This window comes from Caulobacter sp. FV2ye17ST (genome assembly GCF_058680955.1).
In genome coordinates this window covers 2,797,574-2,909,420 of sequence record NZ_CM178727.1, presented here as the reverse complement: position 1 = coordinate 2,909,420, position 111,847 = coordinate 2,797,574, and the positions used below count along the sequence as shown (strand labels likewise).

Annotated in this window: 107 protein-coding genes, 1 tRNA gene and 1 pseudogene (2 of these 109 cut by a window edge); 57 read left to right on the top strand and 52 right to left on the bottom strand. The window is 67.3% G+C overall.

Annotation, left to right across the window (positions count from 1 at the left end; genetic code table 11):
* The 6 genes from ACW17V_RS13950 to galA all read left to right on the top strand — a co-directional run.
* A protein-coding gene (locus ACW17V_RS13950) for an ice nucleation protein (RefSeq protein WP_492105687.1) crosses the window boundary here: on the top strand, nt 1-6,091 show its 3' portion. It extends 2,078 nt beyond the left edge of the window; the window shows 6,091 of its 8,169 coding nt (coding positions 2,079-8,169); its start codon lies beyond the left edge, outside the window; its stop codon occupies nt 6,089-6,091.
* Nucleotides 6,092-6,271: 180 nt separating this feature from the next.
* Nucleotides 6,272-8,308: an O-linked N-acetylglucosamine transferase, SPINDLY family protein gene (locus ACW17V_RS13945; RefSeq protein WP_492105686.1), complete on the top strand. Its 2,037-nt coding sequence runs from the start codon at nt 6,272-6,274 to the stop codon at nt 8,306-8,308.
* Between the two features lie 10 nt (nt 8,309-8,318).
* Entirely contained in the window at nt 8,319-10,610 is a 2,292-nt protein-coding gene (locus tag ACW17V_RS13940; RefSeq protein WP_492105685.1) for an FkbM family methyltransferase, read from the top strand.
* Nucleotides 10,611-10,701: 91 nt separating this feature from the next.
* The gene (locus ACW17V_RS13935) at nt 10,702-12,048 is read left to right on the top strand and encodes a glycoside hydrolase family 53 protein (protein ID WP_492105684.1); all 1,347 of its coding nucleotides are present in this window, start codon (nt 10,702-10,704) and stop codon (nt 12,046-12,048) included.
* 215 nt (nt 12,049-12,263) lie between these two features.
* The gene (locus ACW17V_RS13930; RefSeq protein WP_492105683.1) at nt 12,264-14,885 is read left to right on the top strand and encodes a TonB-dependent receptor; all 2,622 of its coding nucleotides are present in this window, start codon (nt 12,264-12,266) and stop codon (nt 14,883-14,885) included.
* A 150-nt stretch (nt 14,886-15,035) separates the two neighbouring features.
* Nucleotides 15,036-17,534 carry a beta-galactosidase GalA gene (galA, locus tag ACW17V_RS13925; protein WP_492105682.1) on the top strand — a complete coding sequence of 833 codons (2,499 nt, stop codon included), beginning with the start codon at nt 15,036-15,038 and terminating at the stop codon, nt 17,532-17,534.
* 151 nt (nt 17,535-17,685) lie between these two features.
* Here the strand turns inward: galA and ACW17V_RS13920 are convergent, their stop codons facing one another.
* The 4 genes from ACW17V_RS13920 to ACW17V_RS13905 form a co-directional block, all read right to left on the bottom strand.
* Entirely contained in the window at nt 17,686-18,504 is an 819-nt protein-coding gene (locus ACW17V_RS13920; RefSeq protein ID WP_492105681.1) for an HTD2 family dehydratase, read from the bottom strand.
* Entirely contained in the window at nt 18,504-19,685 is a 1,182-nt protein-coding gene (locus ACW17V_RS13915) for an acyl-CoA dehydrogenase family protein (RefSeq protein WP_492105680.1), read from the bottom strand. Before ACW17V_RS13915 ends, ACW17V_RS13920 begins: the two co-directional genes overlap by 1 nt.
* Nucleotides 19,686-19,810: 125 nt before the next feature.
* Nucleotides 19,811-20,257, bottom strand: coding sequence for a hypothetical protein (locus tag ACW17V_RS13910; protein ID WP_492105679.1), 447 nt, complete (start codon nt 20,255-20,257; stop codon nt 19,811-19,813).
* A 20-nt stretch (nt 20,258-20,277) separates the two neighbouring features.
* On the bottom strand, nt 20,278-20,871 hold the full coding sequence (locus tag ACW17V_RS13905; RefSeq protein WP_492105678.1) for a response regulator: 594 nt from the start codon (nt 20,869-20,871) through the stop codon (nt 20,278-20,280).
* Between the two features lie 317 nt (nt 20,872-21,188).
* Between ACW17V_RS13905 and ACW17V_RS13900 the strand changes: the two genes are divergently transcribed.
* Nucleotides 21,189-21,497, top strand: coding sequence for a hypothetical protein (locus ACW17V_RS13900; protein ID WP_492105677.1), 309 nt, complete (start codon nt 21,189-21,191; stop codon nt 21,495-21,497).
* Nucleotides 21,498-21,527: 30 nt separating this feature from the next.
* On the opposite strand, the gene ACW17V_RS13895 is transcribed toward ACW17V_RS13900, so the two are convergent.
* Nucleotides 21,528-21,737, bottom strand: a complete 210-nt coding sequence (locus ACW17V_RS13895) for a hypothetical protein (RefSeq protein WP_492105676.1) — start codon at nt 21,735-21,737, stop codon at nt 21,528-21,530.
* A gap of 29 nt (nt 21,738-21,766) precedes the next feature.
* Entirely contained in the window at nt 21,767-22,039 is a 273-nt protein-coding gene (locus ACW17V_RS13890; RefSeq protein WP_492105675.1) for a hypothetical protein, read from the bottom strand.
* 121 nt (nt 22,040-22,160) lie between these two features.
* Here ACW17V_RS13890 and ccoN point away from each other — a divergent pair, with 121 nt between their 5' ends.
* The 11 genes from ccoN (at nt 22,161) to ACW17V_RS13835 (ending at nt 32,699) form a co-directional block, all read left to right on the top strand.
* Nucleotides 22,161-23,810, top strand: a complete 1,650-nt coding sequence (gene ccoN / locus ACW17V_RS13885; protein ID WP_492105674.1) for a cytochrome-c oxidase, cbb3-type subunit I — start codon at nt 22,161-22,163, stop codon at nt 23,808-23,810.
* Between the two features lie 8 nt (nt 23,811-23,818).
* Nucleotides 23,819-24,562 (top strand): cytochrome-c oxidase, cbb3-type subunit II, encoded by a 744-nt coding sequence (gene ccoO, locus ACW17V_RS13880; protein WP_492105673.1) that lies wholly within the window; start codon nt 23,819-23,821, stop codon nt 24,560-24,562.
* Nucleotides 24,559-24,726 carry a cbb3-type cytochrome c oxidase subunit 3 gene (locus ACW17V_RS13875; RefSeq protein WP_492105672.1) on the top strand — a complete coding sequence of 56 codons (168 nt, stop codon included), beginning with the start codon at nt 24,559-24,561 and terminating at the stop codon, nt 24,724-24,726. The genes ccoO and ACW17V_RS13875 overlap by 4 nt, the downstream gene beginning before the upstream one ends.
* The gene (gene ccoP, locus ACW17V_RS13870; protein WP_492105671.1) at nt 24,726-25,595 is read left to right on the top strand and encodes a cytochrome-c oxidase, cbb3-type subunit III; all 870 of its coding nucleotides are present in this window, start codon (nt 24,726-24,728) and stop codon (nt 25,593-25,595) included. Before ACW17V_RS13875 ends, ccoP begins: the two co-directional genes overlap by 1 nt.
* A 5-nt stretch (nt 25,596-25,600) precedes the next feature.
* Nucleotides 25,601-27,097 carry a cytochrome c oxidase accessory protein CcoG gene (gene ccoG / locus ACW17V_RS13865; RefSeq protein ID WP_492105670.1) on the top strand — a complete coding sequence of 499 codons (1,497 nt, stop codon included), beginning with the start codon at nt 25,601-25,603 and terminating at the stop codon, nt 27,095-27,097.
* Nucleotides 27,094-27,588 (top strand): FixH family protein, encoded by a 495-nt coding sequence (locus tag ACW17V_RS13860; protein WP_492105669.1) that lies wholly within the window; start codon nt 27,094-27,096, stop codon nt 27,586-27,588. Before ccoG ends, ACW17V_RS13860 begins: the two co-directional genes overlap by 4 nt.
* Nucleotides 27,585-29,765, top strand: coding sequence for a heavy metal translocating P-type ATPase (locus ACW17V_RS13855; protein WP_492105668.1), 2,181 nt, complete (start codon nt 27,585-27,587; stop codon nt 29,763-29,765). Before ACW17V_RS13860 ends, ACW17V_RS13855 begins: the two co-directional genes overlap by 4 nt.
* On the top strand, nt 29,762-29,929 hold the full coding sequence (ccoS, locus tag ACW17V_RS13850) for a cbb3-type cytochrome oxidase assembly protein CcoS (protein WP_492105667.1): 168 nt from the start codon (nt 29,762-29,764) through the stop codon (nt 29,927-29,929). The genes ACW17V_RS13855 and ccoS overlap by 4 nt, the downstream gene beginning before the upstream one ends.
* A gap of 64 nt (nt 29,930-29,993) precedes the next feature.
* A complete protein-coding gene (gene hemN, locus ACW17V_RS13845; protein ID WP_492105666.1) occupies nt 29,994-31,388 on the top strand; it encodes an oxygen-independent coproporphyrinogen III oxidase in 1,395 nt (464 codons plus the stop codon).
* A gap of 106 nt (nt 31,389-31,494) precedes the next feature.
* On the top strand, nt 31,495-31,959 hold the full coding sequence (locus ACW17V_RS13840) for a hypothetical protein (protein WP_492105665.1): 465 nt from the start codon (nt 31,495-31,497) through the stop codon (nt 31,957-31,959).
* Complete coding sequence (locus tag ACW17V_RS13835; RefSeq protein WP_492105664.1) at nt 31,956-32,699, top strand: helix-turn-helix domain-containing protein; 744 nt, start codon at nt 31,956-31,958, stop codon at nt 32,697-32,699. The genes ACW17V_RS13840 and ACW17V_RS13835 overlap by 4 nt, the downstream gene beginning before the upstream one ends.
* A gap of 197 nt (nt 32,700-32,896) precedes the next feature.
* On the opposite strand, the gene ACW17V_RS13830 is transcribed toward ACW17V_RS13835, so the two are convergent.
* Nucleotides 32,897-32,972 (bottom strand) — tRNA-Lys (locus ACW17V_RS13830).
* An 81-nt stretch (nt 32,973-33,053) separates the two neighbouring features.
* Between ACW17V_RS13830 and ACW17V_RS13825 the strand changes: the two genes are divergently transcribed.
* Nucleotides 33,054-33,392, top strand: coding sequence for an Hpt domain-containing protein (locus tag ACW17V_RS13825; RefSeq protein WP_492105663.1), 339 nt, complete (start codon nt 33,054-33,056; stop codon nt 33,390-33,392).
* On the opposite strand, the gene ACW17V_RS13820 is transcribed toward ACW17V_RS13825, so the two are convergent.
* Both ACW17V_RS13820 and ACW17V_RS13815 read right to left on the bottom strand, forming a co-directional pair.
* Nucleotides 33,389-33,931 (bottom strand): DUF4199 domain-containing protein, encoded by a 543-nt coding sequence (locus tag ACW17V_RS13820; RefSeq protein ID WP_492105662.1) that lies wholly within the window; start codon nt 33,929-33,931, stop codon nt 33,389-33,391. The genes ACW17V_RS13825 and ACW17V_RS13820 overlap by 4 nt on opposite strands.
* Before the next feature lie 109 nt (nt 33,932-34,040).
* Nucleotides 34,041-34,454 (bottom strand): helix-turn-helix transcriptional regulator, encoded by a 414-nt coding sequence (locus tag ACW17V_RS13815; RefSeq protein WP_492105661.1) that lies wholly within the window; start codon nt 34,452-34,454, stop codon nt 34,041-34,043.
* Between the two features lie 111 nt (nt 34,455-34,565).
* Between ACW17V_RS13815 and ACW17V_RS13810 the strand changes: the two genes are divergently transcribed.
* Nucleotides 34,566-35,396 carry a TIGR00266 family protein gene (locus ACW17V_RS13810; RefSeq protein ID WP_492105660.1) on the top strand — a complete coding sequence of 277 codons (831 nt, stop codon included), beginning with the start codon at nt 34,566-34,568 and terminating at the stop codon, nt 35,394-35,396.
* 25 nt (nt 35,397-35,421) lie between these two features.
* On the opposite strand, the gene ACW17V_RS13805 is transcribed toward ACW17V_RS13810, so the two are convergent.
* Entirely contained in the window at nt 35,422-35,751 is a 330-nt protein-coding gene (locus ACW17V_RS13805; protein ID WP_492105659.1) for a chorismate mutase, read from the bottom strand.
* Nucleotides 35,752-35,757: 6 nt separating this feature from the next.
* A complete protein-coding gene (gene gcvA, locus ACW17V_RS13800; protein WP_492105658.1) occupies nt 35,758-36,714 on the bottom strand; it encodes a transcriptional regulator GcvA in 957 nt (318 codons plus the stop codon).
* Nucleotides 36,715-36,947: 233 nt separating this feature from the next.
* Between gcvA and cobA the strand changes: the two genes are divergently transcribed.
* From cobA to ACW17V_RS13770, 6 genes are all read left to right on the top strand, one after another.
* Complete coding sequence (gene cobA / locus ACW17V_RS13795; RefSeq protein WP_492105657.1) at nt 36,948-37,793, top strand: uroporphyrinogen-III C-methyltransferase; 846 nt, start codon at nt 36,948-36,950, stop codon at nt 37,791-37,793.
* Nucleotides 37,790-38,152, top strand: coding sequence for a DUF2849 domain-containing protein (locus ACW17V_RS13790; protein ID WP_492105656.1), 363 nt, complete (start codon nt 37,790-37,792; stop codon nt 38,150-38,152). Before cobA ends, ACW17V_RS13790 begins: the two co-directional genes overlap by 4 nt.
* Before the next feature lie 2 nt (nt 38,153-38,154).
* Entirely contained in the window at nt 38,155-39,813 is a 1,659-nt protein-coding gene (locus tag ACW17V_RS13785) for a nitrite/sulfite reductase (RefSeq protein ID WP_492105655.1), read from the top strand.
* Nucleotides 39,797-40,303 (top strand): DUF934 domain-containing protein, encoded by a 507-nt coding sequence (locus ACW17V_RS13780; RefSeq protein ID WP_492105654.1) that lies wholly within the window; start codon nt 39,797-39,799, stop codon nt 40,301-40,303. Before ACW17V_RS13785 ends, ACW17V_RS13780 begins: the two co-directional genes overlap by 17 nt.
* Entirely contained in the window at nt 40,303-41,058 is a 756-nt protein-coding gene (locus ACW17V_RS13775; RefSeq protein WP_492105653.1) for a phosphoadenylyl-sulfate reductase, read from the top strand. Before ACW17V_RS13780 ends, ACW17V_RS13775 begins: the two co-directional genes overlap by 1 nt.
* Nucleotides 41,059-41,197: 139 nt before the next feature.
* On the top strand, nt 41,198-42,289 hold the full coding sequence (locus ACW17V_RS13770; protein WP_492105652.1) for a branched-chain amino acid aminotransferase: 1,092 nt from the start codon (nt 41,198-41,200) through the stop codon (nt 42,287-42,289).
* Between the two features lie 3 nt (nt 42,290-42,292).
* On the opposite strand, the gene ACW17V_RS13765 is transcribed toward ACW17V_RS13770, so the two are convergent.
* Nucleotides 42,293-42,820 carry a GNAT family N-acetyltransferase gene (locus ACW17V_RS13765; RefSeq protein WP_492105651.1) on the bottom strand — a complete coding sequence of 176 codons (528 nt, stop codon included), beginning with the start codon at nt 42,818-42,820 and terminating at the stop codon, nt 42,293-42,295.
* Nucleotides 42,821-42,889: 69 nt separating this feature from the next.
* Between ACW17V_RS13765 and ACW17V_RS13760 the strand changes: the two genes are divergently transcribed.
* Nucleotides 42,890-43,276, top strand: a complete 387-nt coding sequence (locus ACW17V_RS13760) for a nuclear transport factor 2 family protein (protein WP_492105650.1) — start codon at nt 42,890-42,892, stop codon at nt 43,274-43,276.
* A gap of 113 nt (nt 43,277-43,389) precedes the next feature.
* Nucleotides 43,390-45,219 (top strand): DUF885 domain-containing protein, encoded by a 1,830-nt coding sequence (locus tag ACW17V_RS13755; RefSeq protein ID WP_492105649.1) that lies wholly within the window; start codon nt 43,390-43,392, stop codon nt 45,217-45,219.
* Nucleotides 45,220-45,239: 20 nt separating this feature from the next.
* Here the strand turns inward: ACW17V_RS13755 and ACW17V_RS13750 are convergent, their stop codons facing one another.
* Nucleotides 45,240-46,844, bottom strand: coding sequence for an EAL domain-containing protein (locus ACW17V_RS13750; RefSeq protein WP_492105648.1), 1,605 nt, complete (start codon nt 46,842-46,844; stop codon nt 45,240-45,242).
* A 255-nt stretch (nt 46,845-47,099) separates the two neighbouring features.
* Here ACW17V_RS13750 and recA point away from each other — a divergent pair, with 255 nt between their 5' ends.
* Nucleotides 47,100-48,164, top strand: coding sequence for a recombinase RecA (recA, locus tag ACW17V_RS13745; protein WP_419251958.1), 1,065 nt, complete (start codon nt 47,100-47,102; stop codon nt 48,162-48,164).
* A gap of 992 nt (nt 48,165-49,156) precedes the next feature.
* Complete coding sequence (gene alaS, locus ACW17V_RS13740; protein ID WP_492105647.1) at nt 49,157-51,805, top strand: alanine--tRNA ligase; 2,649 nt, start codon at nt 49,157-49,159, stop codon at nt 51,803-51,805.
* Between the two features lie 21 nt (nt 51,806-51,826).
* Here alaS and ACW17V_RS13735 read toward each other — a convergent pair whose 3' ends face one another.
* From ACW17V_RS13735 to ACW17V_RS13715, 5 genes and pseudogenes are all read right to left on the bottom strand, one after another.
* Nucleotides 51,827-52,204, bottom strand: coding sequence for a VOC family protein (locus ACW17V_RS13735; RefSeq protein ID WP_419320844.1), 378 nt, complete (start codon nt 52,202-52,204; stop codon nt 51,827-51,829).
* Nucleotides 52,205-52,268: 64 nt separating this feature from the next.
* Nucleotides 52,269-53,213, bottom strand: coding sequence for an AEC family transporter (locus ACW17V_RS13730; protein ID WP_492105646.1), 945 nt, complete (start codon nt 53,211-53,213; stop codon nt 52,269-52,271).
* A gap of 18 nt (nt 53,214-53,231) precedes the next feature.
* Entirely contained in the window at nt 53,232-53,816 is a 585-nt protein-coding gene (locus ACW17V_RS13725; protein ID WP_492105645.1) for a DUF2939 domain-containing protein, read from the bottom strand.
* A 67-nt stretch (nt 53,817-53,883) separates the two neighbouring features.
* On the bottom strand, nt 53,884-54,093 hold the full coding sequence (locus ACW17V_RS13720) for a hypothetical protein (RefSeq protein WP_492105644.1): 210 nt from the start codon (nt 54,091-54,093) through the stop codon (nt 53,884-53,886).
* Between the two features lie 282 nt (nt 54,094-54,375).
* Nucleotides 54,376-54,525 (bottom strand): annotated as a pseudogene (locus ACW17V_RS13715) (hypothetical protein); the annotation flags it as partial.
* 161 nt (nt 54,526-54,686) lie between these two features.
* Here ACW17V_RS13715 and ACW17V_RS13710 point away from each other — a divergent pair.
* From ACW17V_RS13710 to ACW17V_RS13695, 4 genes are all read left to right on the top strand, one after another.
* A complete protein-coding gene (locus tag ACW17V_RS13710) occupies nt 54,687-55,340 on the top strand; it encodes an NIPSNAP family protein (RefSeq protein WP_492105643.1) in 654 nt (217 codons plus the stop codon).
* Nucleotides 55,341-55,404: 64 nt separating this feature from the next.
* The gene (locus ACW17V_RS13705; protein WP_492105642.1) at nt 55,405-55,647 is read left to right on the top strand and encodes a DUF4160 domain-containing protein; all 243 of its coding nucleotides are present in this window, start codon (nt 55,405-55,407) and stop codon (nt 55,645-55,647) included.
* Nucleotides 55,622-55,876 carry a DUF2442 domain-containing protein gene (locus ACW17V_RS13700; protein WP_492105641.1) on the top strand — a complete coding sequence of 85 codons (255 nt, stop codon included), beginning with the start codon at nt 55,622-55,624 and terminating at the stop codon, nt 55,874-55,876. The genes ACW17V_RS13705 and ACW17V_RS13700 overlap by 26 nt, the downstream gene beginning before the upstream one ends.
* Before the next feature lie 255 nt (nt 55,877-56,131).
* Entirely contained in the window at nt 56,132-56,401 is a 270-nt protein-coding gene (locus ACW17V_RS13695) for a DUF2442 domain-containing protein (protein WP_492108800.1), read from the top strand.
* 22 nt (nt 56,402-56,423) lie between these two features.
* On the opposite strand, the gene ACW17V_RS13690 is transcribed toward ACW17V_RS13695, so the two are convergent.
* The 5 genes from ACW17V_RS13690 to ACW17V_RS13670 all read right to left on the bottom strand — a co-directional run bounded on the left by ACW17V_RS13690 (nt 56,424) and on the right by ACW17V_RS13670 (nt 63,313).
* Entirely contained in the window at nt 56,424-57,917 is a 1,494-nt protein-coding gene (locus ACW17V_RS13690; RefSeq protein ID WP_492105640.1) for a calcium-binding protein, read from the bottom strand.
* Between the two features lie 318 nt (nt 57,918-58,235).
* Nucleotides 58,236-58,448 (bottom strand): type II toxin-antitoxin system HicA family toxin, encoded by a 213-nt coding sequence (locus ACW17V_RS13685; protein ID WP_492105639.1) that lies wholly within the window; start codon nt 58,446-58,448, stop codon nt 58,236-58,238.
* Nucleotides 58,445-58,642: a type II toxin-antitoxin system HicB family antitoxin gene (locus tag ACW17V_RS13680; protein WP_492105638.1), complete on the bottom strand. Its 198-nt coding sequence runs from the start codon at nt 58,640-58,642 to the stop codon at nt 58,445-58,447. Before ACW17V_RS13680 ends, ACW17V_RS13685 begins: the two co-directional genes overlap by 4 nt.
* A 92-nt stretch (nt 58,643-58,734) precedes the next feature.
* Nucleotides 58,735-61,992: an amidohydrolase family protein gene (locus tag ACW17V_RS13675; protein WP_492105637.1), complete on the bottom strand. Its 3,258-nt coding sequence runs from the start codon at nt 61,990-61,992 to the stop codon at nt 58,735-58,737.
* 106 nt (nt 61,993-62,098) lie between these two features.
* Nucleotides 62,099-63,313 carry an NADP-dependent isocitrate dehydrogenase gene (locus ACW17V_RS13670; protein ID WP_492105636.1) on the bottom strand — a complete coding sequence of 405 codons (1,215 nt, stop codon included), beginning with the start codon at nt 63,311-63,313 and terminating at the stop codon, nt 62,099-62,101.
* Nucleotides 63,314-63,508: 195 nt separating this feature from the next.
* Between ACW17V_RS13670 and ACW17V_RS13665 the strand changes: the two genes are divergently transcribed.
* Complete coding sequence (locus tag ACW17V_RS13665) at nt 63,509-66,013, top strand: ATP-binding protein (protein ID WP_492105635.1); 2,505 nt, start codon at nt 63,509-63,511, stop codon at nt 66,011-66,013.
* Nucleotides 66,014-66,073: 60 nt separating this feature from the next.
* Here ACW17V_RS13665 and bla read toward each other — a convergent pair whose 3' ends face one another.
* Entirely contained in the window at nt 66,074-67,102 is a 1,029-nt protein-coding gene (bla, locus tag ACW17V_RS13660; protein ID WP_492105634.1) for a class A beta-lactamase, read from the bottom strand.
* Between the two features lie 93 nt (nt 67,103-67,195).
* Here bla and ACW17V_RS13655 point away from each other — a divergent pair, with 93 nt between their 5' ends.
* From ACW17V_RS13655 to ACW17V_RS13595, 13 genes are all read left to right on the top strand, one after another.
* Nucleotides 67,196-67,984 carry an RNA methyltransferase gene (locus tag ACW17V_RS13655; protein ID WP_492105633.1) on the top strand — a complete coding sequence of 263 codons (789 nt, stop codon included), beginning with the start codon at nt 67,196-67,198 and terminating at the stop codon, nt 67,982-67,984.
* A 4-nt stretch (nt 67,985-67,988) separates the two neighbouring features.
* A complete protein-coding gene (locus ACW17V_RS13650) occupies nt 67,989-68,987 on the top strand; it encodes a cupin-like domain-containing protein (protein WP_492105632.1) in 999 nt (332 codons plus the stop codon).
* Nucleotides 68,988-69,098: 111 nt separating this feature from the next.
* The gene (locus ACW17V_RS13645; protein ID WP_492105631.1) at nt 69,099-70,376 is read left to right on the top strand and encodes a DUF1254 domain-containing protein; all 1,278 of its coding nucleotides are present in this window, start codon (nt 69,099-69,101) and stop codon (nt 70,374-70,376) included.
* A gap of 3 nt (nt 70,377-70,379) precedes the next feature.
* Complete coding sequence (locus ACW17V_RS13640; protein WP_492105630.1) at nt 70,380-71,624, top strand: DUF1254 domain-containing protein; 1,245 nt, start codon at nt 70,380-70,382, stop codon at nt 71,622-71,624.
* A gap of 3 nt (nt 71,625-71,627) precedes the next feature.
* On the top strand, nt 71,628-72,737 hold the full coding sequence (locus ACW17V_RS13635; protein ID WP_492105629.1) for an S-(hydroxymethyl)glutathione dehydrogenase/class III alcohol dehydrogenase: 1,110 nt from the start codon (nt 71,628-71,630) through the stop codon (nt 72,735-72,737).
* A gap of 153 nt (nt 72,738-72,890) precedes the next feature.
* A complete protein-coding gene (fghA, locus tag ACW17V_RS13630) occupies nt 72,891-73,724 on the top strand; it encodes an S-formylglutathione hydrolase (protein ID WP_492105628.1) in 834 nt (277 codons plus the stop codon).
* Nucleotides 73,725-73,773: 49 nt separating this feature from the next.
* A complete protein-coding gene (locus tag ACW17V_RS13625; RefSeq protein WP_492105627.1) occupies nt 73,774-73,953 on the top strand; it encodes an antitoxin in 180 nt (59 codons plus the stop codon).
* Between the two features lie 345 nt (nt 73,954-74,298).
* Nucleotides 74,299-74,673 (top strand): hypothetical protein, encoded by a 375-nt coding sequence (locus ACW17V_RS13620; protein WP_492105626.1) that lies wholly within the window; start codon nt 74,299-74,301, stop codon nt 74,671-74,673.
* Between the two features lie 51 nt (nt 74,674-74,724).
* Nucleotides 74,725-75,153: an ExbD/TolR family protein gene (locus tag ACW17V_RS13615; RefSeq protein WP_492105625.1), complete on the top strand. Its 429-nt coding sequence runs from the start codon at nt 74,725-74,727 to the stop codon at nt 75,151-75,153.
* 175 nt (nt 75,154-75,328) lie between these two features.
* Nucleotides 75,329-75,946: a 30S ribosomal protein S4 gene (gene rpsD / locus ACW17V_RS13610; RefSeq protein WP_035044534.1), complete on the top strand. Its 618-nt coding sequence runs from the start codon at nt 75,329-75,331 to the stop codon at nt 75,944-75,946.
* Nucleotides 75,947-76,239: 293 nt separating this feature from the next.
* Nucleotides 76,240-76,584, top strand: a complete 345-nt coding sequence (locus ACW17V_RS13605; protein ID WP_492105624.1) for a TFIIB-type zinc ribbon-containing protein — start codon at nt 76,240-76,242, stop codon at nt 76,582-76,584.
* 10 nt (nt 76,585-76,594) lie between these two features.
* Nucleotides 76,595-77,524, top strand: a complete 930-nt coding sequence (gene htpX, locus ACW17V_RS13600; RefSeq protein ID WP_492105623.1) for a zinc metalloprotease HtpX — start codon at nt 76,595-76,597, stop codon at nt 77,522-77,524.
* 86 nt (nt 77,525-77,610) lie between these two features.
* Nucleotides 77,611-77,967 carry a hypothetical protein gene (locus tag ACW17V_RS13595; RefSeq protein ID WP_492105622.1) on the top strand — a complete coding sequence of 119 codons (357 nt, stop codon included), beginning with the start codon at nt 77,611-77,613 and terminating at the stop codon, nt 77,965-77,967.
* On the opposite strand, the gene ACW17V_RS13590 is transcribed toward ACW17V_RS13595, so the two are convergent.
* From ACW17V_RS13590 to ACW17V_RS13575, 4 genes are all read right to left on the bottom strand, one after another.
* Nucleotides 77,951-78,370 (bottom strand): acyl-CoA thioesterase, encoded by a 420-nt coding sequence (locus ACW17V_RS13590; RefSeq protein ID WP_492105621.1) that lies wholly within the window; start codon nt 78,368-78,370, stop codon nt 77,951-77,953. The two genes, ACW17V_RS13595 and ACW17V_RS13590, sit on opposite strands and share 17 nt — an antisense overlap.
* A complete protein-coding gene (gene grxD, locus ACW17V_RS13585) occupies nt 78,367-78,708 on the bottom strand; it encodes a Grx4 family monothiol glutaredoxin (RefSeq protein WP_492105620.1) in 342 nt (113 codons plus the stop codon). The genes ACW17V_RS13590 and grxD overlap by 4 nt, the downstream gene beginning before the upstream one ends.
* Before the next feature lie 64 nt (nt 78,709-78,772).
* Nucleotides 78,773-79,666, bottom strand: a complete 894-nt coding sequence (locus tag ACW17V_RS13580) for an aldo-keto reductase family protein (protein WP_492105619.1) — start codon at nt 79,664-79,666, stop codon at nt 78,773-78,775.
* A 2-nt stretch (nt 79,667-79,668) separates the two neighbouring features.
* Entirely contained in the window at nt 79,669-79,917 is a 249-nt protein-coding gene (locus ACW17V_RS13575; RefSeq protein ID WP_492105618.1) for a BolA/IbaG family iron-sulfur metabolism protein, read from the bottom strand.
* 149 nt (nt 79,918-80,066) lie between these two features.
* On the opposite strand from ACW17V_RS13575, the gene ACW17V_RS13570 reads away from it, so the two are divergent.
* The 3 genes from ACW17V_RS13570 to ACW17V_RS13560 all read left to right on the top strand — a co-directional run bounded on the left by ACW17V_RS13570 (nt 80,067) and on the right by ACW17V_RS13560 (nt 83,663).
* The gene (locus ACW17V_RS13570) at nt 80,067-81,017 is read left to right on the top strand and encodes a M20/M25/M40 family metallo-hydrolase (RefSeq protein WP_492105617.1); all 951 of its coding nucleotides are present in this window, start codon (nt 80,067-80,069) and stop codon (nt 81,015-81,017) included.
* A gap of 113 nt (nt 81,018-81,130) precedes the next feature.
* The gene (locus tag ACW17V_RS13565; RefSeq protein WP_492105616.1) at nt 81,131-82,972 is read left to right on the top strand and encodes a PAS domain-containing hybrid sensor histidine kinase/response regulator; all 1,842 of its coding nucleotides are present in this window, start codon (nt 81,131-81,133) and stop codon (nt 82,970-82,972) included.
* Nucleotides 82,973-83,084: 112 nt separating this feature from the next.
* Nucleotides 83,085-83,663 (top strand): fasciclin domain-containing protein, encoded by a 579-nt coding sequence (locus ACW17V_RS13560; RefSeq protein ID WP_492105615.1) that lies wholly within the window; start codon nt 83,085-83,087, stop codon nt 83,661-83,663.
* 40 nt (nt 83,664-83,703) lie between these two features.
* Here the strand turns inward: ACW17V_RS13560 and ACW17V_RS13555 are convergent, their stop codons facing one another.
* From ACW17V_RS13555 to ACW17V_RS13535, 5 genes are all read right to left on the bottom strand, one after another.
* The gene (locus ACW17V_RS13555) at nt 83,704-84,507 is read right to left on the bottom strand and encodes a DUF3313 family protein (protein ID WP_492105614.1); all 804 of its coding nucleotides are present in this window, start codon (nt 84,505-84,507) and stop codon (nt 83,704-83,706) included.
* 60 nt (nt 84,508-84,567) lie between these two features.
* On the bottom strand, nt 84,568-84,924 hold the full coding sequence (locus ACW17V_RS13550; protein ID WP_492105613.1) for a hypothetical protein: 357 nt from the start codon (nt 84,922-84,924) through the stop codon (nt 84,568-84,570).
* Nucleotides 84,925-84,934: 10 nt separating this feature from the next.
* Nucleotides 84,935-87,163, bottom strand: coding sequence for a phosphoribosylformylglycinamidine synthase subunit PurL (gene purL, locus ACW17V_RS13545; protein ID WP_492105612.1), 2,229 nt, complete (start codon nt 87,161-87,163; stop codon nt 84,935-84,937).
* Nucleotides 87,164-87,235: 72 nt separating this feature from the next.
* The gene (locus tag ACW17V_RS13540; RefSeq protein WP_492105611.1) at nt 87,236-87,502 is read right to left on the bottom strand and encodes a hypothetical protein; all 267 of its coding nucleotides are present in this window, start codon (nt 87,500-87,502) and stop codon (nt 87,236-87,238) included.
* A 281-nt stretch (nt 87,503-87,783) separates the two neighbouring features.
* On the bottom strand, nt 87,784-88,248 hold the full coding sequence (locus tag ACW17V_RS13535) for a hypothetical protein (RefSeq protein ID WP_492105610.1): 465 nt from the start codon (nt 88,246-88,248) through the stop codon (nt 87,784-87,786).
* 215 nt (nt 88,249-88,463) lie between these two features.
* Here ACW17V_RS13535 and ACW17V_RS13530 point away from each other — a divergent pair, with 215 nt between their 5' ends.
* The gene (locus ACW17V_RS13530; protein WP_492105609.1) at nt 88,464-88,667 is read left to right on the top strand and encodes a hypothetical protein; all 204 of its coding nucleotides are present in this window, start codon (nt 88,464-88,466) and stop codon (nt 88,665-88,667) included.
* Between the two features lie 60 nt (nt 88,668-88,727).
* Here the strand turns inward: ACW17V_RS13530 and ACW17V_RS13525 are convergent, their stop codons facing one another.
* From ACW17V_RS13525 to ACW17V_RS13500, 6 genes are all read right to left on the bottom strand, one after another.
* Nucleotides 88,728-90,689 carry a CocE/NonD family hydrolase gene (locus tag ACW17V_RS13525; protein WP_492105608.1) on the bottom strand — a complete coding sequence of 654 codons (1,962 nt, stop codon included), beginning with the start codon at nt 90,687-90,689 and terminating at the stop codon, nt 88,728-88,730.
* A 90-nt stretch (nt 90,690-90,779) separates the two neighbouring features.
* Entirely contained in the window at nt 90,780-92,717 is a 1,938-nt protein-coding gene (locus ACW17V_RS13520) for a CocE/NonD family hydrolase (protein ID WP_492105607.1), read from the bottom strand.
* 162 nt (nt 92,718-92,879) lie between these two features.
* Entirely contained in the window at nt 92,880-93,542 is a 663-nt protein-coding gene (gene purQ, locus ACW17V_RS13515) for a phosphoribosylformylglycinamidine synthase subunit PurQ (RefSeq protein WP_492105606.1), read from the bottom strand.
* A gap of 54 nt (nt 93,543-93,596) precedes the next feature.
* Nucleotides 93,597-94,085: a DUF3291 domain-containing protein gene (locus ACW17V_RS13510; RefSeq protein ID WP_492105605.1), complete on the bottom strand. Its 489-nt coding sequence runs from the start codon at nt 94,083-94,085 to the stop codon at nt 93,597-93,599.
* 86 nt (nt 94,086-94,171) lie between these two features.
* Nucleotides 94,172-94,351 carry a rubredoxin gene (locus ACW17V_RS13505; RefSeq protein ID WP_419321430.1) on the bottom strand — a complete coding sequence of 60 codons (180 nt, stop codon included), beginning with the start codon at nt 94,349-94,351 and terminating at the stop codon, nt 94,172-94,174.
* Between the two features lie 4 nt (nt 94,352-94,355).
* The gene (locus ACW17V_RS13500; RefSeq protein ID WP_492105604.1) at nt 94,356-95,630 is read right to left on the bottom strand and encodes a cytochrome P450; all 1,275 of its coding nucleotides are present in this window, start codon (nt 95,628-95,630) and stop codon (nt 94,356-94,358) included.
* 86 nt (nt 95,631-95,716) lie between these two features.
* Between ACW17V_RS13500 and ACW17V_RS13495 the strand changes: the two genes are divergently transcribed.
* Nucleotides 95,717-96,343 carry a TetR/AcrR family transcriptional regulator gene (locus tag ACW17V_RS13495; protein WP_492105603.1) on the top strand — a complete coding sequence of 209 codons (627 nt, stop codon included), beginning with the start codon at nt 95,717-95,719 and terminating at the stop codon, nt 96,341-96,343.
* Nucleotides 96,344-96,351: 8 nt separating this feature from the next.
* Here the strand turns inward: ACW17V_RS13495 and ACW17V_RS13490 are convergent, their stop codons facing one another.
* From ACW17V_RS13490 to purC, 3 genes are all read right to left on the bottom strand, one after another.
* A complete protein-coding gene (locus ACW17V_RS13490) occupies nt 96,352-96,582 on the bottom strand; it encodes a hypothetical protein (protein ID WP_492105602.1) in 231 nt (76 codons plus the stop codon).
* Between the two features lie 12 nt (nt 96,583-96,594).
* Complete coding sequence (purS, locus tag ACW17V_RS13485) at nt 96,595-96,834, bottom strand: phosphoribosylformylglycinamidine synthase subunit PurS (RefSeq protein WP_421737152.1); 240 nt, start codon at nt 96,832-96,834, stop codon at nt 96,595-96,597.
* A 124-nt stretch (nt 96,835-96,958) separates the two neighbouring features.
* Complete coding sequence (purC, locus tag ACW17V_RS13480) at nt 96,959-97,717, bottom strand: phosphoribosylaminoimidazolesuccinocarboxamide synthase (protein ID WP_419251917.1); 759 nt, start codon at nt 97,715-97,717, stop codon at nt 96,959-96,961.
* A 285-nt stretch (nt 97,718-98,002) separates the two neighbouring features.
* On the opposite strand from purC, the gene ACW17V_RS13475 reads away from it, so the two are divergent.
* Complete coding sequence (locus ACW17V_RS13475; RefSeq protein WP_492105601.1) at nt 98,003-98,320, top strand: DUF1476 domain-containing protein; 318 nt, start codon at nt 98,003-98,005, stop codon at nt 98,318-98,320.
* 212 nt (nt 98,321-98,532) lie between these two features.
* Complete coding sequence (locus ACW17V_RS13470) at nt 98,533-99,690, top strand: calcium-binding protein (protein WP_492105600.1); 1,158 nt, start codon at nt 98,533-98,535, stop codon at nt 99,688-99,690.
* A gap of 40 nt (nt 99,691-99,730) precedes the next feature.
* Here ACW17V_RS13470 and ACW17V_RS13465 read toward each other — a convergent pair whose 3' ends face one another.
* The 4 genes from ACW17V_RS13465 to ACW17V_RS13450 all read right to left on the bottom strand — a co-directional run bounded on the left by ACW17V_RS13465 (nt 99,731) and on the right by ACW17V_RS13450 (nt 105,708).
* Nucleotides 99,731-101,224, bottom strand: coding sequence for an amino acid permease (locus tag ACW17V_RS13465; RefSeq protein ID WP_492105599.1), 1,494 nt, complete (start codon nt 101,222-101,224; stop codon nt 99,731-99,733).
* A gap of 226 nt (nt 101,225-101,450) precedes the next feature.
* The gene (gene eutC, locus ACW17V_RS13460) at nt 101,451-102,230 is read right to left on the bottom strand and encodes an ethanolamine ammonia-lyase subunit EutC (protein WP_492105598.1); all 780 of its coding nucleotides are present in this window, start codon (nt 102,228-102,230) and stop codon (nt 101,451-101,453) included.
* Nucleotides 102,227-103,603: an ethanolamine ammonia-lyase subunit EutB gene (locus tag ACW17V_RS13455; RefSeq protein WP_492105597.1), complete on the bottom strand. Its 1,377-nt coding sequence runs from the start codon at nt 103,601-103,603 to the stop codon at nt 102,227-102,229. The genes eutC and ACW17V_RS13455 overlap by 4 nt, the downstream gene beginning before the upstream one ends.
* Before the next feature lie 95 nt (nt 103,604-103,698).
* Nucleotides 103,699-105,708 (bottom strand): M13 family metallopeptidase, encoded by a 2,010-nt coding sequence (locus tag ACW17V_RS13450; RefSeq protein ID WP_492105596.1) that lies wholly within the window; start codon nt 105,706-105,708, stop codon nt 103,699-103,701.
* Between the two features lie 136 nt (nt 105,709-105,844).
* On the opposite strand from ACW17V_RS13450, the gene ACW17V_RS13445 reads away from it, so the two are divergent.
* Together ACW17V_RS13445 and ACW17V_RS13440 are read left to right on the top strand one after the other, a co-directional pair.
* A complete protein-coding gene (locus ACW17V_RS13445; protein WP_492105595.1) occupies nt 105,845-106,093 on the top strand; it encodes a type II toxin-antitoxin system Phd/YefM family antitoxin in 249 nt (82 codons plus the stop codon).
* The gene (locus ACW17V_RS13440; RefSeq protein WP_492105594.1) at nt 106,090-106,476 is read left to right on the top strand and encodes a type II toxin-antitoxin system VapC family toxin; all 387 of its coding nucleotides are present in this window, start codon (nt 106,090-106,092) and stop codon (nt 106,474-106,476) included. Before ACW17V_RS13445 ends, ACW17V_RS13440 begins: the two co-directional genes overlap by 4 nt.
* Here the strand turns inward: ACW17V_RS13440 and ACW17V_RS13435 are convergent.
* The 6 genes from ACW17V_RS13435 to ACW17V_RS13410 form a co-directional block, all read right to left on the bottom strand.
* On the bottom strand, nt 106,460-106,978 hold the full coding sequence (locus ACW17V_RS13435; protein ID WP_492105593.1) for a DNA-deoxyinosine glycosylase: 519 nt from the start codon (nt 106,976-106,978) through the stop codon (nt 106,460-106,462). The genes ACW17V_RS13440 and ACW17V_RS13435 overlap by 17 nt on opposite strands.
* Entirely contained in the window at nt 106,968-107,708 is a 741-nt protein-coding gene (locus tag ACW17V_RS13430; RefSeq protein ID WP_492105592.1) for a 2OG-Fe(II) oxygenase family protein, read from the bottom strand. The genes ACW17V_RS13435 and ACW17V_RS13430 overlap by 11 nt, the downstream gene beginning before the upstream one ends.
* A 2-nt stretch (nt 107,709-107,710) precedes the next feature.
* Entirely contained in the window at nt 107,711-109,021 is a 1,311-nt protein-coding gene (gene purB / locus ACW17V_RS13425; RefSeq protein WP_492105591.1) for an adenylosuccinate lyase, read from the bottom strand.
* Nucleotides 109,022-109,322: 301 nt separating this feature from the next.
* Nucleotides 109,323-109,820: a RidA family protein gene (locus ACW17V_RS13420; RefSeq protein ID WP_492105590.1), complete on the bottom strand. Its 498-nt coding sequence runs from the start codon at nt 109,818-109,820 to the stop codon at nt 109,323-109,325.
* A 24-nt stretch (nt 109,821-109,844) separates the two neighbouring features.
* Nucleotides 109,845-110,243 carry a c-type cytochrome gene (locus ACW17V_RS13415; RefSeq protein WP_492105589.1) on the bottom strand — a complete coding sequence of 133 codons (399 nt, stop codon included), beginning with the start codon at nt 110,241-110,243 and terminating at the stop codon, nt 109,845-109,847.
* A gap of 23 nt (nt 110,244-110,266) precedes the next feature.
* A protein-coding gene (locus ACW17V_RS13410; protein WP_492105588.1) for a flavin monoamine oxidase family protein crosses the window boundary here: on the bottom strand, nt 110,267-111,847 show its 3' portion. Its footprint extends 24 nt past the window's final position; only the last 1,581 of its 1,605 coding nucleotides appear in the window; its start codon lies beyond the right edge, outside the window; it ends in the stop codon at nt 110,267-110,269.

Below are 111,847 nucleotides of genomic sequence, written 5' to 3'. Positions count from 1 at the left end.
GGCCAACCAGCTGAAGGGCCTGTCGGCCACCGACATCGGCGAACTGGCCGACACCCAGATCGCGGCCCTGACCGCGATCCAGATCGGCGCCCTTTCGGCCACGGGCGTCTCGGCCCTGAGCCAGACCCAGACGGCGGCGCTGAGCGCGACGCAGATCAAGGGCCTGACCGCCACCCAGCTGAAGGGCCTGTCGGCCACCGACATCGGCGAACTGGCCGACACCCAGATCCAGACCCTGACCGTGGCCCAGCTGGGCGCGCTTTCGGCGACCAATATCTCGGCGCTTGACCAGACCCAGACCCAGGCCCTGACGGCGACCCAGATCAAGGGCCTGTCGACGACGCAGCTGAAGGGCCTGTCGACCACCGACATGACCGAGCTGACGGCCGACCAGATCGGCGCCCTGACTCCGTCCCAGACCTCGGCGCTGGGCGTCACCAACCTGCAGGCCCTGACCACGACCCAGGTCGGTTCGCTGAGCGCCGCGCAGATCGGCGCCCTCAGCGCCACGGCGTTCTCGGCCCTGGTCGACACGCAGGTCGCCGTGCTGAACTCCACCCAGATCAAGGGTCTGACGACCTCGCAGCTGGCGGCTCTGACCACCACCGACATCGGCGAATTCGCCGACACCCAGGTGGCGGCGCTGACCCCGATCCAGGTTGCGGCGCTGAGCGCCACGAGCGTCTCGGCCCTGAGCCAGACCCAGACGGCGGCGCTGACCACCTCGCAGATCAAGGCCCTGACAGCCATCCAGCTGAAGAACCTGTCGGCGGGCGACGTCGGCGAGCTGGCCGAAACCCAGGTTGCGGCCCTGACGGCCACCCAGCTGGGCGCGCTGAGCGCCACCGGCTTCTCGGCCATGGTCGACACACAGGTCGCCGCCCTGAACGCCACCCAGATCAAGGGGCTGACCGCCACCCAGATCAAGGGTCTGTCCACCACCGATATCGGTGAGCTGCTGGACACCCAGGTCGCCGCCCTGACTGTCGATCAGGTCAAGTCGCTGTCGGAAACCAATATCTCGGCCCTGAGCCAGACCCAGGTCTCCGCCCTGGTCGGCACCCAGGTCGCGGCCCTGACCACGACCCAGCTGAAGGGCCTGTCGACGGCCGACATCGGCGAGCTGTCGTCGACTCAGGTCGGCCAGCTCGGCGTCGCCCAGATCAGCACCCTCTCGCTGACCAATCTGCAGCAGCTGACGGAAACCCAGATCGATGGTCTGAGCGCCAGCCAGATCGCCGCCCTGTCGGCGACGAACGTCGGTCAGCTGGCTGACACGCAACTGGCCTCGTTCAGCGAGACCCAGATCAAGGGGCTGACGGCCCTGCAGGTGAAGGCCCTGGCCGACACCCAGATCGACGCCCTGGCAGACACCCAGATCGCGGCGCTGACGGCCATCCAGGTTTCGGCCCTGACCACGACCGCCATCAATGGTCTGGATCCCTCGCAGCAGCAGGCCCTGACCACGACCCAGATCAAGGCCCTGAGCACGACCCAGATCGCCGGCCTCACCGGGGGTAACACCAACTACCTGCTCGACACCCAGGTGGCGGCGCTTTCGGGCACGCAGCTGGCAGCGCTGGGCACGGCCAACCTGATTCAGCTGGCCAACAACGACACCCAACAGACGGCCCTGACCACGACGCAGGTCAAGGCGCTCACCACCACCCAGATCGCGGCCCTGAGCGGCAACCTCGCGCAATTTGACGTCACCCAGATCCAGGCCCTGACCGCCACCCAGGTCGGCGCCTTCGTCACCTTCTCGACCTCCGCCCTGGATGCGACCCAGGCCGCGTCGCTGACGACCACGCAGGTCGGCGCGCTGAAGGCCGACGCCCTGCAGGGGCTTCTGAGCGCCCACGCCGCCGACCTCCAGACCAGCCAGATCCCGGGCCTGACCGCCGCCCAGATCGCCGGTCTGCCGGGCGGCATGGCCGTCGGCACGCTGAGTGAGACCCAGGTCGGGGTCTTCAGCGCCAGCCAGATCGGCGCGCTGAAGGTGACCGATGTGCAGGCTATGAGCGACCAGCAGGTCGCCATTCTCAGCACCACCCAGATCAAGGGCTTCACCGCCTCGCAGATGGCGGCAATGACTCCGGGCGTCACCGACGCTCTGGTCGCCACCCAGATCGAAGCTCTGACGACCAGCCAAGTCGCCGCGCTCAACGCGACCAGCTTCAAGGATCTGAACGAGACCCAGACCGCAGGCTTCAGCACCACCCAGATGAAGGCCCTGACGGCCACCCAGCTGAAGATGCTGGATGGCGGCGAGTATGCCGACTTCAATGTCACGCAGCTGAGCTCGCTCTCGGCGGCCCAGGTGGGCAGCCTGCAGGCGTCCTACCTCGCCAGCCTTGACGAGCCCCAGCTCCAGGCCTTCTCGGCGACCCAGGTCAAGGGCCTGACGGCGACCCAGCTGAAGGGGCTGTCCGCAACAGACGTCAGCCAGCTGTCGACGACCCAGATCGGCGCTCTGAGCGGCGAGCAGTTGAAGGCTTTCGCGGACACCGCCATCTCAGCCTTGACCCAGACCCAGATCAGCGCCCTGAGCAACAGCCAGGTTCAGTCCCTGACCACGACCCAGCTGAAGGGTCTGTCGACGGACGACATCACCGAGCTGTCGGCCACCCAGGTCGGCGCCCTGGCCTCGGCCCAGGTCGCGGCCCTGTCGATCACCAACCTGCAACAGCTGTCTGAGACCCAGATTGGCGGCCTGAGCGCCACGCAGATCAGCGCCCTGGCGGCGACCAGCATCACCCAGCTGGCCGACACGCAGCTGGCCGCGCTGAGCACCACCCAGATCAAGGGTCTGACGGTGGCCCAGCTGTCGAAGCTGACGGCTGATAACATCGCTGACCTGGCCGACACCCAGGTCGCCGTCCTGAGCGCCGCCCAGCTGGGCGCCCTGAGCGCGACCGGCTTCTCGGCACTGGCCGACACTCAGGTGGCGGCCCTGAGCACCACCCAGATCAAGGGCGTCACCGCGACGCAGCTGAAGGGTTTGAGCACGGCCGATATCGGCGAACTGGTCGATACTCAGCTCCAGGCGCTGAGCGTCGCCCAACTGACCAGCCTGACGGCGACCAGCATCTCGGCGCTGAACGAAACCCAAACGGCGGCTCTGACGACCACCCAGATCAAGGGCCTGACGGCGACCCAGCTGAAGGGCCTGTCGACCGCCGACATGGCCGAGCTGACGACCACCCAGGTGGCCGCCATGACCGCCGAACAGCTGAAGGCGCTGTCGGAGACCAATGTCTCGGCCCTGAGCGAGACCCAGGTCGGCGTCCTGGTGAACACCCAGATCCAGGCGCTCAGCACCACCCAGCTGAAGGGCCTTTCGGTCGGGGATATCGGCGAGCTTTCGTCCACCCAGGTCGGCGCCCTGAGCGCCGCCCAGATCGGGGCGCTGTCGGTCACCAACCTGCAGGCGCTGACGGAAACCCAGATTGGCGGCCTCACGGCCACCCAGATCGGATCGCTGTCGGTGACCAATGTCACTTTGCTCGCCGACACCCAGTTCGCCGCCCTCAGCACCACGCAGGTCAAGGGCCTGACCACGGCTCAGGTCGCGCGCCTCACGGCTGACAATATCGGTGATCTCGCCGACACCCAGATCGGCGCCCTCAGCGCCGCCCAGATCGGCGCCCTCAGCGCGACCAATGTCTCGGCTCTGGCCGATACCCAGGTCGCGGCCCTGACCGCGACCCAGATCAAGGGCCTGACGGCGACGCAACTGAAGGGCCTCAGCGCGGCAGACATCGGCGAGCTTGCCGACACCCAGGTCGCGGCCTTGACGGCCATCCAGCTGGGCGCGCTGTCGACCACCGGGATTTCGGCCCTGGTCGACACCCAGATGGCGGCCCTGAACGCCACTCAGATCAAGGGTCTGACGACCACCCAGCTGGGCGGTCTGAGCACGGCGGATATCGGCGAACTGCTCGACACCCAGGTGGCAGCCCTGGCCGCCTCGCAGCTGGCGGCGCTGAGCGCCACCAACATCTCGGCCCTGAACGAGACCCAGGTCGCCGCCATCTCGACGACCCAGATCAAGGCCCTGACTGCGACCCAGTTGAAGGGCCTGACGCCCGCCGACATCGCCGAGCTGTCGGCCACCCAGGTCGGCGCCCTGACCACGGCGCAGATCACGGCCCTGGACACGACCAACCTGCAGGCCCTGTCGGAAACCCAGGTCGGCGCCCTCAGCGCCGCCCAGATCAGCGTCCTGACGGCCACCAATATCTCGGCCCTGGCCGATACGCAGATCGCGGTCCTGAACGCCACGCAGATCAAGGGCTTCAACGCTTCGCAGCTGAAGGCCCTGACGACCGCCGACATCGGTGAGCTGGCCGACACCCAGATCGCGGCTCTGACGCCGACGCAACTGACCAGCCTGACGGCGACCAACATCTCGGCGCTCGACGACACCCAGGTCGCGGCCCTGTCGACGACCCAGATCAAAGCCCTGACGGCGACCCAGCTGAAGGGTCTGAACGCGGGCGACATGGCGCAGTTCTCCGAGACCCAGATCGGCGCCCTGACGGCTGAACAGCTCAAGGCCCTGTCCGAGACCAATGTCTCGGCCCTGGCCGACACCCAGGTCGCGGCCCTGAGCAACACCCAGGTGCAGGCCCTGACGGCGACCCAGCTGAAGGGGCTGTCGACCGCTGACGTCGGCGAGCTTCTGGCGACGCAGATCGGCGCTCTGACGGCAGCCCAGATCGGCGCCTTCACCAGCACCAACGTCCAGCAACTGTCGACCACCCAGGTCGAGGCGCTCAGCGCGACTCAGATCGCGGGCCTGACGACCACCAACGTCAAGGCGCTGTTCGACACCCAGATCGACGTGCTCAGCGCTACCCAGGTCAAGGGGCTTACGGCGCTACAGGTTGGCGCCCTGACCGTGGATCAGGCCGCTGGCCTGGTCGACACCCAGATCGCGGCCCTGACCGCGACCCAGGTGGCGGCCCTGGGCAGCAATATCCGCACCTTCGACGCCACCCAGTTCGGCGCGCTCTCCGAGACCCAGGTCAAGGCCATCACCACGACCCAGCTCAAGGCGATGGACGATCTGGACATCGGTTCTGACTTCACCACCACCCAGATCGCCGCCCTGTCGGCGGCCCAGGTGGGGTCGTTCAGCCCCGGCATGCTGTTCGGTATGAGGGACACGCAGGTTGCGGCGCTGAGCACGACCCAGGTCAAGGGCCTGACCACCTCGCAGATCGCGGCCCTGAACACGACCCAGGTCGGCGCCATGGCCGATACCCAGCTGGCGGCGCTGAGCCTCCTGCAGCTGGCGGCGCTGAACGCCACCAACCTGTCGACCCTGAACGAGACCCAGATGGCCGGTCTCTCGGCCACCCAGGTCAAGGGCCTGACCAACACCCAGCTGAAGGGTCTTTCGACCACCGACATTACCGAGCTGTCGGCCACCCAGGTCGGCGCCCTGACGACCGGTCAGATCACGGCCTTCGCCGCGACCGCCCTGCAGGCCATGTCGACCACCCAGATCGCCGCGCTCAGCACATCGCAACTCGGCGCTCTGACGGCGACCAGCTTCTCGGCCCTGGCGGACACCCAGGTCGCGGCGCTGAACACCACCCAGATCAAGGGTCTGACGACCGCCCAGCTGGGTGGCCTGTCGACGACGGATATCAGCGAACTGCTGGATACGCAGATCGGGGCCATGACCACGACCCAGCTGGCCGCGCTGAGCGCCACCAACGTCTCGGCGCTCGACGCCACCCAGACGGCGGCGCTGAGCACGACCCAGGTCAAGGGCCTGACGGCGACCCAGATCAAGGGCTTGTCGACCACCGATATCGGCGAACTGTTCGACACCCAGATCGCGGCCCTGACCACCAGTCAGGTCGCGGCCCTGTCGGCCACCGTCATCGGCGGCCTGACCGAGACCCAGGTCGGATCGTTGCAGGGCACCCAGATCGCCAGCCTGACCATCACCCAGCTGGACAATCTGAGCACGACCAACATCTCGGCCCTGACCTCCACCCAGGCTGGTGCTCTGACCACCACCCAGGTGCAGAGCCTGTCGGATCCGCAGATCATCGCCTATCTGGGCGTCACCTAAGACCCTTCGGTTCGCCGGCGTCGCAGGACGCCGGCGGCCGGGTCGGGCGCGCCCGGCCAGAACGCGACTGGTCAGAACGCGACAGGATTGGGCGGCGATTGGTGAGGTTTGCCCAACGTGCCAACATCACGCGATGCGAGTCGGGGGCGCTTCGGCCCGACGCACGCGCTTGAGATGACCATGGTTGAAACCGACGACCTCGCCCTGATCCAGGCCATTACGACCCAAGGGCTGCCGCTGGGCGATGCGATCAACGCCGCCGGTCGCTATACCGAGGCCGGCCAGACGGCGATGGCCGAGCAGGTCTACAAGATCTGGATCCAGTTCAATCCGGAGCATCCGCAGCTCTTCATCGCCCTGTTCAACTGCGCGACCCTGCAGTCGGGGATCGGCGGCAGCGAGGCCGCGATCGCCAATCTGGAGCGGGCGATCGCCCTCAATCCCGATTTCCTGCCGGCCTATATCAATCTGGGTGGATTGCAGGAGCGGGCCGGGGCTCTGGAAGCGGCGATAGCGACCTGGAGCGCCGCCGCCACCCGTCCCCTGGCCATCACCGGCTCTAACGCCCACTATGTCTTTTCGGCCTACAGGCAGATGGCCCGCGCCCTGCTGGAGGCCCAGCAGACCGGCCGCGCCGAGACCGCCCTGTGGCGCTGCGCCGACCTTGATCCCACCCAGATGGACACCATCGGCCAGCTGGTCGCCGCGCGACTGGGCCAGTGCAAGTGGCCGCCTCTGGAGCCGTGGGAGCGGGTCGATCGCCGCGCGCTGTTGAAGGGGATCAACCCCCTGTCGGTCGCCGCCTATTCCGATGACCCGCTGCTGCAGCTGGGCGCCGCCGCCGCCTTCACCGACCGCGACGGCAGCTGCGCGCCCGAGGCCATCATCGCCGAGCGCCGCGACGCGCCCATCGACCTGACCGGCCGCCGCCTGCGGGTGGGGTATGTGTCGTCCGACCTGCGCGACCACGCCGTCGGCTATCTGATGGCCGAGCTGTTCGAGCTGCATGACCGTGAGAAGGTCGAGGTCTTCGCCTACTATTGCGGACCGCCGGCGACAGACGCCCTCAACGCCCGCACCCGGGCGGCGGTCGAGCACTATACCGACATCCGCGGCATGACCGACGACCAGGCGGCCCGCACGATCGCCGACGACCAGATCGACATCCTGGTCGATGTGAACGGCCACACGCGCGACTCGCGCACCCCGGTCTTCGCCCGCCGGCCGGCCCCGATCCTGGTCAACTGGCTGGGCTATCCGGGCACCATGGGCAGCGCCTTCCACCACTACATCATCGGCGATCCGTGGATCACGCCGCCGGAACTCGAACAGTTCTATTCCGAGGCCGTGCGGCGCATCCCCTGCTATCAACCCAACGACCGCAAGCGGATCGTGGCGCAGGCCCGTCCGAGTCGCACGGACGCCGGCCTGCCCGAGGAGGCCTTCGTTTTCTGCTGCTTCAACGGCCCGCAGAAGATCACGCCCTTCACCTTCGGCCGCTGGATGGAGATCCTGAAGCGCACGCCCGGCAGCGTGCTATGGCTGCTGGACAGCAATCCCGAAACCAATGCCCGCCTGCGCGAGCAGGCCCGCCTGCGCGGCGTCGAGAGCGAGCGCCTGATTTTCGCGCCCAAGCAGCCCAATCCGATACACATGGCCCGCTATCCGCTGGCCGATCTGTTCCTGGACACCGCGCCCTATGGCGCCCACACCACGGCCTCGGACGCCCTGTGGATGGCCGTGCCGGTGCTGACCCTGTCGGGCCGGGGCTTCGCCTCGCGGGTCTGCGGCAGTTTGGTGCGTTCGGCGGGTCTGCCCGAACTGGTCTGCGAGACGGCGGACGACTATGTGGAGCGCGCCGTGGCCCTGGCGGGCGACCGCGAGGGGACGCGCGCCCTGCACGAGCGGCTGGAGGCCAACCGCGCCACCTGCGTGCTGTTCGACATGGACCTGCTGGTGCGCAGCGTCGAGGACCTGTTCCACGAGATGGCCGCCGAGTATCAGGCCGGCCAGCGCCCGACGCCGAACATCGCCAATCTGGACGCCTATCTGGAGATCGGCATCGCGCTGGATCGCGACGATCGCGAGATGCTGGTCGAGCGCGATTTCGAGAGCCTGTACAAGGCGGGCCTGACCCGCCGCCATCTGGCGCGCCCGCTGGGCCCCGACGGCCGGTTCTGGACCGCCGAGGACATAGCTGCGGCCGAGGGCCGATGAGGACCCGCCGATGAACCGCCAGCACCTCGAGGCCTTGCGGCGCGAGGGTTACGCGCCCCGGACGATGCTGGACGTCGGCGCGCATCTTGGCGAGTACACCCACGCCTTTCTGGAGGTGTTTCCGGGGTGCCTGCCGACCCTGATCGAGCCCAATCCGCATTGCCGCGACAAGCTGCTGCGCTTTCCGTTCGAGCGGCACGAGGTGGCCGCCTCCGACGTCGCCGGCAAGGGCGAGCTGTTCCTCAGCAAGACCTGGCTGCAATCGACCGGCAGCTCGCTCTATCGCGAAAACACCGAATATTTCGACGACGAGACGGCCATCCGGCACGAGGTCGACAAGGCGCGGATCGACGATCTGTTCGCCGGCCGCCAGTTCGATTTCGTCAAGATCGACACCCAGGGCTCGGAAGTGGACGTGCTGGTCGGCGGCGAGGCGGTGCTCTCCAGGGCCGACTACATCCAGATCGAGGTCTCGCTGGTCGACTACAATATCGGCGGCGCCCGAGCCGAGGACATCTTCGCCAAGATGGCGCAGATGGGCTTCAAGTGCGCTGACGTCATGGAATTCAACCGGATGCCGCAGCTGCACGACAACGCGCTGCTGCAGATCGACGTGCTGTTCGAGCGCGCCGACCGGCTGCGTCGCCCGGAAACGACGGCTTCCGGCGCGCGCCAGGCTGACGTGCTGGCCCTGGCCGAGCGGCTGTTCACCGAGGAACGTCCCGAGGACGCCCTGGTCCTGTTCGAGCATCTGCTGGGCGGGGCGCATGACTATGCGGCCTGGATCGGCGTTTCGCGCAGCCATCTGGCGTGCGGGCGGGTGCTGGAGGCGCTGCGGGCGCTGGTCAAGGCCCGGGCCCTGACGCCGGACATCCACGCCCTGTGGCCGCTGATCCAGCAGCAGACCGCGATGGGCTCCCAGGCCTTCAACCTGCATCTCAACCGCGGCGAGGTGGCCCTGGCCGAGCCCTACGCCTCGGTGATGACCGAACTGATGCCCGGCGGCGCCCAGATGGTCGGGGCGGCCATGGGCTGCAACCAGGCTCTGGGACGCACGGATGAAGCGCTGAGCTTTGCCCGGCGGCTGATCGTTCTGGACCCCGGCCATGTCGGGGCGCTGACCCTGCTGGCCGACCACGCGCGGGCGACCGGCGACCACGAGGCCGAGATCCGGAATCGGGCCGTGCTGGCGGTGTCGCCCGACAAGGACATCCATCCTCTGGTGCGCCTGCGCGACTTCCACGAGGCGATGAGCCTGCTGCTGTGTCGGCCACTGTCCGACCGCGATCTGGCCCTGCTGGCGAACCTGGCGGCGGAGGTTCCCAATGTGGCGGTGGGCGACCTGCTGTCGGATCCGGAATGGGCCGACTGGGTGCATCACTACCGGGCGCTGCTGGGGTCGCTGGATATCGAGGCGATCATCGGGCCGACGCCCGCGCCGCCGTCCGACCCGCCGGCCCGTTTTCTGACCGCGGCGGGTGAAGACCTGGACGCAGCCGGGCTGAAGGCCCTTGCCGACCGCCTGGACGTCCGGGCGGTGTTCTTCGCCGCGGCCGACGAGAAATATGTCGACCAGTACGGCCGCTGGTACGCCCTGTCGGTGCTGCGCCACAGCGATGTGTCCAGTCTGGTGGTGATCCATGTGATCGGCGGCGGAGACCGCCTGGCGCAGGCGGTCAAGTCTGTCGGCGTGACGGACGAGCGCCTGATCTTCGTCGGCGATGACTTCGACGCGGCGGCGGTGACCACCCGCTGCTATGACGCGCCGCCCAAGGGGCTGATCGCCCTGCCGGTGGCCCATTTCCAGTCGGTGCGTTTCCAGCGTCTGGGCGGCCTTCTGGCGACGCTGGGCCGGCCGATCTTCGTCTCCGACATTGACCTGCTGCTGCAGCGCGGGGTCAGCGACCTCCTGGAGCAATGGGCCAGGGCCGACGTGGTCTTCAACGAGAACTGGAAGAACCTGGCCGCCGGCTCGCGGGTCACCGCCAACCTGCTGCTGGTCAATCCGACCCCGAACGCGGCGCGCCTGTTCAACTTCCTGCGGGCCTATCTCGACGACCGGCTGGCGCGGGATGTGGTCACCCGCTGGATCGACCAGGTCGCCCTGCTGCTGGGCCGTCATCACCTGACGCGGCATGTTCCGGATGCGGTGCTGGGCTGTTTCGACACCACCACCGACATCAACAACATCATGTTCGGGAGCTATCAGGAGCACCCGTTCCGCTTCCTGTCGCTCTATCACGGCTTCGACACCTCCAGCCTGGAGAACGATCCCCGGGTGCTGGGGGCGGAGCCGGCCTGATCCTCACCGTCTCGGATGGTGATTGATTAGTACTATAAATGTGCCCATAAGGTCGGCCAGTATTTCGGACCGGCGACCCAGGAGCACCCGCATGACCCGTCCCTTCGGCGCGAGCCTTCTGGCCTGCGCGGCCCTGCTGAGCGGTCAGGCCCAAGCGCAGCAGCCGCCGTCCTATCTGGGCGTCGACATCTCCTACGCCAACGAGATGGACGACTGCGGCGCGGTCTATCGCGCCGGTGGGCAGCGGGTGGAGCAGTACGCCTTCTTCAAGTCGGCGGGCGCCAATGTGGCGCGGATCCGCATCTGGAACGACCCGGACTGGACGCCCTATTCCAACCTCGCCGACGTGAAGAAAAGCATCGCCCGGGCCCGCGCCGCCGGCCTGCAGGTGCTGCTGGATTTCCACTATTCCGACGACTGGGCCGATGGCGACAAGCAACTGGCGCCCAAGGCCTGGGCGACGCTGTCGACCCCCGATCAGGCCAGGGCGCTCTACGCCTTCACCCATGACACCCTGACGACCCTGGACCGCGAGGGGCTGATGCCCGACCTGGTACAGGTGGGCAACGAAACCAATGGTGAGATCGTCTCAACCCTGGCCCGCGCCAAGGACCCGATCGACTGGACCCGCAACGCCCTGTTGTTCAACGCCGGCATCAAGGCGGTGCGCGACGCCGGCGCGACCGCGAAGATCAAGCCACGGATAATGCTGCACATTGCCCAGCCCGAAAACGTCGAGCCGTGGTTCGCGGCGGCGGCCAAGGCGGGCGTGACCGACTTCGATCTGGTCGGGATCAGCTATTACAGCAAGTGGTCCAAGCGCACGATGGCGCAGTTGGGCGAGACCATCAACCGGATGCGCCACCTCTATCCGGCCGACGTCCTGGTGGTCGAAACCGCCTATCCGTTCACCAATGAAGGCGCCGATTCCTCGCCCAACCTGCTGGGTCAGGACTCGCTGATCGCTGGCTATCCAGCCACGCCGGCGGGACAGAAGACGTACCTGACCGACCTGACCCAACTGGTCTTCGCCAGTGGCGGGGTAGGGGTCGTCTACTGGGAGCCGTCCTGGGTTTCGACCCGGTGCAAGACCCGCTGGGGCACGGGCTCCAACTGGGAAAACGCCGCCCTGTTCGACTTCAAGGGCGAGGCTGTCGAAGGCGTCGACTGGCTGAAGACGCCCTATGTCCATCCAGTAGACGTGACCTTCCGCGCTCCCGCCGGCGCCGAGGCGCAGCGCTTCATCGACGGCGATTTCCTGGGCGGCGCCGGGCCTTTGCCCATGGTCCGCCAGGGAGCTTCTTGGATTTACAGGACCCGGTTGATGCCCGGCGCTTCGGTCACCGTGGCGACCGCGGCGGCCCGAGAGGCGGTCGCCGACGCGCCGGCCGCGACGGCGGTCGTGGGGCAGGGCGCGACAATGATCCCGGTGTCATGACGCGAAACCCTTGCCAAATGTGATTGATACGATAAATAGGTTCCCTTCGGTCAGGCCCCGTGCCGAACCGGAAGTGTCCATCAGAGGCGCGACAACAATTTCGGTGCGGTGATCCGCGCCTGACTGATCCAGCGGGTGTCCGCGCTGGCCATCGTCGACGCCACAAAGCCGCTGCGCCCAACGAGGCGCGCGCGTTCCAAAACTCGGGGGAAACCATGACGCGCCATGCCATTCTGCTCGCCGCCGCCAGCGGCCTGACGCTCGCCGCCGCAACCGGCGCCTATGCCCAGACCACCGAAACCGCCCAGGTCGAGGAAGTCGTCGTCACCGGCGTGCGCAAGAGCCTGCGCGACGCCCTGGCCGTGAAGCAGGGCTCCGACAAGGTGGTTGAGGCCATCTCGGCCAAGGACATCGGCGTCCTGCCCGATGTGACCATCGCCGAATCCATCGCTCGCCTGCCGGGCGTCAACGCCACCCGCGACCGCGGCAATGACAGCCAGGCCGTGGTGCGCGGCCTGGGCGCGCGTCTGGTGCTGGGCACCATCAACAACCGCGAAGTGGCCTCCACCGAGCCGGACCGCAACGTCCGCTGGGAGATCTATCCGTCGGAAGTCGTCTCGGGCGTGCAGGTCTACAAGTCGCAGTCGGCCGACCTGATCGCCGGCGGCGTGGCCGCGACGATCAACATCGATACGATCGCCCCGCTCGACTACAAGGGCCCCAGCTTCGTCGGCCGCGTCGGCCCCGTCTATTATGACGGCGGCAAGGACATCCCCAACTACGACACCACCGGCTACCGGGCCTCGGGCTCGTTCGTGCACAAGTTCAACGACGATCTGGCCGTCGTCCTGGGGCTCACCGCCCAGCGCCAGAAGAACGGCTATGGCTCGTTCACGGGCTGGGGCTACAACGACTCGCTGGCCCGCGCGCCGGCCGGCGCCAGCGACTACAGCGGCGACCTGAACGGCGACGGTAAGCTGGACGCCACCCCGTGGGGCGCCCAGATGTCGGCCAGCCGCATTGACCAGAAGCGCACCGGCGTTTCCAGCGGCCTGCAATGGCGTCCGACCGACAATTTCGAACTGAAGGGCGACGTCCTCTATTCCAAGATCAAGATCTCGGAACTGCAGGACCAGACCGTCTGGGGCCGTAACAACTGGGGCAACTGGAACAACGGCAATCTGGGCGACTACACCGCCGCCGGCGCGTCCTACACCCTGGTCAACAACACCGTGGTCGCCGCGCGCTTGCCCTTCAGCTCGGTCACCACCGTGTTGTCCAAGTACACCGAGGACAAGGACCTGCTGGTCGGCGGCCTGAACGGCAAGTGGACGCGCGACGTCTGGACCGTGGCCGGCGACGTCTCCTACTCCAAGGCCGAACGCACCAACTCGTGGAAGGGCGTCCGCGTCGAGGCCTATCCGGAATGGACCACCTTCGACACCCGGGCCGGCAAGACCCCGACCATCACCACCAGCGCCGCCAGCATCGGCCTGCCGCAGTTCGCCAACCAGTGGGGCTCGTATGATGGTCCCGAGCACCTGAACGACGAACTGAAGGCCGCGGCCCTGGACGTCACCCGCGACCTCGGCGACGGGGTGTTCAAGACCGTGCAGTTCGGCGTTCGCGCTTCGGACCGCACCAAGGACCACACCAGCTTCAGCTTCTCGCCGGCTCCGACCGGCGCGACCGTGGCGGCCAACCTGTTCACCGCCTACACGATCGGCAAGGGCGCCAACGTCCCGGCCATCCTGACCGGCGACATCGACAAGGTCGCGGCCGTCGCCTACGGCGCCAACGCGTTCGCCCTGTCCAACGCCACCGAGGAACTGGGCGAGCAGTGGGCCGTCAACGAGAAGGTCTATGAGGGCTACGGCAAGCTGAACTTTGGCCTCGACGCCATCGCCGGCTCGTGGCTGACCGGCAACGCCGGCGTCCGCGTCGTCCACACCGAGACCAGCAGCGACGGCCAGCAGCAGAACACCGCCGGCGTCTTCAGCGCCGTGACGGTGGACGCCGACTACACCGACATCCTGCCCTCGGCGAACGCCAAGTTCGACTTCGGCGACGGCAAGGTGGTGCGCCTGGGCGTGGCCAAGGTCATCGCCCGTCCGCCGCTGGACGAGCTTCGCGCCAGCCGCAGCCTGACCACTTGGTCGCCCTATACCGGCAGCGCGGGCAACCCGACCCTGGATCCGTTCAAGGCCTGGCAGTTCGACGCCTCGGCCGAATACTACTTCCGTCCCGAAGCCCTGATCGCGGCGTCCTACTACTACAAGGACGTCAGCTCCTATATCGGCTGGAAGCAGAGCCCGGTGGTCTACAACGGCATCACCTATGCGGTGTCCAGCCCGACTAATGGCGGCGGCGGCTACATCCAGGGCCTGGAACTGACCTTCCAGACGCCGTTCTTCTTCCTGCCCTCGGGTCTGGACAAGTTCGGGATCTATTCGAACTACGCCTATGTCGACTCCGACCTGAAGGAGTTCTCGCCGGCCAACAATCCGCTGGACATGACCGGCCTGGCCAAGAACACCGCCACGGTCGACCTGTGGTATGCCAGCGGCCCGCTGGAAGCGCGCCTGGGCTACAAGTACCACAGCCCGATGACCGTGATTTACGGCTGGAGCGGCGCGGACCTGCAGACCTTGGAGACCGAGAAGACCCTCGACTTCAGCTCGTCCTACCAGATCAACGACCACATCGGCGTGCGCTTCCAGGTCAACAACCTGACCAACGAAGCCCTGCGCATGTACCGCGACAACGATCCCAACCGGATCGGCCGCTACGACGTTTATGGCCGCCGCTTCCTGATGGATGTGACGGTGAAGTTCTAGGCCTTTCCGTCGCCTCCTCCTGCGAGGGGCGACGGCTGGCGGGTTCGCCCGCCATTTCTGGGATTCATCACTCCTCCCCGATGATCCTGCGACTGGGGAGGAAGCGCCGCGCTTCCTCCCCATTTTTTTGTTTTCAGCGTGAGGTCTCTGATGGTCGAACTCAGCCGCCGCGAAGCCCTGGCCGCCACTGCCGGAGCCGCCGCCCTGGCGGCCGCATCGTCCTCGATCGCCGCCGCGCCCGCGACGAGCGCGCCCGTTCTCGATCTGGCGCCGCGTGAGCGCCTGTCGCTGGATTTCGACTGGAAGTTCAAGCTGGGCCACGCCCAGGATCCCGCGCGTGACTTCGGTTTCGGCGCCAACCAGCGCACCTTCGCCAAGGCCGGCGCCAGCGCCCCGAACTGGTGGGTGGCCGCCGCCGCCCAGGCGGATTTCGACGACAGCGCCTGGGCCCCGGTGACGCTGCCGCATGACTGGGCCGTCGAGCTGCCGTTTGTCGACAACCCCGCCTATGTCCCGTCCGGCAAGCCCGACGACGAGGACCTGCGCGCCGCCCATGGCTACAAGCCGCTGGGCCGCGAGTTTCCCGAGACCAGCATCGGCTGGTACCGCAAAACCTTCGCCCTGCCGGCCGCCGACGCCGGCAAGCGCCTGTCGATCGAGTTCGACGGCGCGTTCCGCGACGCCACGGTCATCGTCAACGGCTACATCCTGGAGCGCGAAGACAGCGGCTACAGCCCCTTCCGCGTCGACATCACCGACATCGCCAATGTCGGCGGCGACAACAGCCTGGTGGTGCGGATCGACGCCAGCCTGGGCGAGGGCTGGTTCTACGAAGGGGCGGGGATCTATCGTCACGTCTGGCTGGTCAAGACCGCGCCGGTGCACGTGCCGCAGTGGGGCGTCTTCGTGCGCGCCAGGGTGGACGGGACCCTGTCGATCGACACCGACCTGATCAACGAAAGCGACGTGCGCGCCGAGTTCGAGGTGCTGCACACGGTGCTGGACGCCCAGGGCAAGCCGGTGCTGACCCCCGCCCCCGCGCAGGGGCGTCTGCCGGCCTGGGAGCGCCAGTCACTGGCCCTGACGGTTCAACTGCCCAATCCCGTGCTGTGGTCGCTGGAAAACCCGCACCTCTATGGGCTGGTCACCGAGGTGAAGGTCGGCGGCGTGAGGGTCGATCGCGTCGTCACCCGCTTGGGTGTCCGCTCGGTCGCCTTTGATCCGGCCCGGGGCTTCTTCCTCAACGGCCAGTCGGTGAAGCTGAAGGGTTCCTGCAACCACCAGGACCACGCCGGGGTCGGGGCGGCGATCCCCGACGCCCTGCAGGTCTGGCGGCTGGAGCAGCTGAAGGGCATGGGCTGCAACGCCTATCGCGCTTCGCACAATCCGCCGACACCCGAGCTGCTGGACGCCTGCGACCGCCTGGGCATTCTGGTCATCAACGAGACCCGCCGGATGTCCAGCGACGAGACCTCGCTGGACGAGCTGGAACGCCTGGTGCGCCGCGACCGCAACCACCCGTCGGTGATCCTGTGGTCGATCGGCAACGAGGAGCCCCAGCAGGGCACGGCGCGCGGGGCCCGCGTGGCGCGGACGATGAAGCGGCTGGTCAATCGCCTTGACCCCACGCGCGGCGTCACCGCCGCCATGGATTCAGGGTTCGGCGAGGGCATCACCGAGACGCTGGACGTCATCGGCTTCAACTATCGCCACGAGAAGATGGACGACTTCCACGCCCGCTTCCCGAACCTGCCGATCATCGGCAGCGAGAGCGGCAGCGTAGTCACGACGCGCGGCGAATACGTCCGCGACGAGACCAAGAGCTATGTCCCGGCCTATGACACCGACCATCCCTGGTGGGCGACGACGGCCGAGAAGTGGTGGAGTCACGCGGCCGACCGTCCGTGGATGGCCGGCGGCTTCATCTGGACGGGCTTCGACTATCGCGGCGAACCGACACCCTTCAACCGCTGGCCCAGCATCAGCTCGCACTTCGGCGCGCTGGATACCTGCGGCTTTCCCAAGGACAACTATTTCTACTACCGCGCCTGGTGGCGGCCCGAGCCGCTGCTGCACCTGCTGCCGCACTGGAACTGGGAAGGCCGCGAGGGCCAGCCGATCGCGGTGTGGGCGCACAGCAACTGCGACAAGGTCGAGCTGTTCCTGAACGGCAGGAGCCAGGGTGTGCGCGAGGTGGCGCGCAACCGCCATGTCGAATGGTCCGTGCCCTATGCGCCGGGCGTGCTCGAAGCGCACGGCTACAGGAACGGCAAGGTCATCCTGCGCGAGCGTCGCGAGACCGCCGGCCCGGCCGCATCCCTGCGCCTGACCGCCGACCGCTCGCGCCTGAAGGCCGACGGCCAGGACGTTGCGATCTTCAAGGTCGAGGTGCTGGACGCCAAGGGCCGGCCGGTGCCGCGCGCCGATGATCTGGTGGTGTTCGAACTGTCAGGCCCTGGCCAGGTGATCGGCGTCGGCAACGGCAATCCCACCAGCCACGAGCCCGACGTCGCCAGCCAGCGCAAGGCCTTCAACGGCCTGTGCCAGGCCATCGTGCGGACACGGCGCGGGGCGGCGGGCGAGGTGCGGGTCACGGCTTCGGCCAAGGGGCTGAAGGGCGCGAGCGTGGTGCTGAGGGCAGAGGCCTAACTTTTCTCCGCTCTCCCCGGCGAAGGCCGGGGCCCAGATCGAACCCTGAGAGGTCGGTGTGCTTGGCTATGTCCGAAGGCGCATCATCCCCAAACGCTCTGGATGAATCTGGGCCCCGGCTTTCGCCGGGGAGAGCGGACTTTGGGGAATTTTAAGGCGCCCACTCCACCCGAGCCGTCATCGCCAGCCATCCCTCGGCCGATCGCGCCCAAAGCTCCGCGCCGCCATCCACGCGCTTGCCGCAGACGTCGAACGGCGCGCCGTCGAACAGCGGGCGCACGGCTCTGAACGAGAAGCGCGTCACAGTCCGCTCTGGGGGCAAGGCCTCCAGCAGGCTCAGCGCGATCAGCGGCCCGTGGACGACCAGCCCCGGATAGCCCTCGCCCTCCATTGCATAGGCCCGGTCATAGTGGATGCGGTGGGCGTTGAAGGTCGCCGCCGAGAACCGCATCAGCAACGCCGCGTCGGGCGTCACGGTCACGCGCCAGTCTGCGTCGTCCGGCGCGGCGACGGGGTAGGGGGCGGGCTCGCCCGGCGCCGGGGCGGGGCGATAGACGATGGTCTGGGTCTCGGAGACGCAGAGCACGCCGCCTTGCGAAATCCGCCGCTCGACCTCGACGAAGGTCAGGGGCCCGCTCTTGCCCGCCTTTTCGGAAATGGAGGCGATATGCTCGACCCACTCGGTCTCGACACCGGCCAGGAGCGGCGCCGCGAACCGCATGTCGGCCGCGGCGAACATCCGGCGCGGGGCCGGGACCGGGGGCATGAAGCCGCCGCGCAGCGGGTGGCCGTCGGGGCCGATCTGCGACTGGCGGGGCGTCTCGACCGCGCAGGCCCAGTGCCAGGCCGGCGGGACCTCCGTCGGCGCCTCGGGCCGATCCAGCACGGCGGCCAGGCGCGCCAGATCGCCCGGCGCCAGCACCTCGACCCTGCGGCGCTCACGGCCGATCCAGTCCTCGAGCCGCGCCATCAGTACGACCTCGGCAGGCCCAGCACATGCTCTGCCACATAGGCCAGGATCATGTTCGTCGAGATCGGGGCTACCTGGTAGAGCCGGGTCTCGCGGAACTTGCGCTCGACGTCGTATTCCTCGGCGAAGCCGAAGCCGCCGTGGGTCTGCAGGCACATGTCGGCGGCGGCCCAGCTGGCCTCGGACGCCAGCATTTTCGCGATATTGGCGTGCTCGCCGCAGGGCAGGCCGGCCTCGTAGCGGGCGGCGGCGTCATAGACCGTCAGGCGCGCGGCGTGGCCCTGCGCATAGGCCCTGGCGATCGGGAATTGCACGCCCTGGTTCTGGCCGATCGGGCGATTGAAGACGCGGCGCTCATTGGCGTAGTCGCGGGCCTTGCCGATCAGCCAGGCGCTGTCGCCCAGGCATTCGGCTGCGATCAGGATCCGTTCGGCGTTCATGCCGTCGAGGATGTATTTGAAGCCCTTGCCCTCTTCGCCGATCAGGCTGTCGGCGGGAATGACCAGATTGTCGAAGAACACCTCGGTGGTGGCGTGGTTCAGCATGGTGGCGATCGGCTTGATCGTCAGGCCGTTACCCTTGGCCGCGCGCATGTCGACCAGGAACACCGACAGGCCCTCGCTCTTCTTGGCTGCCTGATCCTTGGGCGTGGTGCGGGCCAGCAGCACCATCAGGTCGGAGTGCTCGGCGCGGCTGGTCCAGACCTTCTGGCCGTTGACCACATAGGTGTCGCCGTCTCGCCGGGCGAAGGTGCTGATCGAGGTGGTGTCGGTGCCGGCGGTGGGCTCGGTCACGCCGAAGGCCTGCAGCCGGATCGAACCGTCGGCCACGGCGGGCAGCCATTTCTGCTTCTGCTCAGGTGAGCCGTGCCGTAGCACCGTGCCCATGGTGTACATCTGGGCGTGTAGGGCCGCGGCGTTGCCGCCATTGGCGTGGACCTCTTCCAGGATTGCGGCCGCCGCGGTCAGGCCAAGGCCGCTGCCGCCGTATTCCTCGGGGATCAGCACGCCCAGCAGACCGGCGCGGGTCATCGCCTGCACGAAATCGGTGGGATAGGCCTTCTCGCGATCCAGGCCCCGCCAGTAGCTGCCCGGAAAGTCGCGGCACAGGGCGCGGACGGTGTCGCGCAGGGCCTGCAAGAGCTGAGGGTCGGTCGCCGTCGGGGCGGGAGAGGAGCTCATGGTGCGGCCTTGGGCAAATCCACGCGCGTCCGGATCGAACGCGCGTTTGATTCCCAGCTTAGCGCCATTGCGCCAGACCGCGAGAGGCTTGAGAGCAGGCGCCGCAGGGGCGGGCGCGCCTTAAATCAGGCCGCCTCGGCCTTTGCGGTCTCCCGCGCCTTGGCGAGAATGCGTCCGAGGCCGTTCAGGATCGACTCCTGGTCGATTTCGGAGTCGGCTCGGCGGTGCAGGAGTTTCAGGCTGGAGACATGGACCGTGACGCCAGCCCGGGTGGTCGGATCGGTCGGTATGGCTTCGTCCAGCAGTTCGCACAGCGACCGCGCGGCGCGTTCGACGCCGTTGATCTGCTCGGCCAGCGAGAAGTTGATGATGTCGCTCGACAGACGATAGAGGGTGGGGACCGCCTGAACCGAAAAGGGGTTGGACAGGCGCTCAAGCTCGACCAACGCCTCGTCGATCGAGCCCAGCAACGGCTCGCGCATGGTTTCGAGCGCCTGCTCGGCGCGCTCTAGGGCCTCGGCGGCATAGATGCCGCCGGGCTGCTTCATCAGCTCGGCCAGGCGAGGTTTCATTCGTGTCTTTTTGACTTCGCTCACGCGGCTGTCCTCTGCGGTTTGACCAGCTGGTCCAATTCGGTCTGGCTAAGGTTGTCGTCCGAGGGCTCGCCAATCTCGGCGGCCTGGTCGTCGCGACGGCGTCCGTCGGGATATTCCACGGGCGGGCCGGCGTTCCGCCACCGGCGATCGGGGCCGACATAGACATCACATTCGATGAAGGCGCGGTCCGAGCGGGCGACCCAGAGAATGCGCTCCAGCAGAACCTGGGGCGACAGCGGCTTGGCCACCATGAAGCTGGCGCCGCAATCGCGCGCGCGCACCACATCGCGCATGGGTGTGTGGGCCGACACCAGGATCGCGGGCGTCTGGCGCAGGGTTTCGTTGGTCTGCCGTCTGAGCCAGGCGATCAGATCATAGCCGTCCACATCCTTGATCTGGGCGTCGGTGAAGATCAGATCGACCGGACGGGCGCGCAACTCTTCCTGGGCCTCGCGGCCGGTGTTGACCCGCACCACGTTGCGCAGGCCAAACCCGGCCAGCACCGAGGCGAGGATGTCCTGCGCCTGGCCGTTGCTGTCGGCGATCAGCGCGCGCGCCTTATCGAGATTGATCAAGGTTGACGGCAGCATGGCATGTCCCAAACCTGCCAAGACCTAAGCGTAGGTCGATTTAAGATATTGCCGAGAACTTTAGTTAACGGCCGGGTGATGGCCTCGTTTTGGGTATTGGCCTCGACACTCGCCAGACTTTTAAGGGCTGTTGATTCCTGGAAAGCAAATTTTGCTCCAGCCCGGATATGTCAACTGTGACAAATCGCCAGATTTGGCTGGCCTTGGCTGTGCTATACTTTGACAGCTGGCGTTTCATTTTTGCGACGCGATCAGTCAGGCGCTCCGGACTTTCCGGTCGTTTCGGTCCGAACAGACTTGAAGGTGGAGCGAAGGGTATGGGCGAACCGGACAAGCAACTGGCCGAGGTGAGTTTCACATCCGAGGAGCTGGTCAAGCTTTTCGCCGCGACCTTCCTGCCGCTTTGCGAATTGCTCGAGACAGAGGGCGTGGTCGCGCGGGACACGATCGCCAGGGCCATGTCGTTCTATGTTCAGCCAGACGAGGATTCCGGCAGCGCGGCGATGGTCGCGGCGTTGCAGCTCACCTTGCGGCGACCGCTCGTCGAGTCGGATGTCGACCTGGGCGAGCCGCGCGGCAGGCTAGGGATGCGCGTCATCGACGGCGGATTGAGCCAACTGCGCTAGGGGCTCATCGGGCCCGGCGTCGCGTCCGTCTCAGGCGCTGTGCGCGTCGGCTTCCAGGACGTGGGCCAGGGCCAGGGCCAGACCGCTCCAGGACGAGCCCTCGTCCGTCACCGCGCAGGCGGTGATCTTTTGGGCCAGCACGCTTGTGTCCACGACGCCGGCCGCGCCCAGCGACCGGCACAACGGAAGGTAGGTTGCGGCGAACAGCCGCACCACATCGCCACCGGAAAAGACCGGCAATACGACCGTTTCCGGGTCGTCGACGCCACTCATCTCGCCGAGGCCGCCCGGGCGGGCGACAGCCGGCGCGAGTCGCGCCAGCGCAGGGCGAGGCTGCTCAGCAGCGCCAGACTGATCAGAAGGGCGGCGGGGCAGGCGGGGCAGTGACCCGCCAGCACCGACATATCCTGGGCGCTGCTACAGATCGGGCCCGCCATCAGGCGCGGCGCCGCCTGCCACAGGGCCACGCCCCAGCTGACCAGGGCCGTCACGGCGAGAGCAGTCTGGGACTTGCCCCAGATGTGGACGGTAGGGAACGGCATCGGCAACTCCGCAGGAATACGCCCATCGTCATTCACCCCGCTAAACGCTGCTTTGACAAGGATCAAAGTGGGGTCGAACAAATCGTGTGAGGCAGGGCCAAGTTCGCTGAACGGAGTCCGAATGTCCGCCCCGTCCCACCCCGATACAGGCCCGCCCGCCGGCTCGGCCGTGTTACTCGCCTTCGCGGTTGTAACCGCCTTCCTCGCCATCATGGGGGCTGGGCTCAGTCACGATCCGATCTTCAGGCTGCAGGCCGAGACCTTCGCGCTGGCCGCGGTGCTGGCGGCGTTCGCCCTGAATGCGGGGCTGGCCTCTGGAAACCTGCGGGACCAGCCGGATCGCTACAGCGACAACGTCATCAAGGCCGGCGTTATCGCCACCATGTTCTGGTGCGCCGCAGGCCTCGCGGCGGGCGTGCTGATCGCGGCCCAGCTTTCCTGGCCTCGGATCTTCTACTTCCCCGAGCTGGGATTTCTGAACTTCGGACGCCTGCGGCCCCTGCACACCTCGGCGGTGATCTTCGCCTTTGGCGGCAACGCCCTGATCGCCACCTCGTTCTGGGTCGTGCAGCGCACCTGCAAGGCCCGGCTGGCCGGGGGCATCGCCCCGTGGTTCGTGTTCTGGGGCTATCAGCTGTTCATCGTCATGGCCGCCACCGGCTATCTGATGGGCGCGACCCAGGGCAAGGAATACGCCGAGCCCGAATGGTACGTCGACATCTGGCTGACCATCGTCTGGGTGGCCTATCTGCTGGTCTTCCTGGGCACGCTCTGGAAGCGCAAGGAGCCGCATATCTATGTGGCCAACTGGTTCTATCTGGCCTTCATCGTCACCATCGCCCTGCTGCACCTGGTCAATAACGCCGGCGTTCCCGTCGGCCTGCTGAACCACAAGTCCTACGGCGTTTTCTCCGGCGTCCAGGACGCCCTGACCCAGTGGTGGTACGGGCACAACGCCGTCGGCTTCTTCCTGACCGCCGGCTTCCTGGCCATGATGTACTACTTCGTGCCCAAGCGCGTTCAGCGGCCCGTCTACAGCTATCGTCTGTCGATCGTGCACTTCTGGGCGCTGATCTTCATCTACATCTGGGCCGGCCCGCACCACCTGCACTACACGGCGCTGCCGCAGTGGGCCCAGACCCTGGGCATGACCTTCTCCATCATGCTGTGGATGCCGTCCTGGGGCGGCATGATCAACGGCCTGATGACCCTGTCGGGCGCCTGGGACAAGCTGCGCACCGACCCTGTGGTCCGGATGATGGTGGTGTCGATCGCCTTCTACGGCATGAGCACCTTCGAAGGCCCGGTGATGTCGATCCGCGCGGTCAACGCGCTCTCCCACTACACCGACTGGACCATCGGCCACGTGCACTCCGGCGCCCTGGGCTGGGTCGGCTTCATCAGCTTCGGCGCCATCTACTGCATGGTGCCCTGGCTCTGGAAGAAGGCCGGCATGTTCTCGAACAAGCTGATCGAGTGGCACTTCTGGATCGCGACCACCGGGATCCTGCTCTACATCGCCGCGATGTGGGTGTCGGGCATCATGGAAGGCCTGATGTGGCGCGAATACACGCCCCAGGGTTTCCTGGCCTACAGCTTCATCGAGACGGTTTCCGCCAAGCACGTCGAGAACGTCATCCGCACCGTTGGCGGCCTGATGTACCTCGCCGGCGCCGTGATCATGATCGTCAACATCTGGCGCACGATCCTGATGCCTTCCGAAGCCACGTCTGAACAGACGCAGCCCGCCCTCGCTCCCGCGATCGCCTGAGGTCCCCGATGTCACTCTGGAAACACCACGCCAAGTTCGAGCGGAACTCTCTGCTGCTCGTCGTCGGCATCCTCGTGGTCGTCTCGATCGGCGGGCTCGTGGAAATCGCCCCGCTGTTCTGGCTGCAAAGCACGATCGAAAAGGTCAACGGCATGCGTCCGTACACCCCGCTCGAGCTGGCCGGCCGCGACATCTATGTGCGTGAGGGCTGCTATCTCTGCCACTCGCAGATGATCCGTCCCCTGCGCGACGAGGTCGAACGCTACGGCCACTACAGCCTGGCGGCCGAGAGCATGTACGACCACCCGTTCCAGTGGGGGTCCAAGCGCACCGGTCCCGACCTGGCCCGCGTGGGCGGCAAGTACTCCGACTCCTGGCACCGCGACCACATGACCGATCCCCGGTCGGTCGTGCCGGAGTCCGTCATGCCTCCCTACAAGTTCCTGGCCGAGAAGGAGCTGGATTACAGCGACATCGCCGACAAGATGAAGGCCCTGCACACGGTCGGCGTCCCCTACACCAAGGACGAGATCGCCAACGCGAAGAAGGATCTCGAGGCCCAGGCCGATCCCTTCTCGACCGACGCGGTGGGCCTGCGCGGGCGCTACGGCGCCAAGGTGGTCAACCGCGACTTCGACGGCAATCCCGACAAGATCACCGAAATGGACGCCGCCATCGCCTATCTCCAGATGCTCGGCACCCTGGTCGATTTCAAATCCTACAAGGCCCAGGCTCCGGAGAACCAACGATGAGCGGACTCTCCTACGAAACCGTGGCGCGGTTCTCCCAGCAGGCGGGGCTGATCTATTTCGGCCTGATCTTCCTGGCGGGCGTCGCCTACGCCCTGTGGCCTTCCAAGAAGGCGGAATTCCAGCATGCCGCGCGCATGCCGCTGGATGACGAGGAAATGCTCTGATGGCGTCCGAACGCGAAACCGACGACGTCACCGGCGTCGAAACCACCGGGCACGAGTGGGACGGCATCCGTGAGCTCGACAACCCCCTGCCGCGCTGGTGGCTGTGGACCTGGTACGGCTGCATCGCCTTCGCGGTGGTCTACATGATCCTGATGCCGGCCTGGCCGGGCCTGCATGGCTACACCAAGGGCGTGCTGGGTCAGTCCGACCGGGTCAATGTGACCAGCGAGCTGGCGGCGCTCGACGTCCATCGCGGCGCCGGCGCGACGATGATGCGCAAAGCCAGCCTTGAGCAGATCGAAAAGGATCCTGAACTCCAGGCCTATGCGCAACAGGTCGGACAGTCGGTCTTTGGCGACAACTGCGCCACCTGCCACGGCATCGGCGGCACCGGTGGGACGGGCTATCCCAACCTGCGCGACGACGTCTGGCTTTGGGGCGGTACGTTGCAGGATATCCAGCACACCCTGCAGGTCGGCGTTCGCGCCGATCACGCCCAGACGCGCATGTCACAGATGCCCGCCTTCGGTCGCGACCAACTGTTGCCGCCCGCCCAGATCAGCGACATGACAGAGTATGTCGTGAAGCTTTCAGGACGTCCGGCCGACACCGCCGCCGTCGCCCGCGCCGCGCCCGTCTACGCCATCCAGTGCGTTGCCTGCCACGGCGCGGACGGTCGCGGGATTCAGGCGCTCGGCGCCCCCAACCTGACGGACGCCGATTGGCTCTATGGGTCCGATCGCGCGGCCATCAGCGGGCAGATTTACGCCGGCAAGGGTGGCGTCATGCCCGCCTGGGGCGGTCGTCTGAGCCCGGAAACCATCAAGGCCCTCACGGTCTATGTCCACGCCAACGCGGGCGGTCAGTAGGGCCCATGCCCACCCTCATCGACAACACCCGTCCCAAGTCTGACACCCGGGCGACGGTCTCGGCCGCCGCCCGGGCCAAGGGCAAGGGAGACGCCAAGGGCGGCCTCTACAAGCCGCGCGAGCCGATCTATCCCAAGCTGGTGCATGGTCGCTGGCGCACGATCAAGTGGGCGCTGCTGATCGTCACCCTGGCGATCTACTACATCACGCCCTGGATCCGCTGGGCGCGGCCGGGCGACCTGCCGCAACAGGCGGTGCTGGTCGATTTCGCGGGACGCCGCTTCTACTTCTTCGACATCCAGCTGTGGCCGCAGGAAGTCTATATCTTCACCGGCCTGCTGGTGATCTCGGCCCTGGCGCTGTTCCTGGTCACGGCCCTGTTTGGCCGGCTTTGGTGCGGCTATGCCTGCCCGCAGACGGTCTGGACCGACCTCTTTATCGTGGTCGAGCGCGCGTTCGAGGGCGACCGCAACGCCCGCATGCGCCTGGACGCCCAGCCGATGTCGTTCGACAAGGCCTGGCGAAAGACCGGCAAGCACCTGGTCTGGCTGGGCATCGCCTTCGGCACCGGCGGGGCCTGGATCTTCTATTTCCATGACGCGCCGACCCTGATCCGCACCTTCTGGATCGGGCAGGGGGCGATGACGGCCTATGTCTCCTGCGCCCTGCTGACGGCGACCACCTATGTCTTCGCCGGCTGGATGCGCGAGCAGGTCTGCACCTACATGTGCCCCTGGCCCCGCATTCAGGGCGCCATGCTGGACGAGCACTCGCTGCAGGTGGCCTATCTGCGCGACCGCGGCGAGCCTCGCGGCCCTCACAAGAAGGGCCAGTCCTGGGACGGACGGGGCGACTGCATCGACTGTCACCAGTGCGTCGTCGTGTGCCCCATGGGTATCGACATCCGCGACGGCAGCCAGCTGGAATGCATCAACTGCGGCCTCTGCGTCGACGCCTGCGATGACATCCTGGGACGCCTGGGTCGCCCGACCGGCCTGATCGCCTATGACACCGACTCCGCCGTCGCCGCCCGCGCCTGCGGCCAGAAGGCCGTCTACAAGCCTATCCGCCCCCGGACGATCTACTACGCCCTGGCCCTGACCCTGGTCTCGGGCCTGACCCTTTGGGCCCTGATCGGCCGGCCCAAGGCCGACGTCCATGTCATCCGCGACCGCAACCCGATCTTCGTGCGCATGCACGATGGCGCGGTGCGTGACGGCTATACCCTGAAGATCGCCAACCGCACCTTCGAGGACCGCCGTTTCGAGATCGCCTTCGCCGGCCTGGAGGGGGCGCGCCTCAGCCAGCCGGGACGTCCGCTGGGCGCCAGCGTCGGCGTCCTGGTGCCCGCCGACGAGGTCGTGGCCGTGCGGGTGTTCGTCACCGGACCGGCCGACCCCGAACGTCCGCACAGCCTTCCGGGCCGCTTTGTCGTCCGCTCGGGCGACATCCAGACCGAGGCCAAGACCGTCTTCCTTTCCGGAGCCGCGAACCCGAAATGACCCAGGCCGCATCCTCTCCGATCCCCCCCGCCAAGGGCGCCATCACCGGCTGGCACGTGCTGGCGGGGATGGTGCTGTTCTTTGTCATTATCATCGCCGTGGACACGCTGTTCATCGTCAAGGCCTATCGCAGCTTCTCGGGCGAGGTGGCCTCCAACCCGTATGAGGCCGGGCTGGCCTTCAACCGCACCCTGGCCCAGCGCCAGCGCGAGGAGGCCCTGGGCTGGACCGCCGTGATCGAGCGCCCCGAGCCGGGCGTCGTGGCCTTGCGGATGACCGACAAGGCCGGTCAGCCGCTCTCGACCCTGTCGCTGACCGGGACCCTGGACCGCCCTGCCACGGAAGTGGGGCGCCAGACCCTGAACTTCAAACCGACGGGCGATGGCTGGTATCGCGCCGCGGCCCGGCTGGACGGCGCCTGGGATCTGCGCGCCACCGCCCGCAACGCCCAGGACCAGTTCGAGATCGAAAGCCGGCTGGTGACCCCATGACCCCGGCCCTGGCCATCCCACGCGATCTCGAGGCCTTCGTCCGCCGCGACGCCGCGGGCAAGGGACGGCTGGAGCTGCTGGTCAACGGCGCTCGCTGCGCCGCCTGCATCGGCAAGATCGAAAAGGCTGTCGGGGCCCTGCCGGGGGTCGAAGGCGCGCGCCTGAACCTGACGACCGGCAAGCTGGCCGTGGATCTGAAGGCCGTGTCGGCCAATCCCGATCGGGTGGTCGAGGTGGTCGAGGGGCTGGGCTATCGCGCCTGCCTGTACGATCCGACCGAAGCCGCCGCCGCGCAGGACCGCGAGGGCCGCGAGCTGGCCGTGGCCCTGGGCGTCGCCGGCTTCGGCGCGGGCAATGTGATGATGTTCACCGTCCCGGCCTGGGCGGGACTGTTCGGGCAGGAGCTGAACGCCTCGACCCTGACAGTGATGTACTGGATGGCCGCCATCGTCGCCACGCCCTGCGCGCTGTTCGCGGGACGGCCGTTCTTCCGCTCGGCCTGGGCGTCGCTGCGGCGCGGCAAGGCCAATATGGACGTGCCGATCTCGATCGGCGTGATCCTGACGCTGATCGTCAGCTTCTCCGAGACCATCCTGGGCGGGAAACACGCCTATTTCGACGCGGCGGTGACCCTGCTGTTCCTGCTGCTGATCGGGCGCTATCTGGATCACCGGCTGCGCAACACCGCCCGGTCGGCGGCGCGTGATCTTCTGGCGCTGCAGACGCCGTTCGCCGTGCGTCTGGTCGGTCCGCTGGAGCAGGGCGTGCCGATCGCGGATGTGCGGGTCGGCGACCATCTGGTGGTCGCGCCCGGCGACCGCATTCCCGTGGATGGCCGCGTCGAAAGCGGCGGCTCCGAACTCGACAACGCCCTGATCACCGGCGAGACCGCCCTGGTCTCCGTCGCCGCCGGGGCCCGGGTTCACGCCGGCGCGCTCAATCTCAGCGGCCGTCTGGTCATGGTGGCCACCGCCCGCAGCGAGGACTCCACCCTGGCGGCGATCGGCCGGCTGATGGAGGCCGGCGCCCAAAGCCGCTCCCGCTATGTGCGTCTGGCCGACAAGGCCGCCGCCCTCTACGTGCCCGTCGTCCATACCCTGGCCGCCCTGACCTTCGTGGGCGGATGGGCTCTGGGCCTGGGTCCGCGCGAGGCGCTGCTGCGGGCCGCCGCCGTGCTGATCGTCACCTGTCCCTGCGCCCTGGGTCTGGCGGTGCCGGCCGTCCAGATCGCCGCCAGCAGCCGGCTCTTCCGCCGGGGCGTGCTGGTCAAGTCGGGAGCCGCGCTGGAGCGGCTGGCCGAGGTTGACCATGTGGTGTTCGACAAGACCGGCGTGCTGACCGAGGGCCAGCCCCGGCTGCTCGATGCGCCGGCCCATCTGGTCGCCATGGCCGCCCCTCTGGCGCGCGGCTCGCGTCATCCGCTGGCGCGGGCCATGGCCGCGGCCGCCGGCCTTGGCGTTGTCGCCGACGATTGCGTCGAGACCCCCGGTCAGGGCGTCGAAGGGGTGATCGACGGCCGGCGCGCGCGGCTGGGCCGGGCCGCCTTCGTGGGCCTGCACAGCGAGGGCGCGCTGGAGACCGAGCTGTGGTTCGGCTTCGAGGACGACGTGAAGATCCGCTTTGTATTCGAGGACCAGCCTCGCGCCGACGCGGCCAGCACGATCGCCGGCCTCAAGGCCATGGGGCTGACAGTCGAGATCCTGTCCGGCGATCTGGCCGGGCCGGTCGAGCGCGTGGCCCGGGCCGTGGGTCTGGACGCCTCGGAGTGGCGTGCGGGCCTGACGCCCTTCGAGAAATCGGCGGCCATTGACGCGCTCAAGGCTTCGGGCCGGCGTGTCCTGATGGTGGGCGACGGTCTCAACGACGCCGCGGCCCTCGCGCGGGCTCACGCCTCGATGGCGCCGTCGGCGGCGGTCGACGCGGCCCAGAGCGCGGCCGACCTGGTGTTCACGGGGCAGGCCCTGTCGGTGGTGATCGACGCCATCGCGACGGCGCGCACGGCCCGGCGACGGGCGCTGGAGAACTTCGCCTTCTCGGCGCTCTACAACCTCGTGGCGGCCCCGGCGGCCATCGCCGGTCTGCTCAACCCGTTCATCGCCGCCCTGGCGATGTCGGGCTCGTCGATCATCGTCCTGCTCAACGCCCTGCGGCCCAGTACGGTCAGGATGCCCAAATGACGATCCTGCTGTTCCTGGCCCCCGCATCGGTGGCGCTGGGCGCGCTGGGCCTGGCGGCCTTTCTGTGGACGATGCGATCGGGCCAGTACGACGACCCCAAGGGCGACGCCGAACGGATCCTCTACGACCATCTGGAAGACCTGCCGCCGCCGCGCGGCGATTGATCCAGATCACGGTCGGCCGACCGACGGCGTGGAACAGTCACGGGCGACGCAAGGAGCCCTGATCATGATCGCCACGCTGACAAAAGACGCCGCCGCCGAGCCTGTCGTCGCGCGCCGCCCGTCGGCGTTCGACGTTCGCGACAGCCGGGCCCCGCGCTACACCAGCTATCCGACCGCCCTGCAATTCTCCGACGCCGTCGACGGCGATGTCTATGGCCAGTGGCTGGCAGCGCTGGACCCCGCCGAGCGGGTGTCGCTGTATGTCCACGTGCCGTTCTGCGCGCGGCTGTGCTGGTACTGCGGATGCCATACCCGCGTGGTCAAGAAGGCCAGCCTGATCAGCGACTATGTCGAGAACCTGATCGAGGAGCTGGCGCTGGTGGAGGCGCGACTGCCGGGCCGCCTGACCGCCGGCGCGCTGCATCTGGGCGGCGGCACGCCCAACATGCTGTCGCGTGACGATCTGGTCCGGCTGTTTGGCGCGCTCAAGCACGTCTTCCGCTTCGCGCCGGGGATCGAGATCTCGGCCGAGCTCGACCCGGCCACCCTGACGGAAAGCTGGGTTCGGGCGGCGGCCTTCCACGGCCTGACGCGCGCCAGCCTGGGCGTTCAGGACCTGGCGCCGCATGTCCAGGACGCCGTCAACCGCATCGAACCCTTCGAGACCGTGGCGCGGGCGGTCGGCTGGCTGCGCGCCGCCGGCGTGGGCTCGATCAACCTGGACCTGATGTACGGCCTGCCGCGCCAGACCACGGCGGATGTGCGCTCGACCCTGGACGCGGTCCTGACCCTGCGGCCCGAGCGCATCGCGCTGTTTGGCTATGCCCACGTGCCATGGGCCAAGCCGCATCAGCGCCTGCTGCCCGAGGATGAGCTTCCCGGCTCCGAGGCCCGGCTGGAGCAGAGCCAGTCGGCGGCCGAACGGCTGGTCAGCGAGGGGTATGTCGCCATCGGCATCGACCATTTCGCTCTTCCGGACGACGCCCTGGCCGTCAGCAAGGCTGACGGCGTGCTGCGCCGCAATTTCCAGGGCTATACGACCGATTCCTGTCCCACCCTTTTGGGCTTTGGGGCCTCGTCGATCGGCCGTCTCCCGCAGGGCTTTGTGCAGAACCTGCCGCCCGAGGTCGCGTGGCGCACCGCGATCGCCGAGGGCCGTTTGCCGGTGTCCCGAGGTCTGGTGCTGACCGACGATGACCGCCTGCGTGGTGATGTGATCGAGCGGCTGATGTGCGATTTCAGCGTCGATCTTGGCCAGGTCGCCCAGCGGCACGGGGTCGAGGCGTCGGTGTTCGCCGATGATCTGGTCGCCCTGCAGGGGCTGGTTCAGGAGGGCCTGGCCGTGGTCCGCGGCGGTGTCGTCGAGGCGACCCAGCACGGCCGCGCCTATGTGCGTCTCGTGGCCCAGGTGTTCGACCGCCGGTCGGCCAAGGGCGCTGGATTCTCCAAGGTCATCTAGCTCAGCGTCCCAGACGAGGGGTTGAGCGGTTTGGTCGCGCCGCCGCTTGACGCCGATCAATTCGCGCGCGCCCGGACAGGGCAAGCTTGCGGCAGGGAGACTGTCGATGCCAACCCCATCCTCTTTACCGCTCGAACGGCGTCATCTCGATCTGGGCGCGGACTATCTGCTGCGCTCGGTCGCGATCCTGGGGTCGTTGTTTGGCGGAGACGTTTCCCGGGGCCTGATCTATCTGACCGCCCTCCAGGCCTCGTCGCAGCACCTGCGCAACACTCAGGACCCGGGCCGGATCCCGTCCGCCGATGACGACCAGCGCCGGCCTGTCAGCCTGTCGTCGATCGCCAGGGCCCTGAGCATGTCGGTCGAAACCACAAGGCGCCAGGTGCTGCGCCTCGAGCACGACGGCTTTGTCGACCGCACCGCCAATGGCGGGGTGATGGTTCGTTTTTCGGGACCAAACAGCGAGGCCCTGCGCGAGGCGCTCGTCGTCAACAGCGTCAATATCCAGCGCCTTGGCGGGGGCTTGCAGCGCCTGCGCGCCGAGACGCCCAGCTCCCGGAAACTGGCATGACGGTCCAGGCCGACAGTCTCGACGTCGCCGTTCGGCGGACGGCAGGCCGCGCGCGCCGGGCGCGGAGCGACGCCTTTGCCGGGCTGTTTCTTTTCGCCGACCTTGCTCCGGCCGACCGGATGGCGCTGCAGGGAGCCGCGACTGTGCGGACTTTCGAAAAGGGCGAGGCGGTGATCGACTCCGCCGGAGGCGACGGGCTGATCGTGCTGTGCGAGGGGGCGGCGGCCCTGAGCATCGATGACGACGGTCGTCGCGCGGTGCTGGCCGTGGTCTCCGCGCCCCAGGCGCTGAACCTGGCCTGCGTCATGGCGCGGTCCAGCCCCCTGGTGTCGTGGCGGGCGGCCGAGCGTTGCAGGGTGATGTTCCTGCCCCGGGCGCTGTTCCTCGACGTTGTTGCGCGAGACGCGCGCTTTGCGGCGAATGTCGCTTCGGCGCTGGCCGGCGCCTATCAGGGCATGGTCGCGACCGCCGCGGCCCAGCGCCTGCGCTGCGCCCAGGAACGCCTCGCGGACTATCTGCTGTCGCTGCCGTCCGCGCCGGGCGACGAAGCCGAGGTCCGGCTGCCCCATTCCAAGCATTTGCTGGCGTCGCTGTTGGGGATGACGCCGGAAAATCTGTCGCGAACCCTGGTCGCGCTCGCGCCGCATGGCGTGACGGTGCAGGGCGCGGATGTGCGGATCGCCGATCGTCAGAGACTGCGCGACGCCGTCGGCTGGCTGGGCGCGGCGTCGGGAGCCTGAGGGCTCGGGGCAGCGTCAGGCGCCGCGTCTGGTGTTTTTCGGCGGGGCGGCGTACCGGAGGCGCGTGCAGGGCGCCAGCGCGCCACCAGCGGAGGCCGGTTTGAAAAGTTTGCCGTTCCAGGCGTCGTCAGAGACGGCGCAGCCGTCCGCGCTTCCCCAGAGGGGAAATTCCAAGTCGTGGAAATTTAAGCGGAAAGTGGTGGGCGCAGTAGGATTCGAACCTACGACCCGCTGATTAAGAGTCAGCTGCTCTACCAACTGAGCTATGCGCCCGCTCGGTCCGAAGCACTTGACTGCCCCGGCGGCGAGGCGCGGAACATACGCAAAGATTCCTGGAACGCAAGGGACTATTTCGTGGCCAGACGAGACATCAGCGGCGCGGTCGATTTCGCCTATCTGGAAGGGTTCGCCGCAGGCGATTCCGGGGTGGTCGACGAGGTGCTGGCCTTGTTCCGCGAACAGGCCGCCATGTGGGCCCCCATGCTCGATCCGGCCCATGCCGGCTGGCGCGACGCGGTCCACACCGTCAAGGGCGCGGCGCGGGGCGTGGGAGCGTTTTCACTGGGCGATGTCTGCGAGGGCGTCGAGGAGGGTCAGGAGAGCCTGGAGGCGGTCAGGACGGCCCTGGACGCGGCGCTCATGGACATCGCCGCCTACGCCCATGAGCAGATGCTGAAGTCGTTGAAGGGCTAGGCCTTCAACGGCCGCGCCCTGGCCGGCAGGAAGCGCGGGTTGCGCAACAGGGCCGCGCTGACCAGCGTGACCAGCAGGCCGACCGGGAAGATCTCGGCGAAGGTCATCGGCATGCGCAGCAGGGGATTGCGGTACATCTCGACCATGCCCTGCATCTCCCTGGCCAGCTTGTCATAGGCCGCGCCGGTGACGCCGGCGGCGCGCTTGGCCTCCAGGGTGGTGGCCACATAGCGCTCCATGAAGGTGTAGTTCGTCAGGGCCAGATAGACTTCCCAGATCAGCACATAGGCCAGGCCGGCGATCACGGCGATGCTCAGGCCCACCTGCACGGCGCGCCAGAAACCGATGACGCCGCCCAGGGTCTGGTCGCGATACTGCTTGATCCCCACCAGGATCGCCGACAGGGCCACCAGCATGATCAGATAGCCCAGCCACACGTTCGAGTGCGGCGCGTCGCCATTCCACAGGATCGTGCCGATGATGCCGGCGATGGTCACAAGGCCGGCGACGAGGCCGTGGGTCAGGATGATGCGGAGCATGGCGAGCTGGTCTTTCGTGTTGTGATGAACAGACACCGAGCGTGCGGACTGGAGAAAGGCGGCGCCATCACCCAAAAGGGTGAAATCGACCTTCTCAGCCGTTTGGGCCTCATGGAATCAGCTGCAGGTCGCGGGCCTTGTGGATCGCTTGGGTGCGACGCCGGACCTCCAGCTTGCCGAACAGGTTGGCCAGGTGGGTCTTCACGGTGTTGGGTGACAGGCCCAGGGTCAGGGCGATCTCCTTGGTGGACTGACCCTCGGCCAGCCGTTCCAGCACGCGGACTTCCTGACCGGTCAGGCCAAGGGACTTCACGGCGGCGGTGTTGCGCGAGAAGGCTTGCGGCGCGTGGCGCGAGGCCAGCTTCCAGCCCACCCAGACCCCGCCCACGGCGAAGGCCGCGCCGATGACGGCGACATAGATCTCTCGCGAGAAGGCGCGCACCACGTACTGGTATTCCAGCCACTGCAGCGCGAAGGCGCCGGCGGTCAGAACCAGGGCCCAGGGGAGGATGGTGCGGATCATGGCGCGATGGTGCGCGATCCGCGCCAAGCGTCAACAGGCAGGGCGCGTCGGGGTCTTGGGAGAGGAGAGTCGGCGTTCTAGATTAGGCGCTCGTTCAAAGGAGCCTTTCCCATGCCCCCCAGCCCCTGGCACCACCAGCGCAACGCCAATGTCGCCGACGACATCGACTTCGACATCAAGGGGCAGGAGCTCCAGTTCGTCGAGATCGAGCTGGATCCGGGCGAGAGCGCCATCGCCGAAGCCGGCGCCTTCGTCTGGAAAGACGCCAGCATCGAGATGACCACCGTGTTCGGCGACGGTGCGGGCGACCAGGGCGGCGGCTTCATGGGCAAGCTGCTGGGCGCGGGCAAGCGCCTGATCACCGGCGAGAGCCTGTTCACGACCGTCTTCACCCATACCGGCCAAGGCAAGGCGCGGGTGGCCTTCGCGTCGCCGACGCCGGGGTCAATCCTGCCGCTGAACCTGGGGCAACTGGGGGGAACCCTGATCTGCCAGAAGGACAGCTTCCTGGCCGCCGCGCGCGGCGTGTCGATCGGCATCCACTTCCAGAAGCGGATGATGACCGGCCTGTTCGGCGGCGAAGGCTTCATCATGCAGAAACTGGAAGGCGACGGCTGGGTGTTCGTCCAGATGGGTGGAACCCTGGTCGAGCGCGAGCTGGCGCCGGGCGAAGAGCTGCACGTCGATACCGGCTGTCTGGCCGCCTACACCCCCGGCGTCGACTTCGATCTGGTGATGGCCGGCGGGGTCAAGAGCGTGCTGTTCGGCGGCGAGGGCCTGTTCTTCGCCCGCCTGCGCGGTCCCGGAAAGGTCTGGATCCAGTCGCTGCCGTTCTCGCGCCTGGCCGGCCGGATGATGCAGGCGGCGGGCGGACAGGGCGGCAACCAGGGCGAAGGCTCGCTGCTGGGCGGCCTGGGCGACCTGATCGGCGGGAATAGGTAGGATCAGCGGGGCTGAGGTTCGCGCCTCAGCCCTTCGTCTTGTCCCAGCTGTCGTACTCATAGGCGATGCAGCGGTCGATCAGGGTGCGCCACACCGGCTCGGCGATGGATTCGGACAGGCCGGTCTCGCGGGCGGCGGCCTTGACCTTGGTCACCACGTCCTCGATCCGCGCGCGGTCGAAGACCTTGGAGCGGTCGGCCTTGATGCGGGCGGCGGCGGCCATATAGCCCTGGCGTTCGGTCAGCAGCGCCACCAGGGCGCGGTCCAGGGCGTCGACGCCCTGACGCACGTCAAGCATGGTCTGGCAGTCGTCGGGAACCAGCCGTTCGCCGACCTCGATATTCGTCTTGACCATGAAACCCTAGATACCCGCGCCGTTGTCCATCGTGAGGAGCGCCGCCTCGTGCGCGGCGGCCTCGTCCTTGAGCCAGGCGACGAAGGCCTTCACCTGAGGCAGTCGTCCCTTGGCCTTGGGATGGACGACGTAATAGGCAAAGTCGACCGCCGTGGCCATCTCGAACGGGATCACCAGGCGTCCGGCGTCCAGATCGGCCTGGGCCAGGGTGCGCTTGGCCAGGGCCACGCCGCGGCCGTTGGCGGCGGCTTCGATGACCATGCTGGACTGGTTGAAGCGGGGGCCGCGCGAGCCGTCGATGCTGCGCAGGCCGCGCGCCGCCAGCCACATGGCCCAGTCAGGGCAGCTGTCGTCGGCGTCGGGCGAGCCGTCGTGCAGCAGGATGTGGTGTGAGAGATCCTCTGGCGCCGCGAGTGGATTTTCGGCCAGCAGGCTCGGGCTGACCACCGGCACCACCGTCTCGCTGAGCAGGCGGATGACCTCAAGACCCGGATAACGGCCCGAGCCGTAGCGAATCGCCAGATCAACCTCGCCGGCCGCGAAATCGACCACTTCCATACCGGCCGACAGCCAGACATCGACCTGGGGCTGGGCCTGCTCGAACTTGCCCAGGCGCGGCACCAGCCACTTGGCGGCGAAGGAGGGAGCGGCCGTCAGGGTCAGGCGGCGGCCGTCGACGGCGGCGGTCAGTAAGGACGCGGCCTCGGCCAGGCGATCGAAGGCCTCGCGCAGGGCGGGCAGGGCGGTCTGGGCCGCATCGGTCAGCAGCAGGCCCTTGGGCGTGCGCTTGAACAGGGCAGCTCCGACATAGTCTTCCAGGTTCTGGATCTGCTGGCTGACGGCGCCGGGGGTCACCGAAAGCTCGTCGGCGGCGCGGCTGAAGTTCAGGTGGCGGGCTGCAGCCTCGAATGCCCGAAGGGCATTCAACGGGGGAAGCCTACGGCGCTCGTTCTGTCTTTCCATGAGTTTTACTGAACGCCTCGGCAGAAGTCCTTGTTTGCGAATTGGACCGCCCGCGACCAGTTTGCAAGGGCTCGCTGGTGGATTGGCCCTTTTCACCGGCTGGCGCGCGCGGGGCGGTCCGCAAGGTCCGCCCCGTCTTTCCTCAAAGCCAAGAGAGGGGCCGTTCTTCGGAACGGCCCCGTCTTGCATTCCAGGGTTTTATCCCGACTGCGTTGATAGAGGTTCTGATACCCATGTCCCGGCTTCCGGTCCGTAATCGCAAGTCAGGCCTCGTCGTTCTCGGCGGGGGCGAGACCGCGCGCGCGCCGGGCGTCGTGCATCTGGTCGGGGCGGGGCCCGGCGATCCGGACCTGCTGACGATCAAGGCGCTGAAGGCCCTGCAGGCCGCCGACGTCATCGTGCATGACGGGCTGGTCTCCGACGAGATCCTCGATCTGGCGCCCGCCAGCGCCCAGCGGATCAACGTCGCCAAGCGCAAGTCGCGCCACACCCTGCCGCAGGACGACATCAACCAGCTGCTGGTCGCCCTGGCACTCGACGGCCTGACCGTCGTGCGCCTCAAGGGCGGCGATCCGTTCCTGTTCGGGCGCGGCGGCGAGGAACTGGCCGCCTGCCGCGAGGCGGGCGTGGTCTGCCATGTGGTGCCCGGGATCACCGCCGCCCTAGCCGCCTCGGCCGGCGCCGGCGCGCCCTTGACCCATCGCGGCAGCGCGCAGGCCGTCACCTTCGTCACCGGCCACGCCGCGCATGGCGAACCCGATCTGGACTGGGCGTCGCTGGCCCGGCCCAACCAGACCGTCGTGGTCTATATGGGCGTCTCGACCGCCGGTCTGATCGCCGGTCGGCTGATCGACGCCGGCCGCGCGGCGTCCACCCCCGCGCTGATCGTCGAGAACGCCAGCCGCGCCAACGAGCGCCGCATCCTGACCACCCTGGCCGGTCTGGCCGTCGCCGCCGAGGGCCTGAAAGGCCCCGCGCTGCTGATGGTCGGCGAGGTCATGGCGATGGCCGAGGTCGCGCCCGCGACCGTCGATCTGGTCCTTCCCGATTCCCTGTTCGAGCGGAGCTCGCGCTCATGAAAGCCATCACCGCCAACCGCCTGCTCGACGGCGAAGTCGTGTTCTGGAAGTCCGGCCAGTGGGTCGAGGCCTTCGGCGACGCCCAGCTGTTCGACAATGACGACGCGGCCGTCGAGGCCGCCGTCGCCACCGGCAAGGGCCAGCCCACCGTGGTGGTCGACGTCTATCCGATCGACCTGACGCCGTCCGAGGGCCACTGGGCGCCGGTCAGCTATCGCGAGCGCATCCGGGCGCTGGGCCCCACCAACGAACTCACCCACGGCAAGCAGGCCGACGGCGGCGAGGCCATCGACGCCCTGCGCCACGCGGCGGGCGCGGCCCGCTCGACCGGCCGTGTCGACCTGATCCGCAGGAAGTAACGATGTACCAGTACGACGTCATCGACCGCGAGTTCCTGACCGACCGCTCCAACGAGTTCCGGGGCCAGGTGCAACGCCGCCTGTCGGGCGAGCTGACCGAAGACCAGTTCAAGCCGCTGCGGCTGATGAACGGCCTCTATCTGCAACTGCACGCCTACATGCTGCGGGTGGCCATTCCGTATGGCTCGCTGAACGCCGCCCAGGTGCGTCGCCTGGCCTGGATCGCCCGGACCTACGACAAGGGCTACGGCCACATGACCACGCGTCAGAACATCCAGTTCAACTGGGTGAAGCTGAAGGACGCGCCGGACATCCTCGACGCCCTGGCCCAGGTCGACCTGCACGCCATCCAGACCAGCGGCAACTGCATCCGCAACACCACCTCCGACCCCTATGCCGGCGCCACGGCCGAGGAGATCGACGATCCGCGCGTGTGGTCGGAAGTGATCCGCCAGTGGTCGACCCTGCACCCCGAGTTCAGCTACCTGCCGCGCAAGTTCAAGATCGCCATTACCGGCGCGCTGAAGGACCGCACGGCCGCCAAGGTGCACGACATCGGCCTGATGCTGCGCCGGGCGCGCGACGGTTCGCTGGGCTTCGAGGTGATCGTCGGCGGCGGTCAGGGGCGCACGCCCTATGTCGGCCCGACCATCAAGGAGCACCTGCCGGTCGGCCGCCTGCTCAGCTATCTGGAAGCGGTGCTGCGGGTCTATAACCGCCACGGCCGCCGCGACAACATCTACAAGGCCCGCATCAAGATCCTGGTCGCCGCCCTGGGCGCCGAGGAATTCGGCCGTCAGGTGGAAGAGGAATGGGCCAAGATCGACGCCGCCCGCGCCGACCTGCCCGACCACGAGCTGGCCCGCATCCGCGGCGCCTTCGCCCAGACGCCGTTCGAGACCCTGCCGGCCGTGTCGGAAGCCTTCGAGGCCGCCCGCGCCGCCAGCCCGGCCCTGCAACGCTTCGCGCGCAACAACATCAAGCCGCACAAGAAGCCCGGCTACGCCATCGTCGAGATCTCGCTGAAGGCGCAAGGTCAGACGCCCGGCGACGCCACCGCCGACCAGCTGGATCTGATCGCCGATCTGGCCGAGCAGTACAGCCTCAACGACGTGCGCGTGACCCACGCCCAGAACATGGTGCTACCACACGTCAAGCTGGATGACGTTCCGGCGGTCCACGCGGCCCTGGCTGCGGCCGGCCTGGCGACGGCCAATATCGACCTGGCCAGCGACATCATCGCCTGCCCGGGCCTGGACTACTGCGCCCTGGCCAACGCCCGAGCCATCGGGGTCGCCCAGGATATCGCCGCCAAGTTCGCCGACGAGGACCACGCCGAAAAGGTGGGCGAGCTGAAGATCAAGATCAGCGGCTGCATCAACGCCTGCGGTCACCACCACGTGGCCCACATCGGCATTCTGGGCGTCGATAAGAAGGGCGAGGAATTCTACCAGCTGTCGCTGGGCGGGTCGGGCGCGGAAGACGCCTCGATCGGCAAGATCCTCGGCCCGGCATTGCCCGCCGACAAGGTGGCCGGCGCCATCGACACCCTGGTCGAGGCCTATCTGGGCATCCGCACCGGCGAGGAGCGCTTCCTCGACACCTATCGCCGCGTCGGCCTCGAGCCCTTCAAGGAGGCTGTCTATGCCCAGGCTGATTAAGCTCACGAACGGCGTCGCCGCCTTCGCTGACGACAGCTTCGTCAACGTCACCGACGAGGACGCCATCCCGGAAACGGGCGACGTGATCCTGTCCCTGACCCGCTTCCAGGCCGAGGGCGACGCGCTGCTGTCGTCCAACAGCCGCAAGGTCGGGGTGCGTATCGAGTCCAACGAGGAGGTCGAGGCCCTGGCCTATGACCTGCCGCGCCTGGCGGTGGTGGCCGTGGCCTTCCCCAAGTTCCGCGACGGCCGCGCCTATACCTCGGCCCGCCTGCTGCGCGAGCGCCTGAACTATACGGGCGAGGTGAGGGCGGTCGGCGACGTGCTGCAGGAGCAGGCCGGCTTCATGGTCCGCTGCGGCATGGACGCCTTCGAGCCTGCCGACGGCGCGAGCCCCGAGGTCTGGACCAAGGCCGCCAGCCGCTTCCGCCATGTCTATCAGCGGGCCGCCGACGACCGCGCCTTGGCCTATGAGGAAAGGCTAGGGTGATGGCTTACGACCAGACCGATGCGACGGCCCTGTCTGGTAAAACGGGCCTGGCGGCCCGGCTGGACGCCGAACTGCGCGACGCCCATCCGCTGACCATTTTGCGCAAGGCCTACGAGACCTTTGGCGACAGACTGGCCCTGGTGTCGTCCTTCGGGGCGGAATCGGCGGTGCTGCTGCACCTGGCCTCGCGGGTCGCGCCCCATATCCCGGTGCTGTTTCTCGACACCGGCATGCTGTTTGGCCAGACCCTCGACTACCGCAAGTCACTGGCCGCCCAACTGGCCCTGACCGACGTGCGCGACCTGCGTCCGGCCTTCGCCGACCTGGCCGTCAACGATCCCAAGTCTGACCTGTGGCGCACCGACATCGACGGCTGCTGCCACATCCGCAAGGTGCTGCCGCTGGACCGCGCGCTGGCGGGTTTCGACGGCTGGATCACCGGCCGCAAGCGCTTCCACGGCGGCGACCGCCTGCGTCTGGCGGTGGTCGAGGAGGCCGAGGGCAAGATCAAGTTCAACCCGCTGGCCAACTGGTCCAAGGCCGAGCTGGACGCCTATATCGCCGAATACAATCTGCCGGCTCACCCGCTGGTGGCCCAGGGCTTCCCGTCGGTGGGGTGCTGGCCCTGCACCAAGCCCGCCGAAGAGGGCGAGGACGTCCGCGCTGGCCGCTGGGCGGGCCAGGACAAGACCGAGTGCGGCATTCACGTCGCCCGCGCCCCGGGCCTGGCGCCGAACGTCGGCGGCGATATCTAGGCGACACAGCCCCGGAAGCGGGCGACGGATGCGGTCTTTGCGTCTACGGCTCTTGACGCGGGGCGTCTGCCATATCCATTCCATCGCTGCGGCGTGCTCGCGCCGTTGTCGATCTTATTGAACGAGAGCCAAGCGCCCCATGACCTCAGCCGCCACCTCTTCGTTCGCGCACATCGCCCATCCCGCGCCCACCTCGGCCGAGCGCCGCGCCGCCCTGCTGGCTGATCCGGGTTTTGGCCGGGTGTTCACCGACCACATGGTGACCATTCGCTACAATCAGGCCCAGGGCTGGCATGACGCCCGGGTTGAGCCGCGCGGCCCGATCCCGATGGATCCGGCTTCTTCGGTGCTGCACTACGCCCAGGAAATCTTCGAGGGCATGAAGGCCTATCGCACCGCCGACGGCGGCGCGGCCCTGTTCCGGCCCGAGGAGAACGCTCGCCGCTTCCAGGACTCGGCGCGCCGCATGGCCATGGCTGAGCTGCCGGAAGACCTGTTTGTCGAGGCCGTCGAGCAACTGATCGCCATCGACCGCGACTGGATCCCGGAAGGCGAGGGCAGCCTGTATCTGCGCCCCTTCATGTTCGCCACCGAGGTGTTCCTGGGGGTCAAGCCGGCGTCCGAATACCTGTTCGTGGTCCTGGCCTCGCCGGTCGGGGCCTATTTCAAGAACAAGGCCTCGGCCATCTCGGTCTGGATCTCGGAGACCTATACCCGCGCGGCCCTGGGCGGGACGGGCGCGGCCAAGTGCGGCGGCAACTATGCGGCCAGCCTGCTGGCCCAGTCCGAAGCCATCGCCCATGGCTGCGACCAGGTGGTGTTCCTCGACGCGGTCGAGCGCCGCTGGGTCGAGGAGCTGGGCGGCATGAACGTCTTCTTCCGCATGGACGACGGCAGCCTGCAGACGCCCCCGCTGGGTGGCACCATCCTGCCCGGCATCACCCGCAACTCGATCATCACCCTGGCCCGCGACCAGGGGATCACGGTGCGCGAAGAGCCCTATTCGCTTGACCAGTGGCGCGCCGACGCGGCCAGCGGTCGCCTGCGCGAGGTGTTCGCCTGCGGCACCGCCGCAGTGCTGACCGGCATCGGCACGGTGCGGACGTCGTCCGGCGACTTCACCATCGGCAACGGCGCCGAGGGTGAGACGACCGAACAACTGCGCAACGCCCTGATCGGCATCCAGCGCGGCCGCACGGCCGACCCCTATGGCTGGGTCCACCCGGTCTAGGTCTTACCGGGTTCGCTCCAGCAGCATGATCGGCGCGTCCTTGTAGGACGTGTGGTTCACCACCTTGAAGCCGGTCTTGCGCGCCAGGGCCAGCGACGCGGCATTGCCCGGATCGATGATGCAGGGCACGCGCGGCGGGGCCAGGGTCCTGTCGATCCAGGCCAGGCCCGCCGTGACGGCTTCGGTTCCGAAGCCCTGGCCGTGCGACCAGGCCGCCAGCACCCAGCCCATTTCCGGCTGACCGAAGAAGGTGGGCTGGATATCACGGTGAAAGTCGGCGAAGCCGACCTCGCCGACATAGCGGCCCGTGGCTGTCTCGCGCACCGCCCAATAGCCAAAGCCCAGCAACGGCCAAAGACCGCGCGAGCGCAGCAGTCGCGCCCAGCTCTCTTCCGGCGTCGAGGGGCGACCGCCGACGAACTGGGTGACGACGGGGTCGGACCACATGGCGACGCTGTCGTCGAAGTCGCTGAGTTCGGAAGCCTTCAGGGTCAGGCGTTCGGTGACGATCACGGGCGGGAAGGCAGACATGGCGACTCTGTTTGCGGCGCGGTGAGGCGACAAGCTACACCGACAGGGCTGCTTTGCGAGACCAACGCCATGACCCCGCCGGAAGACGCCATCGCCGCCCGCCGAAAGCTGACCAACAAGCTCATCGCCGGCAAGGCCGCCGCGCGCCTCGCGCCATTCTTTGATCCGAAAATGGTGCTGATCGCCGGCGACGGCTCGCTGCTGATGGGATCGGCCGAGGTGATCGCCGCCTTTGACGCCCAGTTCCGCGACCCTGACTTCATCGCCTATGTCCGCACCGGCGAGCGTCTCGAGCTCGACAGCGCCGGCCTGCGCGCCGCCGAGCACGGGCGGTGGGTCGGATCATGGAAGGGCGCGCCGGACCAGTCGGGGACCTATCTGGCGGTCTGGAAGAAGGTCACCGGCCAGTGGGTGATCGAGAGCGAGCTCTATGTGACCCTGGATCGCGGCGGCTGACCTTTTCAACGTCAGGGCCTGGGTCAGGCCGCGCATTAAGAGAAATTAATTTACGGGCATCGGGGTCTGGGCCTACGCATTCGCCCAACAAAACGTTCTTTAGGGGTCTCGCCTTGCAAAATCGTCGTCAGATGCTGTTCTCCACCGTCGCGGCCGGCTTCGCCGCCTCGGCGCCGTCGCTCGCCTTCGCTCAAGGCGCTGCGCCCGCCAATGGCGAAGTGGCCAAGATGAACGCCCTGTTCGACGACGCCATGGCCAAGCTGATGCGCCAGGCGCCGGAGCTGACCACCAGCCTGGGCCTGGACAAGGGCGACCTGGCCTGGACCAAGGGCCTGCTCAGCGACCGCTCGTTCGAGGCGATCGCCGCCAGCGCCGCCCAGACCCGCGAGCAGCTGAAGGCCCTGCGCGCCATCGACCGCAAGTCGATGTCCGGCATGGACGCCGTCAACTACGACACCGTCGAGTTCACCCTGGCGGTGCAGGACGAGGGCAGCAAGTTCACCTATGCCGGCGGCGGTTCGGGCGCCCCCTATGTGCTGAGTCAGCTGACGGGCAGCTATCAGCAGATGCCCGACTTCCTCGACACCCAGCACGCCATCGAAACCAAGGCCGACGCCGACGCCTATCTGTCGCGGATGGAGGGCTTCGCCCGCCTGATGGATCAGGAAACCATCATCGCCAAGCGCGACTACGCCGACGGCGTGATCCCGCCCGACTTCGTGATCGACAAGGCGCTCATCCAGATGAAGGCCTTCGCCGACACGCCGACGGCCGAGGCCCCGCTGATCAAGTCGATCGTCCGCCGCACCGCTGAAAAGAAGATCGAGGGCGACTGGGCCGGCGAGGCGACCAAGGTCTATCTGAACTCGGTCCTGCCCGCCCTGAAGCGCCAGATCGCCCTGCTGGAAAGCGTGCGGCCCAAGGCCACCCACGACGCCGGCGTCTGGCGCCTGAAGGACGGCGGCGACTACTACGCCACCTCGCTGAAGAACTACACGACCGCGACCCTGACCCCCGACGAGATCCACCAGCTGGGTCTGGACATGGTCAAGTCGATCGAGATCCAGGCCGACAAGATCTTCAAGACCATGGGCATGTCCAAGGGCACGGTCGGCGAGCGCATGGCCGAGCTGGGCAAGGACATCTACGAGAACACCGACGCGGCCAAGGAACAGCTGATCGCTGACCTCAACGTCAAGGCCAAGTGGATCGACAAGCAGCTGCCGGCCTATTTCGGCCAGCTGCCCAAGGCGCCGCTGGAAATCCGCCGCGTGCCCAAGGCCATCGAGGCCGGCGCGCCGGGCGGCTACTACAATTCACCCTCGCTCGACGGCAAGCGCCCGGGGATCTACTGGATCAACCTGCGCGACACCAAGGAGCAGGCCAAGTACACCCTGACCACCCTGACGGTGCACGAGGGCGTCCCGGGCCACCACCTGCAGTTGTCGCTGTCGAACGAGGCCAAGGGCCTGCCGCTGATCCGCAAGGTGATCGGCTTCTCAGGCTATGCCGAGGGGTGGGCGCTCTATTCGGAAGAGCTGGCCGTCGAGATGGGCATCTACAAGACCGACCCGCGCGGTCACATCGGCATGCTGCACGACGCCCTGTTCCGCGCCGTGCGCCTGGTGGTCGACAGCGGCATGCACCACAAGAAGTGGAGCCGCGAGCAGGCCATCAAGTACATGGCTGAAACCATGGGCGACGAGGAAAGCGGCGCGATCACCGAGATCGAGCGCTATGTCGTGTGGCCGGGCCAGGCCTGCAGCTACATGATCGGCAAGATCGTCTGGCTGCGCGCCCGCGAGAAGGCCCGCAAGGCGCTGGGCAAGAAGTTCGACATCCGCGAATTCCACGATGCGGGCCTGCTGTCGGGCATGACCCCGCTGACCGTGCTGGAATCGGTGGTCGACAACTACATCGCCAGCAAAAAAGCCGGCAAGTAGGACGGGCGGGAGAGCTGGGGCTAGCCCCAGCTCTCCGACGCCCCGGCGCGCCGCGCCAGGGGCTTCAGCGCGGCGGGCTTGAGCGCCGGTAGCGGCTGGTCCGCCGGCTTTCCAAACAACCAGCCCTGGGCGAAGTCGACGCCGGCGCCGCGGACGACGTCCTCGACCTCGACCGTCTCAACCATCTCGGCGACCGTGCGGATCTTCAGGTCGCGGCACATCTCCACCAGGCGCCGCACCATGACCCCGTCGCGGCCGTTTCCGGCCAGTTCGCGAACATAGCGCCCGTCGATCTTGACGATGTCGAGGTTGAGTTCCTGCAGATAGGCGAACGACGCCGCCCCCGAGCCGAAGTCATCCAGACAGACCATCGAGCCCATGCCGCGCAGCGACTGGATGTGACGGTTGGCGCGGGGCAGGTCGTCGATGGCCGCGCTCTCGGTGATCTCGAAGATCAGCCGCCCCTTGGCCTTGTCGAACTTGGCCAGGGTGCGCGAGACATTGTCGACGAAGCTCTCGTTGACGATCGTGCGCCCCGAGACATTGACCGCCAGCTTCAGCTCGCCCGACCGGTCCTGGGCCAGGCGACGAACGGCCTGTTCGACGATGGCGTTGTCCAGTTCCTCGATCAGGTCGAATTCCTCGGCCATCCGGATCATCGCGAATGGGCTGGCGCCGTCCTCGAACCGCACCAGCACCTCGTGGTGGTGGGCCAGCCCCGTCGCCAGATTGACCACGGGCTGGTAGGCCAGATCGAAGCGGCGCTGGCTGACGGCGACCCCCAGGGCGCCCGCCCGCGTCAGGGTGCGTTTGACCGAGCGGTTCATCGCCTCGGCCAGGCTCATCGGCGGCGAGTCCTTCAGACCTTCGCGCAGGAAGTCGTCGAGCGCATAGCGCAGGGCGCGCATGGCGCGGGCCGAAGCGGTCCCGACCTCCAGCGACACCACATGGGCCGTGGCGTCCATCTCCAGCATCTGGCTCAGGCGGCGGGTCAGGTTATCGGTGTTTTCGTCCTTGGCGCGCAGGACGGCGAAACGGTCGTCCGACAGGCGTGTGGCCGCCGAGCCGCCGTGCGACTCGGCCCGCACGGCCCCGGCCACCTGGGCGTCCAGAACCTCGGCTTCAGCGCGGGGCAGGGCGGCGCGCCGGTCGCTCAGGCCCGCGAACTCGATCATGGCCAGTTCCAGCTCGATCCCGGTCACCCGGGCCGCCTCGAACAGGCCCTTGGCGATGTCGTCAAACGATTCGCGCGGATGCAGGCCTTCGGGGCCGAGCGAAGGGCTGGGCGCCTGGCACGAGGTCAGGGCGCAGGACAGGCGGCCGCCGTTCTCGGGCAGGGCGCGCATGACCACGCTGACATGACGCTCCGCCTGGCCGGCCAGGCCAACCACCACGGGCCCGCGACGCGCGCCGTCATCGGCGCAGGCGAAGATCGCATCCATCAGGGGCTGATCGCAGGGGGCGAACAGGTCGCGCCAGACCTTGCCGGTCAGCGCCGCCTCGCTCTGGCCGACGATACGTTGCGCCGCCCCCAGGGCCATGCCGATCTTGCCGTCGCGAACCTCGACGAGCAGATCGGCGCTGGCGAACGCCAGTCCAAGAAGGCGACGTGGATCAATCGACAAGGCGCGGCTCCCCCATACGACCGGAACCGTCGCACACGGGCCTTAAGGACGTGTTTCCCGATCTGAACAAGGCGCGCGGCAAAGGGTCCGCCCGTCCTCGATCCGGGGACTGGAACACGAGCACATGTCGAAAAGAACATCTTGCGAACACGGAACAAAGCCGGTACGACTTTGAGTGTTCCACCGATCAATGGGCGCGTGAAACGCGAAGCCCGGCTTGGCCGGGTGGAATCATGGAATAAGGGCGCATCTCCAATGAACCAGGCGGCTTTGAAACTCGTGGGTAAGGAAGACGGCGACAAGCAGCGCGCTCTAGAAGCGGCGCTGGCGCAGATCGACCGGGCGTTCGGCAAGGGCTCGGTGATGAAGCTGGGCGAGAAGGGCAAGGTCGAGATGGAGTCCGTCTCCACCGGCTCGCTCGGCCTCGACATCGCGCTCGGCATCGGCGGCCTGCCCAAGGGGCGGGTGATCGAGATCTACGGTCCGGAAAGCTCGGGCAAGACCACCCTTGCCCTGCACGTGGTGGCCGAGGTCCAGAAGGCCGGCGGCACCGCCGCCTTCGTCGACGCCGAACACGCGCTCGATCCGGGCTATGCCTTCAAGCTGGGCGTCAATCTCGACAACCTGCTGGTCTCGCAGCCCGACAACGGCGAACAGGCCCTGGAAATCACCGACACCCTGGTGCGTTCGGGCGCCGTCGACGTGGTCGTCATCGACTCGGTCGCGGCCCTGACCCCCAAGGCGGAAATCGAGGGCGAGATGGGCGACAGCCTGCCCGGCCTTCAGGCCCGCCTGATGAGCCAGGCGCTGCGCAAGCTGACCGGCTCGATCAACAAGACCAACACCATCGTCATCTTCATCAACCAGATCCGTCACAAGATCGGCGTGATGTACGGCAGCCCCGAGACCACGACGGGCGGCAACGCCCTGAAGTTCTACGCCTCTGTGCGCCTGGATATCCGCCGCACCGGCTCGGTGAAGAACCGCGACGAGATCATCGGCAACAATGTCCGCGTCAAGGTCGTCAAGAACAAGGTCGCCCCGCCGTTCCGCGAGGTCGAGTTCGACATCATGTACGGCGAGGGCATTTCCAAGCTGGGCGAGATCATCGACCTGGGCGTCAAGGCCGGCGTCATCGACAAGGCCGGCTCGTGGTTCTCCTATAACAGCCAGCGCATCGGCCAGGGTCGCGACAATGTCCGCGAATTCCTGAAGGCCAACAAGGATCTGGCCAACGAGATCGAGGCGGCTGTCCGCAAGTCTTCCCAGAAGATCGAGGAAGAGCTGCTGGTCGGCGGTCCCGAGGACGGCGACGAATAGACCTCATGGTCTGACAGGTTTCGCGACCTTCGCTTGCCTACGGCGTATCCCGCCAATACTGACGCCCGTGGCTTCCCGCCGCGAAGGCCGCGATCCCCCGGACGCCTGGACCCCAAGCCAGGCGTCCGATTTCGTTTTGGGGGATGGCGCGAGGGGGGGCGGGACGTGCGCCACCAAGTCCTCCCCCTAAAGGGGGAGGCGGCCGCAGGCCGGTGGGGGAAGACCGCAAGGAGTCAGTAGTACTTCCCCCTCCGTCGGCCCCGAAGGGGCCGACACCTCCCCCGCTAGGGGGAGGACTTGAGGGGATAGCGCGCAGTTTATCCCCGTACTTTCCGAAACAAACCCCAGCCCAATCAACCGCTTGTAAAATAGTTGATCGCGCCAATCCTCGGAGCCCAAACCGCCCGTATTCTTGGTGCTGTCCCCGTCGCAGGGGGAGGGCGCCTGGTACCGGCCCAAAGTGGCGACGAGGATGGAGCTGAGCGGGGCCGCGACGCCCTGGAAGGCGGGTCGAGGTGTGCGGGCTGTCTCAGAAGGACGGACCAAACGCTGAGTGGCTCGTCGGCCGGGTGAACGCGGGTCGAAGAGGGCGAGGGATCGTAAACCCGCCTATCGCGCATCGTCGGCGTCGAGACGGTTAGCCGATCGACGGGATGCGCGCCCGTACGGGGGCTCTTGGGTATCAGAGCTGAAAGACGCTCGCTTGGCCCGATCCTCACGCAAGAACAGCTTCTGCGAAGCGGACAGGTCGAGCCGAAACGCACAAAACACATCACGGTCATCCGGGTTCGTCCCGGCCGCTTCGCGCCTCCCCGACCCCTTCAGTGGCTGATGCCGCGTGAGGCTGAGAAGCCGTGTCCGCCAGACCTGCGGCCCGTTGGACGGGCGCTGCTCGGCCCCCATATCCGACTCGGTTTCCACTCTGCCGAAAACCGCGCTATGCAGCGCCAACCTCCGGACAGCCGGACTCTATCGAGATCCTAGAGACGCCCATGCCCAGCCTGAACGAGATCCGCGGCACCTTCCTCGACTATTTCGGCAAGGCCGATCACGCGATCACGCCGTCGGCGCCGCTGGTGCCGCAGAACGATCCGACCCTGCTGTTCGTCAATGCTGGCATGGTGCCGTTCAAGAACGCTTTCACCGGCGCCGAGACGCCTGCCTATCCGCGCGCTGTCAGCTCGCAAAAGTGCGTTCGCGCCGGCGGCAAGCACAACGATCTGGACAATGTCGGCTACACGGCCCGCCATCACACCTTCTTCGAGATGCTGGGCAACTTCTCGTTCGGTGACTATTTCAAGGAACAGGCGATCACCCACGCCTGGACCCTGCTGACCCGCGACTTCGCCCTGCCCAAGGACAAGCTGCTGGTCACGGTCTATCACACCGACACCGAAGCCGCCGATCTGTGGAAGAAGATCGCGGGGTTGGACGACAGCCGCATCATCCGCATCGCCACCAACGACAATTTCTGGTCGATGGGCGACACCGGCCCGTGCGGCCCGTGCTCGGAAATCTTCTTCGACCATGGTCCCCATATCGCCGGCGGCCCTCCCGGCAGCCCCGATGAGGACGGCGACCGGTTCATCGAGATCTGGAACCTGGTCTTCATGCAGTTCGAGCAGCTGGCCGGCGGCGAGCGCCTGTCGCTGCCCAAACCCTCGATCGACACCGGCATGGGCCTCGAGCGCGTCGCCGCCGTCCTGCAGGGCGTGCACGACAACTATGACATCGACCTCTTCAAGGCCCTGATCGCCGCCAGCGTCGAGCTGACCGGCGTCAAGGCCGAGGGCGTTCAGGCGCCGTCGCACCGGGTGATCGCCGACCACCTGCGCTCGTCGTCGTTCCTGCTGGCCGATGGCGTCACGCCCTCGAACGAAGGTCGCGGCTATGTGCTGCGCCGGATCATGCGCCGCGCCATGCGCCACGCCTATCTGCTGGGCGCCAATGAGCCCCTGATGCACCGCCTGGCCCCGACCCTGGTGGCCGAGATGGGCCAGGCCTATCCCGAGCTGCGCCGCGCCGAGGCCTCGATCGTCGAGACCCTGCGCCAGGAGGAAGAGCGTTTCCGCGTCACCCTGGGTCGCGGCATGGGCCTGCTGGATGAAGCCACGGCCAACCTGTCGTCGGGCGGCGTGCTGGATGGCGAGGTCGCCTTCAAGCTCTACGACACCTATGGCTTCCCGCTGGACCTGACCCAGGACGCCGTGCGCGCCAAGGGCATCAAGGTCGACACCGACGGCTTCGACGTGGCCATGGAGCGCCAGCGCACCATGGCGCGCGCCAACTGGGCCGGCTCGGGCCAGACCGGCGCGGCCGCCGCCTGGTTCGGCATCAAGGAACGCTCGGGCCCGACCAATTTCGTCGGCTATGACAACACCGAGACCACGGGCGTGGTGAAGGCGATCCTGGTCGACGGCGCCGAGGCGCAGGCCGCTTCGGCCGGCCAGACCGTCGAGCTGCTGCTGGACCGCACCAGCTTCTACGCCGAAAGCGGCGGCCAGGCCGGCGACACCGGCGTCATCGAGGCCAACGGCCGCGAAAGCCGCGTGCTCGACACCCAGAAGCAGGCCGGCGAGCTCTATGTGCACCGCGTCGAATTGGCCGGCGACCTGAAGGTCGGCGACAGCGTCGTCGCCTCGGTGGACGCCGGCAAGCGCACCACCACCCGCTCAAACCACTCCGCCGCCCACCTAGTGCACGCCGCCCTGCACCACGTGCTGGGCCCGCACGTCGCCCAGAAGGGCCAGATGGTCGATGGCGACCGCATGCGCTTCGACTTCAGCCACGGCGGCCCGTTGTCGCCCGACGAGATCGAGCGCATCGAGGCCGAGGTCAATGAGGTGATCCGACAGAACGTCCCGGCCGAGACTAAGGAGATGGCCCCGCAGGAGGCCATCGAGGCCGGCGCCGTGGCGCTGTTTGGCGAAAAGTACGGCGACAGCGTTCGGGTGCTGACCCTGGGCAAGTCGCTGACCGACGCCGGCAAGGCCTATTCGGTCGAGCTGTGCGGCGGCACTCATGTGGCCCGCACCGGCGATATCGCCCTGTTCAAGATCGTCTCCGAGCAGGGCGTCGCGGCCGGTGTTCGTCGCATCGAGGCCCTGACCGGCGAGGCGGCCCGCCGCTTCCTGCTCGACCAGGCCGGTGTCGCCAGGGCCCTGGCTGACCAGTTCAAGACCCCGGTCAGCGAGGTCGGCGCCCGCGTCGACGCCCTGATCGCCGAGCGCAAGTCGCTCGAAAAGCAGCTGGCCGAGGCCCGCAAGCAGCTGGCCCTGGGCGGCGGCGGTGGCGCGGCCTCGGGTCCCGAGGACGTGGCCGGCACGGCCCTGATCGCCAAGGTGCTGGACGGCGTCGGCGGCAAGGAACTGCGCGGCGTGGCCGAGGAGTTCAAGAAGCAGCTGACGGGCGGCGGGATCGTCGCCCTCGTCGGGACCAGCGATGGCAAGGCCGCCGTGACGGTGGCGGTCACCGCCGACCTGACGGACAGGTTCAGCGCCGCCGAGCTGGCCAAGGCCGCCGTGCTGGCCATGGGCGGACAGGGCGCGGGCGGCAAGGCCGACTTCGCCCAGGGCGGCGCGCCTGACGCGACCAAAGCCCAGGCGGGCCTGGACGCGATCAAGGCGGCCCTGGCGGGCTGATCCTCTGAGACTGGACGGCGGCTAGCTCTTGAGGAACGCCGAGAGCTTGTTGCCATCCGGGTCGCGGACATAGGCCAGGTAGTAGCCCTCGCCATAGGCCGGGCGAGGTCCGGGCGGGCCCTCACAGCTTCCGCCGTTGGCCATGGCGGCGGCGTGGAAGGCGTCGACCTGTTCCGGCGTCTCGGCCTTCAGCCCGACCATGATGCCGTTGCCGGCCTTGGCGGGCTGGCCATTTTCGGGGCTGCAGATCATCACCGTGGCATGGTCCTGGTCTGGCCCGTAGCCGATCCAGTCGCCCTGTCGCCAAAGCCGCTGACTGCCCAGCGCGCCCAGCACGGCGTCATAGAAGATCCCGGCCCGGTCGATGTCGCTGGCGCCGATGGTGATGTAGCTGATCATGACGAAGTCCTCCTCGGTCGAAAGCTAGCGAGGCGAACGATGTTCGTCGAGAACGAAGCGGGAACTAGCTGACACTCTTTGTCAGCAGAAACACCGCGATCGACAGGGTCGCGCAGGCCAGGGCCGTGGTCAGGGCGACGGTCCGCGCCGCGCCCCGCGCGAAGACGCCCAGGGCTCGGGTCTGGATGAAGACATTGACCGCCGTCGGCGTCGCGGCCAGCAGGGTGGCGCCCAGTCGGAAGGCGACCGGCGCGTCGGTCAGGCCCACGGCCAGCCAGGTCAGGACGGGCAGGGCCAGCAGCTTGGCGACGGCGGCGGCGATCACAGGGGCGGAGCGCGGGGCCGCCTCCACATCCGTCGAGCGCAGCGCCAGGGCGGCGCCCAGGGTCACCAGCGCCACCGGGCTGCCCGAGACCGCCGCGGCGGCCACGGCGCGGTCCAGCAGGGCGGGAAGGGCGACGCCCGTGATCGCCAGGCCCACGCCGATCAGCGAGGCGGCCACGATCGGGTTGGACAGGGCGCGCCAGGCCGATCCGGGGATCGAGCGCCCGGCGGCCCAGCCGAGCAGGGCGATGCCCGTGGCGGCCACGATCACGAAGTCGACCGCGACAACGCCGGCGGCCAGTCGGGCTGCTTCGGGACCCAGCACAGCGGCGGCGACGGGCAGCCCCAGGAAGGCGCTGTTGCCCAGGCCGCCGGCCAGGGCCGCGCCGGCGCGTTCCTCCCGCGTCCAGCCCAGCGCCAGGCCCAGCACCAGCAGCCCGGCCATGACGAGCAGAGCCGCTCCCGCGAAGGCCGCCAGCCCCCAGGCCAGGGCCGGCCCCGGCGTGCCGATCCGCGACAGCGAGTGGATCAACAGAGCCGGAAAGCCGATCCAGAACACATAGGCCGACAGGCCGCGCGACATGGCCTCGTCCAGCAGGCGCAGCCGGACCAGGGCCACACCGGCGGCGACCAGCAGGAAGAACGGCAGCACCCGCGACAGGACGTCGAGCACGAGGGCGATCACGGAGCGGATCCCGCGCGGTTACCCGCCGGCCTGGCGCTCCTCGCGCGGCAGCTTGATATGCACCAGCTTCCAGGTGAACAGCTCGCGCCGCTGGAAGGTGAACACCGTCACCCGCCGGGCGTCGCCGGGCCGCTTCATCGCCACCCGCACGCGGTTGGGATCCCAGTAGGCGATGGTGGGGTAGGGCCCCGACACCACGGCCTTGACCTTGCCGCCCACGGTCTCGGGCCGGGCCGGACCGGCCGGCGCCGCGCCGGGGGCGTAGCCCCGGGTCAGGGCCGAGATGCCGGCGATGGTCAGATAGCGGTCGACCTTGGGCTCGGGCGGGGCGATCGGCTCGATGGCCCGGCGCATGGCGCCCAGCGGGTCACGCCAGATCGACGGCGGCTCGGCCGCCGCCACCGGCTGGGCCTCGTTCAGCTGGCCGGTCAGGCTGCGACGCACGGCCGGGAAATCGACCAGCTCGCCGATCGCCTGCACGTCCTCATACTGGGCCGCCGCCTTCAGGGCGCGGAAGGCGAACCACGGGGCCGAGGCGAAGGCCGCCGCGAACACGAAGATGCCCAGGACGATCAGGTCCCAGATCCGCTTCTGCAAACTCATGGCGCGCCCCAAGTGGTTAACGCGGCATAGAAGGGGTATTCGCCCCGCCGTCGCAAGCGTCTTCGCGTCAGGGGGGACCCGCGGGCGGCCCGCCGCCCTGCCAGCCCCACGCGGCGCCCTCGGCGCCCTCGGCGCGCTTGAACGCGATCATGTCGGCGATCCCGCAGATTTTCTCGACCAGTCGCTTCTCCAGCCAGGCGCTGTTGCGTTTGCGCCGCAAGGTCGAGCGGCAAAGCCGATCGCGGCGGATCTTGCGGGCCGGGCGGGGCGAGGGCATGGCGGAACTCCTGGTTCTGATGCGCGCACGGCTGCGCCGCCCCGCGCTTTCGCTGCGAAGATCGGGGAGGGTGCGGGGCGCCGGGCCACGCCCGGATGAGAGAGTAGAATTACCGTTTCGACGAAGTCCGGACGCCCCGCGCGATCGTTATCCGTCAGCGTCCCGTCAGGTGGCCCTGTTCAGGCCTTACCGGGAGCTGGTTCTCCACGTTTCCGCGAGGAACCGGCGGTCGAGGCGGGCGAGCCAATCTAATGACTAATGAACACACCCGTCTGTCCTCATCCACGCCGACGGCGGGCGGGCCTGGCCAGCAACCAGGTCCCCGGACCGTCCGGGTATCCCCCCCGAACCTGTCCCCGCTCGACCACACCCCGGGGCCGCGAAGGTCGCTGGCCGCGCGCCCTCCCCATCGCCCCGAGGTGAAGACAGTATACGGCGGTGCGTATCCCGCGAGAGTTGGGGCGCCCCGGGCCAGCGATTTCAGCGGCTTAGGCGCGGGAAGCGGGGCGGACAGAGCGGCCTGCTGACAGATTCCGGCGCCGGCCCGCGCTAGGTCGATCCCAGTCGAGGAGTCGTCCAGCCCAGGAGCCGTCATGACCCTTCCCAGCCCCGCCCCAAACCCCGCAGCCGTCGAGCTGCGCCAGTACACCCTGCATCCGGGCCGGCGCGACGCCCTGATCACCCTGTTCGAGCGCGCGTTCGTCGAGAGCCAGGAGGCGGCGGGCATCACCCTGATCGGCCTGTTCCGCGATCTGGACGATCCCGACCGCTTCGTGTGGCTGCGCGGCTTCACCGACATGGACCAGCGCCGGGCGGCCCTGACCGCCTTCTATGACGGCCCGGTCTGGGCCGCCCATCGCGACGCCGCCAACGCCACCATGATCGACAGCGACGACGTCCTGCTGCTGCAGCCGCATCCTCTGCCGGCCCGGCCCGCGCCCAGGAAGCCGGACAGGCCGCAGACCGGCGGCGACCGCCAACTGACCCTCACCGTCCAGACCCTCGACACCGCCCTGGACGCGCCCACCCTCGACCACCCGGGCGCCGAGATCCTCGCCGCCTGGGTCACCAACCCGGCGCCAAACACCTTCCCCCGCCTGCCGGTGCGCGAGGGCGAGCGGGTGCTGGTCTGGCTGACGGCCTATGCGGACGAGGCGGCGCGGGCGGCGGTGGAGGCCGGCGTTTCGGACGCGGGCGTGATGCAGAGGCTGCGGCTGGCGCCGACGGGGCGGTCGAGGGTGCGGTGAGGTAGGGGAGAAGTGAAACGCAGGTGGTATTGACGATACAGATCTACCATGGGTAGATTTGTCGGTGCCCACAATCCTGCGCATCAACGGCTACCGGTTCTACTTCTACAGCCACGAACCGAACGAGCCGCCGCACGTCCACGTCGACAAGGGGGAAGCGTCCCTGAAGGCGTGGCTGACGCCCGTGGCGCTGGCGCGGAACCTCGGCTACCGGGCGCATGAGTTGAATGTTATCCTGACCCTCGTGCGCGAGCACAGGGTCACCCTCGTGGAGGCATGGCATGAGCATTTTGGCGACAGCCGCTGACGAGCGCGTGCGCGACGTCCGCTGTGATGACGAACGGCTGGTGGTCGACCTGATGGACGGCCGCAGCATCGCCGCGCCGCTCGCCTGGTATCCGCGTCTGCTGAAGGCCACACCGCCGCAGCGCGCCCATTGGGAAATCGCGGGCGGTGGTTACGGCATTCACTGGCCGGAGCTGGATGAGGATCTGAGCACCGAAGGTCTGCTGCGCGGGGCGCCGGCGGCGCGGTAGTCGGCTATCACGCAGGAGGTTTGACGTGGAAACCCGGCCCTTTGACCCGGCGGAATACCTCGACAGCGAGGAGGCTATCGTGGCCTATCTCGCTGACGCGCGAGTAAGTGGCGCAGAGGAACTCGCCGACGCGGTCGAGGTCGTGACCCGTGCCAGGGCGCTTATGGAGGCGTCTTCACGGGCTCGGATTCACGGGCGGACCCTTCCGCGGCGTCGCCAAGGACTCTGAAGGTCGAGCCGAGGTCGTTGATCGTCATGACCACTGCATCACATTCGGCGGACCAACGCGTGCGCGATGTTCGGTGTGATAACGAACGGCTAGTTGTCGAACTCATGGACGGCCGCAGCATCGCCGCGCCGCTCGTCTGGTATCCGCGTCTGCTGAAGGCCACACCGGCGCAGCGCTCCCATTGGGAAATCGCGGGCGGTGGTTACGGCGTTCACTGGCCGGACCTCAGCACCGAAAGGTTACTGCGCGGGGCTCCGGCGGCAGAATGGCGGCCGCGCCGGCTTGCCGGCCTCTGAGAGGTCGAAGCAGCCTAGCCGACTACTCCAGAAGCGACAGGTCGCTTGGCCGGAACTGCCAAAGGCTCAAACCCGCGAGATGGATGACGTAGTCGGCGCCGTCTGCGCCGTAGCCATCCACAAACACATAGGACCCATCGATCACAACCTCGACGACATAAACCGTCGCGGTGGAATGGTTCTCAAAATGGGCATTCGCATCCTTCAGAGCCGCAGCGTAGTCAGTCCGCACGTAGGGTGATGTTTCATAGAGTACGGGCGCGACGCCCAGGTAAATCTTGTCCAGGCCAGACACGAAATCGTGGATGTGTTCAATTTGGGCAAGATTGTCGGCGCCGGCGTAGTCACCTGGATCGAAAACGAAGGAATCTGCGCCGCCACCGCCTGACATCGTATCGACCCCACGGCCACCGTTTAGCCAGTCGTTGCCCCGTCCCCCGTTGATCCGATCCGCGCCATCTCCGCCATCTAGCCTAGTGACGCCATCGTAGCCCTCTAGGTAGTCATTGCCGGCCCCGCCGAACAAAGTGTCGCCATCCGAGCCCAAGAGCCGGTCGTTGCCCGCGTCGCCGTACAGCAAATCCGGTCCGTCTCCGCCGCTTATTCCGTCATTGCCGTCGCCGCCATGGAGCGTGTCGGAGCCAAGGCCCGCGTCGATGATATCGTTGCCGGCTTCGCCGAAGACGAGGTCGTTGCCGTCAGCGCCGCGGAGCGTATCGTCACCAGCGCCCCCCGACAGCGTATCATCTCCTGATTGGCCATACAGATCGTCATTGCCGTCGTCGCCATGGATTAGATCGGCGCCGGCGTCGCCGCTGACGATATCGTCGCCTTGACCGCCATAGATGGCGTCATCGCCCTCGTTTCCATCAATGTCGTCATTGTCGCGATCGCCGAAGATCAGGTCGGCGCCATTGCCGCCATAGATCCTGTCTTCCTGCTGACCACCCAAGATGGTGTCGGCGCCTTCTCCGCCACTTAGGGTGTCGGCGCCAAGGTTGCCGTGGAGGTAGTCGTTACCGGCAACGGCATCGAGACGGTCGTCGCCCTGACCACCCAGCACGGTGTCCGCGCCATCTCCGCCGTCCAAGGTATCTGCGTCCTTGTTGCCCTGCAGCAAGTCGTCGCCCTGGCCGCCAATCAACGTGTCGGCGCCTTCACCGCCGAAGAGGCGGTCGGAGCCGGTTTCACCATTCAGATAGTCCGCGCCACGCCCGCCAAGGAGTTGATCCGAGCCCGCCACGCCGTAGTGCCTGTCGGCCCCATCTCGTCCGTGAAAAAATACAGAGCCGTCCAAAAAGTGATAGCGAGCGCCTCCGGTAATCGCCCCGTAGGAAAATGTCAGTGTCTTGGACCCGAGCGTGAACGAGATGGCGCCGGGTGACGTAGCTGTGGGCTCGGCCTGTACGACAACCAGGAGACTCGAAGCCGACCCTGTCGAGAAAAACATGAGATCGCCGGCCGCGAAGGCGTCGGCTTCGCTCTGGGTTCCGGAATTGAAGTTGATGTCTGTCATCCGGGCCCTTTGAAGCGTCACGCTTGTCTGCAGCGCTGCGCTTCTTCATCTTTCACCATCACGCCCTACCGGCGGGGTTGAACGACGTGTTTCATACACACTTCAAGCGATCAAGGGCGTTGTGGACCCGCAGCTCCAGTGCGCGCCCGTGCCCTTGCGCAGACCGTGTACGTCGATCTGCACCTAGACGCTCGGCGGGGCGGGGCGGGGCGGGGCGCGTGGCGTTGTGGCGACGGCGATTTTGCCCCCTGGTTCGCCATAGCCGTGTCACCATTCTGCCGTACGGCCGCCATGCAGGCCGCAAGGCGGCATGGGCTGCTATAGATCGCTCGCCGTCATCCCTGTGTGTCTGGCGATCCGCGCCAGCATTCGGGGGCCGATCTCTTCTCCGTCGTGGAAAGCGAAGACGAAATCGGGCCAGCCGTCTCGTTCAAGGATGCGGTGGGATCCCGCCTGGCGTTTCAGTCGCCAGCCGAGGGCAGTCAGCGCCGCCATCAGGCGCTTGGCCTTGACCGAAGGCCAGGGGCTCATGCGGCGGCGAACAGCCGATCAAGTTCGGGGGCGCGCTCGCCCTGTTCCAGCCGTTCGGCCAGAACGCGAAGGGCTAGGGTCTCGACGCGGATGATCGCCTCTTCCCGGGTGTCGCCATAGGCCATGACGCCCGGCAGGGCCGGGGCCTCGGCCAGCCAGCGACCGTCATCTTCCTGTTCGACTTCCAGACGCATGGACGGGCTCCAGCAACGCGCGGATGTCTGTCCGCCGCGCCTTGTCCATAGTCCTACCATGCCGGGGCGCCGTCAATGTGCGCGCGCGCCGCCTAGTCCCGATCGTGACTATGGCTCTCCGTGCTCGTCGCCTCCACGGTCAGCGCCTCGCCGTCGCCGCTCTGGAACCAGAACGGCGGGCGTTCGGGCTTGCCGGCTTCGTTCATCCTGCCGTCGAACACCCGGCCGTTGGCGATGGTGTAGGAAATGCTCGCCGTGTTGCGGATGTCGGTCAGGGGGTTGGCGTCGAACACCACCAGGTCGGCCAGCTTGCCGGGCTCCAGTGAGCCCAGGTCCTTGTCCAGGCCCAGGGCGCGGGCGCCGTTGATCGTGCCGGCGTGCAGGGCCTCCAGCGGGGTCATGCCGCCCTGGACGAAGCTCCACAGCTCCCAGTGCGCGCCCAGGCCCTCGCGCTGGCCGTGGGCGCCGATCTGCACCGAGACGCCCAGGCGGTTCAGGCGCGTGGCCTCGCGGGCGACGGCGATATGGTTCAGCTCATTGTCGGGGGTCAACACCGGGCGGCGGGCGCGGTTGTCGAGCAGGCGGCGGGGCACATACTGCTGCAGGCGCGGATCGTCCCAGACCTTGGTGGCCTGGTACCAGTAGTTGTCGCCGGCGTTGCCGCCGAAGGCCACGACCAGGGTCGGGGTGTAGGCGACCCTGGTCTGGGGCCACAGCTGCAGGACGTCGGCGTACAGGCGGTCCAGCGGGATCGAGTGCTCGATGGTGGTGTGGCCGTCGATGATCATCGACATGTTGTGCTGATACAGCGACCCGCCCTCGGGCACGACCATCAGGCCCAGCTGGTTGGCGGCCTCGATGATCTGCTGGCGCTGTTCGCGGCGGGGCTGGTTGTAGCTCTTCACGCTCCAGGCCCCGACCGCCTTCATGCGGCGCAGGTTGGAGAGGGCGTCGTCCAGGCTGTCGACCTTGGCGGTGAAGGGCGTGGTGGCGCCGTAGAGGATCGCGCCGGTCGAGAAGATGCGCGGGCCCACCACCTGGCCGGCCTTCTGCAGCTCGGAATGGGCGAAGATCTCGGAGGTGTCGTTGGACGGGTCGTGGAGGGTGGTGACGCCGAAGCCCAGGGCCGCGTAGTTGACCCAGCTGCGCTGCGGGATGATCTCGTCCGAGCCCATCGAGCCGTGCCAGTGGGCGTCGATCAGGCCCGGCGTGATGGTCTTGCCGGTCATGTCCATGACCCTGGCGTCGGCCGGGACGGTGACCGAGGCCCTGGGGCCGATGGCGACAATGCGGTTACCGTCCAGCACGACGACGCCGTCCTCGATGACCTCGTCGCCCTTCATGGTGACCAGGCGGGCGCCGGTGAGGGCCAGCTTGCCGGCCGGCTTGAAGGCGGCCTGCTTGAAGCCCAGGTCGACGCCGTGCTCGGCGGGCTTGGGCAGTTCGGCGGGGGCGCCCTCGACGAAGCTGAAGCTGTCCTTCAGGCCCCGGCTGTAGAGCTGCGGGCCCAGGGCCCAGTTCAGGGTGCGGCTGTCGCCCGACCAGTGGATCCAGTCGCCGGCGTCGCGGGTGACGCGGGTCTGGGGCAGGGCCTTGCCGTCGGTGGCGACGGTGACCGGGCGGCCGGTCCGGGTGAAGGGCGCGACATAGGCGTTGAAGCGCTCGGTCCAGGCGATCCAGGCCTCGTCGGGCGAGACGGCGAACTCCGACGCGAATTCCGAGGTCAGGTGGGTGCGGGGCTCGTGGCCGTTCAGGTCGACGGACTTCAGGGCGGCCAGCTTGTCCTGGCGGCCGCTGAAATAGACGCGGTCATTGGCGGCGCCGAACTGCGGGGCGGTTCCCTTGTCGGTGATCAGGGTCGCCTCGCCGCCGGCCGTCGGCACGCGGTAGAGGCCGGGGTCGCGGGTCCACAGGGTGCTGAGCAGCACCCCGTCGGTCGAGGCGCGATAGACGATGGTCCTGCCGTCGGGCGAGAACACCGGCTCGACGAAGCGGCCGGGGTTCTTGTTGACCTTGCGGCCCTCGCCGCCGGTGGCCGGGATCACCCGGATCGAGCCCAGGTCCTCGTCGTTCCAGGTGGTGTAGACGATGGATTTGCCGTCGCGTGACCAGGCCGGATAGAGCTCGAAATGGTCGCTCTGCTTGGTCAGGCGGCGCGGCGTTCCGGTCGGCAGGTCGCGGATCCACAGGTGGCCCAGGGCCTCGAACACCACCTTCTTGCCGTCGGGCGCGGTGCGGGCCCAGCGGATCATCTTGACGTCGAACTGCTCGGGGGCGACCTCGACCGGGAAGCGTACGGCCTCGCGGGCCTTGCGGGTGTCGGCGACGTGGAAGGGGATGTCGGTGACGGCGTGGGACTTGGCGTCGATCCGCCGGATCTTGCCGCCGGCCCAGACCACCAGCGACGCGCCGTCGGGCGTCCAGCTGATCGCCGGATAGACGCCGTGGATGGCCCAGGTCTCCTGCATGTCGCGGTCGAGATGGTCATAGACCTTGGTCTCGCGGCCCGAGGCGATGTCCATCACGTACAGGGTCGACTGGAAGCGCACCCGGCGGATGAAGGCCAGCGACTTGCCGTCGGGCGAGGGGGTGGGACGGATCGCGCCGCCGGGGCCGCCCAGGAACTTCTTCACCTCGCCGGTCTCGCGGTCCAGGCGCTGGATGGCGTAGATCTCGGTGTTGGGGTCCTTGCTGTATTCGAAGACCCCGCCCTCGGTGACGTCGTCGCTGAAATAGAGGTAGCGGCCGTCGGGCGAGAAGGCGGGCTCGCCGCTGTCCTTCTGCTGGGTGCGGCGCTCGGTCAGCTGCACGCCGTTACCGCCGGCGCGGTGATAGAGCCACATCTCGCCGGCCCCCAGCGAACGGCCCGAGGTGAAGTGCTTGCGCCCGACGATGAACTGGCCGTCGGGGCTCCAGTCGGGCTGGGACAGCAGGCGGAAGCTCTCGCTGGACACGGCCTTGGGGTTGGATCCGTCGCGGTCCATGACCCACAGATTGTCGCCGCCGCCCCGGTCGGAGGTGAAGGCGATCTGCCTGCCGTCGGGCGAGTATTTGGGCTGCATGTCCCAGGAAATGCCGCTGGCGATGTTGCGCGCTTCGCCGCCGGTGATGGGCAGCACATAGAGGTCGCCCATCAGGTCGAAGACGATCTCCTTGCCGTCCGGACTGACGTCCAGCGACATCCACGAGCCTTCGGTGACGTCGAGCTTGAGGTCCCTGGTGTAGCCGGCCGGCGGGTTGCGCACGTCCCATTTGGGCTTGTCGGGCTTGGCGTCGGGCGAGGGCGTCTGGGCCAGGGCCGGGGCGCAGAGAACCAGAAAGGCCGCGGTGGCCAGCAGGACGCGCTTCATCTTCGTGATTCTCCATCGGTCGCGGCAGAGCTTAGCGAAGCGCCGATCAAAGAAAACGCCCCCCGGTTTCCCGGGGGGCGTTCTGTCGTCTCGAAGGTCTAAAGCCTTAGACGGCCATGGCCTTCTGGAGGTTCTCGTCGATCTTGTCGAGGAAGCCTTCGGTGGTCAGCCACGACTGCTTGTCGCCGACCAGCAGGGCCAGGTCCTTGGTCATGAAGCCGCTTTCGACGGTGTCGACGCAGACCTTTTCCAGGGTCAGGGCGAACTTGGCCAGCTCGGCGTTGTCGTCCAGCTTGGCGCGGTGGGCCAGGCCACGGGTCCAGGCGAAGATCGAGGCGATCGAGTTGGTCGAGGTGCTCTGGCCCTTCTGGTGCTGGCGATAGTGACGGGTCACGGTGCCGTGGGCGGCTTCGGCTTCCACCGTCTTGCCGTCCGGGGTCATCAGCACCGAGGTCATCAGACCCAGCGAGCCGAAGCCCTGGGCCACGATGTCGGACTGCACATCGCCGTCGTAGTTCTTGCAGGCCCAGACATAGCCGCCCGACCACTTGAGGGCCGAGGCCACCATGTCGTCGATCAGGCGGTGCTCGTAGTGGATGCCGGCGGCCTTGAACTTGTCGGCGTATTCGGCGTCGAAGATCTCCTGGAAGATGTCCTTGAAGCGGCCGTCATAGGCTTTCAGGATGGTGTTCTTCGTCGACAGATAGACCGGATAGCCACGGCCCAGGCCGTAGGCGAACGAGGCGTGCGCGAAGTCGCGGATCGACTCGTCGAGATTGTACATGCCCATCGCCACGCCGGCGCCGGGGGCCTTGTAGATCTCGTGCTCGATGACCGCGCCGTCCTCGCCGACGAACTTCATCGTCAGCGTGCCCTTGCCGGGGAACAGGAAGTCGGTGGCCTTGTACTGGTCGCCGAACGCGTGACGGCCGACGATGATCGGCTGGGTCCAGCCGGGCACCAGGCGCGGCACGTTCTGGCAGATGATGGGTTCACGGAAGATCACGCCGCCCAGGATGTTGCGGATCGTGCCGTTGGGCGACTTCCACATCTTCTTGAGATTGAACTCGGTGACGCGCTGCTCATCGGGGGTGATGGTGGCGCACTTGACGGCGACGCCGTGCTTCTTGGTGGCCTCGGCGGCGTCGATCGTCACCTGGTCGTTGGTGGCGTCGCGGTTTTCGACCGACAGGTCGTAGTAGTCGAGCTCCAGGTCCAGATACGGGAAGATCAGCTTATCCTTGATGAGCTTCCAGATGATGCGGGTCATTTCGTCGCCGTCCATGTCGACGACGGGGTTGGCGACTTTGATCTTGGCCATTGCGGGGTCTTTCCTCCGGCGGTGGCGCGCCTGTGGCGATCTGGCGCACAGGGCCAGGTCGCGGGCGCGGACCGGGTGGCTATAGACTGTTGCGCGGCAGGGGAAAAGCAGGTCGGTTGTCGTTCAGTCGGTGTTAGCGGCTATTGGCGGCTATTGACTGAACCGGCCCCATGACCGCGAGGGACAGATTTGGGCGTGAACAGCCTCGGATCGATCACGGATGTAAGCGCGCCGCTGGCCCGTAGGCTGCTGCTGGCCGTGGCCGTTCTGTCGATCACCGTCACGGGTGTCGCGACCGCCGTCGCCTTCTTTTTCGTGCAAAAGAGCGCCGCCGACACCCAGATGCGCCACCTCGCCGAATATGTCGACGAGCGCGCCAAGACCGAAGACCGCCTGTTTTCCGATCTGACCAAGGTGCACGAGGCCGCCAGCGACTCCCTGACGCGGCGGCTGGAAAGCCGCAGTGTCCGCGACGCCCAGCTTGAGTTCGAGACCTTGTTTCCCAACTTTGGCGATGGGACGCGGCGCACGGCGCCGAGGTTGTTCGACGGGGTCCGTCAGGGCCCGCACTATGTCTATGGGCTAGGCGGCTTTCTGCCGCGCGCTCAAACCCTGACGCTGCGCGAGCGAGCCCTGTTCGTCTCGGCGATGGAGGTGGTAGCCAACACCGGCGAGGCCCAGGGCCGGCGCTACGACAATTTCTACTTCTTCACGCCCAAAACGCGGCTGGTCATGTTCGGCCCCAAGCGGCCCGACAAACTTCTGTACTATCGCCGCGACGCCCCGCCGACCCTGGACATTTCCGCAGAGGAGATGTCCCAGCTGAGCCTGCCCGAGAACAATCCGCGCCGGTTGACGCGGTGCACCAGCCTGCGTCGACTGATCTCTGATCCCAGCGGCCGGGAACTGACGACGGGCTGCATGACGCCCTACTACTTCCGCGACCAGTTCATGGGGATCTGGGGCACCACCCTGTCGCTGGAGCCCTATCTGTCGCGCGCTGTGGCCGACTCCCTGCCGGGCGGCTCCAACATGATCGTCTCCAATGACGGCGAGATGATCGCCGCGCCGGGCCTGACCCGTGACGGGATCATCGGCGCCGACCGCCTGCGCGAGGTCGAGGCCCGGGCCAGGACAGGCGAGATCGTCCGCCAGATCAGGGCGACGGGCCGGGACATCGGCGTGCTTCGTGACGCGCGCGGCGACCGGGTCATAGCCTATGGTCGCTTGAAGGAGCCCAACTGGTGGTTTCTGATGACCTTTCCGTCGCGGGACCTGTTCTGGTCTTCGATCAGGACGGCCTCGTGGGTGCTGTTCTTCGGCATGCTGGGCGTGCTCGCCCAGGTGCTGCTGCTGTACCGCTTCATCGGCCGCGAGGTGGTTTCGCCGCTGAGGCTGCTGACCCAGTCCCAGCGTGGCAGCCAGGGCGGGGCGGACGTGGTCGTGGAAGCCCGGCAGGACGAGATCGGGGCCCTGGCGCGCACCCTGCGCGAGCAGCGTGAGGGCAATGAAGACCTGCTGCGCAGCGTCGCCGAACGGACGGTCGAACTTGAGCTCGCAAACGAGGCCAAGTCGCTGTTCCTGGCCAATATGAGCCACGAACTGCGCACGCCGCTGAACGGCGTCATCGCCATTGGCGAGCGTCTGGCCGAGGAAGACGATCCCAAGGTTCGCCGCGAACTCTCCGCGCTGGTGGCCTCTTCAGGGCGACTGCTGGAGCGTGTTCTGGGTGATATTCTGGATGTCTCGAAGATCGACGCCGGCCAGTTCCAGCTGAACCCGGGCCCGTTCGACCTGGAGCGCCTGGTGCGCGAGGTCGCCGAACTGCACGCCGTCGCCGCCCGGGCCAAGGGCCTGGCCTTTTTCTGGTCCATCACGCCGGACGCCTGCGGCGGCTATAGGGGCGACTCTGTGCGGATCAGCCAGATCCTGTCCAACCTGCTGGCCAATGCGGTCAAGTTCACGGCCAGGGGCTCGATCTCCCTGGCCGTTGAGTGTCGGGACGACCGTCTGGCTTTCGCGGTGGCCGACACCGGCGTGGGCTTTGATGACAAGGTGCGCGAGCGTCTGTTCAAGCGCTTCGTCCAGGCCGACCAGTCGATCACCCGTCAGTTTGGCGGCACAGGCCTGGGCCTGACGATATCGGCCGCCCTCGCCGAAATGATGGGCGGCCGCATCGATGCGCGGGCGGTGGTCGGATCCGGAGCCGTCTTCGAGGTCGAGCTGCCCCTGCAGCGCCTCGATGACGAGGGGGCGAACGACCTGGACGCGCCGCAGGAAGAGATCTCGCTGGAAGGGCTGCGCGTTCTGGTCGCCGAGGACCATCCGACCAACCGCAAGGTCGTCGAGGTGGTGCTGGAGCCGTTCGGCATAGACCTGACCATGGTCGAGGACGGGGCGGCGGCCGTGGCGGCGGTCGAGACCCAGAGTTTCGACGCCATCCTGATGGACATGCAGATGCCGGTCATGGACGGCCTGACCGCCATCCGCGAGATCCGGGCGCGCGAAGCGGCGCAAGGTCTGCCACCCGTGCTGATCGTCATGCTGACGGCCAACGCCATGGAAGAGCACATCGTCTCGGCCAGGGCCGCGGGCGCGGACCTGCACATGGCCAAGCCGTTGCATCCGGCCTTGCTGCTGGAAGCCCTGGCCGGCGTGCGGGCCGGCGCAGCTGCCGATGCGGTCAGCGCGGCGGAGTAGGGCGCCTGCCGGCTGCCCACCACCCGTTGCCGAAGACTCGAAACCAGCCGCGAGGCCCCCTTAAGCCCCCGCCGCCTTCAGCACGATCCGTCCCACATCGGCGATGACCGCGTCGCGCTCTTCGTCCGGCGCCGTCGAGCCGCTGAGGAACACCGCCACGGCGAACTCGCGGCCGTCCTTCAGGCGGTAAATGCCGATATCGTTGCTGGCCGGAGTCAGTCCCAGGTCGGTGCGCGCGCCGCCGGTCTTGTGGGCCAGGGTGGCGCCGGGTGGCAGGGCGGCCTTCAGGCGGCCCGGGCCGGTGTTCGTCGCGGTCATGATCGCGAGCAGACGATCCGTCGAGGCCTTGGAGATCAGTTGCCCCGCCTGCAGCGCCGCCAGGAAGCGTACGGCCGCCGCGGGCGTGGCCGTATCGCGCGGGTCGGCCAGATAGTCGGCCATGGCCTTGCGTCGCGTCGCCTCGGGCACGGCCATCATCACGGGCTTGTAGGTCGCCCCCCGCCAGCCGGCGCGGAACGAGGCCATGCCGGCGATCTCGGGCTGCAGCTGTCGCTCGTAGCGATCGATCCGGAAGTCGTTGATGTTCTTCAGGGTCAGCCAGGCGGTCAGGGCGCCCGGGCCGCCGATCCGTTTCAGCAGCACGTCGGCGGCGGTGTTGTCGCTGGTCCCGCTGGCCGCTTCCAGCAATTCCGCGATCGTGTAGTCGGTCCGCTGGGGCCAGGCCTCGGCGATCGGGCTGAAGGGCGGCGACAGGTCGATGTCGCGGATCGTCACCACCTCGTCCAGGCGGATACGGCCCTTGTCGACCTCCGCCAGCACGGCCGCGCCCAGCGGGGCCTTGAACACGCTTTGCAGCGGAAAGCGCCGCTCGCCGTTGAAGGTCTCGGTCTGGCCGGTCTGGGCGTCGCGCACCGCCACGCCCAACGCGCCGGGGGCGGCGCGGTCGGCCAGGGCCTGGAACTGCTCGGTCAGGTCCTTGACGTCGAACATCGGCTCCAATTGGCCCAGCATCGGCTCTTCTTCGGCGCAACCCGCGCTCAGGGCACCAAGCAGGATGGGGGCGGAAAGCAGGAAGGCGCGACGGTGCATCGAGGTGTCTCACACGGGCGAAGGCGGCCGTAAACGCGGGTCCCGCCGGTTGGGGACTTGCATCGGAACGCACAGCGGCGGCAAAGGGACACCATGAGCCAGTCTTTCGCCCCGCCCTGCGTGATCCTCAACGAGCCGCAGATGGCCGAGAACATCGGCGCCGTCGCCCGCGTGATGGCCAATTTCGGTCTGGCGGACCTGCGCCTGGTGCGGCCCCGCGACGGCTGGCCCCAGGAGCGCGCCTGGCCCTCGGCCTCGGGCGCCGACTGGCCGCTGGACAACGCCAAGGTGTTCGACACCCTGGAAGAGGCGATCGGCGACCTGAAGCTGGTGTTCGCCACCACGGCCCGCCCGCGCGAGACGCGTCTGCCGGTCTTGACCCCGCGCGAAGCCGCCGCCCAGCTGTCGGACGATGTCGCCCAGGGCCGCGCGGTCGGCCTGCTGTTCGGCGGCGAGCGGGCCGGGCTCGAGACCCACGACATCGCCCTGTGCCAGGGCATTGTCAGCATTCCGATCGACGAGCGTTTCCGGTCGCTGAATCTCGCCCAGGCCGTGTCGATCAACGCCTATGAGTGGAAGATGACGGTCGATGACCGGCCGTGGGTCAAGTTCGAGCAGAACGTCGACGATCCCGCCGACCAGGCGTCTTTGCTGGGCCTGTACGGCCAGCTGGAGGACGAGCTGGAAAAGGCCGGCTTCTATCATCCGCCGGAAAAGAAGCCCTCGATGGTCCGCAACCTGCGCGCGCCGCTGGCCCGGGCCCGCCTGACCGAGCAGGAGGTCCGCACCTTCCGGGGCGTGGTCACCGCCCTGTCGCGGGGCCGGGGCCGGGTGCTGGCCAAGCTGGCCGCCAAGGCGGTCAAGGACGAGCCGAAGGGCTGAGGTCATGACCGTTCGCGAGCTGACCACGATCGACGCCGAACAGTTCCACGGGACCATCGTCCCGGCGGCGCAGCCGGTGATCTTTCGCGGGCTGGTCGCCGACTGGCCTGCGGTGCGGGCCGGGCGGGACAGCGACGAGGCCCTGTTCTCGCACCTGTCGGGCTTTGACCAGCAGCAGTCGGTGACGACCCTGGTCGGCGACCCGGAGGCGGGCGGGCGGTTCTTCTACAATGACGATCTGACGGGCTTCAATTTCCGCAGCGGCGGCGCGCGGCTGGACAAGAGCTTCGCGTTCCTGCTGGCCAATCGCGACGTGGCCAGGCCCGCCAGCCTGGCCGTGCAGTCGATCTCGACCCGGAGCCATCTGACCGGCTTCGCCGAGGCCAATCCCTGCGGCCTTCTGGACGCCGAGGTCGAGCCCCGGCTGTGGATCGGCAACCGCGTGACCATCGCCGCCCATCAGGACCCTTACGAGAACCTGGCCTGCGTGGTGGCGGGACGGCGGCGCTTCACGCTGTTTCCGCCCTCCAGCGTCGGCGACCTCTATATCGGTCCGTTCGAGCTGACGCCGGGCGGCCCGACGATCAGCATGGTGTCGTTCGACGATCCGGATCTGGAGCGCCATCCCCGGTTCGCCCGGGCGATGGAGACCGCGCTGGTGGCCGATCTGGAGCCGGGCGACGCGCTCTATATTCCCTATCTGTGGTGGCACCATGTGCGCTCGCTGGCGCCGGTGAACGTGCTGGCCAACTACTGGTGGACGCCGCCTGCGGAGGGGCGAGGGGCGCCGCACGACGCCTTCCTGCACGCCGTGCTGGCGCTGCGCGCCCTGCCGGACACGCACCGGGCGGCCTGGAAGGCCCTGTTCGACCACTATGTGTTCGGCGACGGTCAGGCGGCGACCGAACACCTGCCGCCCGGGCTTGAGGGCATACTGGGGACCCTGCCGCGCGAGGAAGCCGAGCGCCTGCGCAAGCTGCTGGGCCAGAAGATCTCGTCCTGACCCCGGAGGGCGGCGTCCAGAGGCCGCAGGCTTGAGGTCCGCAAACCCCAAGACAGATCCATCCCGGCCGCGCTAACCTGCCTTCAAACAAATGTTGGGGGGCGAAACGTCATGAACCGAAGGGAACTGCTGGCCCTGGCCGGCGCGCTGGGTTTCGCGCCCGGACTGGCCGTGGCCGCCGAAGATCCCGCGGCGACGATCGCCCGGGACGCCTGGCTGTTCGCCTTGCCCTGGATCGAGATGGCCACGACGCGGGGGCGGGTGCTCAAGCGCGGCGCGCGACCCAACCGGATCTATCACCGGCGCGAACTGTCGGATCACAAGGACCGCAGCGTCACCACGCCTAACAACGACACCCTCTATTCGCTGGCCTGGATCGACCTGACCCAGGGGCCCGTGACCCTGACGATCCCGCCCAGCGGCGAACGCTATGTCTCGGCGGCGATCCTCAACATGTTCACCGACAATGACGCGGTGCTGGGCACGCGGGTCAATGGCGGCGAGGGCGGGGTCTTCACGATCGTCGGTCCGGGGCAGAGCCTCGCGGGCGACAGGGTGGTGCGCGTCCTCACCCCCCACGCCTGGGTCCTGGCGCGCACGCTGGTCGACGGCCCGGCCGACATGGCCGCCGCCCGCGCGGTGCAGAGCGGCTTCAAGGTCAGCGGACCCAAGGCCGCCAAGCCGCCCGCCTATCCGGGACGCGACGCCGAGCCGGAAGCCTATTTCGCCACCGCGCGGGCCCTGCTGGCCGCGGACCCGTCGCGCGGGGTGGACGCCGCGTTTGTCCAGCGGGCGGCGGGGCTGCTGACCGAAGGCCCGTTCGACGCCGCCGCCATGGCGGCCGGGGTCGCCCAGGCCAGGGCGATCGCCAGGCTGGCGTCGGGGCGCGTGGTCTTTGTCGACGGCTGGTCCTATCCCAAGCCCAATCTGGGCTTTCACGGCGTCGACTATGGCTATCGCGCCATTGTCGCCCTGCAGGGCCTGGGCGCCTTGCCGGTCGCCGAGGCGATGTACATGAAGGCGGCGGGCGACAACGACACCGGCCTCTATGACGGCGACGGCCTCTATCGCCTGAGCCTGCCGGCCCAGCTGCCGCTGGACGGCTTCTGGTCGCTGTCGATGTATGAGGCCACGCCCGACGGCCAGTACTTCTTCACCGACAATCCCATCGACCGCTATGCCATCGGCGACCGCACGGCGGGCCTGAAGCGTAACGCCGACGGCACGCTGGATCTTTGGATCGGCCGAACCGACCCGGGCGGCGATCGGTCGGCCAACTGGCTGCCCGCGCCGAAGTCGGGACCGTTCTCGATGACCCTGCGCACCTATCTGCCCCGCGCCGAGCTGCTGAGCGGCCAGTTCCGCTTCGCGCCGATCACCCGGGTCTAGGCCATGAGCGACCTGCGCGCCGCCGCCGCCGAGGCCTTCCTCTACACCCTGCCGCTGATCGAGATCGCCGCCGTCCGGGCGCGTGGCCTGGCGGTGGGATCGCCGATGAACGCCTTCGCGTCGATGCGCAACCTGGCCGACCATCGCGCCCGGGCGGTGACCACGCCCAACAATGACACGCTGTACGCCACGGCCCAGCTGGACCTGTCGGAAGGCCCGCTGACCCTGAGCGTGCCGGCCTCGGGCCAGCGCTATGTGTCGCTGCAGCTGATGGACGCCTGGTCCAACAGCTTCGCGGTGCTGGGCACGCGCACCACGGGCCCCGACGGCGGGACCTTCACCCTGGTGGGCCCCGGCGACGCGGCCACCGTCGGGCCCGGCGTGATCCGCTCGCCCACCCGCCACGTCTGGGCCCTGGCCCGAATCCTGGTGACGGGTCCTGAGGATCTCGAAGCCGCGCGCCTCGTTCAGGCCGGTTTCACCGTCCAGGGCCCGGCCGCGCCGCCGGTCGCCGAATACGCCCGCCGCGGCGATCCCTGGCAGGCCTATTTCGCCAGCGCCGACCTGCTGATGCGCCAGAACGCGCCGCCGGCCAGCGACGTGGCCCTTCTGCGCCGCATCGCGCCGCTGGGCCTGGGCGCGGGGCTGTTCGACCCGGCGGCCTTCACGGCCGAGGAGGCCGAAGCCATCGCGGCCGGGCTGGAAGAGGGCCGTCGCGCCGCCCGCTCCGGCGGCGGGCTGTCGGGCGAGGGCTTTGTCGAGGGCTGGGCCTATCCGCGCGCCAAGCTGGGCGACTTTGGCCAGGACTACATGCTGCGCGCCGCCGTCGCCCTGGGCGGACTGGCGGCCCTGCCGCTGGTCGAGGCCACCTATCTTCGCGCGGGCCATCAGGGCCAGGGCCTGTTCGACGGAACCCGGAACTGGCGACTGCATATCCCGGCCGACAGGCCCATTCCGGTCGACTCATTCTGGTCGCTGAGCCTCTATGAGGCCACGCCCGACAAGCAGTTCTTCTTCACCGAAAATCCGCTGAACCGCTACGCCATCGGCGATCGCACGCCAGGTCTGGTCTGGAACGCCGACGGTTCGCTGGACCTGTGGATCGGCCATGCGGAACCGGCTGCCGAAAGGCTGAGCAACTGGCTGCCGGCGCCGGCCGGACCCTTCGCCCTGTTCATGCGCGCTTACCTGCCGCAGCCACAATTGCTAGACGGTGGCTACCGCCTGCCCCCTGTCGAGGAGATCTGAGTCGTGAAGACCCGCGCCGCCGTAGCCTTCGCCGCCAAGCAACCGCTCGAGATCGTCGAGGTCGACCTGGAAGGTCCCAAGGCGGGCGAGGTGCTGATCGAGATCAAGGCCACCGGCGTCTGTCACACCGACGCCTATACGCTGGACGGCCTGGACTCCGAGGGCCTGTTCCCCTCGATCCTGGGCCATGAAGGCGCGGGCGTGGTGGTCGAGGTCGGCCCCGGCGTCACCAGCCTGGCGGTCGGCGACCACGTGATCCCGCTCTACACGCCCGAATGTCGCCAGTGCAAAAGCTGCCTGAGCGGCAAGACCAACCTGTGCACAGCCATCCGCGCCACCCAGGGCAAGGGCCTGATGCCCGATGGCACCAGCCGCTTCTCCTACAAGGGCCAGACCATCCACCACTATATGGGCTGCTCGACCTTCTCGAACTACACGGTCCTGCCCGAGATTGCGGTGGCCCGGATCCGCAAGGACGCGCCGTTCAAGTCGGCCTGCTACTGCGGCTGCGGCGTCACCACGGGCGTGGGCGCGGCGATCAATACCGCCAAGGTCAAGCCGGGCGACAACGTCATCGTCTTCGGCCTGGGCGGCATCGGCCTGAACGTGCTGCAGGGCGCCCGGCTGGCCGGCGCCAACATGATCGTCGGCGTCGACATCAATCCCGCCCGCGAGGAGTGGGGCCGCAAGTTCGGCATGACCCACTTCGTCAATCCGAAAACCATCGACGGCGACATCGTCGCCCATCTGGTGGCCCTGACCGACGGCGGCGCCGACTTCACCTTCGACGCCACGGGCAACACCACGGTGATGCGCCAGGCATTGGAAGCCTGCCATCGCGGCTGGGGCGAGAGCATCATCATCGGCGTGGCCGAGGCGGGGAAGGAAATCTCGACCCGCCCGTTCCAGCTGGTCACCGGCCGGGTCTGGCGGGGCACCGCCTTCGGCGGCGCGCGCGGCCGCACCGACACGCCCAAGATCGTCGACTGGTACATGGACGGCAAGATCCAGATCGACCCGATGATCACCCACGTCCTGCCGCTGGAGCGCATCAACGAGGCGTTCGACCTGATGCACGCCGGCGAGAGCATCCGGACGGTGGTGACGTTCTAAGTCAAACTCCTCCCTCCCCCTTGGATGGGGGAGGGGTAGGGGTGGGGGTGACCCCGCTTCAGGATAGAGCGCTGCCGTGGTGACGCCCGCCAACGCTGTTCACCCCCATCCCCGACCCTTCCTCCATCAAGGGGGAAGGGAGGAGAGCAAGCCATGACCGTCGAAATCACCGCCATCCACCGCCTGCACGACGGAACCCTGCGCTACTGCAAGCACGCCAGCGGCAGCACCGGCACGCCGATGAAGTTCACGGTGTGGACGCCGGATGGCGAGGGGCCGTTTCCCTATCTCGTCTGGTTGTCGGGCCTGACCTGCACGGAAGACAACTTCACCACCAAGTCGGGCGTCTACGAACACGCCGCGCGGTTCGGGATCGCCATCGTCGCGCCCGACACTTCGCCGCGCGGGGAAGGCGTTGCCGACGATCCGGCCTATGACCTGGGGCAGGGGGCGGGCTTCTATGTCGACGCCACGCAAGCGCCCTGGGCGCCGCACTTCCAGATGTATTCCTATGTGACCAAGGACCTGCTGGAGGCCGTCGACGGCGCCTTTCCGCTGGACCCGGCCCGGCGCGGGATCTTCGGCCACTCGATGGGCGGCCACGGCGCCCTGACCCTCGCCCTGCGCAACCCTGACCTCTTCAGCTCGGTCAGCGCCTTTTCGCCCATCGTCTCGCCGCTGAACTGCCCATGGGGCGACAAGGCGATGACCGCCTATCTGGGCGAGGACCGCAGCCTGTGGCGGGCTCACGACGCCTGCGCCCTGATCGAGGACGGGGCAGGGAGCGCCTTTGACGACATCCTGATCGAACAGGGCCTGGCCGACAGCTTCCTGGAAAACCAGCTGAAGCCCGAATTGATCGAAGCTGCCGCTACGAATGCCGGCCGCAAGATCACGGTGCGACGCCAGGAAGGCTACGACCACAGCTACTTCTTCATCACCAGCTTCATCGGCGAGCACCTGGCCTGGCACGCGCAGAGACTCTAATTTCGCGAGCTGCCCGTGTCGCCGATCATGGCTGTGGTAGTCTGACGCCATGGTCCGTGAGCCCTCGATCTTTGACGACCTCGACGCCGCCTCCGAAGAGGCTGCGGACGCCGAAGGCTTGGCTGACATCGCCGAAGGTAGGGTTGTTCCCAATGCCGAGGTCTCGGCCTGGCTTGAGACCTGGGGGGCGCCAGACGAAAAGCCCATGCCAGTGTCGTGGCTGAACTAGTCTGATCGCGTCCGGCGCTTTCCGACCACAACGGTTGTCATCCCGGACAAGCGCGAAGCGCGCAGATCCGGGACCGACGCCTGAACTCCGCGCTTCCGGCGGTCCCGGATCGGCGCCCGGCTTCGCCGAGCTTGTCCGGGATGACAGATTTTTTGGCTGTGAATCGACAGGATGGTGATCATTTCGCCCTACATCATCCGGTATCAGGTCATGGGCGACAGGGTGACCGTCATCCGCATCCGGCACGCGGCCCAGTTGTGAACTTTCGGTAATTCATCCACGGTTCAGGCGGCGACCGCTCATCTGGCTCCACGGTCAAGTTTCGACCGGTGGGGACCTATCACCATGAAATTCGCTTCGCTTGCCGCCGTCATCGCGCTGGCTTTCACCACCTCGGCCTGCGTGATCATCGACGCCGACGATCACCCCGACACCTCGGTCAACATCACCAAGACCGACCTGGAGCCGATCCACGGCGCGACCATCGACAAGGGCGACCTGGTGATCCGGGTGTCGTCCAACGGCTGCACCAACGCCGCCGACTTTGCCGTCGAGAGCAACCGCCGCGACGGCTCTGCCACCTTCGCCTTCACCCGCAAGCGGCCGGACCTGTGCCGCGCCCTGATCGCCGAGGGCGTCGACCTGCGCTTCCCGCTGGACGCCTATGGCGTGGACCATGGCGGCAAGGTGCGGGTGCGCAATCCGCTCGTGCGGCCCTAGGGTTGCAACCGGCCTCCGTCGGGATCAGTCTGTTTCTGACGGAGGCGGCTCATGGCGAAGGGACTGGCGGGACGGTTTGAGCTCAAACCGATAGCGTCGATCAACATGACGCCGATGGTGCCCGCCCTGCTGGCGGTGCTGGTCGTCTCGATGGTGTCGGCGGCTCCGCGACCGAAAGCTCTGGCCATAGGCACAGTCGAAGGCGTACCGCCTCCGCCAAGTGTTGTTCGACCACTTCCCGTCGTGGTCACGATGCTCGGCGAGGGGCGCTACGAGCTGAACGGCGAGCGAATGGGCGCTGACCTGTTGAAGATTCGAGTCGCCGCTTTCGCGGCCGAGCGAGACGGTTTGAGGCGCATCCGCGTTCAGGCCAACGATAGCCTGCCGTATAGCGAGGTCGTCGCAGTCATCGCTCACCTGAAGTCCGTCGGCCTTGGCGTCGAATTCTGGCCCGCTCCCGGGCCCACGCAAGGCGTGTAGGATCTTCGGGCGGTCTCGGATTGACTCCCCGCCGCCCCTCCGTCATAAACCGCGCCTTCCCGCCGCCGGCTCGCCGTGTGGCGTGGAATCATATGACGGACTGATGCGACGCCGCCGTTGAGATCGCGCCTCTACTAATTGAGGCGCCGGCCCGGATCGAACTGAAGAGCTACACATGTCCAAGCGCCATAGCGCCAAGTACAAGATCGATCGCCGTATGGGCGAAAACCTCTGGGGCCGGCCCAAGTCGCCGGTCAACCAGCGGTCCTACGGCCCCGGCCAGCACGGCCAGCGCCGCAAGCAGAAGGTTTCCGACTTCGGTCTGCAGCTGCGCGCCAAGCAAAAGCTGAAGGGCTACTACGGCAACCTGACCGAGAAGCAATTCTCGCGCACCTACGAGGAAGCCGCCCGCCGCAAGGGCAACACCTCGGAAAACCTCATCTCGCTGCTCGAGTCGCGCCTGGACGCCATCGTCTATCGCGCCAAGTTCGTGCCGACCGTGTTCGCCGCCCGCCAGTTCGTGAACCACGGCCACGTGACCGTGAACGGCAAGCGCGTCAACATCGCTTCGTACCGCTGCAAGGCCGGCGACGTCATCGCCGTCCGTGAGCGTTCGCGCAACATGGCCCTGGTGCTGGAAGCCGTCGTCTCGGCCGAACGCGACTTCGCCGAATATGTCACCGTCGACGTCAAGGGCCTGTCGGCCACCTTCGTCCGCGCTCCGGAACTGTCGGAAGTGCCGTACCCGGTGAAGATGGAACCGAACCTCGTCGTCGAATTCTACGCTTCGTAAGAAGCCCTTCGACTACGCAGACTATCGGAAAGGCCCCGGAGAGATCCGGGGCCTTTTTCGTTTGGGTGCTCCCCCCCAAAAGGGGAGGATCTTTTTTCGAGAGCCCCTCTTGAATGGCCCTCGCGGCTGCATAGCTTCTAGGAGCGGGCCGGGCCCCTCTGACGAGTGAATGCAAGCATTCGTGATGTCGGACCGCATCGGGTGTTCTCGATGTCTGGGTCCGGTTGTCCCTCCCCCCCTCGGTCCGGATCCAGCGTTGAGAACACCCCTCCAGTCTGGAAAGGGAACGCCTTATGCCGCTTCTGATGTGCCCCAACTGCGATGGTTCGATGCAGGCGGTGAATCGCGCCGGCGTCGAGTTTGACATGTGTCCCAAGTGCCGGGGCGTGTGGCTGGATCGTGGCGAGCTGGAAAAGCTGATGGCGCTGGAGCGCGAGGACGCCTCCAGCCAGGCCGCGCCGCCGCCGCGTCAGCAGGCCCCGTATCAGGCTCCGCCGCAGCAGCAGCAGCACTACGCCCCGCCGCCGCGCTATGAAGAGCCCCGTCGCTACAAGGATGACGATGATCGTCATCGCTATGGCCAGCACGGCCACTACAAGAAGAAGAAGGGCTTTGATCTCTTCGACATCTTCGACTGACGAAAGCGCCATGAACCACCTCAAGACCTACATGTTGCTGGCCGGCCTGACCGCTTTGTTCATGGCGGCGGGCTTCATGCTGGGCGGCGCGACGGGCATGATGATCGCCCTGGTCTTCGCCGTCGGCCTGAACGCGTTTTCCTACTGGAACGCCGACAAGATCGTGCTGAAGACCTATGGCGCGGTCGAGGTCGACGAGACCCACCCCTACCGCCGCGTCCGCGACTACGCCATCGACGTTCATGCCATGGCCGACAAGGCCGGCCTGCCGCGCCCGCGTGTCTGCGTGATGGAGAATGACCAGCCCAACGCCTTCGCCACGGGCCGTGATCCCGAGCACGCGGCCGTGGCCGCCACGACAGGCCTGCTGGCCATGCTCGACCGCGACGAGATCGCCGGCGTCATGGCTCACGAACTGGCCCATGTGAAGAACCGCGACACCCTGACCATGACGGTGACGGCGACCATCGCCGGCGCCATCTCGGCCTTGGCCAACTTCGCCTTCTTCTTCGGCGGCTCGCGCGACGATGACCGTCCCGGCGGCGTGATCGGCGCGATCGCCATCGCCATCCTGGCGCCGATCGCCGCCATGCTGGTGCAGATGGCCATCAGCCGCTCGCGCGAATACGAGGCCGACCGGGTCGGCGCCCAGATCGGCGGCGATCCCGCCGCCCTGGCCCGCGCCCTGCAGAAGATCGAGGCCTATGCCCGCGGCGGCGCGGTGAACCACGAGGCCGAGCGCAATCCGGCCACGGCCCACATGTTCATCATCAACCCGCTGAACGGTCAGGGCGCGGATAACCTGTTCTCGACCCATCCGGCCACCCACAACCGCGTCGAGGCCCTGCTGGCCCTGGGCGTGGGGCAGGGGACGCGTCCCCGCCGCGTCGGCACGGCGGTGCCGGTCAGCAGCCCGCGTCGGACGGGGCCCTGGAGCTAGGGCGTTTCCAAGAACGCCATTGCGCTGGCGGTCTCCGTCCTGAAGGATCGGGGTCATACCCGCCCTTCAGGATCGCACCGTCGTCAATGCCGCCATCCCGTCGATCCCTGCTGGTTTTCGGCGTGGCCCTCGTCGTGGCGGGCTGCGCCACGACGCCCAGGCTCATGGCGTCCGACGTCACATGGCCCGAGCTGGAGCCTGTTGGCGTGACGAGCGGCCGTCACGGCCTGACGGTGCGCGTGGCCTCGCTAGGCTGCGCCGCCAAGGCTGATTTCGTGTTCAGGCTTGATCGCGACGCTGGCGGCGCGGTGCTGGCCTTCGCGCGGCGTCGGCTGGAGACCTGCCGGTTTGGTGAGGCGGGGGTGGTCGATCTGGTGTTCAGCTATGAGGAGCTGGGCCTGCGGCGCGGGGAGCGGTTCGCGGTGGCTAACCCTTCGCGCTGAACCGCTCGACCATCCAGTCCATCACCCGGGCGGGGCGCCGGGCGGCGGTGTCGATCAGCACCCAGTCGGTGCGGCTCTGGGCGCACATCTCGCCGTCGGGGCCGTCGATGCGGACATAGCGCTCAAAGCGCGGGCCCTTCAGTTCGCCGACCCAGGTATAGCCCGTGGCGATCTCGCCCTGGCGCAGTTCGCGGCGATAGTCGATCTCGTGGCGGCGCGCCACCCAGCTCCAGCCGGCCCGTTCCTCGGGCGTGGCCCAGGCTTCCCAGTGGGCGATGGCCAGATCCTGGGCCCAGGCCAGATAGACCACGTTGTTGACGTGCTCATTGGCGTCGATGTCCGACGCCGTGGGCGTAAAGGTCATCGAGAAGGCGTTGGCGGCGGGCTGGAAAACCCGGCTCAAGCGGCGATAAGGCCTTGCTCGGTCAGCAGCGTCTTCAGCTCGCCCGACTGGAACATCTCGCGGACGATGTCGCTGCCGCCGATGAACTCACCCTTCACATAGAGTTGGGGAATGGTCGGCCAGTCGGTGAAGGTCTTGACGCCCTGGCGCAGGTCGTCGTCCTGCAGCACGTCGACGCCGATGAACTCGACGCCCAGATGGTCGAGGATCTGGACGGAAACCGCCGAGAAACCGCAGCGCGGCTGGTCGGGAACGCCCTTCATGAACAGCACCACGGCGTGGTCAGCCACGGTCTTGGCGATGAAGTCGAGGGCGGGGGAGGAGGCGGCGTCGGTCATGGCGGGTAGATCCTTGCAAGTCCCTTCAGCTAGGCGCCGCGTGTGCCCGGGTCAAGGGCCGGCGCTATCGCCGGCCGGCGGCGCGCTCGCGTTCCTGGGCCGAAAAGCGCGCCATCTCGATCTGGGCGCAGACGCCGTTGGGCAGGTCGCGCTCGACCACGGCGGCCAGGCGTTCGACCTCCGCCTGGGTGTCGGCGGTGATCTGCACGGTGGCCAGCGAGGGCTCGGTCAGGGCGTAGCCCAGGCAGATATCCTCGGCGCTCCAGCCCTGGGTGCTGGTCAGGAAGTCATAGCCACCCACATCGGCCAGGGGATCGCTGCGACGCCGCCACAGCGAAGGTTTCTGGAACAGCGGCTTGTTGTTGATCTCGCGCAGGGCCTGGGGCCAGAAATCCTCGCCGATCACCGCCAGGTTCTGACTGACGGCGGCGCGGACGCGATTGCGCTCGGCCCAGCCCGACGACAGGTTGAACGGTGAAGACAGGGCCGTGACCAGACCGGACTGGGTCAGCGCCGGATCCACGTCGCCCCGGCTGGCCACGCCCAGGCCGCGGATGGCCCGACCCTCATGCAGGGTGCGCAGCGCCGCATCGCCGCCGGCCGGCAGGTCGGGACCCAGCGGATCGTTGATCAGAACCAGATCCAGATAGTCCAGGCCCAGGTCGTCGAAGACCGACGCCATCATCCTTTCGACAACGGCGTCCGTGAACTGCCCGGCTTCCTCGCGCACCCGCCAGGTCAGGAACAGCAGCCGCCGCTCGACCGAGGCGAAGGCTTCGGCCGCGCCCTGCAGCAGGGCCGGCGACTCGCCGTCGATCTGGAAGCTGTTGATGCCGTTCTCGATGGCCGTGAAGATCAGGGCCCGCCACTCGTTGGCGCGCAGGCGCGACTGATCGGACAGACGGAGCGTGATCGCCGAAACCGTCATGCCCGAATTGCCGAACGGTCGGTAGCGCATCGCTAGTCAGCCTGGTCCGAGGGCGGCGCCGCCGTTTCCAGCGCCAGGGCGTGCAGGGTCCCGCCCAGCACATCGGCCAGGGCGCGATTGACCATCTGGTGCTGCTTGACCCGGTTGAGGCCCCGGAACGCCGGCGAGACGATGCGCGCCTTGTAGTGGTCGCCGTCGCCGGCCAGATCGGTCAGCACGATCTCGGCGTCGGGGAAGGCGGCGTGCAGGCGGCCTTCGAGGTCGGCGGGAGACATGGGCACGGGAGGAAAGCTCCAATCCTTGAAGGGGTTGTATGGCCCGGAATTCTTAAGAACGGGCGTACGGGAGGAAGACGGGGCGTCTTTTGGTCACAGGCATGGTTAAGTCGATTTAACTCCCTCTGGAAGCCGCCTGCGGGCATACGGTCGACATGATTCAGGTTCTCGCCCCGCGCCTCCGCCTTCTGGCCCTGATTTTCGCCCTGGGCGCCGCGGCTTCGGCCTGCGCCGCCACGCCGGGCGCCAGGGCGCTGGACGATGTCCGCATCCTGTCGGACGACGCCATGCAGGGCCGCGCGCCGGGCACGCCGGGCTCGGCCCTGGCGCGGGCGCACATTCTCAAGCGCTTTGGCGAGATCGGCCTGTCGCCCATCGGCGCCGGCTTTGAGCAGCCGTTCAGTTTCACCCGACGCGACGGGACCAAGGTGGACGCCATCAATCTGGTGGCCCGCATTCCCGGAACCGCCCAAGGAAGCGCTGGGGGAGACGGCAAGGCCATCGTGGTCACCGCCCACTACGACCATCTGGGCGTGCGCGGCGGCGAGATCTTCAACGGCGCCGACGACAACGCCTCGGGCGTGGCCGGGCTGCTGGCGGTCGCCGAAGCCTTCAAGGCCAGTCCGCCCCGGCACGATGTGATCCTGGCGGTGGTCGACGCCGAGGAGGGCGGCCTGCGCGGCGCTCACGCCTTCGTCGCCAATCCGCCCGTGCCGCTGTCGACCATCGCCCTGAACATCAATTTCGACATGCTGAGCAAGAACCCGAAGAACGAGCTCTATGCCAGCGGCGCGTCGCCGTTCCCGGCGCTGAAGCCGATCCTGGACAAGGTGGCCGCGACCGCGCCGGTCAGCCTGAAGCTGGGTCACGACACCGACGCCGACGGCGCCCAGAACAACTGGACCAACCAGTCGGATCACTACGCCTTCGCCGTGAAGGGCGTGCCGTGGGTCTATTTCGGGGTCGAGGACCATCCCGAATATCACAAGAGCACGGACGATTTCGCCACCATCCCGCAGGACTTCTTCAGGCGCTCGATCGCCACCGTGGTCGCCGCGAGCCTGGCGCTGGACCGGGATCTGGACACCCTGCAGCCCGCGCGCTGATCGGTCCACGGCGCGGCCGATTGCCGCCCCGGTTGGCAACGGGGGCCATCTGACCTTAAATTCTGACAAGCCTGCTAGGATTCCCAAAAGGATTCGCCGCGATCGACCGGTCCATGCTGCGCGATACGATCATCAGAACCCTCCGGACGGTCGTCCTGGTCGTGGGCGTCGCCATGGCGATGGACTATGTGGTCAACATCTTGATCCTGCATAACCCGGCCGCCTACTCGCCGCTTGCCACCTTCCTGATCTCCACGGTTCTCGCCGCGCCGCTGGCCTTTTCCATCGGTCAACAGCGCAGGGGGCTGCTGCGGCTGGAGAGGGACCTGTCCAGCAGCCTGGCGGCCAAGCAGCTGGCGATCGATGAGGCCGAGCGTCGGCGGGCCGAGGCCGAGGACGCCCTGGAGCGGTTACGGGAAAGCGACCGGCTTTACCGGCTCCTGTCCGAGAATCTGACGGACAACATCAATCTGTGGTCCCGGTCTGGCGAGCGCCTCTACATGTCGCCGTCGATCGAGCGGCTGACCGGCTTTACGGTTGAGGAATGGCAGACCCTGCCGCCGGAGGCGATGACCAGTCGTGAGGACTACGAGGCTGTCCAGGCGCTGGTGCGAACTTTGATTCCCGGCGGCGAATCCAAGATTTACGAGTACGAGAGCGCCCGCAAGGACGGCACGCCGATCTGGTTCGAGAGCACCTACAAGCGGGTGGCCGGCGCCGAGCGCGAACTGCTGGTGACGACACGCGACGTCACGGAGCGAAAGAAGCTGGAACTGGAACTGACCCACGCCCTGGAGCTGGCCCAGACGGCGGCGGCGGCAAAGTCCGACTTCCTGGCCAACATGACCCATGAGCTACGTACGCCGCTCAACGCCATCATCGGCTTTGCCGGGGTGCTGCGCGGGTCCAGCGCCCTGTCGGAGCGCGACGCCCGGCACGTGTGCCTGATCCAGGACGCCAGCAACACGCTGCTCAATGTCGTCAATGACGTGCTCGACTTCTCGCGGCTCGAGGCCGGCGGGGTCGAGCTGGATCCGCAGCCATTCGATCCCCGTGTGATGGTCGCCTCGTGCGCCGCCCTGATCGAGGGCCAGGCCGTGGCCAAGGGGCTAGTTCTGGAGGTGTCGGCCCCTGATGATCTGCGGGCCATGCAGGCCGATGCGCCACGCCTGACCCAGGTGCTGCTGAACTTTTTGTCCAACGCGGTGAAGTTCACCAATACCGGTCGGGTCACGGTGATCGTGAAACAGGGTCTGGAAGGCGATACGGGTGTCCTGCGGGTCGAGGTGCGCGACACCGGCATCGGCATCGCGCACCATCAGCTGGACGGCGTGTTCGACCGGTTCTCCCAGGCCGATGCGGCGGTCTCGCGACGGTTTGGCGGCACGGGACTTGGGCTGGCCATTTCGCGCCGGATCATCGAGCAGATGGACGGCGAGATCGGCGTCGACAGTCGCGAGGGCGAAGGGTCGTGCTTCTGGTTCGAGATCCGGGCGCCCCTGTGCGATCTGGCGCCGGAAACCCCGCTTGAGGATCCGACGCCCCCCGATCCGGATCAGGCTGTGCGCCTGCTGCTGGTCGAGGACAACGCCGTCAATCGCGAGCTGATCCGCACCATGCTCGAGCCATTCGGTATCACGGTGGATACGGCCAATGACGGTGTCGCGGGCGTCGAGGCGGTGCGTCAGGGCGGCTACGACCTGGTGCTGATGGATATCCAGATGCCGGGCATGGACGGCCTGACCGCAACCCGGCGGATCCGGGCCATGACCGACGCTCCCGGCTGGCGCACCCCGATCGTGGCCATGACCGCCAATGTCCTGCCCGAACAGGTGGCCAATTGCATCGCCGCCGGCATGGACGATCACCTGGGCAAGCCGATCAATCCGTCCAGGCTGCTGGAAGCCGTCGCCCGCTGGTCCGGGCGCGAACATGCCGAGACGGTCGCCGGCTAGGGCGTTCGACAGGTCCGTCGGCAATTTTCAGATCAAGTGCATCCGGGCGCGTGAAGCGACCGTAGCTGTCTGTGTCCCAGCAACGGACCAGTAACTCCCCGGAGAAGACCCCATGAAGAAGACCATGATGCTCGCCATCGCTGGCGTGCTTGCGATCTCGTGCGGCGGTTCCGCCCTCGCGAAAATGGATCATCACGCCGCAGGGCATGGAAAGACAGTAATGGTCGGCGGCGCCGCCATGTATCCGACCAAGAACATTATCGAGAACGCGGTCAATTCCAAGGATCACACGACCCTGGTCGCCGCCGTCAAGGCCGCCGGTCTGGTCGAGACCCTGTCCAGCCCCGGCCCGTTCACGGTGTTCGCTCCGACCAACGCCGCCTTCGCCAAGCTGCCGGCCGGTACGGTCGAAACCCTCGTCAAGCCCGAGAACAAGGGCACGCTGACCACTATCCTGACCTATCACGTCGTGGCGGGTCGTCTGACGGCGGCTGATATTGAAGCCAAGGCCAAGGCCGGCGGTGGCAAGGCCGTCCTGACCACCGTTCAGGGCCAGCCGATCACCGTGGCCAAGGGTCATCACGGCTGGACGATCACCGACGCCAAGGGCGGCGTCTCGAACATCACCATCGCCGATGTTCTGCAGTCCAACGGCGTGATCCACGTCATCGACACCGTGCTGATGCCCTGACCCCGTCGTCCCCGGGTCGCGTGGTCGCGGCCTGGGGACGCTACTTCTTGGGCGACGGGGGCTTGGCGGCCGTCTCGCCGCGAGAGTCTGGAATATAGAGATTGGTGATGCTTCCGGCGATCATGCCGCCGGGCCGGAAGCGATCGCCATAGGCCTTGCAGGGGTCTGTCTTGCTGTCGATCTTGCGCGACTTGAGCCCCTTGGGCGTCATGACCGCCGCAGCCGTATCGGCAAAGGGCTCAGCGAACTGCAGGGCGTCGCCCATGCGTGACAGGGACGGATTGTCCGTGCCGACCACCATGGCCCGCCGCGCCCAGGCGATGGCGGCGATCTGGCGCTTGTCGCTGGCCGCGCGCATTTCCGCCTCGACGCCCAGTCCGCCCAGGGTGCCTGGCGCGCGCAGACCGATGGGGCCCGGAATAAAGAATCCCGACGCCGCCGACGCGGCCGAGGCGACCCGGCCGGTGGGTTCGAACCAGGTGACGGCCGCGCGCACATCGGCGTCGGCCTGATCGGCGGTGACGATCTCGAACCGCTCTGACAGCTCGAAGCACAGTTGCGCATCGACCTCGCGCAGCACGGCGTGGCGTTCTTCCGGCGTCAGGGGCGAGCGGCTGTCGGCGCCTTCGGACAGGATCGCCGGGGTCAGGGCCACGCGGCGCACGGCGTCCAGCGCCCCCGGATCGCGGAACTGGCGGATCTTGGCCCGGCCGCTCTTTTCCCGCGGCTGAAGGCCTTCATAGCCGCTCAGGAACCCCGAGCGATCAGGCGCGGCGGTGGCGCAGGCCCCCAGGGTGAGGGTCAGGCCGGCTATGGCCAGGGCGCGGGTCAATCTTGTGTCCATGGTGGAGTGTCCCGCCAAAAGGTGGCCGTGGCGAGGCGGTGCGCCACCGCCGCCGTCAGCCTAGTCCACGCAGATGGCGCCGGTCGTCTTGCCGTCCACCACCCTGGCGTAGCAGCCGAACTGGACGCTGGTCTTCTGGCACTGACCGGTGACGCCCGTCTGCGGCTCCAGATTGCCCTCAAGGATGCAGGCGCCCTGGCACTGGGCCTTGTCGGTGCAGGCCTTGCCAGCGTCGGCATAGGGCGTGACGCAGGTGGGCAACTGCAGCTTGCCGCCCCTCTGGATCACGCCGCCGCGCGCGGCGCAGGCCGCTTCGGAGACCTCGGCCGTCGGCGCCGGAGCCGGCGCGGTCGGGGCGGCGCAGGCCGTCAGCAGCGACAGCGTCAGGGCGGCGGTCGCCAGGATCGAGAGCTTCATTTTGAGGTCCTCAGGCCGCCGCGCCCATGAAGCCCGGCATCCAGGCCTCGTGGGCCGCGCGCAGGGTTTCGAGGGGGATGGAGAACAGGCCCGTGGAGGCGAAGGCGTCGCCGCCGGCCACGCCCGCGACGCTGGCGCGCACGCCGGCGTCCTTGGCCGCCGCCAGCACCGCGTCCGGGTCCGGGGTGGCGATCAGATAGCGGGCCTGGTCCTCGCCGAACAGATAGGGGTGGGCGTGCAGGCTGCTGGAGGCGTTCAGGGTAATGCCGACCTTGGAGGCCAGGGCGATATCGGCGGCCGCGATCAGCAGGCCGCCGTCCGACAGGTCGTGCAGACCCGCCACCAGGCCCGTGGGGATCAGGTCGCGCACGAAGTCGCCGTGCCTGCGCTCGGCGGCCAGGTCGACCGGCGGCGGGGCGCCGTCTTCGCGACCCAGGATCTCGCGCAGATAGATCGAGGCGCCCAGTTCGCCGTGGCTGTCGCCGATCAGCACCAGCGCATCTCCCTCGGCCACGTTGCCGAAGCCCATGCGCAGATCGTAGTCCACCAGTAGGCCCACGGCGCCGACGGTCGGGGTGGGTGGAATGGCGACGCCGTTGGTCTCGTTGTAGAGGCTGACATTGCCGCTCACGACGGGGAAGTCGAGCGCGCGGCAGGCCTCGGCCATGCCATCGGTGGCGCGGACGATCTGGCCCATGGTCTCGGGCTTTTCGGGGCTGCCGAAGTTCAGGTTGTCGGTGATGGCGATCGGCAGCGAGCCGGCGGCGGTCAGGTTGCGCCAGGCTTCGGCCACGGCCTGCTTGCCGCCTTCATAGGGGTCGTTCTGGACGTAGCGCGGGGTGACGTCGCTGGTCACGGCGATGGCCTTGCCCGTGCCATGGATGCGGACGATGCCGGCGTCGCAGCCGGTGGCGCTGTCTTCCAGGGTGTCGGCCATCACGTGGCGGTCGTACTGCTCCCACAGCCAGCGCTTGGAGGCCATGTCGGGGCAGCTGACGACCTTGAGCACCGCCGCGTTCCAGTCGGTGGGGGCGGGGATGCTGGCCGGGTCGAGGCGCGGATGCAGGGTCGGTTGGACCCAGGGGCGATCATACAGCGGCGCGTCGTCGAACAGCGGGGCCAGCGGCACGTCGCAGACGGTCTCGCCGTGATGCTTCAGCACCAGGCGGCCGGTGTCGGTGGTGTAGCCGATGACGGCGGCGTCCAGGCCCCACTTTTCGAAGATGGCGTGGCCTTCGTGCTCGCGGCCGGGCTTCAGGACCGCCAGCATGCGCTCCTGGCTTTCCGACAGCATCATCTCGTAGGCGCTCATGCCGGTCTCGCGCTGCGGGACCATGTCCATGTTCAGCTCGATGCCGACGCCGCCCTTGCCAGCCATCTCGACCGATGACGACGTAAGACCCGCAGCGCCCATGTCCTGAATGGCGGCGACGGCGCCGGTGGCCATCAGTTCAAGCGTGGCCTCGATCAGCAGCTTTTCGGCGAAGGGGTCCCCAACCTGGACGGTGGGGCGCTTTTCCTCGGAATCCTCGGAGAACTCGGCCGACGACATGGTCGCGCCGTGGATGCCGTCGCGGCCGGTCTTGGAGCCGAAATAGACCACGGCCAGGCCCGCGCCCGGGGCGGCCGAGTAGAAGATCTTGTCAGCTTCGGCGTGGCCCACGCACATGGCGTTGACCAGGATGTTGCCGTTATAGCCGCTGTGGAAATTGGTCTCGCCGGCCACGGTGGGCACGCCCACGCAGTTGCCGTAGCCCGCGATGCCCGCGACCACGCCATCCACCAGACGCTTGGTCTTGGGGTGCGAAGGATCGCCGAAGCGCAGGGCGTTCAGCAGGGCGATCGGTCGCGCGCCCATCGTGAAGACGTCGCGCATGATGCCGCCCACGCCCGTCGCCGCGCCCTGATAGGGCTCGATATAGGAGGGGTGGTTGTGGCTCTCCATCTTGAAGATGATCGCGTCGCCGTCGCCGATGTCGATGACGCCGGCGTTCTCGCCGGGACCGCAGATGACGCGCGGGCCGGTGATCGGGAACTTCTTCAGCTGGTTCTTGGAGGACTTGTACGAGCAGTGCTCGGACCACATCACCGAGAACACGCCCAGCTCGACCAGATTCGGCTCGCGGCCCAGGCGGTCGAGGACGACGCCGTATTCCTCGGCGTTGAGACCGAATTCACGGGCCATTTCGGCCATCGACTTCGGCGGGGTCTGGGCGGGGGCGTTGGAGGGGGTGCTCATGAGGGCGCCTTCTAGCGCGACCTCGAAGATTCCGCCACCAGACAGAGCGGTCTCACGCCCCGTTGCGAGCGATCAGTGGGCGGCTTTTTCCGCCTTGGCCTTCACAGGCTTGCCGGTGAGGTCGCCCATGGCGTCCCTGACCTGAACGCAGGCGATGGCGATCCAGCCGTCCATCCGGGCTCCAGCCCCGGTGAACGACTTGGCCTGGATCGCCAGACCGGCCGTCAGCGCGCCCAGCAGAAACAGCGGAACCACCACCACGCCGACCAGCGGATTGCCGGGTTTGCGGCGTTTGCGGGCCCAGACGGGTACGCCGCTCGTGGGTTCAGGAGTGCTCATCGGTTCTTCCCATCGAGGTCGTCGACGGGTTTCGGTGTTCGCGCGACGGCGCGGCCCTGAAATCGTCGCTTCTTCTGGGGCTGATAAGCGACGGCGAGGCTTCGCTTTCCAGCGCTCTCCCCCTCGGCGCGAGCTTGTCGGGGCTCGAAAACCCAGAGAGGCGACTGTCAGGCTCGCGCCCGTGTGGTTAAAACGGGCGAGCAGGATCATGCCGGGAAAGCCCGGGAGGGCGGCAGAGGTTTGCCTGCCATGCCGATCTGGCTGGACGTTCAGACCTCGTCCTAGAACTCGGGCGGACGGCGAATATCCAGCGCGCGGCCTTCCTGGCAGACACCGCGATAGCGACCCGCGCCCTCGATCTCGACCCGGCCGTTGGCCCGATTGATCGTGATGCGCTGGGTGTTTCTGCCGTTCAACTGATAGGCCCCAGCGATAATTTCGCCCTGCTGGCTGACCTCGTTCATCCGCCACCAGCCGTCCCGGCCGCCGGTGTGCGCCGCAGGGATCATGCTCTCGCCCAGATGGATCCGTCCGCGTTTGCTGTTGATCTGAACCTCGATGGTCGCGGGACGACGATGAACGGGCCATCGGTTCTGCAGCGCCGATCGGATCTCGGGGCGCGTGTAGTCTTCAGCGAAGAACCGTTGTTCGCGCAGACCCCGGCAGACCAGTTGCAGATCGGCGGGAGCGGGGGAGGCGGACGCCATCGTCGCGGCGGCGGCCAGCAGGGGAGCAAAAGCTAGCATGGATCAAACCTTGGGCTTCGGGTTGAGCTGAGCAGATTGGGACACACACCTGAGGGCGTGTAAATGCCGCTTCGCAACCTTCGCAAGGTCTGGCGGCCTGAGGCCTTGGATCACGGTAGGCCTAAACTAAGGCAGCTGGGCTTTAGGAACGACCCGAGTCCGGGGCCGTTTTATCCTCGTGCGCCACAAGCGCGCTGTGCAAAGGAGTAAAGCCGATGACCGATAACAATCGCAAGCCCGAGCAACAGCAGAACGACCCCGCCCGACAGAGCCCCGGGCAGCAACAGCAGCAGGGGCAGCCCAGGCAGAATGAGCCGGGACGAAATCCCGGCGGACAGGCTGGGCAGGCCGAGACCGACGAGGGCGCTGACCGGTCCGATCAGGTCAGACGCGACGATGACCAACGCACCGACCGCTGACGCAGCAAAGCAGCTTCCGCAGGTGGAGGGCCGGCGATACTTCGCCGGCCCTTTTCCTTGTCATTTCTCCACGACGGGCAGCTCGATGAAGCTGGCCGTATCGCCGGCGTGGAACACCCGCTGGGTCGCCTTCACATAGTCGGCCGGCTGGGCCAGGAAGATGTTGGGCACGAAGGTCTGCGGGTTGCGGTCATAAAGCGGGAACCAGCTGGACTGCACCTGCACCATGATCCGGTGACCCGGCTTGAAGGTGTGGTTCGCGGTCGGCAGGATGAACTGGTACTTCAGCGGCGTGTTGGGCTTGATCGCCTTGGGATCGCTGAAGCTCTCGCGATAGCGACCCCGGAAGATGTCCATGCCCACGGCCAGCTGGTAGCCGCCCAGTTCGGGCTGGCTGGGAACCTCGTCGGGATAGACGTCGATCAGCTTGACCACCCAGTCGCTGTCGGTGCCGCTGGTCGAGGCCATCAGATTGACCTTGGGCACGCCGGCGATGGTCAGCGGCTTGTCCAGCGGCTCGGTCACATAGGTCAGCACGTCGGTGCGATCGGCGAAGGCGCGCTGGTCGGTGACCAGCCATGACCGCCACCGGTCGCCGTCGGCGAAGCGCACGGGGCGGGGCAGGTATGGCACCGGCTTGGCCGGATCGGAGACATATTCGTCAAAGGCCGCCGCGCCCTTGGCCGCCGCCGGGGCGGTGAAGGACAGGCCGCCGCTGGACGTCAGATACAGTGGCTTCGACTTGGCCTGGCAGTTGCTCTCGCAGGAGAGCGGCCAGCTCTTGAAGCGGTCCCAGTGATTGGCGCCGGTGTCGTAGATCAGCACGGGCGGCGTATCGGCCTTCGGAGCCGCGTCCTTCAGGTACTGGTCGAAGAAGGGCTTGAGCACGTCGCGACGGAACTGCAGGGCGGTGTCGCCCTCCCACTTGAATGGGCCCAGATTGTAGCCGTCGTAGTTGACCTGACTGTGCCGCCAGGGGCCCAGCACCAGATAGCTCTTGTCGTTGGCCGCATCCTTGGGCTCGGTGGCCGCATAGGCGTGAACCGCGCCCCATATGTCTTCCTGGTCGAAGAGCCCCTGGATCCACATGGTCGGCACCTTCAGGGGTTGCTCGGCCATGGTCTTGTCGAGGGCCTGCTGGCTCCAGAACGGCGTGTAGGCGGCGTTCTCGACCGTCTTCTTCCACCAGGGCAGTTGGTCCAGCCCATGTTCCTTGGCGTAGGCGCCGACCGAGCCGGCGCGGCGGAAGGTCTCGTAGTCGTCATAGGCGCCGCGCTGCACGCCGTCGCCTGCGCCGCGCACCGTGGTCTGGCCGGTGAAATAGTCGAGGTTGGGCTGGCGGAAGGCGCCGTGGTGGAACCAGTCGTCGCCCATCCAGCCGTCGACCATCGGGCTCATCGGGGCGGCCACCTTCAGGGCCGGGTGCGGATTGACCAGGGCCATCACCACGGTGAAGCCCTCGTACGAACTGCCCAGCATGCCGACCTTGCCGTTGGTCTCGGGCACGTTCTTCACCAGCCAGTCGATGGTGTCGTACGCATCGGTGGAGTGGTCGATCTCGGACGCGTTCAACGGCCCCTTCAGCGGCCGGGTCATCACATAGTCGCCCTCAGAGCCGTACTTGCCGCGGATGTCCTGGAACACGCGGATATAGCCGCCGTCGGCCACGAAGGGCTCGTCGCCCTGGGGCATGGCCGCCAGCATGTGCGGGCTGTCGTTGCGGGCCGCGCGCCTGGCGGCGTTGTAAGGCGTGCGGGTCAGCATGATCGGCAGGCTCTTGCCGCCCTTGGGGACCACGATGACGGTGTAGAGTTTGGTCCCGTCGCGCATGGGGACCATGATCACGCGCTTGTCGTAGTCATAGCCGACCTTGGGCGCGACATACTTGCCGTCGATGTCCGGCGTCATCGCGGCGGCTTGGGCGGCGGTCTGGGCCGGCGTCTGGGCCTGTGCGGTCGCGGCGACGACGGTCAGGGCTGCGGCGGCCAGCAGGCCGGCGCGCAGGGATGAAGCAAGACTCATGAGAAGCTCCCTTGGATTGCGGCATCCTAGGGGCGGGTCGCGCCGGATGCTATAATATAACAGACCGGCGCTCACCTTGCCGTCGTCGGCCTATTTGGCCGTCACCAGGGGCAACTCGACGAAGCTGGCCTTGTCCGCCGCGTGGAACACCGTCTGCGTCGCCTTCACATAGTCGGACGGCTTTGCCAGGAAGATGTTGGGCGTGAAGGTCTGGGGGTTGCGGTCATACAGCGGGAACCAGCTGGACTGGACCTGCACCATGATCCGGTGGCCCGGCAGGAACACGTGGTTGGTGTTGGGCAGGGCGAAGCGATAGGTCAGGGGCGCATTGGCCTTGATCGGCTTCGCCGTCTCGAACCCCTCGCGGTAGCGGCCGCGCAGGATGTCCATCGACACTGGCAACTGATAGCCGCCCATCTCCGGGGTGGCTGCGACCTCATCGGGATAGACATCGATCAGCTTGACGACGAAGTCGCCGTCCGTGCCGGTGGTCGCGGCCACCAGATTGACCATCGGCTCGCCGCTGATCTTCACCGGCGCCGTCAGGACGTCGGTCGTATAGGTCAGGACGTCGGTGCGACCCGAGGCCTCGCGCTGGTCGTCGACCAGCCACTGGGTCCAGGTCAGGGGCGGCTCATAGCCGGTCGGCTGGCTGGGACGGGCCCGATAGGGCACCGGCTTGGCGGGATCGGAGACATAGCTGTCGCTGGCGGCCTCGCCGGCCTTGGGCGCGGCGAAGCCCGCCTTGCCGCCGGCCTGCAGATAGAGCGGCGTGGCGGTCGTCGCGCAGCTCCTGGCGCAGCCCGAGGGCCAGGCGTCCAGCTTGCGCCAGCGGTTGGTCCCGGTCTCGAAGGCGGTGACGGGCGCCACGTCCATCGGCGGCGCGTCGTCCTTCAGATAGTGGGCCAGGAAGGGCGCCAGCACCTCCTGGCGAAATTGCAGGCCGGTGTCGGCGTTGAACCTGATGGCGCCCAGGCTTGAGGCTTCCTCGATCTGCTGGCCATGGTTCCAGGGGCCCATCACCAGGAACACCTTGTCGTTGCCGACGTCCTTGGGCTCGATGGCCTTGTAGACCGCCGGCGCGCCGTAGATGTCTTCCTGGTCCCAAAGGCCGTGGACCAGCATGACCGGCACCTTCAGCGGCTCCCGGGCCAGAAGCTTGTCGACGGCCTGTCCGCTCCAGAAGGCGTCATAGGCCGGATGGGCCAGGAGTTTGTTCCAGAAGCCGATCTGCTCCAGACCCATCTGCCGGCCCAGTTCGCCGACCGATCCGGCCCGCATGTAGAGGTCGTAGTCGTCATGAACGCCAGAGATCCAGCGCTCCTCGTTCTTCCGCGTGCCGACCTGCTCGTACATGTAGGGCATGCCCTGCTGGCGGAAGGCCCCGTTGTGGAACCAGTCGTCGCCCTTCCAGCCGTCGACCATCGGGTTCATCGGCACGGCCACCTTCAGGGCGGGGTGCGGGTTGAACAGGGCCTGCAGGGCGGTGAAGCCGTCATAGGAAATGCCCAGGATCCCGACCTTGCCGTTGGTCTCGGGGATGTTCTTCACCAGCCAGTCGATGGTGTCCCAGGTGTCGGTGGCGTGGTCGACCTCGGTAGGATTGAGCGGGCCCTTCAGGGGCCGGTTCATCACATAGTCGCCCTCGGAGCCATACTTGCCGCGCACGTCCTGGACGACGCGGATGTAGCCGCCCTCGATCACGACATCGACCGGATGATCGTAGCCGTCGATGGCGTTGGCCATGCGAAGGCCGGGCTTGATCGCGGTCATCGCCGAGGCGTCATAGGGTGTTCGGGTCAGCAGGATCGCGGCATGGCTGGCGCGCTTGGGAACGAGGATGACGGTGTGCAGCTTCACGCCGTCCCGCATGGGGATCATCACCTCGCGGCGCTCATAGTCGAGGCGGTCGAGATTGGGTTTGAAGACTGCGGGGGTTTCGCTGGCCAGGCCGGGGGGGTGCTGGGCAAAGCTGGGCGTGGCGGCGGCTATTAGGCTGGTCGCCAGCAAGGTCAGTATGGTCTTCACGATCTTCCCCCTCAGGAATTTTCCCTGGGGGACCATCGACCGACTTGTCATCCCGGACAAGCGCGTAGCGCGCCGATCCGGGACCGCAGGAAGCGCGGCGCTCAGGCGTCGGTCCCGGCTCTTCGGCCGGGATGACATGGACGAGGGGAGAGGATGTGAGTTCTAGGCGCTGGCGAAGATACTGCGGAACAGGATCGCGCCGTCTTCGGAGCCCAAATCGGCGTCGAACGACCGGTCGGGGTGGGGCATCAGGCCCAGGACGTTGCCCTTGGGGTTGACGATGCCGGCGATGTCGCGGGCCGAGCCGTTGGGGTTGTCCTTGTAGCGGAACACCACCTGGCCCTCGCCCTCGAGGCGGTCCAGGGTCTCTTCATCGGCGAAGAAATTGCCCTCGCCGTTGCCGACGGTCATCACCGCCTCGCGCTGCTCGCCGAACTCGGCGGTGAAGCGGGTCTGGCTGTTGACGATATCCAGGGCCACCGGCTTGCAGATGTATTTCAGCTTTTCGTTGCGCAGCAGGGCGCCGGGCAGCAGGCCCGCTTCGCACAGAACCTGGAAGCCGTTGCAGATGCCGACCACGGCCATGCCGTCGCCGGCGGCCTTGACGACTTCCTTCATGACCGGGCTCTGGGCCGCCATGGCGCCGCAGCGCAGATAGTCGCCATAGGAGAAGCCGCCGGGCAGGACGATCAGGTCGAGGTCGTCGGGCAGAGCCGTTTCCTGGTGCCAGACCATCTCGACGCGGGCTCCGGCCGAGCGCTCGATGGCGACCTTGCAATCACGGTCGCAGTTGGACCCCGGGAAGACGATGACGGCGGCTTTCATGGCGCGGGCCTGTAGCACCGTTCGCGCCGCCTGTCAGCGGTTTGGGCTGTAAAACTAGGCCCCGCACTCATCCAGCACCGGCGCGACCGGAATGGCGTCCGGCGCCGGAAAGGGGCTCTTGAAGGTGAAGGCTTGCGCCGTCGGTCCCAGCCTTTCCAGAAGGGCCAGCCTTTGCTTGGCCTCCTCGATCGTCGGACGGTGACCGGCCGGGACCCACCACAGCACCATGAAGACGTCCATGTGCTCGAACCACTCGCGGCGGCGGCGCATGATCTTCACGTGGTCGCCGCGATAGACGAAGGCGCCCAGCGACGGAATGTCGGTCCAGACCGACATGTTGATGGCGATCAGCGGGTCATCGTAGGGGGCAAGATCGGTGGCGTTGTTGCCCTCTCCGGTTAGCCGCCAGACAAAGCCGGGCGAGGCCTCGGCGATGGCGTTCACGGCGTCGAGATTGTCGGCGAAGTCCTTGATCATCGGGTGATCGATCGGCGCCCGGAGGCGGCCGATATTGACCTGCGCCAGTTCGTAGTTCGAGCCCATCACCGTCTCCCGCCAACTCAAACCGAACATTGTGCGGCCAAGCTGGCGAGGGAAGGGGACAGGGTGAAGAAATCGCTGTCTGCGCTTCAGAGCTCGATCATGTCGAAGTCGGACTTGGGCGTTCCGCACAGGGGGCAGATCCAGTGGGCGGGGAGGTCCGCCCATCGGGTTCCGGGCGCCAGGCCTTCGCCCGGATCGCCCTCGGCCTCGTCATAGATGTAGCCGCAGGTTCGGCACTGCCAGACCTTGAAGGGCTCGCTCATGATCGCCTCAGTGCATCTTGAAGCGGATCGGCACCGCCTTGGGGCCGCAGACGAAATTGGCGGTCATCCGGGTGGGCTGGCCGTCCAGCTCGACGCTCTCTACGCGGGCCAGCAGCTCTTCCCACAGCACCCGCATCTCCATCCGCGCCAGGTGCTGGCCCAGGCACACATGGGCGCCGTAGCCGAAGGCCACGTGCTTGTTGGGCGTGCGGTCGATGCGGAAGCTGAAGGGGTCCTCGAACACCGACTCGTCGCGATTGCCCGACGGGTAGGACAGCATCAGCCAGTCGCCCTTGGCGATCTTGCGGCCGGCCAGTTCGGCGTCGGCGGTGGCGGTGCGCATGAAGTGCTTCACCGGCGTCACCCAGCGGATCGACTCCTCGACCAGGCCCGGGATCAGACTGGGATCATTCTTGACGCGGGCGAACTGGTCGGGGTTCTCGGCCAGGGCCCACATCGCGCCCGCGGTGGTCGAGGAGGTGGTGTCGTGCCCCGCCGTGGCGGCGATGATGTAGTAGCTCATCGCTTCCAGGTGGCCCATCGGCTCGCCGTTGACCTTGCCGTTGGCGATGATGCTGGCCAGATCCTCGCGCGGATTGGCCCGGCGATCCTCGGTCATGGCGTTGAAATACATCATGAAGTCCATGATCACCGACTGCAGGCTGTCGATGCCTTCATTGACGTCTGTGGCGACCTTGCCGTCGCGGTTCAGATCGGGGTCGGCGCTGCCGAACAGCTCCTGGGTCAGTTTCAGCATGCGCGGCTCGTCGGCCTCGGGCACGCCCAGGACCTCCATGATCACGTGCAGCGGATAGAGGAAGGCCACGTCGCGGGCGAAGTCGCAGCGGTCGCCCTGGGCGGCCATGCGGTCGATGAAGCTGCGGGCGATCTCGCGGATCCGCGCTTCCAGCGACCGCAGGTTTTGCGGCAGCAGCGAGCCCTGGGTCACGCGGCGGTAGGCGAAGTGGTCGGGATTATCCATCTGGACCAGCGAGCGGACCAGATGCGGCGAGCCGCCCATCATGGCGCGCACCTTCTGGTCGGCCTCGATGGTGGTGACGATCGTCGCGCGGTCGCCGTTGTGGAACAGCTCGTTCTGGCGCTCGACCTCCAGGATGTCGGCATGGCGCGTGACGACCCAGAAGGGGTCGAAGCCGTCGGGCTGGGCCACCTCAAGCGGGCTCTCGCGGCGCAGCCGCGCGAAGGCCTGATCGATGCGGTCGCCGTCGGCATAGGCCTTTGGGTCGACGATGGTGTTTGCGATATCAACGGGGATGGTCATGCGCGAACTCCTGGAACCTCCGGGAGCGGCTCTGCGGCCGCCTTTGTTATTTGCTAGTTGTTCAACAAATAAGTAACCTCCGCAAGATGACATCCACCCTTAAGGTTCCGCTCGTGCGCCGCAGCCAGTCGGATCGCCGCCAGCAGTCTGAAAGCGAGCTGTTGCGCGCGGCGGCCGAGCTGATCGTGGAGCGCGGCATGGCTGCCGCCACCTTCGAGAATATCGGCGCGAGGGCGGGCTACAGCCGGGGTCTGGTGACCCAGCGCTTCGGTTCAAAGCAGGGTCTGATCGAGGCGCTGATCGCGCGGCTGCAGTCGCGGCTGCAACAGCTGCTTGACGCCGGCCAGCTGGAGACGCTGGACGGGCTGGAGGCGATCCTGGGGTTCGTCGATATCTATCTGCGCAATCTGGCCGACGATGGCGAGATGCGCGCCTATTTCGTGCTGATGGCCGGGGCGGTGGCCGAGGTCTCCGCTCTGCGCGGTCCGTTCGCCGCCGCGCACAAGGAGGTCGAAACGCGCCTTGAGGCGCTGTTCCTGCGGGGGCAGGCCGAGGGTGTGATCCGTCAGGGCCTCAACGCCGATGCGGCCGCCCTGATGGTCGGCGCCCTGCTGCTGGGGCTCAGCACCCAGATGCTGGTGGATCCCGGCCTCGATCTGGAACCGATCCGGGAAACCAGCCTGATGACCCTGAGGGTCAGCTTCAGCGCTTGACGCCTGCCTCAGAGGACAGGTTCGGAGAGCTCCAGCCGGCGTTCAATGCGGTTTAGGCGGCCGTCCTGACGATCCAGGGCCACATAGACATTGGCGACGTCTTGATGGGTCGCGAGCATATGTCCGCGCATGGCCTGAAGTTCGGCCTTGAGCTCGCGGACGTCCAAACGAACCTGCGCCACGTCGTTCTGAATGGCTTTCAGGACCTCATAGATCAGGTCGTTTGTGGCTTCGCCCATTGGCGTATCCCGTTAGCCCAGGCTGACAGAATAGCTTTCGATCACGGTGTTGGCGAGCAGCTTGTCACACATCGACTTGACCTCGGCCTTGGCCTTTTCGGCGTCGCCGTCGGCGACGTCGAACTCGATCGTGCGGCCCACGCGGACGTTCTTGACGTCGGCCCAGCCCAGGCCATGCAGCGCGGCTTCGACGGCCTTGCCCTGAACGTCGAGGACGCCGGGCTTGAGGAACACTTGGACCTTGGCTTTCAACTTCTTCTCCTCAAGGGAGAGGGGGGAGCCGCGTGGCGGTGGAGGGCGTACCGTCCACAGCCCAGGGCCTTCCCCCTCCGTCGCCTTCGGCGACACCTCCCCCTTCAGGGGGAGGATCTGAAACCTAATGCATGCCGCCCTGAATGACGGTGGGCATTTCCTTCATGATACCCAGGCGGCGGGCCACCTCGGTATAGCTCTCGATGACATTGCCCAGATCGCGGCGGAAGCGGTCCTTGTCCAGCTTCTCGTTGGTCTGGCTGTCCCACAGGCGGCAGCTGTCGGGGCTGATTTCGTCAGCCAGGATCACGCGGCTGAAGTCGCCTTCGTAGATGCGGCCAAACTCGATCTTGAAGTCGACCAGCGTGATGCCGACGCCGCTGAACAGGCCCGATAGATAGTCGTTCACCCGCAGGGCCATGGCCATCATGTCGTCGATCTCCTGGGTGGCGGCCCAGTTGAACGCGGTGATGTGCTCTTCCGACACCATCGGGTCGTTGAGCTTGTCGTCCTTGTAGTAGAATTCGATGATCGAGCGCGGCAGGGCCTGGCCCTCGGGCAGACCCAAGCGCGTGGCGATCGAGCCGGCGGCGATGTTGCGCACCACCACTTCGAGCGGGATGATCTCGACTTCCTTGATCAGCTGCTCGCGCAGGTTCAGGCGGCGGATGAAGTGGTTCTGCACGCCGATGCCGTTCAGGCGAGTCATCACGTACTCGCTGATCCGGTTGTTGATCACGCCCTTGCCTTCCAGCTGGGCCTTTTTCTCGCCGTTGAAAGCGGTGGCGTCGTCCTTGAAGTACTGGATCAGGGTGCCGGGCTCGGGGCCCTCGTACAGGATCTTGGCCTTGCCTTCGTAGATCTTCTTGCGGCGGGTCGTCATGGCTCTCGTCGAGGCCCTTCATGGATGCGAAGCGCGCGCCCTGATCCGGGGATGCCCGAAGAAACGAAAAGCGCGCGCGGCCGGATAGCTGCGCGCGGCGTTCGACTCAAGGCCGCTCACTGAAAATGTCAGTCGGAACTTATCTGAATGAGGGCGGGCGCGCAAACGTGGGGGTCAGCTTCCGTTCAGGTCCGGGAGCCTAAAGCGAAGGCTGCGGCGTATCCGCCGATTGCGAGTTGGCCCATCACGGGATAGACAGCCGCGTTAGACGCATTTGGGGCCTTCATGACCACCTTCGACGATCGCGAACAGGGTTTCGAACGCAAGTTCGTTCTGGACCAGGACCTTGAGTTCAAGGCGACCGCGCGCCGCAACCGCCTGCTGGGCGAATGGGCCGCCGGCCTGATGGGCCTGGCCACGGCCGAGGAATATGCGCGCGCCGTCGTGAAGTCGGACTTCGAACAGCCCGGCGACGAAGACGTGCTGCGCAAGGTCGCGGGCGATCTCAAGGGCGCGGGCGTCTCGGTGTCCGAGGGCGAAGTGCGCATGAAGATGGACGAACTGCTGGCCCAGGCTCGCGAGCAGATCAAGACCGGCGCTTAAGCCAGACCGGCCAAGCCAGGCGAACAGGGGCCGTCCTTCGGGGCGGCCCTTTTGCTTGGGCGGTCGTTTCCGGGGCGCTCGCGTCGTCGCGGACCAACGCGCGGCCGCAAAACATTGCATTTTATTTAGTTGCGTTACAACGCAAGTCCGTCGACGAACGCTGTTATGGCCCAGCTGGGGCCTAGAGGGACGTTCTTCAGCGAGACTACACCGTGACGACCTATAGCTTTGAAACCATCGGATCGGCCGAAGCCCTGGCGATCGCGCCTTCGGACATCCTGAACTTCGCCCACGGCCCGGCCAACGCCGTGACCGTGCGCTACAGCCCGCTCGACCTGACCCTGCCGGCCCAGATCGAGGTGACGGTCGGCGACCGCACGGTTGCTTTCGGAACCGGCCTTGCCAACCTGACCCAGAACGGCGGCGCCATCTTCGCCGACGGCTCCAAGCTGCTGATCGGCGGGGCCGGAAACGAAACCCTGGGCGGATCGGCGGCCGGCGACGCGCTTTATGGCGGCGCTGGCGACGACAATCTGGACGGCGCTCAGGGCGATGATCTTCTGCAGGGTAACAGCGGCCATGACGTGATCTACGGCGGCAGCGGATCCAACACGATCTATGGCGGCATGGACGACGACATCATCTTTGCGTCCCTGGGCACGGAGACCCGCGGCGCGTTCGCCAATGGCAATCTGGGCGATGACGAGATCTTCGGCGGCGGCGGAGCCGACACCCTGCGGGGCGGCCAGGGCGATGACCTGGTCTCCGGCGGCGCCGGCAATGACTTCCTGGCCGGCGACATCGGCAAGGATGAGCTGTTCGGCGGAGCGGGCGACGACACCCTGCTGGGCGGTCATGGCGATGACATCATCAGCACCGGCGGTGGTCAGGATCGGGTTCTGGGCGGCGACGGCGACGATCTGATCATCATCCAGTATTCGGGCTTGGCCATCGTCGACGGCGAGGGCGGCGACGACGTCATCGTCTCGGCGGCCCCGGGCAAGGACATCCTGTCAGGCGGCGAAGGTCACGACCGGTTCGAATTCGCCACCAGGACCGCACCGGCCGCAGGTCAGGATGACGTGATCCTGGACTGGGAGAGCGGCGACCAGCTGAACTTCGTCGAGGTCAGGATCCAGGCGATTTTGCCGCTGTCCTATTCGGAATTCGCGGCCGACAGCTATGCCCAGGCCTTGGCCATCGCCAACCAGCACATCTCGGGGCCGGGCGCCGTCTATGTGGCGGCCCAGGTCGGCGCGGATGTCATCGTCTTCGCCGAAACCGATGGTGACCGCTCGAACGGCGCCGATATCGCGGTCGTTCTGGCCGGAACCACCCTGGACGAGATCAGCCTGTCCAACTTCGTCTAGGCGACGGCGGCGGGGTCCTTATCGGACCCCGCCGGCTAATCTAGTGCGTCTCGTAGGCGCTCTTTCCGCCATTGATGGCGAAGGCTTCCTCGGGCGACAGCACCAGCTTCTTGCGACCGATCGCGGCGAAATAGGCGATGCCGACCGCGAACCAGATCGCCACGCCGATGACGCCGGTGCGATAGATCGGGTCCTTCAGCTGATAGACGATGGTGACCAGCGAGATGATCACCGTCAGGGCCGCGCCGGTCAGGCCAAAGCGGCTCCTGTAGGGGCGCTCCATGTTCGGGAATTTCCGGCGCAGCAGGATGAACGACGCGCCCTGGGCGACATAGGACAGCATGGCCCCGAACACCGCCATGTTCAGCAGCGTGCCGCCGATCGCCGCCGCGCCCTTTTCGGCGCCCAGGCTGAACCATACCGCCAGCATGACCAGCAGGCCGGCCAGCGAACCGGCGATCAGGGCGATCTCGGGTGTCTTGCGCTCTCCGTGGGTCACCGACAGGGCGCGCGGGAAGTAGCCCGCCCGCGATAGCGAATAGATCTGCCGGCCATAGGCGAAGATGATGGCGTGGAAGCTGGCGATCAGGCCCGCCACCGCCACGGCGGCCAGGACCTTGGCCAGGGCTCCGCCGTAGATCGCCCGGAAGCCGTCGAGGATCGGCTCGCCGGACTTGGACAGGGCGAAGGTTCCGGCCGGGATCGACGAATTCAGCCACAGCACCAGCAGGGCCGAGATGATCAGGGTCAGCATGCCCAGGATGATGCCCCTGGGCAGGTCGCGCTGCGGGGTGTGGGATTCCTCGGCCGCCAGGGGAAGTTGCTCGATGGCCAGGAACAGCCAGACCGCGAAGGGCAGCTGGGCCAGGGCCCCGCCTATCCCCGCCGGCAGGAACGGTCCGTGGCCCTCGGGCAGTTCAGTCCCGCCAGGGCCGACATTGAGGGCGTATCGCATGAAGTCGGCATGGGGCAGGGCGCTGATCCAGAAGACCACAAGGCAGGCCAGGGCCAGAAGGGTGACGAACACCGTGAAGCGGAAGGACATCGCCACGCCGCCGGCGTTCAGGCCGACAAACACGATATAGGCCCCCACCCAGTAGAGCGGCTGGACCCAGGCCGGCGTCTCGAAGATGCCGCCCAGATAGCTGCCGATGAAAAAGCAGACCACGGCGGCGGTCAGCACATATTCGACGTTCTCGCACAGGCCGGTGATGAAGCCGCCCCAAGGCCCCATGGCCGAGCGCGCGAAGGAATAGGCCCCGCCGGTGTGGGGCTGGGCTGCGGCCATTTCGGCGATCGAGAAGGTCAGGCCCAGATACATGACGGTGATGATCAGGGTGGCCACCAGCATGCCGCCCCAGCCGCCGACCCCCATGCCCAGGTTCCAGCCCGAGAACTGGCCCGAGATCACCGCGCCGACGCCCAGCGCCCACAGCGAGAAGACGCCCGCATAGCGCTTGAGACCCCGCTTGTCGAAATAGGCCGCATCGACCTTTTCGTAGCTGACGCCGCCGCCGGCTGATGGTTCGCTCATTGCTCGTCCCCCTGAGTGCGCAACTTCCCCCGAAGCTGCGCCATGGCGGAACCGTCGGCGACTCTCGCGGAGCGCGAAAGAGCGTTTCGGCGATCAGCGTTCACTATTTCGGCGCCGCCAGAGAGGGACGCGCAAAACCCTGTCATCCCGGGCTTGCCTCAGGCAGAGCCGGGATCTAGGCGCGCGTCGGGCGCGGGGCGGCCCGGTTCTTTAGCGGGACGACAGTCTATGGGAATGGCAGGCTTGGAGGAGGCGGCAGCAGCGCCGTATCGCTCTCGTCCTTCAGCGCCACGCCCGTCTGTCCCAGGCGCAGGGCCTCGCGCGCCAGCCAGACCAGCTTGAAGGCGGCCTCGTCGTAGCTGAGTCCTTCGGCGCGGATGTTGGAGACGCAGTTGCGCGCGGCGTCGGTCAGGCCCACCCGGGGCGCGAAGGTCAGATAGGCGCCCAGACTGTCGGGCGAGGACAGGCCGGGCCGCTCGCCGACCAGCAGAAGGACCAGACGCGCGCCCAGCCGCTCGCCGACCGCGTCGCCCAGCGCCACGCGGGCCTGATGGGCGACGATCACCGGCGCCAGGCTCAAGCCCTCGGCGCGGATCAGGGGCAGAAGGGCGGCGATCAGCGATGCGGCGTGGGCGTGGACGGCGGTGCTGGACAGACCGTCGGCGACGACGATGGCCAGATCGGCCGACCTGCGCGGCGCGCGCTCCAGCGCGGCGCGGCTGGCGGCTGACAGCTGTCGGCCCAGGTCGGGGCGCCGCAGATAGGTCGCGCGATCCGGCGCGGCGCTTTCGACAGGCAGGACCGCAAGGCCGAGGCCGGCGACGGCGTCGGTCACCGCCTGGATATCGAACGGTGTATGCACCGCGTCGCGGGCCTGGGCGTGAGCCAGGGAGAAGGCCAGGACCTCGCTCGTCGGCAGGCTGGCGCCGGTGCGGCCCAGGGCGATTCGGGCAGGGGTGTGGCGGCGGAGGGCCGTCCACGGATCGGGCGGAACCGGCGCGCTCATGCGTCCGCCGTCAGCAGCGGGTGACCGGCGCTGGATGGGGTCAGGCGGCCGTCGGCGCCGGTGATCTTCAGGCGCTGCAGCCAGGCCTCGAACTCCGGCGCGCGCCTGCGGCCCAGCAATTCGCGGACATAGAGGGCGTCGTGGAACGAGGTCGACTGGTAGTTCAGCATCACGTCGTCGGCGCCCGGCACGCCCATGATGAAGGTGACGCCCGCTGCGGCCAGCAGGGTCAGCAGGCTGTCCATGTCGTCCTGGTCGGCTTCGGCATGGTTGGTGTAGCAGACGTCCACGCCCAGGGGCGCGCCCAGCAGCTTGCCGCAGAAGTGGTCCTCGAGACCGGCCCGGATGATCTGCTTGCCGTCATAGAGGTATTCTGGGCCGATGAACCCGACCACGCTGTTGACCAGCAGCGGCTCGAACGCCCGCGCCACGCCGTACGCCCTGGCCTCAAGCGTCTGCTGGTCGACGCCGTGGTGCGCGCCGGCCGACAGGGCTGAGCCCTGGCCGGTCTCGAAATACATGACGTTGTCGCCGACCGTTCCCCGCTTCAGCGAGCGCCCGGCGTCCAGGCCTTCCTTGAGCAGCGATAGGGTGACGCCGAAGCTGGCATTGGCGGCCTGCGTGCCCGCGATCGACTGGAAGACCAGGTCCACCGGCGCGCCGCGCTCGATCAGGGCGATGGCGCTGGTCACGTGGGTCAGGACGCAGGACTGGGTCGGGATCTCGAAGCGCTGGATCAGGTCGTCCATCAGTCGGCTCAGATCGCCCAGCACCGAGAGGTTGTCGCTGGCCGGATTGATGCCGATCACCGCGTCGCCGCAGCCGTAGAGCAGGCCATCGAGGATCGAGGCGGTGATCCCGGCAGGATCGTCTGTCGGGTGATTGGGCTGCAGCCGCACGGCCATGGTCCCGGGCAGGCCGATGGTGTTGCGAAACTTCGTCGTCACTTGGCACTTGCTGGCCGCCAGGATCAGGTCCTGGTTGCGCATGATCTTGCTGACCGCGGCGACCATTTCGGGCGTCAGGCCCGGCGCGAGCGCGGCCAGGACGGCGGGTGTGGCGGCGTCCGACAGCAGCCAGTCGCGGAACCCGCCGACCGTCAGGCTGGCGACCGGCGCGAAGGCGGCCGCGTCGTGGCTGTCGAGGATCAGGCGGGTGACCTCGTCGGCCTCGTAGGGGACGACGGCCTCGGTGAGGAAAGTCTTCAGCGGCGTGTCGGCCAGCACCATCCTGGCGGCGACGTTCTGCTGGGCGCTGGTGGCCGCGACACCGGCCAGCATGTCGCCCGAGCGGGGGGGCGAGGCCTTGGCCATCAGATCGGCCAGACCGTCGAAGGCATAGGTCGTTCCGGCCACGGCGCGCGCATAGGTCATGGTCGCAGCCTGACCTGCAAACGCGCCGCCGACAAACAAAAGCGGGAGCGTGATCGCCACGCCCCCGCCCTTGCCGTCTCGATGATCAGTCGGCGCTACCAGACCCGCGAGCGGGCCTCTGGCGCCAGATAGTAGGTCTCGCCGGCCTTTACGCCGAAGGCGGCGTACCACTCGTCGACATTGCGCGTGGGGCCGATGACCCGGAAGTTCGACGGCGAGTGCGGATCGGACGCCATCTGCTGCTTCAACGCATCGTCGCGTTCCTTGGCGCGCCACGACTGGGCGAAGGCCAGGAACAGGCGCTGGTCGCCGCTCATGCCGTCGATCACCGGCGCGGGCTTGCCGCCCAGCGAGGCGTGATACGCGTCCAGGGCCACCTGCAGGCCGGCCAGGTCGGCGATGTTCTCGCCCATGGTCAGCTTGCCGTTGATCTTGGCGCCGGGGACCGGTTCGTACTGGTCGTACTGCTTGCCCAGAATATCGGCCTGGGCCTCGAAGCGTTTGGCGTCCTCGGCCGTCCACCAGTCGCGCAGGGCGCCCTTGGCGTCGATCTTGCGGCCCTGATCGTCGAAGCCGTGGCTGATCTCGTGGCCGATCACCGCGCCGATGGCGCCGTAGTTCACCGCCGGGTCGGCGGCGGGATCGAAATAAGGCGCCTGCAGGATGCCGGCCGGGAAGACGATCTTGTTTTCAAGGCCGCCATTGTAGGCGTTGACCGTCTGCGGGGTCATCGCCCACTTGCCGGCGTCGACGGGCTTGCCCAGGTCGCTCAAGGCGTAGGCCCACTCGAAGGCGCGGCTGCGCGAAACGTTGCCATAGAGGTCGGCGGCGTCGATCTTCAGACCCGAATAGTCGCGCCACTTGTCGGGATAGCCGACCATGACCTTCATCTTGGAGAGCTTGGTCTGGGCCTCGACCTTGGTGGCCGCCGCCATCCACGGCGACTGCTCGATGCGCTTGGACATCGCCGTCTTCAGATTGGCGATCAGCTCGACCATCTGGGCCTTGGACGAGGGCGGGAAGTATTTGGCCACATAGGTCTGACCGACGACCTCGCCGACGGTGCTGTCGACCAGGCCGACGCCGCGCTTCCAGCGGGGGCGCAGGGCCGATTGACCGCTGAGGGCCTTCACATATTCAAAGCGGCTGTCGACGAAGCGCTTGGACAGATAGGGCGAGGCTTCCTCGACGATGTGGAAGGTCTGCCAGGCCTTCAGCGTGTCGAGCGACGTGGCCTCATAGACGTTGGTGATGTCGCGCACGGCGGTCTTCTCGCCCAGCACCACCTTGGTCACGCCCGGCATGCCGGCGGCGGCCAGATAGTCCGCCCACGGGAAGTTGGGGGCATAGGCCGCGAGGTCGGCGATCGCGATCGGGTTATAGACCTTGTCGATGTCGCGACGGTCGGCGACGGCCCAGCTGGCCTTGGCGATGGCGGTCTCGAAGGCCACCACGTCGGCGGCGGACTTGGCCGGGTCGGCATAGCCGGCCATCTTCAGGGCGCGCTCGATGAAGGCCGTATAGGCCGCCAGCTGCGGCTTGAAGCCGTCGGTCAGATAGTAGTCGCGGTCCGGCAGGCCCAGGCCCGACTGACCGACCCAGAGGGTGTTGATCTCAGGGTTCTTGGCGTCCGCATAGATATCCAGCGAGAACACGTCGCTGCCGAACCCGCCGTGGGCGCGGCCCATGGCCAGAGCGAAGTCGGCCTTGCTGGTCAGGGCGGCGACCTTGGCCAGATCGGCCTTCAGCGGCTTGTCGTCGATGGCTTCGACCTGGGCCTCGTTGATGAAGCTCTTGTACAGGCCGCCGATCTGGGTCGAGGCGTCGGCGGTCTCGATCAGGGTGCGCAGTTGGTCCTGCGAGCGGTTGAACACGTCATAGCCGACGCCGGCCGAGCCCTGGTCAGCCGGGATCTCGGTGCGGGCCTGCCAGGCGCCATTGGCGTGCCGGTTGAAGTCGGCGCCGGGCGCGACGGTGGTGTCGCGGGCGGTCAGATCGACGCCCCACGCGCCGTACATCGGCTTGGCGGTTTCGGCGGCGCAGGCGGCCGAAACCGCGACGGACATGGCGATCGCGGACGTCGCGGCCAGCAGGATGGTGCGCATGATTGGAAGTCTCTCCCCAGGAAGGCGGGATGCTGCCCCAAGCGGGACAGGAAGGCAGATGAAAAGGTTGTAATGTTCGAGGCTGATTGATTTTTACTGGCGGCTTAGCTAATCTTCTTAGCTAAGCGAGGCCTCCATGACCGTCGTCACCATCCACTACGCCAAGACTAATCTCTCGCGCCTGCTGGCCGAAGTCGAAGCCGGCGGCGAGGTCATCATCGCGCGTGGCAAGACGCCAGTGGCCAAACTGGTCCCGACACCGGCCGAGCCGGTGAAGCCGAAGCGACAAGCCGGAATGTGGAAGGGGCGCATTGGGTTTGACGAGAGTTTCTCCGATCCGCTGCCAGAAGATGAATTGGCGCTCTGGAACGGTGAAGGCGATTGAGGCTACTGCTCGACACGCACGCCCTGCTTTGGTGGGGCGAGAACAATGAGCGGCTGAGCCGAGGGGCGGCTGAAGCCATCGACTCCGGTAATCATGAGGTTTTCGTCAGTGCGGTATCCGCGATGGAGATCGCGATGAAATTTCGCCTGGGTAAACTGCCCAGCGCGAAGCCTCTGGCCTTGGCGTTCGAGGTCGAGACCAGCGCCATGGGGTTCTTGCCGCTCCCGATCACTCTGACGCATGCTCGTGTCGCCGGTTCGCTGACCATCTCCCACAAGGACCCGTTTGATCGCCTGCTGATTGCTCAAGCGTTGGTCGAGGAGATCACGCTGGTGTCGAACGAGGCCATCTTTGATGGCTCGGGCATCAGTCGTCTCTGGTAGGCGAAAGCCGCTCTCTCAAAACGCCCCACGCATCAGCCTTCTCCGCAAAACTCCGCGCCGCATGGGCGGGGCTGGAGGAGGGCAGGGTGATCAGTTCGATCCTGCCGGCTATCGGCGCCAGCAGGCGTGAGCCCAGCTTGGCCGACGCGCCGCCGTTGAACGCCACCGCGCGCAGGGCCGGCAAGGTCTCGATCAGGGCGAGCAGGTCATTGGCGCGCGGATCGAGGATGGCCGCGTCGAGGCTGCCGCGCCGCTCGGCCTCGGCCACGACATCCCACAAACCCACGCCACGTGATTGCAGGGTCGCCAGACGGTCCTCATAGGGCAGTTCGACCAGCTGTTCGTCCAGCACCGTCTCCAGCAACCGCCAGAAGGCGTTGCGCGGGTTGGCGTAGTATTGGCCAGCCGCCAGCGAGGCCTCGCCGGGCAGGCTGCCGAGGATCAGGACGCGGGTGTTTGCATCGACGACCGGCGGGAAGCTTCTCTTGCGTTCAGCGGCCATTGGGCGGGTCGTTCCGCAGCCAGCCGGTGACGGTCAGGCGCGGGGCGCCGGCATAGGGGGCGACGGGCGCGACGGAGTGTCTGCGCGGCACCTTGAACAGGGTCAGCACATTGAAGGCGGGCGCGAAGCCGCGCTCGACGTCGCCGGCGTCATCGTGAAACAGCAGCTGGCCGCCCCAGTCGGGTCGCCACTGGCGGGTGAGGCCCAGGGTATAGGCCGCCAGCCGCTCGCCGACCCCGGTGTCGTCATGCAGGGTCAGGAAGTCGGCGGGCCGATAGAGGGTGGCCTGGGCGTCGACCTTGGTGATGGCCGTCTCGCCTGTGACCGCCGCGCCGAAGGCGATGAAGTCCGGACTGTTGAGGAAGGCCGTCAGGGCGTGAACCGGGTGGCCCGGGTCGCGGCCTTCGACGAAGGCGTTGATCATCGGATAGCCCAGATAGATATAGGCAAATCCCGCTCGGGCGCGGAGCGTCGCCGCATGCAGGCGGGCCGCTACCGCATCGGCGCCCAGCTCGGCGCGGCGGGCGCGGTCAAGAACCTCGGCGCGCCCCGTCTCGGTCGAGCAGATCACGTCCCAGTCCAGGGTCTGCTCCAGAATGCCGGCCAGGCGATCAACGACCGCCGGCTCGAACACATCGGGGATACGCACCAGACCCTCGCGCGCATAGGCCGGCGCGAAGGCCGCCGGATCCAGCGCCGGATTGAGGCGAAGGATCGGCGCTTCTGTCATGCCTAGGCTTGCTCGCCGAACACGCGCTTGAAGATCACGTCGACGTTCTTGGTGTGGTAGCCGTAGTCGAACAGCTCTTCGAGCACGCTGTCGGACAGGGCCTTGGAGACCACGGGGTCGGCCTTGAGGAAGTCGATGAACTTACCCTCGCCGCGCCACACCTTCATCGAATTGCCCTGCACGGCGGCATAGGCGTCTTCTCTGGAGACACCCTCTTGCGTCAGGGCCAGCATGACCCGCTGCGAGAACACCAGGCCCCCCAGCTTGTCGAGGTTCCTGGCCATGTTCTCGGGATAGATGTTGAAGCGCTCGATGACGCTGGCCATGCGGCGCAGGGCGAAGTCGAGGTGGACGGTGGCGTCCGGCCCGATACCACGCTCGACCGACGAGTGGCTGATGTCGCGCTCGTGCCAGAGGGCGACATTTTCCAGGGCCGGGGTCACGGCCGAGCGGACCAGACGGGCGAGGCCGGTCAGGTTCTCGGTCAGGATCGGGTTGCGCTTGTGCGGCATGGCCGACGAGCCCTTCTGGCCGACCTCGAACGGCTCCTCGGCCTCCAGCACTTCCGTGCGCTGCAGGTGGCGGATCTCCGTGGCCAGGCGCTCGATGGACGAGGCGACCACGCCCAGGGCGCAGAAATAGGCGGCGTGGCGGTCGCGCGGGATGACCTGGGTCGAGACCGGCTCGACGGTCAGGCCCATCATCTTGGCGACATGCTCTTCGACGCGCGGATCGACATTGGCGAAGGTGCCGACGGCGCCGGAGATCGCGCAGGTGGCGATCTCGAACTTGGCCATGGCCAGGCGCTCCTTGGCGCGCTGGAACTCGGCATAATAGCCGGCGAGCTTGAGGCCGAACGTCACCGGTTCAGCGTGGATGCCGTGGCTGCGGCCGACGCAGACGGTCATCTTGTGCTCAAGCGCCCGGCGCTTCAGCGCGGCCAGCAGCAGGTCGACGCCCTCGATCAGCAGATCGGTCGAGCGCGACAGCTGTACGGCGAAGCAGGTGTCCAGTACGTCGGAAGACGTCATGCCCTGGTGCAGGAAGCGGGCCTCGGGACCGACGATTTCCGACACGTGGGTCAGGAAGGCGATGACGTCATGCTTGGTGACGCGCTCGATCTCGTCGATGCGGTCGCTGTCCCAGACCGCGTCGCGGCCCTTTTCCCAGATCGTCTGGGCGGAAAGCTTGGGGATGACCCCAAGTTCGGCCATGGCGTCGGCGGCGTGGGCCTCGATCTCGAACCAGATCTTGTACTTGGTCTGGCTGGACCAGATGGCGGCGGCTTCGGGGCGGGCGTAGCGGCTGATCATGGACGGGGCGTTTCGGCCGGACCGCCGCTTGAGTCAAGCATCATGGCCGGCGCAAGCCGGACAAAAAGACGGCCGCCCTCCAGGAGGAGAAGGCGGCCGAGTCATTGGGAGGAAACGCCCTAGAAGGGCATCACCTGTATAGCGCAGCTCGAATTGTTTGACAACGTTGTCATGGAGGTTAATTCGGACTTCGGTGAAAAGGCGGCCGAGACGCGCGCTGGCCAACGAAAAAGGAGACAGGCGCGAACCTGTCTCCCTCTGCGAAGGCCAAGCCAACACCCGCCGGAGCGGGATGGCGTAGCTACTTCTTCTTGGCGGCCTGGACCTCGATCTCGACCAGCATGCCACCGGCCACGAGACCGGAGACCTGGCTGGTGATGCGCGAGGGCTTGTTGGGCTGCTCGGCGGTGCCGAAGAAGGTCTTGTAGGCCTCCATCATGCCGGCGAAGTCCATCTTGCCTTCCTTGGCGGGGTCGCCGACCAGCAGGACGCGCATCATCACGACGTCGCCCATGGTGGCGCCCTGGGTCTTCAGCGCATCTTCGATGCGCTTCAGCACGCCCATGGTCTGGGTCTTGGTGTCGCCATAGGTGGCGGTCAGGGCGGGCGAGCCCTTGGGGTCGATCATCGGCGGGGTCATGCCGCTGACATAGATCGTGTCGTAGCCGGCGGGCACGGTGACGACGCTGGCGATGGCCGACTTGGGGTCACCGCCGCGGACGATGTCCTGGGCGGACGCCGCGCCGACGAAGGTGGTCGCCAGGGCGAGGCTGGCGGCGAGGGTGGCGAAACGGTTCATGGTCTTCTCCTTGAAGGGGGTCGATCAGTGAGCTTGCAGGCCGCGGGCCTTCTGGGCGGCCTTGGCCTTGGCGCGGATGGCGGCGACCTCGGCGGCCGTTACCGGCTTGCCCTTGTTGCCCCACGAGGTGCGGACATAGCTGAGAATGCCAGCCAGATCGGCGTCGTTGATGTCGTCCTTGAAGGCCGGCATGCCGGCCCGGCCGTTCAGCACCGTGGTGACCAGCGGAACCGGCGGGCCGTTGACCAGCGGCGAGCCGGCCAGGGTCGGGAAGGCGCCCTTGATGCCCTTGCCGGTCACCTGGTGGCAGGCAGAGCAGTTGTCTTCATAGAGGCTCTTGGGCGGCGGCGCGGCCGAGGCGACAGCGGGGGCCGACGCAGCCGCGACAAGGCAGAGCAGGGCGAAGCGGGAAGCAAACTTCATTTTTGTTCTCGGGTCCTCAGGTCTCAGGCCTGTTGCACGCGGGCGTGGATCTTGGCGATCTGCTGCCAGGCCGACTCGATGGCCCCGGCCTGCCAGCCGCCAAGGTAGCTGAGGTGTTCGCCGGCGAGATAGAGGCGACCGTCGGGTTCGCACAGCACGGGATAGGCGTCACGCCGTCCGGCCTCGCCCCACTCGGCCCAGCCGCCCAGATTGTACTCGGCCAGGTGCCAGCAGAACGAGAAGGCGTTCTCGTAGTTGGCGGCATATTCGGGGAACACCTTCTGGCCGCCGGCGACGGCGAAGGCCGCGCGTTCCGCCGGCTTCATGGCGCTGATGCGCGCCGCTTGGCCGCCGAAATTGTAGAAGCCCAGCAGCACGCCCTTCTGGCTCTGCCAACCGGTGGAGGGCAGGGTGATCGTGCCGATGCCGGAAATGTCGTTGTAGATGTGACCGCCGTAGATGTGGTGGCTCTCTTCCCAGAACCGGGTCTTCATCTGCAGGCCGATCTTGTTGACCGGCGCATAGGCCACGCCCGCCATCGCCGCCTTGAACGGGGCCGAGGCGTCGATATCGATCTGCTTGAGCACACTGAGCGGGATGGTGCAGACGCAGTAGTCGGCCTCGATCTCGCCGGTCTTGCCCGAGGCCTCCTTGAAGGCGACCTGCACGCCTTTGTCGGTCTGCTTGATCTTCTCGACCACGGTCGAATAGCGGATCATCGGACCGACCTGCTTTTCGAAGGCCTTGGCGATCTGGTCCATGCCCCCGATCGGCTGCAGCATGGTGCGCTGCTGCTCGTAGCCGGTGACGGAACTCAGAACCCGCCAAGCGCCGCTGTCGAGTACGTCCTTGAAGGCGAAAGGCGGCAGTTCCTTGCCTGGACCTGGATCAACGCCGGCGCCGGGATGTACGGAGAAGCCGCGCCCCTCGGTGCCTGTGTAAGCCAGATCCTTGGGCGACAGCCGGCCTTCGTTGATCATGTAGGCCACGAACTTCTCGCGGTCGGCCGGGGTGAGGGCGGCGTCGAGTTCGCCCTTGCTGGCGGCCTTGGCGATCAGCTCGGCGGCGTAGCCGCGGGCGTCGGCGGCGATCTCGCCCTTGCGGATCGGCTTACCCTTCAGCGGGCCTTCGCCCTTCTCGAAATAGACATAGGCGGCGTCATTGTCGTTGACGAAGCTCTCCAGCAGCACGCCGAACAGCTTGGTGTAGTGCAGGGTCGAGCGGTGGTGATACGGGATCCGCCACGGGCCGTGGTTGATATAGAGGCCCTCGTCGAACTCGCAGGTCTGCTTGTGGCCCAGCAGGTCGGTGTGCTCGAAGCCCTTGCGCGCCGTCTGGCAGCGGCCGCCGGCGAAGGCGCGGGCTTCCAGGATCTGCACCTGATAGCCAGCCTTGGAGAGTTCATAGGCGGCGGTCATGCCGGCCAGGCCCGCGCCCAGGACGATGATCTTCGTGCCCTTGGCGTCGCCGGTCAGGGTGGGCGGCAGTTCGGTGGCCGAGGCCATCCCAAAACCCAGGGCGTCCATGCCCGAAAGCGCCAGGGAAATGCCGCCGACCGCGGCGAGGCCCTCGAAGAAACGCCGCCGTGTCAGAACTCCGCCCGT

Bases quoted from the DNA above. Each gene is read 5' to 3' on its own strand.
- cobA (WP_492105657.1), top strand. From the start codon at position 36,948: ATGTCCCGGCTTCCGGTCCGTAATCGCAAGTCAGGCCTCGTCGTTCTC.
- ACW17V_RS13940 (WP_492105685.1), top strand. From the start codon at position 8,319: ATGAACCGCCAGCACCTCGAGGCCTTGCGGCGCGAGGGTTACGCGCCC.
- ACW17V_RS13835 (WP_492105664.1), top strand. From the start codon at position 31,956: ATGACGGTCCAGGCCGACAGTCTCGACGTCGCCGTTCGGCGGACGGCA.
- ACW17V_RS13535 (WP_492105610.1), bottom strand. From the start codon at position 88,248: ATGCTAGCTTTTGCTCCCCTGCTGGCCGCCGCCGCGACGATGGCGTCC.
- fghA (WP_492105628.1), top strand. From the start codon at position 72,891: ATGACCGTCGAAATCACCGCCATCCACCGCCTGCACGACGGAACCCTG.
- ACW17V_RS13760 (WP_492105650.1), top strand. From the start codon at position 42,890: ATGACCCCGCCGGAAGACGCCATCGCCGCCCGCCGAAAGCTGACCAAC.
- ACW17V_RS13615 (WP_492105625.1), top strand. From the start codon at position 74,725: ATGGCGAAGGGACTGGCGGGACGGTTTGAGCTCAAACCGATAGCGTCG.
- ACW17V_RS13720 (WP_492105644.1), bottom strand. From the start codon at position 54,093: ATGCCCTCGCCCCGCCCGGCCCGCAAGATCCGCCGCGATCGGCTTTGC.
- ACW17V_RS13675 (WP_492105637.1), bottom strand. From the start codon at position 61,992: ATGAAGCGCGTCCTGCTGGCCACCGCGGCCTTTCTGGTTCTCTGCGCC.
- ACW17V_RS13770 (WP_492105652.1), top strand. From the start codon at position 41,198: ATGACCTCAGCCGCCACCTCTTCGTTCGCGCACATCGCCCATCCCGCG.
- ccoG (WP_492105670.1), top strand. From the start codon at position 25,601: ATGCCCACCCTCATCGACAACACCCGTCCCAAGTCTGACACCCGGGCG.
- eutC (WP_492105598.1), bottom strand. From the start codon at position 102,230: ATGAGCGCGCCGGTTCCGCCCGATCCGTGGACGGCCCTCCGCCGCCAC.
- ACW17V_RS13935 (WP_492105684.1), top strand. From the start codon at position 10,702: ATGACCCGTCCCTTCGGCGCGAGCCTTCTGGCCTGCGCGGCCCTGCTG.
- ACW17V_RS13495 (WP_492105603.1), top strand. From the start codon at position 95,717: ATGACATCCACCCTTAAGGTTCCGCTCGTGCGCCGCAGCCAGTCGGAT.
- gcvA (WP_492105658.1), bottom strand. From the start codon at position 36,714: ATGGAAAGACAGAACGAGCGCCGTAGGCTTCCCCCGTTGAATGCCCTT.
- ACW17V_RS13640 (WP_492105630.1), top strand. From the start codon at position 70,380: ATGAGCGACCTGCGCGCCGCCGCCGCCGAGGCCTTCCTCTACACCCTG.
- ACW17V_RS13450 (WP_492105596.1), bottom strand. From the start codon at position 105,708: ATGCGCACCATCCTGCTGGCCGCGACGTCCGCGATCGCCATGTCCGTC.
- ACW17V_RS13780 (WP_492105654.1), top strand. From the start codon at position 39,797: ATGCCCAGGCTGATTAAGCTCACGAACGGCGTCGCCGCCTTCGCTGAC.
- ACW17V_RS13765 (WP_492105651.1), bottom strand. From the start codon at position 42,820: ATGTCTGCCTTCCCGCCCGTGATCGTCACCGAACGCCTGACCCTGAAG.
- ACW17V_RS13890 (WP_492105675.1), bottom strand. From the start codon at position 22,039: ATGCCGTTCCCTACCGTCCACATCTGGGGCAAGTCCCAGACTGCTCTC.
- ACW17V_RS13490 (WP_492105602.1), bottom strand. From the start codon at position 96,582: ATGGGCGAAGCCACAAACGACCTGATCTATGAGGTCCTGAAAGCCATT.
- ACW17V_RS13465 (WP_492105599.1), bottom strand. From the start codon at position 101,224: ATGAGCGAACCATCAGCCGGCGGCGGCGTCAGCTACGAAAAGGTCGAT.
- ACW17V_RS13415 (WP_492105589.1), bottom strand. From the start codon at position 110,243: ATGAAGTTTGCTTCCCGCTTCGCCCTGCTCTGCCTTGTCGCGGCTGCG.
- ACW17V_RS13560 (WP_492105615.1), top strand. From the start codon at position 83,085: ATGAAGAAGACCATGATGCTCGCCATCGCTGGCGTGCTTGCGATCTCG.
- rpsD (WP_035044534.1), top strand. From the start codon at position 75,329: ATGTCCAAGCGCCATAGCGCCAAGTACAAGATCGATCGCCGTATGGGC.
- ccoO (WP_492105673.1), top strand. From the start codon at position 23,819: ATGTCACTCTGGAAACACCACGCCAAGTTCGAGCGGAACTCTCTGCTG.
- ACW17V_RS13510 (WP_492105605.1), bottom strand. From the start codon at position 94,085: ATGGGCTCGAACTACGAACTGGCGCAGGTCAATATCGGCCGCCTCCGG.
- purL (WP_492105612.1), bottom strand. From the start codon at position 87,163: ATGAGCACCCCCTCCAACGCCCCCGCCCAGACCCCGCCGAAGTCGATG.
- bla (WP_492105634.1), bottom strand. From the start codon at position 67,102: ATGCACCGTCGCGCCTTCCTGCTTTCCGCCCCCATCCTGCTTGGTGCC.
- ACW17V_RS13910 (WP_492105679.1), bottom strand. From the start codon at position 20,257: ATGAAACCTCGCCTGGCCGAGCTGATGAAGCAGCCCGGCGGCATCTAT.
- ACW17V_RS13930 (WP_492105683.1), top strand. From the start codon at position 12,264: ATGACGCGCCATGCCATTCTGCTCGCCGCCGCCAGCGGCCTGACGCTC.
- ACW17V_RS13860 (WP_492105669.1), top strand. From the start codon at position 27,094: ATGACCCAGGCCGCATCCTCTCCGATCCCCCCCGCCAAGGGCGCCATC.
- ACW17V_RS13790 (WP_492105656.1), top strand. From the start codon at position 37,790: ATGAAAGCCATCACCGCCAACCGCCTGCTCGACGGCGAAGTCGTGTTC.
- galA (WP_492105682.1), top strand. From the start codon at position 15,036: ATGGTCGAACTCAGCCGCCGCGAAGCCCTGGCCGCCACTGCCGGAGCC.
- ACW17V_RS13680 (WP_492105638.1), bottom strand. From the start codon at position 58,642: ATGCGTCTGGAAGTCGAACAGGAAGATGACGGTCGCTGGCTGGCCGAG.
- ccoN (WP_492105674.1), top strand. From the start codon at position 22,161: ATGTCCGCCCCGTCCCACCCCGATACAGGCCCGCCCGCCGGCTCGGCC.
- ccoP (WP_492105671.1), top strand. From the start codon at position 24,726: ATGGCGTCCGAACGCGAAACCGACGACGTCACCGGCGTCGAAACCACC.
- ACW17V_RS13645 (WP_492105631.1), top strand. From the start codon at position 69,099: ATGAACCGAAGGGAACTGCTGGCCCTGGCCGGCGCGCTGGGTTTCGCG.
- ACW17V_RS13445 (WP_492105595.1), top strand. From the start codon at position 105,845: ATGACCGTCGTCACCATCCACTACGCCAAGACTAATCTCTCGCGCCTG.
- ACW17V_RS13550 (WP_492105613.1), bottom strand. From the start codon at position 84,924: ATGAAGCTCTCGATCCTGGCGACCGCCGCCCTGACGCTGTCGCTGCTG.
- ACW17V_RS13805 (WP_492105659.1), bottom strand. From the start codon at position 35,751: ATGGTCAAGACGAATATCGAGGTCGGCGAACGGCTGGTTCCCGACGAC.
- ACW17V_RS13725 (WP_492105645.1), bottom strand. From the start codon at position 53,816: ATGAGTTTGCAGAAGCGGATCTGGGACCTGATCGTCCTGGGCATCTTC.
- grxD (WP_492105620.1), bottom strand. From the start codon at position 78,708: ATGACCGACGCCGCCTCCTCCCCCGCCCTCGACTTCATCGCCAAGACC.
- ACW17V_RS13785 (WP_492105655.1), top strand. From the start codon at position 38,155: ATGTACCAGTACGACGTCATCGACCGCGAGTTCCTGACCGACCGCTCC.
- ACW17V_RS13455 (WP_492105597.1), bottom strand. From the start codon at position 103,603: ATGACCTATGCGCGCGCCGTGGCCGGAACGACCTATGCCTTCGACGGT.
- ACW17V_RS13875 (WP_492105672.1), top strand. From the start codon at position 24,559: ATGAGCGGACTCTCCTACGAAACCGTGGCGCGGTTCTCCCAGCAGGCG.
- ACW17V_RS13420 (WP_492105590.1), bottom strand. From the start codon at position 109,820: ATGAACCGTTTCGCCACCCTCGCCGCCAGCCTCGCCCTGGCGACCACC.
- ACW17V_RS13595 (WP_492105622.1), top strand. From the start codon at position 77,611: ATGCCGCCATCCCGTCGATCCCTGCTGGTTTTCGGCGTGGCCCTCGTC.
- ACW17V_RS13855 (WP_492105668.1), top strand. From the start codon at position 27,585: ATGACCCCGGCCCTGGCCATCCCACGCGATCTCGAGGCCTTCGTCCGC.
- ACW17V_RS13820 (WP_492105662.1), bottom strand. From the start codon at position 33,931: ATGCTCCGCATCATCCTGACCCACGGCCTCGTCGCCGGCCTTGTGACC.
- ACW17V_RS13580 (WP_492105619.1), bottom strand. From the start codon at position 79,666: ATGCGCTACCGACCGTTCGGCAATTCGGGCATGACGGTTTCGGCGATC.
- ACW17V_RS13735 (WP_419320844.1), bottom strand. From the start codon at position 52,204: ATGATCAGCTACATCACCATCGGCGCCAGCGACATCGACCGGGCCGGG.
- hemN (WP_492105666.1), top strand. From the start codon at position 29,994: ATGATCGCCACGCTGACAAAAGACGCCGCCGCCGAGCCTGTCGTCGCG.
- ACW17V_RS13655 (WP_492105633.1), top strand. From the start codon at position 67,196: ATGAGCCAGTCTTTCGCCCCGCCCTGCGTGATCCTCAACGAGCCGCAG.
- ACW17V_RS13915 (WP_492105680.1), bottom strand. From the start codon at position 19,685: ATGAGCTCCTCTCCCGCCCCGACGGCGACCGACCCTCAGCTCTTGCAG.
- ACW17V_RS13650 (WP_492105632.1), top strand. From the start codon at position 67,989: ATGACCGTTCGCGAGCTGACCACGATCGACGCCGAACAGTTCCACGGG.
- ACW17V_RS13775 (WP_492105653.1), top strand. From the start codon at position 40,303: ATGGCTTACGACCAGACCGATGCGACGGCCCTGTCTGGTAAAACGGGC.
- ACW17V_RS13810 (WP_492105660.1), top strand. From the start codon at position 34,566: ATGCCCCCCAGCCCCTGGCACCACCAGCGCAACGCCAATGTCGCCGAC.
- ACW17V_RS13690 (WP_492105640.1), bottom strand. From the start codon at position 57,917: ATGACAGACATCAACTTCAATTCCGGAACCCAGAGCGAAGCCGACGCC.
- ACW17V_RS13905 (WP_492105678.1), bottom strand. From the start codon at position 20,871: ATGCTGCCGTCAACCTTGATCAATCTCGATAAGGCGCGCGCGCTGATC.
- ACW17V_RS13555 (WP_492105614.1), bottom strand. From the start codon at position 84,507: ATGGACACAAGATTGACCCGCGCCCTGGCCATAGCCGGCCTGACCCTC.
- ACW17V_RS13525 (WP_492105608.1), bottom strand. From the start codon at position 90,689: ATGAGTCTTGCTTCATCCCTGCGCGCCGGCCTGCTGGCCGCCGCAGCC.
- ACW17V_RS13815 (WP_492105661.1), bottom strand. From the start codon at position 34,454: ATGATCCGCACCATCCTCCCCTGGGCCCTGGTTCTGACCGCCGGCGCC.
- recA (WP_419251958.1), top strand. From the start codon at position 47,100: ATGAACCAGGCGGCTTTGAAACTCGTGGGTAAGGAAGACGGCGACAAG.
- ACW17V_RS13920 (WP_492105681.1), bottom strand. From the start codon at position 18,504: ATGGCGCGGCTCGAGGACTGGATCGGCCGTGAGCGCCGCAGGGTCGAG.
- ACW17V_RS13430 (WP_492105592.1), bottom strand. From the start codon at position 107,708: ATGACAGAAGCGCCGATCCTTCGCCTCAATCCGGCGCTGGATCCGGCG.
- ACW17V_RS13530 (WP_492105609.1), top strand. From the start codon at position 88,464: ATGACCGATAACAATCGCAAGCCCGAGCAACAGCAGAACGACCCCGCC.
- ACW17V_RS13700 (WP_492105641.1), top strand. From the start codon at position 55,622: ATGAGCATTTTGGCGACAGCCGCTGACGAGCGCGTGCGCGACGTCCGC.
- ACW17V_RS13670 (WP_492105636.1), bottom strand. From the start codon at position 63,313: ATGGCCAAGATCAAAGTCGCCAACCCCGTCGTCGACATGGACGGCGAC.
- ACW17V_RS13900 (WP_492105677.1), top strand. From the start codon at position 21,189: ATGGGCGAACCGGACAAGCAACTGGCCGAGGTGAGTTTCACATCCGAG.
- purC (WP_419251917.1), bottom strand. From the start codon at position 97,717: ATGACGACCCGCCGCAAGAAGATCTACGAAGGCAAGGCCAAGATCCTG.
- ACW17V_RS13695 (WP_492108800.1), top strand. From the start codon at position 56,132: ATGACCACTGCATCACATTCGGCGGACCAACGCGTGCGCGATGTTCGG.
- ACW17V_RS13685 (WP_492105639.1), bottom strand. From the start codon at position 58,448: ATGAGCCCCTGGCCTTCGGTCAAGGCCAAGCGCCTGATGGCGGCGCTG.
- ACW17V_RS13475 (WP_492105601.1), top strand. From the start codon at position 98,003: ATGACCACCTTCGACGATCGCGAACAGGGTTTCGAACGCAAGTTCGTT.
- ACW17V_RS13625 (WP_492105627.1), top strand. From the start codon at position 73,774: ATGGTCCGTGAGCCCTCGATCTTTGACGACCTCGACGCCGCCTCCGAA.
- ACW17V_RS13840 (WP_492105665.1), top strand. From the start codon at position 31,495: ATGCCAACCCCATCCTCTTTACCGCTCGAACGGCGTCATCTCGATCTG.
- purB (WP_492105591.1), bottom strand. From the start codon at position 109,021: ATGATCAGCCGCTACGCCCGCCCCGAAGCCGCCGCCATCTGGTCCAGC.
- ACW17V_RS13500 (WP_492105604.1), bottom strand. From the start codon at position 95,630: ATGACCATCCCCGTTGATATCGCAAACACCATCGTCGACCCAAAGGCC.
- ACW17V_RS13710 (WP_492105643.1), top strand. From the start codon at position 54,687: ATGACCCTTCCCAGCCCCGCCCCAAACCCCGCAGCCGTCGAGCTGCGC.
- ACW17V_RS13435 (WP_492105593.1), bottom strand. From the start codon at position 106,978: ATGGCCGCTGAACGCAAGAGAAGCTTCCCGCCGGTCGTCGATGCAAAC.
- ccoS (WP_492105667.1), top strand. From the start codon at position 29,762: ATGACGATCCTGCTGTTCCTGGCCCCCGCATCGGTGGCGCTGGGCGCG.
- ACW17V_RS13605 (WP_492105624.1), top strand. From the start codon at position 76,240: ATGCCGCTTCTGATGTGCCCCAACTGCGATGGTTCGATGCAGGCGGTG.
- purQ (WP_492105606.1), bottom strand. From the start codon at position 93,542: ATGAAAGCCGCCGTCATCGTCTTCCCGGGGTCCAACTGCGACCGTGAT.
- ACW17V_RS13620 (WP_492105626.1), top strand. From the start codon at position 74,299: ATGAAATTCGCTTCGCTTGCCGCCGTCATCGCGCTGGCTTTCACCACC.
- ACW17V_RS13565 (WP_492105616.1), top strand. From the start codon at position 81,131: ATGCTGCGCGATACGATCATCAGAACCCTCCGGACGGTCGTCCTGGTC.
- ACW17V_RS13540 (WP_492105611.1), bottom strand. From the start codon at position 87,502: ATGAGCACTCCTGAACCCACGAGCGGCGTACCCGTCTGGGCCCGCAAA.
- htpX (WP_492105623.1), top strand. From the start codon at position 76,595: ATGAACCACCTCAAGACCTACATGTTGCTGGCCGGCCTGACCGCTTTG.
- ACW17V_RS13945 (WP_492105686.1), top strand. From the start codon at position 6,272: ATGGTTGAAACCGACGACCTCGCCCTGATCCAGGCCATTACGACCCAA.
- ACW17V_RS13570 (WP_492105617.1), top strand. From the start codon at position 80,067: ATGATTCAGGTTCTCGCCCCGCGCCTCCGCCTTCTGGCCCTGATTTTC.
- alaS (WP_492105647.1), top strand. From the start codon at position 49,157: ATGCCCAGCCTGAACGAGATCCGCGGCACCTTCCTCGACTATTTCGGC.